We start from the raw sequence: 83,770 nt of genomic DNA, 5'->3' as shown, positions 1-83,770 counted from the left end.
TGTTGAGGAAGGAGCAAACGAACGGAGCGGCTTCCCGGCGCTTTGTGACAGCCTACACCTATGGCAGCACGAGCAGCGCCGTGGGCCACGTGACCTCGATGACCTACCCCAGCGGCAATCGCATCGACATTACCTACGACAGCAATGGGAAACCGTCGGCCCTGGGCCGTGGTCAAACCGCGTGCCAGCGGTGCAGAAGAAAATGCATACTACGTCTATGCCGATCATCTGGCGACAGCCCGGGTCATCACGCGCGGCAGCGACAACAAGATGGTGTGGCGCTGGGACGGCGCAAATCCGTTCGGCGAGGACCAGCCCGACGAAAACCCGAACCGCGCAGGAAACTTCGCCTACAACCTGCGTTTTCCCGGACAATATTATGATCGAGAGACGAATCTTCATTACAACTATTATCGAGACTTCGATCCGCAGACTGGACGGTATGTGCAATCCGACCCGATTGGGCTTGCTGGTGGAATCAATACGTACGGTTACGTTCTCGGAAATCCGGTCTCATACGTCGACCCATCGGGTCTGCTAGTACCGGCACCAGGCGTTGTTACATGGGCCGGCTCAGCGGCTGGCACTACAACCGCAGCGGCAGGCGCCAGCGTTGCGGCAGCTGGTGCCGTAGGTGTGGGTATTGGCCTCGGCTTTAATTCTGCGTGGGAGCATTTTGCTGGCCAGCCCTTTGGCACCAGCATTTATGACTGGACCCACCCAGACGATCCGGAAATGAGCGAGAGGTCTAAGGAACGAGCTCGTAAGAAATTCGCTTCAGTCGCTGCAGCAAATGTTATCGCTAAAGCGCAAGGGAGAAATCAGCCACACCCAGACGACGACGAATGTGATAAACAAGAAAAGAGGGACGAGATGCTCTGCGACCAATTGCGAGGCCCCGCTCGGCGTTCTTGTTATGCAAAAGCTGCACGCGACGCTGCCGACTGTCGTGATCGTCGTGATCGGTTAGCCTGCAAAAAATAACTAAGGAGTTTGCTATGAAAAATGAAATATTGGAAGTAATCGCGGAGCGCGAGTTAAGCCTGACCTTGGAAGACGGGAGCGTCACGTCCATTATCGTTAAAATTGGCAAACCGCAGCCTTTCGCGGGCTCAGATGCCTTTCGTTGCCATTTTCAATTCCTAGGATTGCATAACGACAGAATTCGTTACGCAGAAGGAGACGATACCATGCAGGCGCTTATTCTAGCTTTAACAAAAATTGGGTCACAGCTGTACACATCGCCGGAATTTAGGTCGATGCGATTGACGTCATTGGGCGAGCGAAACCTAGGGTTTCCGCTATTCGTGATTGAAAATCAGTCAGTAGAGGTGCCCGACCCTATTGGCTTGCTACAATTATGAGATGAGCAAAATGGAGCTCAGGGTCCAACAAACGGCATTCATTTCAAAACAGTAGACAAGTGAGTGCCGAGCTTGGCCCACGCATCGCGTTTCTCGTCGGCATAGTCGTGGTGCAGCTAATGCCGGCGCACTTTGCTGCCAGGCATACTGTGGTCCTGGCCGCAAGTGAGGATATCAAGCGCGATGCCGCACTCTGCACTTACGTAGGTCGAGGTCAAAGTGCCGATGTGTCGCTAGGCCTATGTTACTGACCAGTAGCTTGCTTACCGGGTGTTTGGCGAGCCAGCATGCCACGTTCGATCCAGGCGTCTATTTCCGATTCGACCCATCCAATGGCTTTTCCTCCTAAGCTGATCGATGCAGGAAAGCGTCCGCTCGTCGCCATCCTGTAGAGGGTAGCGCGGGCGAGTCCGGTTTTGCCGATTACTTCAGGGAGGCGGATGATACGGTGATTCATGACTCGATTCCTTTCGTGTTTAGGCGCCCGAAATTGCTCGGGCACATCATTAGGAATCGTTCGATTTTTTCCGTAACAAAAGTTCGCCCAATCACGCATGAGCAGCACACGTTTGTCGAGCAACGTCCCGCGCCTGTAGGCGGCCTCGACTTTATCCGGCAGCTTATGCGCCAGCGCGTGTGCGCATACTTCACGCGGGTATGAATTGCCGACCGCCTCCGCGCACCAGTCGCGAAACGTCGACCGGAAGCCGTGCACGGTAATGTCGTCGCGCTTCAAGCGCCGGAGCACTGCCGTGAGGCTCATGTCAGACAGCGGGCGATCTTCTCGCTGACCAGGGACGCGCGCCGTTAAATCAATGCCGCTTCAACTGGCCGATAACGCTCGCCACCTTGGTGGTAATCATATCGACTGCCGGTCCATTCGCGCCATGCGGAATGATGACATCGGCGTAGCGCTTGGTTGGCTCGATGAATTGCTTATGCATCGGGCGCACGGTGTCCAGATACTGGCCGACGACGCTTTCCACCGAGCGGCCGCGTTCTGTAATATCCCGCTGCATGCGGCGAATGAAGCGGATGTCGGAGGCGGTGTCGACAAAGATCTTGAGCGACATCATGTCGCGCAAGTCGGCGTCATACAAGGCGAACAGGCCCTCGATCACGATGACCGGGGCTGGCTTGACTGGAATGGTCCTGTCGGAGCGGTTATCGATCGTGAAGTCATATTCCGGCATCGCGATCGCTTCGCCATTGCACAAGGCCTGGACGTGCTGTACCAGCAATGGCCAATCGAAGGCCTGCGGATGGTCGTAATTCTGCTGGCGGCGCACTTCAGGGGTAAGGTGGGTCTGGTCACAGTAGTAATCGTCCTGCATCACGACCGAGACCATATCGGCGCCAAAGGAAGCCAGCACTTGCTGGGACACGGTTGACTTGCCACTGCCGCTTCCGCCAGCGACACCAATTACAAATGGAGGGGAAGATATCTTATTCATGCCGAATGATACCGGAAGCGCGACCGATCGGACAGGGAGTCGCCCGGGCTGGCTGCGCTTGTGTTGGGAGAAGCTAGTTCGGCGGGGCCGGGGCGGCGGGCGGTGCCGCGAGCTGGGGCATGGGAATGGTGATGATGATTGGTGCAGGCTGCACCAGTGCCGGTGATGGCGGTTTTTCTGTCATTTTCGACACGGTGAACAGGGCGCCAACGCTGGCGAGGTTAACGGCGATCACCCACTTGACGATGTCCGTCATTCCTTTGTGCATTTCGGCGCGCATTTTTTCCATCTCTGCGCGCACCTCCGCCCTGTGCCTGGCCATCTCGCCGCGCAGTTCCACGAACTCGGCGCGCAGATCGGCGAACTCGGCGCGCAGATCGGCGAAGCCGGTCTTGATGCTCGTGTCGAAGTTCGCCAGGCGTGCGTCGACCTTCGCTTCACCGGCGACAAGCTTGGCGTCGATTTCCTGGCGGGTGAGGTCAGTCATGCGGCTATCATCAGGACAGCGTGGGTCATTGTCAACCGCGTTCATCAAACTTTGGCGTCGATTCGGATCCGGTAATTTTTCCACCGGATTGTTTTAGAAATATTTCTATCGGTGTCAAAAAGTTACAAATCAAGCGCCGCGAATTAACTTTCTGATAAGATGCCTACTCCTATCATGTTATCAAAAAGGTCTGCATGTTCATGGAATTGGCGAGTTGCGCCGCCCTCACACTATGCGCCCTGACCGCGAATGCGGCCGATCAGACGTATGAATGGTCCTTCCAGGGCTTTACTGAAAAACACAGCGATGTTTTTGATCCTGACGTCAAGATATCGGGACAGTTCGTCGTGAACGATCTGAATCAGGATGGCAATTTCGATCTGACCGAACTGAAATCCTTCACCTACGACACACTTGCCCATGTGCCGTGTGCGAATATCGGGAATATCACCTGCGCTGTGTCGACGTTTTCGTATAATCCCGCCGGTGCCCTGTCCTTCAACTACGAGCTCCGGGAAACTGGCAGCTGGTCCGGGACGCATTTCTTTATCAACACGGGCGCGAACTGGGGCAGCGCGTTCTGGACGGGAACAGACGGACAGGACTATGGACACTATTGGGCGCCCGAGACAGTCATGACGGTGACCGCGGTACCTGAACCTCACAGCTACCTCATGCTCGGTGCGGGCCTGTTGTCGCTGGCCGCGTTCACCCGGCGGCGCAACCGCAAGTAAGCTTCACGGACAACGGCAACTGAACAGCGGCGCATGCCTGGCTTGCACAGGCGCCAGCTTGCCGGTCAATGCTGCGCGTCGTTGAGGGCACGCGTGACGTGCCTGGCCCCGCAGGCAAGTACTTGCGGGCGCTATTGACGAATCCCGGTCAGCGCTTTAGTCTCACCGAGCGACCGATGTCTCCTTGGATGCCGTCGTTCGTTTCGCGGCAATCGCTGCCGGTGTTCAACTTTTCGGGAGGGCACGCAATGACCAGCAAGAACACGATCTGCCTGTGGTACGACGGCGACGCTGTCGACGCCGCAAACTTTTACGCAGAAACATTTCCCGACAGTGCAGTCCAGGCTGTCCACCGCGCACCGGGCGACTATCCGGATGGCAAACAAGGCGACGTCCTCACGGTCGAGTTCACGGTCGCCGGCATTGCCTGCCTCGGGCTCAACGGCGGCCCGCATTTCAAGCACAACGAATCGTTCTCGTTCATGATCGCCACCGACGACCAGGCCGAAACCGACCGCCTGTGGAACGCCATCGTCAGCAATGGCGGACAGGAAAGCGAATGCGGCTGGTGCAAGGACCGCTGGGGATTGTCCTGGCAGATCGCTCCGCGCGCGCTCACCGCAGCCGTATTCGGCCCCGATCCGGCCGCGGCCAAGCGCGCGTTCGATGCGATGATGACGATGAAAAAAATCGATATCGCCATGATCGAACGGGCAGCGCTGGGCCGGGATTGACCGGCGCGACTAGATGAATGCGGTGCGCGGCGAAGGCGCCGTGGTGGACGACTGCAACATTCGGCCCAGCGGAAGCTCGACCCAGCGGTAAAATGCCGCGCCCGCTAACAGGCTGGCAGCCCAAGCCGCCAGCATGCCGAGCGCCTGATAGTGCGGCGTGGGCGGCACGAACTGGGCAAACGCCGCATTCATCACCAGGCAGACCGGAAAGTGGATCAGGAAAACCGAATAGGAAATCTGCGCCAGGCGATTGACGGCGGACATGCCCCAGTACGACGTCGATCCGATGCGCGCGCGGCCGAACAGGAACAGGATGCACGTCACCACCAGCGCCACCGCGATGCGCAGGCGGAAATCGAGTACCAGCGCGGCCAGGGTCGGCACCAGGATCATCGCCACCAGCAGCGCCACCGCGCGCGGCCGCCGTTTCGGATCGCTCGCCAGCCAGGCCATGATGCCCAGTCCATAGCTGCCAAAAAAATACGGCGCCCACTCGTCCCAGCCGGGATCGCGGTTGAAGTACAGCAAAGACGTGCTGACCCCGACGACGACCACGGCAGGCATCAGCCAGCGCCGTAGCGCGCTGCCGGGAAAACGTCCGCACAGCCAGACCAGCAAGGCCGCCACCGCGTACAACTGGAAATCGATCGCCACATACCAGGCCCCCGCCGACAGGGAATCGTAACCGAGCACGCCCTGCAGCAGCAGCGCATGCGCGGCCAGCTGCATGAAATCGGGTGGGGCGGAGATGGAATCGTGCGTCATCCACCGGTTCGCCAGGGCCGACGCGGCAACGGCGCACAGCATCGCCACCATAAACGGCGGCACCAGCTTGGCATAGCGCCGCCACACCGTTCCCAGCGGATTGATCACGCCGGGCTGGCCTTGCGGGAACAGGGATTTAGCGACGAGAAATCCACCGATGACGAGGAAGACTTGCACCGCGATGCGCGCGAAGGAACCGAGCCAATCGATCACATCCGGCATCAGTGGCCGCGCATAGTCGGCCATGGGGCCGTAAAAGGCCAGGTGATGCAGCACGATCAACTGTGCCGCGATGACTTTCAACAGATTGATGAGTCCAAACTGCGCCGGGGCAGTTGCCTTGGCCCCGGGTACTTTTTCTGCAACGACAGACATCCAAACCTCTTCCAATAGCGCGACCGCGCATGCTGCGCAACGGTCGATATCAACCATCCATGAGCGATGGTTGATGATGACAATTTGCCATCATAGCCTATGCGGTCGGAATATGGCGTATGGATGAGTTACCGGATGTTACGCGGCCGACGCCATGGGTGCTGTCAATAGGGACTCGCGGCGGGTTCTCCGGCAGCGGTCATCCACAGATCGTCGGGCAGCGCGCGGTCGCGGTGGCACACCCGGTCGTGGTCGGGATAGGTGATCCGGTCGACTGGCGCACGGGTGCCGACCACCAGGCAGCGCGTAGGCGAGGCGCTGCGGTTCCACAAACAATGGCCGAGCGCGACGCCGGCGCGAAAGGTGGCCGCGTCGCCGGGCTTGAGGATGGTTTCGGCATCGCCTTCGACCAGCGTCACATGGCCTTCCAGGACGTACACCATTTCATCCTCGGCGCTGTGCCAGTGCTTGATCGAAGAACGCGTGCCAGGTTGCAGCACTTCCACGAAGGCGCCGAACTGCGTCAGTCCGCCGGCCTCCGAAATCCAGAGCGTCAGGTTCGGCTCGGCCTGCCCCTCGGCGCAGCCTTCCTCCTTGATGAATCCATCCGGCGTGAGCGCAGCCATGCGTGTACTCCTCTTGTCAGTGATGAGACGGTGGAGCATTCTTGAATGCGGGCGCGATGGCGCCTGCGCAGGGCTTGATTCTACGCCGGGTGGGGCAGGCGGCAGCAAGCTTGCCGGCCTTGTTCTGCTAGACTCTGCTGCCAGCAACGCTTGATTGAATCGTATGAAACCAGAGGTCCAGCCAAACAAGATCGTGGTCCTGTCCGGTGCCGGCATCAGTGCCGAGAGCGGCCTGCCGACTTTTCGGGATTCGAACGGGCTATGGAATAACTTCTCCTTGCAGGACGTGGCAACGCCGGAAGGATGGAAAGCGAACCCGGAAGCCGTCCTCGCGTTTTACAACGAGCGGCGCGCGAGGGCGTCTGAGGCCGAGCCCAATGTGGCGCATGAGGCCATCGCGGCGCTCGACGAAGCGTACGAGGTGGTCGTCATTACCCAGAACGTCGATGATCTGCACGAACGCGCGGGATCGCGCACGGTGATCCATCTGCACGGTCAACTTGCATACGCGCGCGGGACCTCGACCGCGCCCAAGCGCTATCGGATCGATGCGGCGCCGATTTCGCTCGGCCAGTTGTGCGAGGACGGGACGCAGCTGCGTCCCGACATCGTCTGGTTCGGCGAGGACGTCCAGCACATGGACGAGGCGCGCCGGCATGCCGCCAGCGCCGCCAGGGTATTGGTGGTTGGTACATCGCTGTCGGTTTTCCCGGCAGCCTCGCTGGTGAAGGCGGCGCGCGGGCGCGCCGAAAAGGTCATCAATTGTCTGGACATACAGCGCGTCCCGTTCGGCTTTACGTTCATGTCAGGTAAAGCGACCGGGATCGTCCCGCCGCTGGTTCGACGATGGCTGGACCAAGCCGGCTAACGACATCAACCTCTCATCGGATTCCTATGCACTGGGTCATTCAACAAAGTATTTTCAAGCCGGGCAATTACCAGTTGCTGGTCAATGCGCTCGGTACGCTGGGCATTGCCCATACGGCGGTGGCGATTCCCAACGGGACCGTCGACCTGGTTCCCGATGTGAACCTGGAAGGGAAGGTTTACGTCTGCGGCGCCATCAAGCTGGCCAGGATCGCGCGCGACAAGGGCTGGGTTCCCGGCAGTTTTTTGAACGAGAATTTCAAGTTCGATATCTGGCTCGCGCAACTCGGTGCCGAACTGCTGAACCACGACATCGAATCGGGCGCCCTGGCGAACGTGCGCACGGCGCACCTGGCCAAGTTCTTCATTCGCCCGGCCGAAGACAACAAGGCCTTCGACGGCATGCTCATGGACAGCGCAACCATCGCCGACTGGCGGCGCGATCCGGCCAAAGCGCATCTGCAGCAGATGGACGTCATCGTCTCGCCGGTCAAGGCGATTTATCGGGAGTACCGCCTGTTCATCGTCAACCGCAAAGTGGTGACCGGCTCGGTGTACCGGATCGGCGGCCGCGCGGAGATTTCGCCCGACGTCGAAGACGATGTCCTCGACTATGCCCGCAGCGTGATCGGCAAATGGACCCCGGCCGAGTCGTTCGTCATGGATGTCTGCCTCACGCAAGACGGCTTGAAAGTCATCGAATTCAATAACATCAACAGCTCGGGGTTTTACGCCATCAACGTGCCCAAATATGTCGACGCGATGCAAACGCACTATGGATAAGCCGCATCAGCGATGAACAAGCGCGCTTCAAAGGCCGATCAATAGCACCGGCCTGTCCGGTCATGCGCGCACGCTGGCCAGGAAATCGGCCACGCTGCCTTTTTTCAGAATCAGGCTGGAAGCGGCCGCATACGGATCGAAGCGGCGTTCCATGCCGCCCGCCAGCGGCACGCGCACGCTGATGCGCTCGCCATCGACCTGCACCGACGCGTCGGCCGTATCGGCCAGGTAGTGCGAAATGAAGGCCCCGGCCAGCCCGACGAAGAACCCCAGGTCCTCGCGCCCGACCGGCTGCGCCTGCAGCCACTGGCTGAACGGCGCGCGCAGCGCCTCCAGGTCGAGCGGTTCGCCCGGCGCCTGCAGGCCGGCCTGGGTCAGCACGGCATCGAGCATCGGGCGGGCTTCTTCGAGAACTTTGTACGGATCCATGTTTGTCATGTGAGGGGGGGAGCGGGCCGGCGGCCGCGCGTTCGGGGCGTCATCATACCATCGACGCGGCGCCGCGCAGGGCCCGGCCAACCGGCCACGGCGCCGGCCGAAGCACCAAGGCGGCGCGCCAAGGCGAGGCGCCAAGGCGAGGCGGTAAAACGCTGCCGTGATTACCGATTGCGCCGCATCAGCGCGCGTGTATGATTGGCTTGCTTTTATGAAATTGTTGTACTTTTCCCTGCATCGCCAGGCCGATCCCCTTCTATTTCGACTGCCCGCCATGATCAAACACTTGAACGTCCTTTGCTTGTCGATCCCGCTCGCCTTCGCCATCGCCGGATGCAAGCCCAAAGAACCGGTGGAGGCGCCGCCGGCACCGCCGCCAAGTGCCGCGGCCCCGGTGGCGCCGCCGCCCGCCGCGCCGGCTGCGGCGCCCGCAACGGCGCCGCCGGCCGCCGTCAGCGATGCCGCCGATGTCGATCTCGACAAGATCGCCGTGATCGCCAAGCCGATGCCGCCGTTCCCGTTTGTCGATTATCCCGAGAATATCGTCAAAGAGAAGCAGACCACCAAGGCGTCCGATTTCGACCAGCTGCACCTGATTGTGGGTAACAAGATCGTCGCCGTCGAAGGACGCTTCCGGACGATTGCGTTCGAACTGGCCGACGCCGGCATTTCGCGCTTCCAGGCCCAGCGCGATTACGCCAGGGCGGCCACCGACATGGGCGGCGTCAAGGTCAACGCCAGCGTGCCGAAGGATGACGCGTTCCAGAAGGTCAGCGGCGCGTTCAACGACGCCATGCGGGAGAAACTGAATTATCCAGGGGAGAATTACAGCTACGAGAGCTACTATTTTCCGACGCCAGGCGGGCGCAAATGGATGTTGATCATGGCCAGCCAAGAAAAGTTGCGCGTCACCTCCATCGAAGAAAAACAAAGCGCATCGGTGGTCAAGATGGTGACCGCCGCCGTCATGAAGTCCGAACTCGACACCAAAGGCCGCGTCGCGCTGTACATCAACTTCGATACCGACAAGGCGGCCATCCGCCCGGACGGCAAACCGGCGGTCGACGAAATCGCCGCGCTGATGAAGAAGGAAACGGCGCTGCGCCTGTCGATCGAAGGCCACACCGACAACGTCGGCGACAAGGCCCGCAACCTGAGCTTGTCGCGCGAGCGGGCGCAGGCGGTGGTGCAGGCCCTGGTGGGCGATGGTATCGACGGCGCCCGCCTGAGCGCCGCCGGCCACGGCGCCGACAAGCCGCTTACCGACAACGGCAGCGAAGAGGGCCGTGCGAAAAACCGCCGCGTCGAGCTGGTCAAGGTCGTCAAAGGATGAGCGCCGCCATTCGCGGGCAAGCGGTAAAACCGCGCTGCGATTACCGGTTGCGTTATCTCATCTGCAATATATGATGACCTTGCTTTTCTGTAATCGTTCACCATTTCCCTGCAGCGCCAGGCCCATTCCTTTCTGAGATTGCACGACATGACCAAACAACTCAACGCCGCACTTTGCCTGTCGATGTCGCTGGCCTTTGCCATTGCCGGATGCAAGCCGAAGGCGCCCGTCGCGCCGGCCGAAGCGCCGGTCGCCAGCGCGCCCGCTGCCGAGGCGCCTGTCGCACCGGCCGAGCCCGCCGCGACGCCTGCGCCCGCCGCTGCCGCCAACGCCGCCGATGTCGACCTCGACAAGATCGCCGTTGTCACCAAGCCGCTGCCGCCATTTCCGTTCGTCGATTATCCCGAGAAGGTCATCAAAGAGAAGCAGAGCACGGAGCAATCGGATTTCGACCAGGTTTACCTGGTGGTCGGTAACAAGGCGCGTCCCGTCGAAGGGCGGGTGCGGACGATCGAGTTCTATTTGTCCGACGCCGGGATTTCGCAATTCCAGGCGCAGCGCGACTATGCCAAGGCATTCATGGACATGGGGGGCGTGAAGGTCAATACCATCGAACCGAATGACAATGCGTTCGACGAGGCCAATGCCGGCAAAGGCTATGAGCTGCGAGGGAAAATGGGCTATTGGCATGAGAGCTTCAACCACGAAACGTATTTCTTGCCGACCCCGACCGGCCGCAGATGGATGGTGTTGATGGGCAACGAATCCGCCATGCGCGTGCTTGTCGTCGAAGAAAAACAGGCGGCATCGTCGCTGAAAGCGGTGAGCGCCGCCGTCATGAAATCCGAACTCGACACCAAGGGCCGGGTCGCGCTGTACATCAACTTCGATACCGACAAGGCGGCCATCCGCGCTGACGGCAAACCGGCGGTCGACGAAATCGCCGCACTGATGAAGAAGGAAACAGCGCTGCGCCTGTCCATCGAAGGCCACACGGACAACCTCGGCGACAAGGCCCGCAACGCTACCTTGTCGCGCGAACGGGCGCAGGCGGTGGTGCAGTCGCTGCTAGGCGACGGCATCGACGGCGCCCGCCTCGTCGCCGCCGGCCACGGCGCCGACAAGCCGCTCACCGACAACGGCAGCGAAGAGGGCCGTGCGAAAAACCGCCGCGTCGAGCTGGTCAAGGTGGTCAAAGGCTGAGCGCCAGCGTGAACCGGTAAAACGCCGTCGCGATTACCGGTTGAGATACATCATCCGCACGCTATGATGAACTTGTTTTAATGTAATTGTTTTACCTGATCCTGCAGCGCCAGGCCGATCCCTTTCTTACTCTAAATCACTGCCATGACCAAACAACTCAACGCTGCCCTTTGCCTGTCGATCTCGCTTGCCTTTGCGATCACCGGATGCAAACCGAAAACGCCGGCCGCCCCGGCGGAAGCACCGGTGGCCAGCGCACCGGTCGCGCAGGCGCCGGCAGCGCCAGTGCCTGCGCCTGCGCCTGCGCCAGCGGCGGCGACGCCAGCGACCGCCGAGGCCATCGCCGATCTCGATAAAATCGCGGTCATCAGCAAGCCGCTGCCGCCGTTCCCGTTCATCGATTATCCGGACACCGTCCCCGAGACGCGCCAGCGCACCAACGAATCCGACTTCGACCAGTTGCACATATTGGTTGGCAACAAGGTGCACACCATCGAAGGCCGTTTCCGCAAGTCCGCGTTCGATTTGTCGGATGCCAAGATTTCGCGATTCCAGGCCCAGCGCGATTATTCCAAGGCGGCCCAGGAGCTGGGCGGGGTCAAGGTCAATACCGTCACTCCCGACGAGGATGCGTTCGACAAGGCCAATGACGACAAAGGCTATGAGCTGCGCAAGAAACTCGACTATCCGGGTTCGAACTACAGCTATGAAGCGTATTTCCTGCCGACCCCGACCGGCCGCAAATGGCTGGTGCTGATGGTCAACGACAGCAGCGTGCGCATGCTTGCCGTCGAAGAAAAGCAAACTGCCTCGTCGGTGAAGATGGTGACCTCCGCCGTCATGCAGTCCGAGCTTGAGAGCAAGGGCCACATCGCGCTGTACATCAATTTCGATACCGACAAGGCCGCCATTCGCCCCGACGGCAAGCCGGCGGTCGATGAGATCGCCGCGCTGATGAAGAAGCAAACCGCGCTGCACCTGTCGGTCGAAGGCCACACCGACAACGTCGGCGACCAGGCCCGCAACAAGGCCTTGTCGCGCGAGCGCGCGCAGGCGGTGGTGCAGGCCCTGGTCGGCGACGGCATCGACGGCACGCGCCTCGTCGCCGCCGGTCACGGTTCGGAAAAACCGCTCACCGATAACAACAGCGACGAGTCCCGTGCGAAGAACCGCCGTGTCGAACTGGTCAAGGTGGTGAAGGGATAAGATGCACACTATTTCTTACGACGCGTTCGAGGACTGGGTCAGGCGCCAGCCGCCGCCCGTGTGCGAGCGGGCGTTTTTCAACGACGCCGACCCGGACGACGAAGAGCAGGTACGTTTTCACCAGGGCGACCTGGAGATCGATACGCTGATGGTCGCTCCGGTCACCGTCATCGACGGCAACCTGACCGTGCGCGACATCGACTATGCGTACGACACCGGCCTGCTCGTCGTGTCCGGTAACGTCATCTGCCAGCACCTGGGGCGCATGAACATCGATGTCGTCGTCGGCGGCGACCTGCACGTAAAAACACTGTGCCTCAATACCCTCAACGATTACTGCCTGTTCGTCGGCGGCGACCTGCACTGCGACTTTCTGTCGGAGTACGGCGCGTACGTCAACGTGCGCGGCAAGATCGTCTGTCCCACCGTACTGTCGCTGATGAACGAGATTGTCGCCCACGGCGGCGTGCAGGGCCGCTTCATCGATGCGCGCGGGGGCGTCCCGCTCGGCCAGGTGCTGATCGACGCGGTCCTGATGCCGGATGGCACGCTCGACGAAGAAAAACTGCAGGCTTTGGTGCGTGGCGGCGCCTCGCCTTTCGTATCCTGAGCGACCCGCGGTTTGCCCCGGTGGATGTGCACATCCAGCGGGGCAAGGAAGAGGCTGGCGTACTGGTTTGCCGGCGCTGCAAAGTATCTCCGGCATCAACCGTGTCACGCCCGTAACGCGTGGCGCAAAGTGCGGCGCTGGGCTACCGTATCGGTGAACCGGCGGCGCCGGATCGTCCGCGCCGTCCCACTTTTCGGGAGCTGTTCCATGACACGCACGCCTCTTTCCATGATGATGGCAGCGCTGCTGCTATCGCTATCCCCGGCCTGGGCGCAAGAAAAAGTCGCGCCGCCGCAATCGCCGCCCGGCGCCGACAAGGCGCCCAGGACCCGCGCCCTCGAAGCGGGCGCCAAACTCTTGCAAAGCAACAGCCCGTTCGCCGGGTTCGATATCTACCTGGTGGGCTTCCATCCCATGAAGGACCATCCCGAGCACCAGATGGAAGCGCACCATTACTGCCACCAGATGAACGAAGATTTCGCCCAGTGCGTCCTGTTCGACAGCAACACCAGAAAAGCCAATATGCACGGCGTCGAGTACATCATTTCCGAGACCCTGTTCGAGACCTTGCCCGCCGAAGAAAAGACATTCTGGCATCCGCACAACGGCGAAATCCTCAGCGGCCAGCTGATGGCGCCCGGCATTCCCAAGGTGGCTGAAAAAGCGCTGATGAAAGCCAAGATGAATAGCTACGGCAAAACCTGGCATGTCTGGAACACCGGCCACATGGGCCAGCCCAAGGACAAGTTGCCGATGGGCATGCCGATGCTGGCCTGGTCCTTCAACCGTGACGGCGAAGCGCAGCCCGGCCTGGTCGAAGAGCGCGACCGCCGCATGAAGCTCGACACCGCCGCAACGCGCAAGTACCGTGCCGACCTGGCCAAGATGGCCAGGCCGCAATCGGGCGTGGACGAGCTCAAGGGCAAGTTCGCCCGCCCCACGCGCGACGTCCCCGGCGTCACTAACAAATAGCCGCGCCGCAGGCCGCATGCGCGGCGGGTGAGGGCCGGACATCTCCTACATGCAATGGGCAAGTTGGCCGATGGGCCGGGGGTGGAACAGGGCGCTAGGATACGACTCACTGGCTGCGCGCTTCGTGAAGGACGCGCGCCGCTCTTATCCACCGCAACATGCAAAGGAGCTGCGACATGAACAAACTTCCTCTGGTAAAGAATGTAGCGTGTATCTTGCTGGCAGCAATGTCGCTGGCGGCGTGCAAGAACGACGGTGCGGGCCCGGGCGCCGGCAGCGACGCTGCGCCATCGGCCACCGTGGCCGGTAGCGGGGCCGGCAACAGCACCACCGGCGCCACCGGCGGCACGGCGACCTCGACCACGGCAGGCAATGACAGCGGCGCCGCCACCACGCCGGGCGTCACCGGCGGCAACAGCGGGGCGGCCGGCAGCACGGCCACCGGCACCAGCGGCATGGCCGGCAGCACTGCAACGGGTACCAGCGGCGCGGCCGGCAGCACTGCCACCGGCGGCAGCGGTGGGACTGCGGGCACCACCGGAACAGGCATGACCGGGCCGACTGGCACGACCTCGATGACCGGCAGCGACGGCGCTGCCGGGGCCAACAGCACCGACACCGGTACCCGGGGCACCGCCGGCACCACGCGTCCGCCCGGCCAGTAAACGCAGGCCGCGCTGCCGGCCGTCCGCTGGCGGCGTGCCGGCGGGGGCGTCGCGCAAGGGACGGGCAGCGTGGCCGCATGCCCTATACTGGCACGGTCATCCACGCCGTCGCACCCGCGCAGGCGGGTGCCCAGGTTCCCTGCTGAATCATGGCCAGTTCCCCAACGCCGCCCGAGCCACCCGATCCTTTCAAAGACTTGAAGGACCGGCTGGACTGGCACGGCGGCCTGATTCGCGAAGCCGCCGTGCGCGAATGCGGCACGCTGTCCGATCCGCGCATCCTGCCCTTGCTGATCCCCCGGCTCAACGACTGGGTACCCCAGGTGCGCGATGGCGCGCGCGAGGCGATGCTGTCCCTGGTCGAGCGCGTTCCCACCTCCGCCTCGCTCGCCATCCTGGCGCGCGTGCGGCATCTGCTCAATGCCGGCCGGACCGATCACCGCCCCTGGGTCGATGCCTACGAAAAGGCATTGATCCGGGTCAGCGGCGTGCCCGCCTTGCTCGAAGGCGTGCAAGACGCCGCCATGCTGGCCGACTTTGCCCGGCGCCTCGGGACGTCGTAGGAAGCGGCCCCGTCAGGCCGGCGTCCAGCGCAAGCTGAGCGCCCAGAACAGCCCGGCCAGCGCGCTCACGCCGGCGCCGAGCAGGCACACGCCGGTCCAGCCGGCGGCCGCATACATGGCGGTGGCCGCCAGCGCCCCGGCGCCGCTGCCGACCGCATAGAACAGCATGTAGCAGCCCACCAGCCGGCTGTGCGCGTCCGGGCGGCTGCGGAAGATCATGCTCTGGTTGAGCACCTGGATCGCCTGCGCGCCGATATCGAGCAGCACGATGCCCAGTCCGAGCAGCCAGAGCGAGCGGTGCAGCAAGCCGAGCGGCAGCCAGGCCAGCACCAGCAGGCCCAGCGCGATGCCGGTGGCGCGCTGTCCGAGCCCGCGGTCGGCCCAGCTGCCCGCCTTGCCGGCCGCCAGCGCCCCGGCCACGCCCACCAGGCCGAAGGCGCCGATGGCGGTGTGCGACAGCGCATACGGCGCCGCGCTCAGCGGCAGCACCAGCGCGCTCCAGAAAATGCTGAACGCCGCGAACATCAGCAGCGCGATCATGCCCCGGATCCGCAGCATCCGTTCGTGCCGCAGCAAGTCCAGCATCGACAGCAGCAGCGCGCCGTACGACAAGCCCGAACGCGCGCGCGCCTGCGCCGGCAGCGCCGTCCACAACAGGCCCGCCAGCGCCAGCATGGTGGCCGCCGACAGCAGATACACCCAGCGCCAGCCGGCCGCATCGGCCACCAGTCCCGCCAGCACGCGCGCCAGCAGCAGGCCGATGACGACGCCGCCTTGCGCCGCGCCGACCACGCGCCCGCGCTCGGACGCATCGGCCGCGCTGGCGGCCGTCGCGATCAAGCCCTGCGTCATGGCGGTGCCGAGCAGGCCGACGGCCAGCATGGCGGCCAGCAGCAGCGGCGCCTGGCGCGCCATCGCCACGCACACCAGCGCCAGCGCCAGCAGCAGGGCCTGGACCAGCATCAGGCGGCGCCGGTCGAGCCGGTCGCCGAGCGGCACCAGCAGCAGCAAGGCCAGGATGCTGCCGGCCTGGGTGGCCGTGATCACGCCGCCGACGGCCGCCGGGCTGATCGCGAAGTCGGCCGCCAGCGAACCGAGCAGGGGCTGGGCGTAGTACACATTCGCGACGCTCAGGCCGCTGCCGCAAGCAAACAGCGCGACCAGCCGGGGCGGCACGCGCGGCGCCGCAGCGGCGCCGGGGAAGGGTTGCATCATGGTTATCCTAAACTGGTTGCAAATCGAAACTAGTTGAAGTGTAGAGATTCTGGTTTTAAAATGCAACTAGTTAACGCTGAAGAAGGGAATCCGCAACGATGGCCAAACGTAAAAGCATGAAAGCCGACGCCTGCCCGGTGGCGCGCTCGCTCGATGCGATCGGCGAGCGCTGGTGCCTGCTGGTGGTGCGCGACGCCTTCGACGGCGCGCGCCGCTTCGGCGACTTCCAGCGCCGCCTCGGAGTGGCGCGCAATATCCTGGCCGACCGCCTGCGCGTGCTGGTGGAGGAGGGCGTGCTGGCCGTGCAGCCGGCGGCCGACGGCACGGCCTATCAGGAATACGTCCTGACCGCCAAAGGCGAGAGCCTGTTCCCGCTGATCGTGGCGCTGCGCCAGTGGGGCGAGCGGCAGCTGTTCGCCGAGGGCGAAGCGCACTCGCAGCTGGTTGACAGGCAGAGCGGACAGGCCCTGGCGCCCATGCTGCCGCGCGCCGCCGACGGCCGCCTGCTGGAGCCCGCCGACACGCTCGTCAACAAGCTGGCGGACATCCCTTGACAGGAGGTGCTGTCACCCTGTTCAAGCTAGCTAGCAATGGTTTGATTGATCGATATCAAGCTCGCAAGCGCCTCGAAAAGTAACCTTGGCGTATGTCAGGCGCCCCGGTGCCGCTAACGCCAGCTTGTTGATACCGTCGCAAAGGAAGAGCCATGAAACTGATCTCCCACCCCGTCGTTCCCGCCGAATCCGGGCGCCATTGCGCCCTGCGGAGCCTGGCGCAATGAGGCGCTACACCATCACCCTCGGCGCCACCACCAGCGCCGGCGGAAGGGTCGTCTCGGCCAGCGGCAGCGGCTGCATCAACGGCGTGCCCATCGCACTCGAGGGCGACCTGGTGGCCTGTCCCGCATGCAAGGCGACCGGGCGCATCATGTGCGTCGGCCCGCGCATTCCCGAAATGTCCGACGGCAAGCACGTCGCGCTCGAAAACGATCTGTGCAGCTGCCGCTGCTCGCCCTTGCCCAAGCTGCTGCCGGTGCAGATGATGCGCAGCCAGGTGCTCAAGGATACCGGGCGCGCCCTGTCCGACAGCGACAGCCGGCCGTCGCGCGCCTTGCGGGATGCGCCGCGCGGACCGAGCTTCAACGAGCGCTTCGTGCTGCTCGACGAAGAAACGGGCGACCCGCTGGTGCACAAGGAATACGCCGTGGTGCGCGCCAGCGGCCAGCTCGAATTCGGCACCTCCGACCGCAACGGCTACACCCACTTGCTGTCGACCACGGCGATGGCCGAATCGGTCGAACTCTTTGTCTAGGAAGCAGCATGTGCGCCACCCTCATTTCGCCGTCCGGCGCCGTCCTGCACCACCGCGCGCGCCTGAGCACCACGCCGGCCGAGGAGGCCGAAGCCAAGACGGTGCGCATCCGCCTGGAAAAAGCGTGCCGGCTTGAAGAAAACCGGATCTACCTGAAACAGCCCAACATCCGGGCGTTCCTGCGCGCGATGTGCCACTGCCTGGGCGGCGGCGTCGATTTTCTCGACGGCGCGATTCGCGGCCGGCGCAACGACCCGTGGCGCTTCACCGATTTTTCCACCCATCCCGGACCCGGCCACAACGGCACCTGTACAGCCGCCGGCCTGTACCGCATCACGCGCGAACTATGGCAAGAGGTCGGCGCGCGCATGGACCTGGCCGACTTTTGCGCCGAAACGCAGGAACTGATCGCGGTCGACGTGCTGCGCGGACTGGGCGTGCTGGGGAAAATCCAGGCCGGCGATATCGACGCCAGCCTTGCGGCGGCAGCGGCCATCTGGCCGGGGCTGCCCAGGACGCCGGGCAGCCTGGCGCGCTTTGCGGCGCCGGACGCGGCTTACGAGAGTTTTGTGCACAAGTACGGCGAATGCGGCGGCACCATCCAGCCGCCGGCCGAACAAGGGTTGCCGCCAGCGCGCCGCTAGGACGCCGGGCGGCGCGGGCCTGGCGTTGTCGTGATCGTTACTGCGCCGGCCTGGCGGCGCCAGCCTGGCGCTGCTGCCATTCCAGTCCCGGACGCGCCACCCGGAACTGCAGCAACTGTCCATTCTCCACTTCGGTCACATACGCCGTGCGCCCGTCCGGGCCGCCGAAGCTGATATTGCTCGGCTTCTTGCCCGGCAGGGAAATTTCGGCCAGGGTGCGGCCGTCGGGCGAGAGCTTGACCACCGTGCCCTTGCCGATGCGCGTGATGTACAGATTGCCGTCGACATCGACCCGCATTCCGTCGAGCCCGTGATCGGAAAAACTGGCGATGCGGCGCTTGCCGCCGAGCGTGCCATCGGGCGCGATGGTGAACGCCCAGACCATGCGCTGCACGCTCTCGTTCACGTACAGGGTGCGCCCGTCCGGGCTGACGTCGATGCCGTTGGCGGTGCCGAGCTGGTCGGCCGCCAGCGTTACTTTGCCGTCGCGCTCGATGCGCCACACGCGACCTGTACTCTTCTTCCAGTCCGGATCGCTCGCATAGATGACCCCGGCGGCCGTGATGGCCAGGTCGTTCGGCTGGCTCATGGCGTCCTCGCGCGCGTGGATGGCAATGGCGCCGCTGGCCGGATCGATCCGGTAGATCGTGTGTTCGACATAATCGGCCACGTACATCGCACCGTCCGGCCCGAAGCGGATGCCGTTGGCCACGCTGGTGCCGGGCAGGGTCGCGAACACCTCGGCCTCGCCGTTCGGCTTGACCTTGCCGATGGTTTGCTGGCGCGCAAAATTGACCGCGTACACATTGCCGGCCGCATCGACGGCGGGGCCTTCCACGCCGAAGGTGAACGATTTCGGCGCGGTCAGGGCGCTGGCCACGTGCAAGCGTTCCAGGGTGGCCGGAGGCGCGCCGGCGGCCAGTGCGGGTCCCGCCTGGCAGGCGGCAAAGGCCAGCGCGCACGCCAGCCGGGTCGAGGTCATCATGGAAACTCCGTTCGGAAAATTGCCGGTCATCCGGCCGGCACCTAGTGTACTTGATGATGAGGTAAGCTTCGTGTTTTGATAATGCTGAGCGGGTGACAAGTTTGAACGGAAAATACACGAAGCCGCTGCTGATCGCGGCAGCCATTGGCGCCATTGGCGCCATCGGCGCGGGCGGCGCCTGGTACGCGCTGCACGGCGGCGCGCAGCCGTCGGTGGCCAGGGTGGCGGCCATGGTCGGCATCAAACCGCGGCCGACCGTGCTGGGCTGGCCGGTCAGCATCGGCACCGTGGCCGGCAACGGCAGCGCCGGCTTTGCCGATGGCGGCGCGGCGCAGGCGCGCTTTTCCGACCCCTTCGGCATGGTGATCGACCGCGACGGCAACCTGTTCGTGGCCGACGCCGGCGACAACAACCGCATCCGCAAAATCACGCCCGAGGGACTGGTCTCGACCCTGGCTGGCGGCAAGGAAGGCTTTGCCGACGGCACCGGCGGCGGCGCCGCGTTCCACACCCCGTCCGGCATGGCCATCGATGCCGCCGGCAACCTGTATGTCGCCGATACCGGCAACAACGCGATTCGCAAAGTCACCCCGCAAGGCGTGGTCAGCACCCTGGCCGGCGGCGGCGTGCCAGGCTACCTGGACGGCAAGGCCGACGTCGCCATGTTCAACGGGCCGGTTGGCGTCGCGGTCGACAAGGCCGGCGTGGTGTACGTGGCCGACACCTACAACGACCGCATCCGCGCCATCGGGCCGGACGGCATGGTGCGCACCATCGCAGGCAGTGCGCCCGGCTACGTGGACGGCCTGGCCGGCGCCGCGCAGTTCGACACGCCGACCTCGGTCGTGGTCGACGCCAAAGGCAACCTGTACGTGGCCGACACCAGCAACGGCGCGGTGCGCAAGCTGGCGCCGGACGGCCAGGTCAGCACCGTGGCGATAGCGCCGGACAACGCCGAAAAACCGCTGCTGCGGCGCCCGGTCGCGCTGGCGCTCACGCATGACGGCTTTCTGTACGTGGGCGACATCTGGCGCGGGCGCATCCTGCAGCTCAGTCCCGACGGCGTCTTGCAGGGCCTGACCGGGATCGGCGTCGATATCGAGATCGGCGACGCGCAATCGGTGCGCTTGAGCCGGCCGAGTGCCATCGCGCTCGACCGCGCGGGCGGGCTGTATGTCAGCGACGCCGTCAGGCGCACCGTGCACCGGGTCTCGCCGCGCGCCGACGGTGCAAGCGCGGTGCTGGCGCCCAAGGCGGCGCCGGTCGCCACGGCCGCCGCGCCGGCCGATGTGGCGGGTGCCGCGCCGGTCGCCGCGCCGGCTACCGCGTCGGCTACCGCGTCGGCTACCGTGCCGGTTCCTGTGCCCGCATCGCGGCCGGCGGCGGCCGGGAATTTCCCGTGGCCGTTCAAGCCGCAGGACCAGCGCCACGAAGTGGTCGGCACCATCGGCGAAGTGCGCGGCAGCTACAACGGCGAAAGCCGCCACCACTTCCACAGCGGCCTCGATGTGCAGGCCGACATGGGCGTGCCGGTGCTGGCGGTGGCCGACGAAAAGGTCAGCAGCCCCGTGCCCAACTGGGCCTTCGGGGAGGTGGGCGAAGGCATGAGCATCGACAGCATGGCCTACATCCACATGCGGGTCGGGCGCACCCTCAAGGACGCGCCGCTCGACCCGGCGCGCTTCATCATGCTCGATAACGAGAAAGGCAAGCCGGAGCGCATGCGCGTGCGGCGCGGCACGCGCTTTCATGTCGGCGACGCGCTGGGCACGGTCAACCGCATGTACCACGTGCACCTGGTGTACCAGCCGGGCGGGGTGGAAGCCAATCCGATGGTGCTGCCGTTCACGGGTTTTAGCGACCAGGTGGCGCCGCGCATCGACAAAATCGGGCTGGTCGACGCGGCCGGCAGCGCGCTGGCGCGCAAACCGGGCAAGCGCGTGATGGTGGCGCGCGGCGCCGGGCCGCTGGGGATCGTGGTCGATGCCTACGACCAGGCCGACGGCAACGCCGCGCGGCGCAAGCTCGGTTTGTACAAGGTCGGTTACCAGGTCTTGCAGGCGGACGGCACGCCGGTGGCCGGCTTCGGCAAGCCGCTGGTCAACATCGAATTCAACAAGCTGCCGCCGGATCCGGAAAGCGTCAAGCTGGCGTATGCCGACAACAGCGGCATCACCGTGTATGGCAGCGCGACGACGCGCTTCCTGTACGTGGTGACCAACACCGTGCGCGACGGCGTGGCCAAAACCGGAGGCTGGGACCCGGCCGCGCTGGCGCCGGGCGACTACGTGATCCGCATCTTCGCGGCCGACTATGCCGGCAATGAAGCGCTGAGCGGACGCGACCTGCCGATCACGGTGGAATGAGGGGGGAGGGCCGGCGTGGTGCGGCCCGCCCTGGTCCCGCTTTGTCTCAGGCCGTGATGGTGGCCGAGGGCTCGCGGCGGCGCGCGTGGAAGCCCAGCATGCCCAGGCCGGTCAGGAACATGGCATAGGTTTCCGGTTCCGGCACGGCGCTGACCAGATTGTCCGTATTGCTGAAGCTGGTGAAGGTGCCGGCGGGCGCCATGAACTGCGCCTGCTGTCCGCCATCGCAGCAGCCCTCGAAGCCATAGATCGTCAGGATGTGGTTGCCCGCGCCCAGATTGACTGCCGCGTTGAAATACTGCGACGCATTGTTGTACTGGCCGGCCCACCACATGTCGTAGCTTTTCACGTCGAGCGCCACATCGTTGAGGAACAGCGCGCCGCCGTAGCCGAAATCGACGCCGGCGCGGAACTGCCACAGGCCGGCGGTCGCTTGCGTCACGCCGAAATGGATGGTCGACTTCAGCGCGAAGTTACTGTTCCCGCCGAACAGGCTGGCGTGGGTGATGTTGTTGTACGACGCGACGCTGGTCTTGGTGTAGGTCGTGCCCTGCAGCGAACTGTTGACGGCGCTCTGGTAAGCGCCGGCGTCGGACAGCATGCCGGACGGCGTGGCGGAAGCCGATTCGATCGTGATCGTACTGGCGCAGACACTGCCGGCAACGGCGAGTGCAGCGGCGGCCAAGACCCATGGGAGGTTCTTTTTCATATATTTTCCTGGACGAGGACCGTGCGCGCGCAACGGCGGCGCGGTCGGGATGAAAGAAGTTTTCGCTCCGCACGAGCGTCCAAGGCGTGCGATGGACGGTCAGTCTGGGTGCTGGCGCTGAATCACGGTGCAGCGGATAGTTACCGGATGCACGAACAGTATCCAAATCGCAACATGAATTCGCCTGCGCCAACTTTCTTCCTCAGCGCTGTCCACCTTTTACAACGGACATTTCCTACCCTTGCCATCAAACCGCCTCCAACCGGGGTCAGAGCTCTGATTAGCAACAAAAAATGTTTCGAATCAGAGCTCTGACCCCGGTTGGCGTATTTTGCTTACGGCTGTAGGAGTTTTGGCGTCAGAAGTTGGCGTGGTCGAGGAGTTGCCAGTGTCACGCCGTTGGTAGCATCGGGCAGGGCAACGCGAATCGTCCTACAACCGGGGTCAGAGCTCTGATTAGCAACAAAAAATGTTTCGAATCAGAGCTCTGACCCCGGTTGTAGGCGGTTTTGGGATGGGGGTAGGAGTTTTTGGGGTCAGGCGTTGGCGAGGTCGAGGCGGGCGTCGCTGCCGCGGCCGTGGTAGCGCCCGGCCGAGAGGTCGTCGAAGCGGATCGCCGGGCGCTTGGCCGACATCAGATCGGCCAGCATCTGCGCCGAGCCGCATGACATGGTCCACCCCAGCGTGCCGTGGCCGGTGTTGAGGTACAGGTTGCCCAGCGCGGTGCGCCCGACAATCGGGGTGCCATCCGGCGTCATCGGACGCAAGCCGGTCCAGAACGTGGCGCGCGCGCTGTCGCCAGCACCCGGGAACAGGTCGCCCACGACCATCTCGAGCGTGGCGCGCCGGCGTGGATTGAGACGCTGGTCGAAGCCGGCAATCTCGGCCATGCCGCCCACGCGGATGCGGTCGTCGAAACGGGTCACGGCAATCTTGTAGCTCTCGTCCAGGATGGTCGAGACCGGCGCCTTGCTGGCGTCGGTGATCGGTACGGTAATCGAGTAACCTTTCATCGGGTACACGGGAATGTCGACGATCGATTTCAACAGCGCGGTCGAGTGCGCGCCGAGCGCGACCACGTAGGCGTCGCCCTGCACCAGCTCGTCACCGCAATGCACGCCGGCAATCGCGTTGCCGCTCAGCGCCAGGCGGTCGATGGCGACGTTGTAGCGAAAGCGCACGCCCAGCGCTTCGGCCATGGCGGCCAGGCGCGTGGTGAACAGCTGGCAGTCGCCGGTCTCGTCGTTGGGCAGGCGCAGCGCGCCGACCAGCTTGTCCTTGACCAGCGCCAGCGCCGGTTCGGCATTGCCGAGCTGGTCGCGCGTGAGCAGTTCGTAGGGGACGCCGGAATCCTGCAGCACCTTGATGTCTTTTTCGGCACTGGCGAACTGCTGTTCGGTGCGGAACAGTTGCATGGTGCCGCGCTGCCGGCTTTCGTAACTGATACCGGCTTCTTCGCGCAGGGTCTTGAAGCAGTCGCGGCTGTACTCGGCCAGGCGTACCATGCGTTCCTTGTTGACCGCGTAACGGTCGGCGGTGCAGTTGCGCAGCATGTCCCACATCCATTTGAGCTGGAAGGTGGTGCCGTCCGGCGTGATCGAGAGCGGCGCGTGGCGCTGCAGCATCCATTTCACCGCTTTCAGGGGAATCCCGGGCGCGGCCCAGGGCGAGGCGTAGCCGGGCGAAATCTGGCCGGCATTGGCGAAGCTGGTTTCCAGCGCGGGGCCGGGCTGGCGGTCGAGCACGGTGACGTCGTGGCCGGCCCTGGCCAGGTAGTAAGCCGTGGTCACGCCGATAACGCCGCTGCCCAAAATGACGACACGCATGGTCTCTCCGGAAGATTAAGTGTGGATGCAAGAATTTCCGCTATATTATTGGGTTTCAACCAGTCTTTGTTCACGTATAACTGCACTTATTTAGTGGAATTTCATGCGCATCGTTAAAGAATCGACCCGCAGCCTCGACAAGCTCGACCGCCACATCCTGCGCATCCTGCAACTTGAAGGCCGCATTTCGATGAAGGACCTGGGCGAGCGGGTCGGTTTGTCGGTCACGCCCTGCATCGAACGGGTCAAGCGCATGGAGCGCGACGGCGTCATCAGCGGCTATTACGCGCGCGTCGATCCGGCCGCGCTGGGCGCGAAGTTGCTGGTGTTTGTGGAAATTACCCTGAACCAGAAGTCGGCCTCGGCCTTCGAGCAGTTCCGGCGCGAGGTGCTGCGCATTCCCGAGGTGCAGGAATGCCATCTGGTGTCGGGCGACTTCGATTACCTGATCAAGGCGCGCATCCACGAGATGGCGGAGTACCGCAAGCTGCTCGGCGACATGCTGCTGCAGCTGCCCGGCGCGGCCCAGTCGAAGAGCTATGTGGTGATGGAGGAGATCAAGGAGACGCTGGTGCTGTCGACCGAGGCGCTCCTCGCGCAGGGTTGATGCGGCCTTAACGCACGCTCTGGAAGCGCCCGGCTTCGAAGTCGGCAATGGCGGCCTGGATTTCTTCGCGCGTGTTCATCACGAACGGTCCGTGCGACACCACCGGCTCGTTCAGCGGCGTGGCGTGGCCGAAGATCAGCAGCGCATCGGTCTCGGCGGTGACCGTGAGCGCGACGCCTTCCTCGGTGAGTTCGGCCAGGTGGAAGGCGTCGGCGCGGTCGCCGTTCACTTCCACCGTGCCGCGCACCACGTACAGGAACACGTTGCGCGCGCGCAGGTCGGGCACGTGCAGCTGGCCGCCGGCGCGCATCGCCAAGGTGCTCATGAACACGCCGGTGAGCGAGCGCACCGGACCCTGGCGGCCGTCCCATGCGCCGGCGATCAGGTTCAGCTCGACCTTGCCGCCGTCGAGCGCGATCGTGGGAATGTCGCCCCGCTGCAAGCCGGTGTAGGCCGGCGCGCTCATCTTCAGGCGTCCCGGCAGGTTGATCCACAGTTGCAGGATTTCGAGCTGGCCGCCCTGCTCGCGAAAGGCCGGCGGCGAGACTTCGGCATGCACGATGCCGCTGCCGGCCGTCATCCATTGCACGCCGCCGGCGCCGATGACGCTTTCGTGGCCGGCGCTATCCTTGTGCATCAGGGTGCCGTCGATAATGAAGGTCACGGTGTCGAAGCCGCGGTGCGGATGCGGTCCGAACGGCAAGCCACGGTTGCCGGGCGGGTAGTGCTGCGGACCATGGTGATTGAGGAACAGGAACGGGTCGATCTGCTCGGCGTACGGGCCGGGCAGCGGGCGCTGGGTCATCAGCTCGCCAATGTCGTCGCGCTGCGCGGGGTGCAGGCGCTTGATGCTCTTTTCGCTCATGGGCAAACTCCTTGGATGGGTGGTGTCGTCCATTACCATACCCGAAGCGCGGCGCGCGCGTCGGCCTGCACGATTGCGAAAACTTTATGCCCCGGTGTGCTGTCCTAGAGGGACGCCACCGCTCTGGTGGAGACCACAAGGAGGCAATAATGGCAACAATGAACGCACCCGCAAACGAACGCCGCCACATTCCCGAACGGCGCAACGCCAGCAGCATCTTGCACTCAACGCACTTTTCGACCCTGGACTGGGTCGCGATGGTGCTGATGATTGTCGGCGGCATCAACTGGGGCGTGGTCGGAGCCTTCGACCTGGACCTGGTGGCCGCGCTGTTCGGCGAGCGCAGCACCTGGTCGCGCCTGGTGTATGCGCTGGTCGGCATCGCGTCGCTGTATGGTATTTACTTGCTGAGCAAGATGGCCGCGCGCAGCCGCTAGCCTGCCAGGCCGCTGCGCCGCACGGCTGGCGGTGATAGACTTTGACGTTCATCAACACCACGTCCGGGATTGTCATCATGCGCCATTCGTTCGTCATCGCCAGCCTGCTGTGCTGCCTGGGCACCGCCGCCGGCGCCGCTCCTCCACCACCGGGAGATGCGGCCTTGCGCGCGGCCGCCCATGCGGCGGCGACGTATCGCACCGATCTGATCAACAGCCTGGGCAAGATGGTCAGCTTCAATACGGTCGCCGACAAGGCAGTGCCGTTCGAGCGCAATGCGCAGCATCTCGGTTTCAAGCAGTACCTCAAGGCCGAGGCCGAGCGGCTCGGACTCGACTACACCGACCACGGCTATGTGATGGTCATCGGCCTGGGCAGCGGCAGCGAGCGGGTCGGCATCATCACGCACGGCGACATCCAGCCGGTCGATCCCTCCAAGTGGAAAAAGTCGCCGTTCGAGCTGGACAAGACCAGCGAAGCCGGGCGCCTGATCGGGCGCGGCACCGAGGACGACAAGGGACCGATCGCAACCGCCATGTACGCGCTGAAGGCGATCAAGGACAGCAAGCTGGCGCTGTCGAAACGGCTGGAACTGTATGTGTACATGGCCGAGGAATCGGACTGGGGACCGCTGACCGGGTTTCTCAAGACGCACCAGGCGCCGCAGGTGAATATCACCCTCGACGCCGAGTATCCGGTGGTGACGGCCGAGAAGGGCTACGGCACCATCAGCGTGACGGTGCCGCCGCAGGCAGCGGTGGCGGCGGAGGCGGGCACGGCCTCGCTCAGCGCCTTCGGCGGCGGCTTTTTCGGCAGCCAGATTCCGGAAGACGCCAACGCCACCATCGACAACGCCACGCCGGAGCTGGAGGCGCGCATCCGCCAGCGCGCCACCGCCCAGGGCGGCATGCGCTACACCTTCACCCGCCAGGGCCAGCAGTTGCTGGTCAAGGCGCAGGGACTCGCAGCCCACTCGTCCAAGCCGGAAGACGGCGTCAACGCGATCAGCATGCTGGCCGATGCGCTCGGCGTGCAGGCGTGGCCGAACAGCACGGCCGGCGCCATGGTCAATTTTCTCAACGACCTGATCGGGACCAGCATGTATGGCGACAAGTTCGGCGCCATCGCTTACCGCGATAAATTCATGGGCCCGCTGACAGTGGCGCCGACCGTCATCAAGCAGGGCGAGGCCGGCATCTCCCTGCATGTGAATCTGCGCCGTCCGCAAGGCAAGACGACCGAACAGCTGACGCGCGAGGTGAACGCGGCGCTGGCGCAGTGGCAGGCGCGGCGCGTCGCGCTGGCCGATGTGAAGGTCGAGATCACCGAACCGTGGCTGCAGAAAAGCGCGCCGCAGGTGCCGACCTTGCTGTCGGTGTTTTCCTACTACACCGGGATCAAGAATCCGCGTCCGGTCTCGATCGGCGGGGGCACCAATTCGCGCCTGTTCCCGAATGCGGTCAGTTTCGGGCCGGCCATGCCGGGCACGGTGTACTCGGGCCACTCCGAGCATGAATTCATCACCGTCAAGCAGCTGATGCTGAACCTGCAGATGTACACGGCCGTCATGGTCGAGCTCGCAAAATAGACACGCGCGGCGGCGACGCGGCATGCGCCGCCGCCTCGCCGGCCGCGCCTCGCCGGCCGCGCACCTCCACGTGTCCGCTTCGATCGCACCCGTAAAAACACCGATCCGTGATGTAGGTAGCAGCCTACTTTATGTAACCAGTTGCTCCGCTCAATCGTCAGTCCCACGACGCCTCCCTCTGGCGCGCGACGCCGTCTTCGCGCCGCTGAAATACAGCCGGTTACAAGCCATTTTCCTTTAGAAATCTTGCTTCGTCCAAGCGTGAAAATACGCAAAATTGGCGTGCTAGCATCCATTCCCTGTCTGCGATCAACGGCGTTTTCGCGGCATGGCGCTGCCCACGCGCAGCCTGAAAAGGACCTGCGGCCACGGCCGTTTCGGCCCACGACGAGGAGCATCGATGAGTCAATTCGAATACCCGCGGCCCCAGCTCGTGCGCGAGCATTGGATCAGCCTGAACGGCCCGTGGAAATTCATGTTCGACGACGAGCGGCGCTGCCGCATGCCCGATGGCGCGAGCGCATGGACGCACCAGATCGAGGTGCCGTTCGCGCCCGAAGCGCGCGCCAGCGGCCTGGGCGATACCGGCTTTCATTCGGTGTGCTGGTACGAGCGCAGCTTCCAGCTCAAGCCGCACGCCGGGCGCACCATCCTGCATTTCGGCGCGGTCGACTACCGCGCCCGGGTCTGGGTCAACCAGCACCTGGTGGTCGAGCACGAGGGTGGGCACACGCCGTTCTCGGCCGACATTACCGGCGTACTCGACGAAGAGGGCGCGCAGCTCGTGACCGTGTACGTCGAAGACGATCCGCACGACCTGGCCAAGCCGCGCGGCAAGCAGGACTGGCTGCTCGAAGCGCACTCGATCTGGTATCCGCGCACCACCGGCATCTGGCAGACGGTATGGATCGAACAGGTGGCCTCGACCTACATCCAGAGCCTGCGCTGGACGCCGATTTTCGAAACCTACGAAATCGGCTGCGAAATCTTTGCCACCGGCGACATCACCGAAGAACTGTTCGTCGAAGTCAAGATCTGGCACGGCGACAACCTGCTGGCCGACGACCACTACAAGCTGCTCGGGCACGAGGCCAACCGCAAGATTTCCCTGTCCGACCCCGGCATCGACGATTCGCGCAACGAACTGCTGTGGAGTCCCGAGCGTCCCACCCTGCTCAATGCCGAGGTGACCCTGCACCACCGCGGCAAGGTGCTCGACGTGGTGCGGTCCTACACGGCGCTGCGCTCGGTGGCGATCAACCGCGACCGCTTCATGCTCAACGGGCGCGCCTACGCGCTGCGGCTGGTGCTCGACCAGGGTTACTGGGCCGAGTCGCTGCTGACGGCGCCGTCCGACGCGGCTCTCAGGCGCGACGTCGAACTGGCCAGGGCGATGGGCTTTAACGGCGTGCGCAAGCACCAGAAGATCGAAGACCCGCGCTACCTGTACTGGGCCGACCGGCTGGGCCTGCTGGTGTGGGAAGAAATGCCCTCGGCCTACCGTTTCAGTCCCAAGGCCATCACGCGCATGGTGCGCGAATGGACCGAGGCGATCGAGCGCGACTACAGCCACCCGTGCATCATCGTCTGGGTCGCCTTCAACGAATCGTGGGGCGTGCCGAACCTGACCCTGACCCAGGCCCACCGCAACGCGGTCGAGGCCCTGTACCACCTGACCCGCACGCTCGACGCCACGCGCCCGGTGATCGGCAACGATGGCTGGGAAGCGTCGGCCACCGACATCCTCGGCATCCACGACTACGACTGCAATCCCGAGCGGCTGGCGGCGCGCTACACCACCAGCGAGCCGACCCGCACCCTGTTCGACCAGCGCCGTCCGGGCGGACGCATCCTCACGCTGGACGGCTTTCCGCACCGCGGCCAGCCGATCGTGCTGACCGAGTTCGGCGGCATCGCCTTCGACAAACATGGCGCCAGCGGGCGTACCTGGGGCTATTCGCGCGCCCACACCGAAGACAGTTTCCTCGATCTGTACCGGCGCCTGCTGGCGGTGGTCAATACCACGACCATGTTCAGCGGCTTTTGCTACACCCAGTTCAGCGACACCTTCCAGGAAGCGAACGGCCTGCTGTGCGCCGACCGCACGCCCAAGGTCCCGCTCGAACTGATCCGCGCGGCCACGCTCAACGACCTCGAGAAGGAGGATTGCTACCCCGGAATTGCATGAGCAGCCACCTTCCTCACCCGCGCGCGACGGCGCTACGCGTTTGCAGGACACCACACCCGCCAACAATATACGCCCGGGACGGGCGAAAGGAGATCACATGTCGACCATCATCGTTTTTTGCCACCTGCGCTGGGACTTTGTTTACCAGCGGCCGCAGCAGTTGTTATCGCGGCTGGCGCACCACTTCCGCATCCTCTTTGTGGAGGAGCCCGTTCACGATGATGGCGACAGCTTCATGGAACAATCGCGTCCGGTCCCGAACGTGACCGTGTTGCGGCCGCACACGCCGGTGCATGCGCCGGGCTTTCACGACGACCAGATCCGCCTGCTGCAACCGATGCTGGCCAGCCTGGTGCCGCCCGGCGAGCGGCCCATCGTGTGGTTCTATACGCCGATGGCCCTGCCGCTGCTGCAGGAGCTGCATGCGGGCCTGGTGGTGTACGACTGCATGGACGAACTGGCGGCATTCAAGAACCCGCCGCGCCAGCTCCTGCAGCGCGAAACCGCCCTGTTGAGCCTGGCCGACCTGGTGTTTGCCGGCGGGCCGAGCCTGTACCAGGCCAAGCGCGAGCGCCATCCCAACGCGCACTGCTTTCCCAGCAGCGTGGACGTGCGCCACTTCGAGCGCGCGCTCGAGCGCGACCGCGGCCATCCGCTCCAGGGCGGCATCGGCGCGCCGCGCCTGGGCTTTTACGGCGTGATCGACGAGCGCTTCGACGCGCCGCTGATCGGTGCGCTGGCCGATGCGCATCCCGAATGGCAACTGGTGCTGGTGGGTCCGGTCATGAAAATCGACCCGGCCAGCCTGCCGCAACGCCCGAACATCCACTACCTGGGGCAGCAACCGTACGCGGCGCTGCCGGGCCTGCTGGCCGGATGGGATGTGTGCCTGCTCCCGTTCGCCCTGAACGAGGCCACCCGCTTCATCAGCCCGACCAAGGTGCTCGAATACATGGCCGCCGAATTGCCGATCGTCAGCACCGGCATTGCCGACGTGGCCCGGCCCTACGGCCATGTGGTGGCGATCGCGCGCGATGCCGGCGACTTCATCGCGGCGTGCGAAGCGGCCCTGTCGATGACGCCGGAACGGCGCGCCGCGATGTGCGCCACCATGCGCGATATCGTGGCCGGCACCTCGTGGGACGTCACCGTGGACGCGATGCGCCTTCTGCTGGCCGAGACCACGCCGTCACGCAGCACGGCGCGCTTTGGCGGCGCCGGGAATGCGGGCGCCGGCGCGGCTGGCGGCGGCAGCGGCAGCGGCGCCACGGTGAACCCGCTGCGCTCGCAGACTGGCGCGCAAAACGTGCAGACTGTCATCGTCGGCGCCGGTCCGACCGGGCTGTCCGCAGCCTACCATCTGGGGGAGGGCGCGCTGCTGCTCGACAAGAACAGCAGCGTCGGCGGCTGGTGCCGCTCGATCCACGACCAGGGCTTCACCTTCGACCATGCCGGCCACATCATGTTCTCGAACGATCCTTACGTGCTCTCGCTGTACGAGATGCTGCTCGGCCCCAACCTGCACTGGCAGAATCGCGAAGCCTGGGTCTACAGCAAGCAGGTGTACACGCGCTACCCCTTCCAGGGCGCGCTGTACGGCTTGCCGCCCAAGGTCATCACCGAATGCATCGTCGGCGCGGTGGAAGCGCGCTTCGGCAGCATCAACGGGGCTGCGGCGGCGGCGCCGCCCTGCGCGGTCAAGCCGGTGGAAGACTGCTGCGCCGACGGTACGGTCGAGCTTGCTCACGGCACGGCCAGCATCGTCCCGCGCAAGCGCGAGAGCCAGAACTTCGAAGAATTCATTTACCGGGTATGGGGGCGCGGCATCGCCGAGCACTTCGCGATTCCCTACAACAAAAAACTGTGGACAGTGCCGCTGAGCGAGATGGAGACCTCCTGGCTCGGCGGCAGGGTGCCGCTGCCCGATCTGCAAGAAATCATCGAAGGCGCGCTGGAACCGGTCGCCAGGCCGATGGGGCCGAATGCGCGCTTCGGCTATCCGCTCTCGGGCGGTTTCCAGGCGCTGATGTCCGGTTTCCTGCCGCACATCAAAGGCAAGATCGAGATGAATGCCGAAGCGGCCCAGCTGCTGCCGCGCGAACACCTGCTGGTGATGGCGGACGGCAGCCGCTACCGTTACGACCACCTGATCAGCACCATGCCCTTGCCCGAATTGATCAAGCTGATCGGCAGTGAAGCGCCGCCCGAGGTGCGGGCGGCGGCCGCCGGCTTGCGCCACTTGTCGGTGCGCTGCGTCAACCTTGGCGTGGCGCGCGACAACATCACCGACAAGCACTGGATCTACTATCCGGAAGACACGATTTTCCACCGCATTTTCGTGCAGGGCAACGCCAGCCCGCACTGCAATCCGCCCGGAGGATTCGGGCTGACCTGCGAGATTTCGTATTCCCCCTGGAAGCCGCTGCCGCTCGACGGCCAGGCGCTGATCGACCGCTGCATTGAGGACTGCGTCAAGGTCACCATGCTCAGGCCCGATGACCGCATCATCACCGCCAACCTGGTCGACATGCCGTATGCATATGTCGTGTACGACCACGCGCGCGCGGCCAACGTGGCGCTGGTGAAAGCATGGCTGGCGCGTTACGACATCGTGCTGGCGGGCCGTTACAGCGAATGGGAATACTACAATTCCGACCATGCGTTCATCGCCGGCAAGAAGGCGGCGGAAGCGGTGCTGCGCCAGCGCGCGGATGCGGCGAAGAATGTCGGATCGGAGTGATCGGAGTGATCCGAGCGGGCATCGTTGACATCCTGCGCACGCATGTTCTGGTGCGCTGATGTTGCCTGATGGTCAAAGGTGTCCGCGAATACCGCATCTTGGTGGGCAAACCGTTCAGCGGCCACAGCGCGCCAGCGGCTAGCGTCCAAAGTGCGCCAGAGGCTAGCGTCCACAGTGCGCCAGCGGCGACAGCATTGCCGACAGGAAGGCCAGCCAAGCGCCAGCCCCCGCTACCGGGCGTTACTAACGCTCGATTGCGCCACCCGACATGCGCACGCGGTCGCCGGTGGCGAACGATGGCGCCGTTTCCTGTGTGACGACCCGGGTCGCACCATCGTCCATTTTCAGGGTAATGCGGTAGACGCGGTCACCGCTCATGGTGCCGCCGCTGGTGCCGGTGCTGCCGGCGCTGCCGGTGCCGCCAACCGCGCCTCCGGTGCCTGCGGTCCCGCTGGCCTGACGCGGTACGACTTCGATCTTGCTCACGGTGCTGTTGGGCGTTCCGCCCGGCGCGCCGGACGCGCTGGTTCCACTGGCCATGCTGCCGCCCGACTGGGCGCTGCCCGTCGCAGTGGAGCTGCCCGCGCCCGCCATGGAGCTGTCCATGCCGGTGCCGGTGGCGCTGCCTGAGCTCCCCGAGCCCGCCATGCCGCTGCCGCTCGCGGCCGACGTGGAACTGCCGCTGCCCATCGTGCTTCCAGTCGAGGTCGAGCCGCCCGTGCCCATGCTGCCTGTACTGCTGCCCGTGCCGGTGCCCGCCATGCTTCCGCTGCCGCCGCTGGCGCTGGTCTGGCCGCTGCCGCCCGTTGCCGCGCCACCGCTGCCGCCGCTTCCTGCGCTAGCGGCCGCGCCGCCGCTGCCGGTCGTGCCGCTTCCGGTCGATGCGGTGCTTGCCGAGGTGTCTGCGCTGGTGCCGCTCGTCCCGCTGGCCGTGTCGCTGCCGTTCATGCCGGTGGAACTGCAGGCCGCCAGGGCCAGCAAGCCCGCCAAGAGCACGCTTTGTTCGATACGCTTCATGATCAACTCCTTTGGTTGGGTGTCTTCCTTGTGTGCGTGACAATGCCGCGTGCCACTGGGGTAAGAGCGGGCGTTTCGACTAACGTTCCCATGCATTCATATGCCTTTTGACACAGGTCAAACAATGAGCAGATTGTCTTGAATTTTTCGGAGAGTACGGCGATGGCGCAAAAACAGCGCAGTGCGCGCTTGATACAGCGCAAATGCCCGCAGCTTTGAACGGGCAATAATTTTCCTACTGAAATTTTTGAGAGTTTTCCATGCCTGCCACTTCACTTTCCAGCCTGATCACCGACCTGGTCGCTTCGATGGAGTCGAGCGTCACCAGCCTGCGCGAGCATCATCGCGCGGAACAGGCGGTGCGGCGCCTCATGCGCGAGGCGCACGCGCATGACGCTGGCGCTGGCGCTGGCGATGCCGCGCCCGGCGCGGCGGCGCTAGCGGGAACGCGCTTGCGGCAGAAATGCCCAGAGCAGGCCGGCGGTGACGAGTGCGGCGTTGCAATCGACCATCCAGTCGCCGAGCGCGCCTGTGCGGTACGGTAAAAAACTCTGCACGAGTTCGTCCAGCGCGCCCATGACCATCACGGTCAGCACCGATTTGATGGCGCGTTCGCGTGCACTGCCCAGGCTGCCGGTGAACAAGAGGAAGGTAATGGTGCCGTAGGCCAGCGAGTGCAGCACGATGCCGGACGCCACAGTGCCGATCTCGGCGCGCGCACCAGGCAGGGAACCCATGATGAGAATGGCGGCGTAGATCGCGATCGCGGTGCCGTAGCGCAATTTGCGCAGGCGTTCATCGAGAACAAGCAGGGAAAGCAGGGCGGACATGACAGGGGGGCGTGAGGGAAAACCGCCACCTTACCATGCCGGCCGCCGCGCGTGCGCGGCCGGCATGTTGTTTGCCCGAGTTGTGTGTCCGATAACGCGCTCAGATCGTCAGTGCGGGCGCGCCGTTGGGGTAGCGCGCATCAAAGCAGGCTTGGCATTCGGCACAGAACAGATGGGCCACGCGGACGGCACGCTGGCGCAAGACCAGCTTGAGGTGGGTATGATTGCAATTCGGGCAAGTCTCTCGCACCGTGCCGAAGGTGATCAGTTCGACCGGGGCATTATCGCTATCGAGGTGGTCGACAACCGTGTCGGGATTGAGCTCGGTAAGGACGAGCGTGTCGTCCGGGGTGTGGCGCTGGCGGCGGCTGGCGTTTGCCTGTTGATAAAGTGGCTCGGATAGTGCATCTAGGACATATTCGCTCATTCTTATCGCTCCGCTTGGCTGGCCAATGGTTATGAAAAAAGCTCGAGGAACTTCATGATAGATGAATGGGCGCCAGCTTCAAGCCTTTGCGTCATCTTTTTGCAAGTTCTAGTCAAAGGAACAGGGAAAAGTGTTGCGCCAAAAAAAGCCCGCTTGTGGGAGCGGGCTAAACCCAAGATCGGGCCAAGAGATCGTCAATTCGGAGTGGTGTGCCGCCCTCTGGGTCGGCACACCTGGCTGCCAGTCACGCATATCGGTTACGTGTACAGCAGATGAAGCAAGTATAGGCAGGGAATGTTACCCAGCTATGACACTGCGCAACAATGTGGGAAAACAATGAGAAAAGTGTCGGGCGGCATCGAGTGCCGTTTGCGCACTGTTCGAACAGGCAAAAAAAAGCCCGCTGATGAAAGCGGGCTTCAAACTATTTTCTTGGAGGAAGATAGTGGAGACAGGTGCAATTATGCGGTGCGGGGACTTATATGTCTAATTGCCATTTTGGATACCAGACATACGCCTGTCTTATATCTGTTGCGGTCGCCTCAGACGGTGACGCTCAGGTCGACGTCGATATTGCCGCGTGTTGCGTTCGAGTAAGGGCAGACTTCATGCGCCTTGTTCACCGCTGCCTGGGCCGTCGCCTGGTCCATGCCGGGGGTGTTGACCACCAGCTTGATGGTCAGGCCGAAGCCGCCTTTGTCGTTCGGGCCAACGCCGACCGATGCGTCGATGCTGGTGTCCGCTGGAACCGGGGTCTTCAGCGCGCCGCTGACCAGTTTCAGTGCGGACAGGAAGCACGCCGCATAGCCTGCCGCGAACAGTTGCTCGGGATTGGTGCCGGCGCCACCCGCGCCGCCCAGCGCCTTCGGCGTCGACAGTTTGACATCCAGGACTTTGTCATCGGAAACGGCGCGGCCATCGCGACCACCGGTTGCTGTTGCGTGTGCTGTGTAGAGAACTTGCATGGTGACTCCTTGGTTGGGTTGGGGCGGCAACGCTGTGCCGATGAGAGAACTATAGCGAACAATTCAATTGTGTGCAATCGTTTTATTCGAATTTGTTGATGCGAAGGGCGGGGACGTGCCCCGCCGTGCAATCAGTCGTGGTCTTCCATCGCCTTGAACAGGTCGTCGCGCACGCCCGACAGCTCGCTGCGCATGCGTCCCAGCGCGGCCAGTTCCTGGCCGCTGGCGCACAGCACCTGTTCCGGGATCGCTTCGGCCTGGACCCGCAGCGCCTGCCCTTGCGCGGTCAGCACGATGCGCACCTGGCGCTCGTCATGCGGATCGCGGTTGCGCGAGAGCAGGCCGTTCGCTTCCAGGCGCTTGAGCAGCGGCGTGAGCGTGCCCGAATCGAGAAACAGGCGCGCCCCGATATCCTTGACCAGGATCGCATCCTGTTCCCACAGCACCAGCATCACCAGGTATTGCGGGTAGGTCAGGCCAAGCCGGTCGAGCATCGGCTTGTAGGTCTTGGTCATCGCGTGCGAGGCCGAATACAGTGCGAAGCAGAACTGGTTTTCCAGCGCCAGCATGTTGATCCCTGCCGGCAGCGGCTGTTTGGTTTGGCTCATTCCTTCACCGGGACCGTGTAGTTGAGGGCGAGGCGGCCACCATCGACATACATGGTCTGGCCGGTCATGTAGGAAGCGTCGTCGCTGGCCAGGAACACCACCACCGAGGCGATTTCGTCCGGCTCGCCGCAGCGTCCCAGCGGCGTGCGCGACAGGATCGTGTTGCGCGCTTCCGGGCTGCCCAGCACGGCTTTCTTGGCCAGTTCGGTCAGGATGGTGCCGGGGCCGATGCCGTTGACGCGAATGCCGTAGCCGGCCAGGTTCAGCGCCATCACCTTGGTCAGCTGGTTGATGCCGCCCTTGGACACCACGTACGGCACCTGGTTGGCGATCGCCACTTCCGAATTGACGCTCGACATATTGATGATGCAGCCGTGCTGCTGGCTCACCATGTGGCGCGCGGCAGCCTGGCCGCACAGGAACATCGATTTGAGGTTGATCCGCATCACGCGGTCGAAATCGTCTTCGGTCAGGTCGAGGAAATCGGCGGCGTGCGTCACGCCGGCGTTGTTGACCAGCACATCGATGCGGCCGAAGGCGGTCACGGTCGCGGCGATCATGGCGTCGACATCGGCCTTCTGGCTGACGTCGGCGGCAAAGAAGCGGGCGTTCTCGCCAAGCGCCTCGGCCGCGGCGGCGCCGTCGGCCTTGATATCGACCAGCATCACGCGCGCGCCTTCCTTCACCAGACGCTGGGCGCAGGCCAGGCCGATGCCTTGCGTGGCGCCGGTGACGATCGCTACTTTTTGCTCAAGTCTCATGTATTGCTTTCAATGTGGTGCGGAATAGCGAATTTTAACCACACAGCGCGCCCGGCGGCGGGTTTTTTGCGCTGCGTCACAGCATGATGGGGCGATCCGGCAACTCATTGGCGCGCACGCCATTGGCCGGAAAGTGTTCGGCCAGCAAAGCGTTGACTTGCTCCAATGCAGCGAGGGTGGCGGCATGGAATTCGCCACGCGCAAAGCCCTGCGTCATCGTCGCGCAAATGCGTTTCCAGACGATATTGTCGATCTTGCGCCCGACGTTGCGGTCGGTCACGATTTCGACCTTATGCTCGGCCAGGTTCACGTAGACCAGCACGCCGCAATTGTCTTCCGTATCCCAGATGCCATATTCCGCAAACAAGGCAATCGCGCGTTCGCGGATGCCCATGCCGGCCCACAAGGCGTCGAACGGCATGCCGGTCTCGACGATCAGGCGCAGTTCGCTGCGATGGGTTTGTTCGCCGGCCGTGATGGCCTTGCCGATCGCGTCCAGCGTTTCCGGCGGAAACGCGCGGCGGCCTTTTGCCTGCGTGCTGCGCCAGTGGCGCCAGATACGCGCTGCGCGAGGCGCCAGGCGCGAAGCGCTTGTCGATGTGGCGGACTGACTCATTACCAATCTCCCGAGGCGCCGCCGCCGTCAAAACTGCCGCCGCCGCCGGAAAACCCGCCGCCGGAAAAACCACCGCCGCCACCGCCGCCACGGCCAAGGCCGCCAAGCGCGCTGCCGATGATGAAGCCGGTCGCACCGCTGCTCCAGCCGCCGCTGCCCAGGCGCGAACGGCGCGGCCGCAGCATCGATGCCAGCGCAATGGCGCCGAACAGGATCAGCGGCACCAGCATGCCGCCGCCGCCCGACTCCTGCGCCGGGCGCTGTGCCTGAGGCGGTGCCGGGAACTGCTCGGCGTTGAGCAGGGTCGCAATCGCGCCCACGCCGGCCACCAGGCCGTCATAAAACTGTTTCTGCTGGAAATGCGGAGCGATCACATCCTGCAAGATGCGCTTCGATTGCGCATCGGTCAGCACGCCTTGCACGCCACGCCCGGCCTCGATGCGCAAGCGCCGCAGGGCCGGCGGATTGTCGGGCGCCACCACCAGCAGCACGCCGTCGTCGACGCCCTTGCGGCCGAGCTTCCAGGCATCGGTCACGCGGATGCTGTACTGCTCGATCTGTTCCGGCGCCGTCGTCTTGACCAGCAGCACCGCGATCTGGCTGCCGGTCTTGCTTTCGTAATCCGTCAGCACGGCTTCCAGTTTGGCGCGCTGTTCCGCGCTCAGCATGCCGGCCTGGTCGGTGACATGGGTGCTCAGGGTCGGCACCGGCGCCAGCTGGGCATGCGCGGTGGCGCCGAGGCCCAGGCCGAACGCCAGGGCCAGCAGCCAGAGATAACGCAGCAGCTTCATCGGCTTACTTGCCAAAGTTCACGGCCGGGGCGGTCGAAATCGCCTTTTCGTTTTCGACAGTGAACGACGGCTTGGTTTCATAGCCGAACATCATCGCGGTCAGGTTGGTCGGGAACTTGCGTACCTGAACGTTGTAATCCTGCACCGTGACGATGTAACGCTGGCGCGCGACGGTAATGCGGTTCTCGGTGCCTTCCAGTTGCGACTGCAGGTCGCGGAAGCTGGCGTCGGCCTTCAGGTCGGGATATTTCTCGGCTACCACCATCAGGCGCGACAGGGCGCCGGACAGCTCGCCCTGGGCCTGCTGGAATTTCTTGAACGCTTCCGGATCGTTGAGCACCTCGGGCGTGACCTGGATGCTGGTGGCGGCGGCGCGCGCGCGCGTGACCGATTCCAGCGTTTCTTTTTCGTGGTTGGCGTAACCCTTGACCGTGTTGACCAGATTCGGAATCAGGTCGGCGCGGCGCTGGTACTGGTTGACGACTTCGCCCCAGGCTGCTTTGGTGGCTTCATCCTTGGTCTGGAACTCGTTGTAGCCGCAGCCGGACAGGAGTGTTCCTGTCAGTGCCAGGGTCAGCAACACCCGTGCGCAGCGTGCGAATGCATTGTTTGTCATGGTATTTCCGTCCGTAGCAAGTTGTCGAATGGTCAAAAATATACCCTAAATGCCAACAAGACGACTTTTCAAACGTGCGTGGCGGCGGGCGGGGAGGGGAAGGGGAAGGTTACAATGGCGGGTTTGTAATCGACTACGAGGCTGTCCTGTGAACTTTATCAACAAGCTGTCCGCCGCCTGGACCACCAACAACTCCCTGCTGTGCGTGGGCCTGGACCCCGACCTGTCGCGTTTCCCGGCGCAACTGGCAAACGAGCCGGACCCGATTTACCTGTTTTGCAAGGAAATCATCGACGCCACGGCGGACCTGGCCTGTTCCTTCAAGCCGCAGATCGCTTACTTTGCCGCGCTGGGCGCGGAGGGGCAGCTCGAGCGCATTTGCGCCTATGCGCGCCAGCATTATCCGCACATCCCCCTGATTCTCGACGCCAAGCGCGGCGACATCGGCGCCACCGCGCGCCAGTACGCGCGCGAAGCGTTCGACCGCTATGGGGCCGATGCGGTGACGGTCAACCCCTACATGGGTTTCGATTCGGTCGAGCCGTACATGGAATGGACCGACCGCGGCGCCATCGTGCTGTGCCGCACGTCCAATCCGGGCGGATCGGATCTGCAGTTCCTGATGGCCGACGGCAAGCCGCTGTACCAGCATGTGGCGCGCATGGTGGCCGACAAGTGGAACAAGAACGGGCAGTGCGCGCTGGTGGTGGGAGCGACCTTTCCGGAAGAACTGGCGCAGGTGCGGGCGATCGTGGGCGAGATGCCGCTGCTGGTGCCGGGCGTGGGTGCCCAGGGTGGGGATGTGGAAGCGACCGTCAGGTCGGGCCGCACGGCTGGCGGCGCCGGCATGATGATCAACTCCTCGCGCGCGATTTTGTATGCGGCGCCGCAGGGGAGCGAGGATTTCGCCGCGGCTGCGCGCCGGGTGGCGACCGAGACGCGCGACGCGATCAATTTGTATCGCTAGATCGTCGTTCCCGCTAGCTTCCAAACCGTCCTTCCCGCCAAGGGGGCCGCCGAGGCCGGGAACGACGAGCTAGCGGCGACAGGATAATTAATACCTGCTCGGCGCAATCGCCTCCGCGTAATCGTACAAGGTCCCCAGAATCTCCTCGGCCCGCTCATCCGCGTCTTCCGACAAGGTATCGATCTCCGCAAACAACTGCTCGATCGTCCGCGCCCCGCCTTCCCCGTCGAACAGCCTGGCCGCGCGGTGCTCTTCCCACCGCTGCGCTTCGGCTTCATTCAACAACGCCGGGAAATTGCGCGCGCGATACCTGAACACCAGCTCCACCAGCCGCTGATCCTCGAACGAGGGCCTGGCCTTGGTCAGCTTCTCCGGCGTCTCTGCCCGCAAGGACTCCAGCTTGCGCCGGTCGCCGCTGCCGATAAACCCGCCGTACAGATCCTCATCCACATCCACGCTCTCCTGCGCCCCCGGCCGCTGGTACACCTGCGCCCACAAGGCCCCCATGTCCGGCCCCGCCGCCGCCACCGCCGCGAACGCGCGTGCCTGCTCGATATCGATGCCCCATTTCCGCGCCATCTCGGTACTCAAGGTCTTGAGGTTACCCACCAGCATCGGTGACTTGTTCACATGGATGCTCTTGATCGGCAAGCGCGTCACGCCTTCCGGCAGGTCGGCCGAGCGCGTGAACATGCGCAGGCGGATGGTGTCGGCATCGAGCCCGAACAGCTCGGTCGGATCGTAGCTGCAATCCCACACCAGCACTTCATTCTTGTTGGTCGGATGCGTCGCCAGCGGCCACACCAGGCCGATGCAGCCGCGCTCGGTCGGGAACATGCCCGACACGTGCAGGAAGGGTTGGCGCTGCGCCGCCGCCAGATGCATGCCCATTTCCGAGGCGACCTTGTCTTTCTTGTGCAGGGCCAGGCAAAAATCGAACAGCTTGGGCTGCCTGTCGCGGATCAGGCGCGCCAGCGCGATGGTGGCGCGCACGTCCGACAGCGCATCGTGCGCGGACTCGTGCAGCAAACCGTTGGCCTTGGCCAGGTGCTCCAGTTTGAAACTCGGCTTGCCATCCTCGCGCATCGGCCATTCGATGCCTTCCGGACGCAGTGCGTAGGTCATGCGCACCACGTCGAGCAAGTCCCAGCGCCCGCAATGATGCTGCCACTCGCGCGCGTACGGGTCGATCAGGTTGCGCCAGAACAGGAAGCGGGTGATTTCGTCGTCGAAACGGATGGTGTTGTAGCCCACGCCGATGGTGCCTGCCTGGCTGAAGGCCGCCTCGATGGTGGCCGCGAACTGATGCTCCGGCACGCCCATTTCCAGGCATTGCTGCGGCGTGATGCCGGTGATCAGGCACGCTTGCGGGTCGGGCAGGAAATCCGGGGCCGGCTGGCAGTACAGCATGATCGGCTCGCCGATTTCGTTCAGGGCGGCATCGGTGCGGATCGCGGCGAACTGCGCGGGACGGTCGCGGCGCGGCTGGGCGCCGAAGGTTTCGTAGTCGTGCCAGAGAAAAGTATGGTTGGTCATGGAACGTCGATCAATAAGTTGCAGCCCGGAGGACGTGGGTCGTCCGGGACGGACCCTGCGGCTATCCACTACCCTCAGTTCCGTCATTCCCGCGAAGGCGGGAATCCAAGGCATGTACGCTAATCGACATTGCCTTGGATTCCCGCCTGCGCGGGAATGACGGTTCTGAATGTTGCGGTCAGAATCTCGACGGCGGCAGGGGCGGACCCATATGGTACACAGATTGACGCCCCGTGGGGCGTGCTTTCAGCGCGAAACGCGGTTGCGTCCGCCATCCTTGGCGCGGTACAAGGCGGCGTCGGCCGCTGCGATCAGGGCGCTGTCATCCATGCCCGGCTCCAGCAAGGCCACGCCGAACGAGGCAGTGATGTGCGGCAGGGGAACGCGCATGTCGCGGAAAATCGGCGCTTCGCGCATGCGCGCGCACAGGCGGTCGGCCACCATCACGGCCAGCGCTTCCGGCGTTTCGGGCAGGATCACCATGAGTTCCTCGCCGCCGTAGCGCAGCGCAAAATCGGACGGGCGCAGCGCCGTCGAAATCACATCGGCCGCCGCGCGCAGGGCATCGTCGCCGGCCAGGTGGCCGTGGGTATCGTTGAACAGCTTGAAGTGGTCGAGGTCGAGCATCACCAGCGCCAGCGGCGTGCCGGCACGGTGCGCGGTGGCGATCAGCTTGGGCAGCATGTCGTTCATCCAGGCCCGGTTGTACAGCCCGGTCAAGCCATCGTTCATCGACAGCTGGCGGTAGAATTCGCCCAGCTTCTGGCGCCGCCGCAGCAGCGCGTTGGCGGCCCGGATGCGGAACGACAGCAGGCGCAGCAGGTTGCGCGCCAGGCCGTTCGACTGGTCGATCAGCTTCCACACCAGTTCGCCTTCGATGACCAGCAGCTCGGTTTCTTCGAGCGCGCTGATCGAGGCCAGGTTGGCCGCTTCGTCCAGCACCGATTGCTCGCCCACGCTCTCGCCCGGCAAGATCTTGCTGACGGTGCCGTCGGCCATGCCGTTGCGGGTGTCGGCCTCGACCGCCAGCGCGCCGCGCAGCACGATGTACAGGCGCGCGCGGTTGCTGTCTTCGACCGTGGCGCCGGTGTCGAGCCGGATCACGGCGCACTCGGCCAGCGCTTGCGCGATCTGTTCGTCGTCGATGTCGCGGAACAAATGCAGGTCGCGGATGGTGTAGCTCGATGCTGCGAAGGTGCCGATCTGTTCCAACATAGTCTCTCCGGTCAAGTATGCGCCGCTATAACCATTGGCGTTTGCATCATATCAGTGTTCCAATAGCGTCATTCGAATTGAACCATCCCTATCATGCACTTCACCGACGCCCTTGGCACCCAACACACGCCGGACCCGGCGGCACGGATCGTGTCGCTGGTGCCCTCGATTACCGAATTGCTGTGCGACCTCGGCCTGGCCGGGCAACTGGTCGGGCGCACCGGCTTTTGCATCCATCCGGCCGGGCAGGTGGCGTCGATCGCCAAGATCGGCGGCACCAAGGATGTGAACCTGGAAAAGATCCGCAAGCTCGCACCCACCCATCTGGTGGTCAACATCGACGAAAACGACAAGCCGACGGTCGAGGCGCTGGCCGAATTCGTGCCGAACATCGTCGTCACCCATCCGCTGGCGCCGCGCGACAACCTGGCGTTGGCGCGCTTGATGGGCGGGATTTTTTGCGCCGGAGACAAGGCCGAAGCCTGGTGCGCCGACTTTGAAGCGGAGTACGCGGCCTTGCAGGCGCTGCCCAAAGGCCGCCCGGCGACAGTGCTGTACTGCATCTGGCAAGATCCGTGGATGAGCATTTCGGCCGATACCTATATCGCCCGCATGATGGCCGAAATCGGCTGGAGCGTGCCGCAACTGGGCGATGCGACGCGCTACCCGCGCTTTACCTGGTCCGAGGAACTGGTGGCGCGCATTGACGGCGTGCTGCTGTCGACCGAGCCCTACCGCTTCACCGAGGTCCACGCGGACGCGCTGGAAAAGCAGATCGGCAAGCCGGTCCATCTGGTCGATGGTGAAATGATGTCGTGGTATGGCAGCCGTTCGCTGGCTGGTTTGCGCTACCTGCGCGCCATGGCGCAGTCGGCGCAGATGTTCTGAGCTGGGCAGCGGATGTGCCATGCCGGTGTTGCCTCGCGCTGGCTCAGGCCGGCCTGCCGCGGGGGCAGGCGCTGGCCCGATTGTCAGGCAATTACTCGTTCACTTCGTCCGGTTCAGGCACCAGCTTCGGCGTGGCGTGCAGCTGCTTGTCGTGCAGACGGCCCAGGGCGCTGTCGATGGCGCGCTTGAGTTTGTCCGCAGCGCCGCTGATGGCCTGGTGCAAGCTGACCGCGTGGTCGCTGACCGCGATCGGCTGATAGCCGGTCACGCGCGCTTCGAGCAGGCAGCGATTGCCGCCGTCGGAGGATTTCTGGCTGTTTTCGTCGCTGAGGTGGACTTCAACACGGGTAATGTGTTCGCTAAAACGCGAGACGGCGGCCGAGACCACGGATTGCACATGATCGTCCAGGCCTTGATGACGTTCGATCGTTTTATCGGTATTGATGTTGATTTGCATAAGCTCACTCCCGGCTGTTCATAAAGGTACTCGCACAACCCCTTGTTGACCTGCATGTGCGGCTTGCGCGCATTGCTGCGCCACGCCAGGGTTGGCACTTCGTTAAGCACAGTCCTATATTACACCTTTCGTTGATATTGCCCAGTGCAAATGAAATCGGGTCATGCGGGCTGCCAGCGCAGGGCGTCGGCGTGCTCGTCGGCGCGCTCGATGGCGAAGCCCATGCTCAGGTACAAACGGCGCGCTTGCGGGTTACCGCGGTGCACCGACAAGGTCAGCGGCAGTTGATGAGCGGCCGCCCATTGCTGCAGCGCGCGCAGCAGCGCGCTGCCGGTGCCGCGTCCGCGCGCCTGCGGCAGCAGGGCGATATCGACCAGGCGCAGCGCCAGCGGCCCATGGTCGACGACGATGCGCGCCACCGGCTCGCCGCCCTCCTGCAGGATCAGATACAGGGCATCGGGAAAGCGCGCGCGGTAACCGGCCATTTGCAGGCGCTGCTGCATCGACATGATCGAGGCCGCCAGGGTCGGATCGGCGCGGCCGCTGCCGAGCAGGTCCTGGCGCGTCGACGCGTACAGGCGCGCCAGGAACGGCGCATCGCCCGGCAGCGGCGCGCGCGCGCCGAAGGCGTGCAGATGGGCGGCCAGGCTCATGCCCCGGCCTTGGCATCGCGCGCGGCGGCCTCTTCCGCTGCTTCCTTGTCGTGATGGGGAAAGCGGTCCATGCGCGAGAGCACCGGGAACTTGAAGATCCAGATCGCCGTGACCGCCAGGGTGGCGGCGCCGCCGAACAGGATGGCGCGGGTCAGGCCGAACCAGCCGGCGGTCAGGCCCGACTCGAATTCGCCGAGCTCGTTGGACGCGCCGATGAACACCGCATTGACCGCGCTCACGCGCCCGCGGATTTCATCCGGCGTTTCGAACTGCACCAGCAGATGGCGCACGTAGACGCTGACCATATCGCCCGCGCCGAGCAGGAACAGGGCCGCCAGCGCGACCGGAAAGCTCGCGCTCCAGCCCAGCACGAGGGTAGCCAGGCCGAACACGGCCACGCCGCCGAACATCCACGCGCCGACGCGGCGGCGGATTGGATAGAACGCCAGCAGCACCGAGCACAGCGCGGCGCCGACGCCGGGGGCGGTGCGCAGCAGGCCCAGGCCGGCCGAGTCCACCTGCAGCACATCGTGCGCGTACGCCGGCAGCAGCGCCGTGGCGCCGCCGAACAGCACCGCGAACAGATCGAGCGAAATGGCGCCCAGCATGATCGGGCGCGACCACACGAAGCGCAATCCTTCCAGCACCGTGTGCCAGGTGGCCGGCTCCTTGTTGACCGCCTGCGGCGCGCTTTTGGTCAGCGTCATCAGGATCACCGACAACACCAGCAGCGCGGCGGCCGCCATGTACACGGTCGCCGGCCCGGCGATGTACAGCAAGCCGCCGAGCACCGGTCCGACAATGACGGCGACGTGAAAGGCCGACGAACTGAGCGCGACAGCCTGGCTGAAACTCTCGTTCGGCACCATATTGCGCAGCACCGCCTGGGTGGCCGGCATCATGAAAGCGCGCGCGCTGCCGAACAGCACCAGGACCGCGAACACCGGCCACACCACGGCGATCCCGCTCACGGTGAAGGCCAGCAGGAGCGAACCGCACAGCAACTGCGTGATGAGGCACAGAATGATGATCAGGCGCCGGTTGTAGCGGTCGGCGGTATGGCCGGCCAGCAAAATCAGCACCAGGAAAGGGGCGAACTGGGCCAGGCCGATCAGGCCCAGGTCGAACAGGCTGCCGGTCATCTGGTACACCTGCCAGCCGATCGCCACGCTTTGCATCTGTACCGCCAGGGTCCCCAACACGCGCGCCGCCAGGTAAAACGAGAAATTTCGGTTGCGCAAAACACTGAAACCGTTGGACGGCGACATCACGGACATAGGAACTTTCGGGGCGGGGCTAAGCAGGTAGGGTAAAATGATTCTTTCTAGAACCATCAACGTTGTATTGTGCCCGATGTTTCCCGACCCTGCTGGCTGTGCCCCCTCCTTGCCGTTATTGTTTTATGCAGAAGACCATATTTGATACCCCTGTCGTCAACACCCTGATGAGAGGTTTTTCCCTCCTGACCTTGCGGCTGATGGGCTGGCGTACCGAAGGGCTGACGCCGGAGCAGATTGCCGGCTATTCCAGGTACGTGCTCATTGCCGCGCCCCACACCAGCAACTGGGATTTCCCGGTCACGCTGATGGTGTGTTTCGCCTTGCGGCTGCGGGTGTACTGGATGGCCAAGTCGAGTCTGTTCACATGGCCGATCGGCTGGCTCTCGCGCTGGCTGGGCGGCATAGCGATCGACCGCACGGCCTCGAACAACACGGTGCAGAACACGATTGACGCGTTCGCCAAGCGCGAGCGGCTGGCGGTGATTGTCGCGCCGGAAGGCACGCGCGGCAAGGTCACGCACTGGAAGACCGGGTTTTACCACATTGCGCATGGCGCCAACGTACCGATCGCGCTGGCCTTCCTCGACTTCAAGCGCAAGACAGGCGGGATCGGGCGCATGTTCCAGACCACGGGCGACATCGCGCTCGACATGGCCGAGATCCAGCAGTTCTACAGCGGCGTGACCGGCAAGAACAGCGACCAGTTCGACGCCAGCGCGGTCAAGCGTAAATAATCCTACAACCGGGGTCAGAGCTTTGACTTGCAATTAATTCCTAAACCCCATCACCGGGGTCTGAGCTCTGATTAGACATGAGTTGCTGATCAGACGGTAAAGTGCCGGTATTGATGCGCATGGTCAAAAAAACGGGGCTTGTAGCCGTGACCAGGCCGGGTAGAGCCTGCGGTTAAGCAATTTATTGCCAATCAGAGGTCAGCCCCCGGTTGGCGCGGCTGGCGTGTAGGAAATGTTTCGAGTCAGAGCTCTGACCCCGGTGTGGACCGCGGCTGGCGTGTAGGAAATGTTTCGAGTCAGAGCTCTGACCCCGGTGTGGGCCGGGGGGGGGCGTGGCCCGGATCAGGCCAGGTCGGCTTCGCTGGTGAAGGCGTCGGCGTAGAATTCGTCGGCGGGCAGCCCGCATTGCTCGACGTACTCGCGGCGCGCGGCGTCGACTACCACCGGCGCGCCGCAGGCGTATACCTGATGGCCGGACAGGTCGGGGAAGTCGTGCATCACGGCGGCATGCACGTAGCCGGTGCGCCCGGTCCAGTGGTCTTCCGGGAAGGCATGCGAGACCACCGGCACGTAGCTGAAGTGGGGCAGGGTGGCCGCCCATTCTTCGCACAGCGCGTTCATGTACAGGTCGACAGGCCGCCGTCCGCCCCAGTACAGGCTGACCGGACGGGTGGAACCCAGGTGAATCAGGTGCTCGACCAGCGCCTTGACCGGCGCGAAGCCGGTGCCCGAGGCCAGCAGCACGATCGGCTTGTCGGACTCTTCGCGCAGGTAAAAGGTGCCGAACGGACCCTCGAAACGCAAAATGTCGCGCTCCTTCATGGTGTTGAATACTTGCTCGGTGAACAGCCCGCCCGCCATGTAGCGGATGTGCAAGGTCAGCGGACCGCCCTGGCTGGGCGCGCTGGCCATGCTGTAGCTGCGCCGCTTGCCGTCGCGCAGCATGAATTCGATATATTGGCCGGGACGGTAGGCCAGCGCTTCATTGGCCGGCAGTTGCAGGGTGACGATGGCCACGTCCGGCGCCGGTTTTTCGATGCTGGCCACGCGCGATGGCATCTTGCGCACCGGATAATCGGTGCTGCCACCCACTTCGCGCGCTTCGATCACCAGATCGGCCGCCGTGATGGCGCAGCAGAACAGCGAAAATCCCTGGGCTTGTTCTTCCTCGCTCAGAGCGCGTTGCTGGTGCGCCTTGTGCGTGACCGTGCCGGACACAACCTTGCCCTTGCAGGAGCCGCAGGCGCCATTCTTGCAGCCGTAGGGCAGGCCGACGCCGGCGCGGATCGCCGCCGCCAGCACGGTTTCGTCCGCTTCACAGGCAAACTGGTGGCCGCTGGGCTGGACAGTAATCTGAAACGTCATATCGTCATCATCAATCAAAGCTACATAATCGGGGTCGATTGCACTGTTGCTGCGGCTTTTGCCGCGGCGATCGACGGTTGCCGGTATTTTACATGCACTCCCGACAGCGCCGCGTGCAACAGGCCGCCGGTCCCCGGCACCAGCTGCGCCCTTATCTTGTATATTGTCCGGCTACGCCATCGATAACCATCCATTCACATGATCACCATTTCATCCTTCAAACGGCCGCGCCTCCTGATTCTCGGCTGCGGCGATGTCGGCATGCGCCTGCTGCCGCTGGTGCGCGCGCGCTTTCGCGTGTTTGCCGTGACCAGCAACGCCGAACGCTGCGCCGAGCTGCGCGCGGCCGGCGCGATTCCCATCATTGCCGACCTGGACCGGCCGGCCAGCCTGAAACGCCTGGCCGGCCTGGCCGACTGGGTGGTGCACATGGCGCCACCCCCGAGCGAAGGAACGCTCGATACGCGCACCCGCAAGCTGTGCGCGGTGCTGCCGCCCGGCGCGCGCATGGTGTATATCAGCACCACCGGTGTGTACGGCGACTGCGGCGGCGCGCTGATCGATGAAACCCGCACCGTGGCCCCGCGCAATGCGCGCGCCCAGCGCCGGGTCGATGCCGAACGGGTGCTGCGCGCTTGGGCGACCCGCAGCGGCGCGCGCCTGGCGATCCTGCGCGTGCCCGGCATCTATGCGCGCGACCGCCTGCCGCTGCGCCGCCTGGAGCAGGGCACGCCGGCGCTGCTGGCCTCGGAAGACGTTTTCACCAACCACATCCACGCCGACGACCTGGCGCGCATTGTCTCCCTGGCCTTGTACAGGACATTGCCAGGACGCATTTATCATGCGGTCGACGATACCCACATGAAAATGACCGATTATTTCGATACCGTGGCCGACGCCTTCGGCATGGCGCGCCCGCCGCGCGTTGCGAGATCGCAACTAGTTGCTTCGGTATCGCCTATGTTGCTGTCGTTCATGTCCGAGTCGCGCCGCATGAGCAACCGCCGCATCAAGCAGGAACTGGGCGTGCGCCTGCGCTATCCGCAAGTGGCGCCGGCGGTGGCGGCGATGGCGCTGGTAAAATGACGGTCCTCACTAAGGAAGCGCGATGACCTACGAAGAATATCTTGACGAAGTAACCACCCTGATCACCGAAAAGTACAACCTGAGCGATGCCGCCGCGATCAAGCTGGTCGTAAAGGCGCAGGACGCCGAATTTTTCGTCGAGCATGACGAAAAGGAAGCCATGCGCACCGTTGACCGCGCGCATCAGGATGCCAAGGCCTTGTATCTGGCCAGCCAGAAGAAATAGGGCAGGAACCCGGCTGTCAATGGGCAAATACTGGCGCTCGTTTGACGGCCGTCAAGTTCTGGACGCGGCTTGGTCGTATCGTGTGCGATGTCGTTTCTCAATTGCTCACTTGTGCCTACCGCCGTGCCGCATCGGATCATCCAGCCCAGCAAAGAACAAGTCCGTGCCTACATGGCCCGGCGCGAGGGCGCGCGCCGCCCGCCGCCGCCGCCAGACGAGATCCGCCGCCAGCTCGGCTGGCGCCTGGTCCCGAACGACAGTGAGCGCTTGCTCGTCGAATTCTATCTGATTCCCACCAACTACAGCCGTTTGGCCACGCAGATCGCGCTGGACTGGCTGTTTGCGCCCGTGCGGCGCGCTGCGCGCCGGTCACAATCTCACCAAATATTGCCTTAAATACAAAGTGTATTGAGTTTAAGTTCTGTTGGTTGAGCGAATGTCAACACTTAGGTGTATGATGCAATCCTATGCCGAAGCAGCCGCATATTCGGGTTGTTTTTGCCATTGCCGCTTACTAATCGACTGTAAAGACAGTGCCCTGGCGAATATGCCACGGGCGCGAATTTCGAGAGACTTAAATTCATGACCAACCGCAGATTTCCAGAAGAACCGACTTACGATCCCAATAAGGTGCTCGATGCCATCATCGAACGCTTGCAGCTCAAGAACGATGCGGCTTTGTCGCGCGCGCTTGAAGTTGCGCCGCCTGTGATCAGTAAAATTCGCCACCGCACCTTGCCGATCGGCGCAACCATCCTGCTGCGCATGCACGAGATCAGCGATTTCAGTATCCGGGAATTGCGCGCGATGATGGGCGTGCCGGCGGTGAGCATCAGCCTCAACGCCTGAGGCGAGCCAAAAGAAAAGGGGCACCGCGTGCCCCTTGGGATTGCCGATCCGCTGTGCAGCGCGTCGGCTTTCGTTTTCCGATTTAGAGCCCGTGTGCGGAACTGGCAGCCGCCATGCCTGCCGGACCATGGCGTGGCGCACACTGTGCGTGCGGCAGTGCCTTACTCATTCCAGTATTGCGCGTGGCCTGACGTGTTCAAGCCGGCTGCGCGACGCCCTTGCTGATCGCTAGCAGCAGCTCCGACGTGGCTGCCGTGACGATCGTTGGCTCGCTCGCGACCCTCGTGCACCAGGCTGATTGCACAGCCGCAGGCATGGCCCTGGTGCACCACGCCGATTTCACCGCCTCCGTGCTGGTGCGTGTGCACCAGGCCGCTTTGGCTTCTGGCGTCACGGTGCGCGTGCACCATGCTGCTTTTGCCTCTGGCGTCACAGTGCGCGTGCACCAGGCGGATTTGGCGCTGTCGGTGGTGGTGCGGGTGCACCATGCGGCTTTTGCCTCTGGCGTCACAGTGCGCGTGCACCAGGCGGATTTGGCGCTGTCGGTCGTGGTGCGGGTGCACCATGCGGCTTTTGCCTCCGGCGTCACAGTGCGCGTGCACCATGCTGATTTGGCGCTGTCGGTGGTGGTGCGGGTGCACCAGGCGGCTTTTGCCTCCGGCGTCACAGTGCGCGTGCACCATGCTGATTTGGCGCTGTCGGTGGTGGTGCGGGTGCACCAGGCGGCTTTTGCCTCTGGCGTCACAGTGCGGGTGCACCATGCGGCTTTGGCGCTGTCGGTCGTGGTGCGGGTGCACCAGGCCGATTTGGCGCTGTCGGTCGTGGTACGCGTGCACCAGGCGGCTTTGGCTGCTTCGGCGTTGGTCCGGGTGCACCATGCGGCTTTGGCGCCGGCCGATACCGCCGTTTCACCTTCGGTGGCGGTGCGTGTGCACCAGGCCGATTGCGCGCCGGCAGCTTCCAGCGGCGCTGCCGCTTCCACGGTGCGGGTGCACCAGGCGGCGGCGCGGGCGCCGTACACTTCGCCGAAGGTGCTTTCATACAGGTCGCGCATGCGGTTGCCGCAGTCCTGCAGGTGCTGCGTATCTTCTTCTTCGCCGCTCATGCCGACATACGGATAGTGGTGCAGGAAGTAGCCGAACGCGTGCTCGCAATCTTTCGCGTATTTCATCGTGTCGAGAATATGGTAGTGCCAGAAGATGTCGACTTCAATCATCGGCGCGGTTTCGTCTTCAGGGAAGGCCTTCATCAGATACAGGAAACGGCGATATTCCACTTCCACCGCATCGGCCTTTTCCTGCGACCAGCCTTCGCCGGATTCGGCATGCGTGAGCTTGAATTTGATCGGGTCCAGATCGAGTTCTGAAATTGCTTTGATTGCGTCGTTGCTCATCATGATTAAGCCTCTTTTGTAGAGTTGTGATTGGTTTAGTGACTACATTCCCTGTTTGGACTTGCGGATATTGCCGGTGCTGCTGACTGCCTGTCTCCTTTCTTTCTTACGGTCAATCAATTGTCCGATTACATTGATTTCCGTTACTGTTTGAGGATGTTGCGCCGGTCCGCGACCGACTTGTTGACTTAGCTCAATCATTGCTCGGGGGATATTCCTAGTGCACCGCGGATGCACTGACTGTGCCGCAGGCCATACAGGAGGAATCTGTTTAGGACAATGCCCGTCTTCATCAGACAAACGCGGCATGCGATTCGGTTTTGCTGGGTGCGCCGGTGGCGTGGCCACGCGCCGGTTCATTGTGCAAAGGGACGCTCACGCAGACCGTCGTCCCTTCTCCGGCATCGCTGGCGATGGAAAACGAGCCGCCCAGGATGCTGATGCGCTCCTCGATGCCGACCAGGCCGAACGAGCCGACCTTGGCCCGTTCGTTCGCCTGCAAACCGATGCCGTTATCGCTGACGGTCATCGACAGGCGGTTGCCGCTCAGCTTGAGTTCGACCCTGACCCGGGTGGCTTGCGCATGGCGCACGATGTTGCTCAGCGACTCTTGCAGGATGCGGAAGAAGGCGGTGGCCGCATGGTCGCCGAGCGCCACTTCCTTCGGTTCGTCGATCAGTTCGCAGGCGATGCCGGTGCGGCGCTTGAATTCGGCGATCTGCCACTCGACCGCCGCCGACAGGCCCAGGTCGAGCACGTTCGGACGCAGGTCGTTGATGATCTGGCGCACGCTCTTGATGGTGGCATCGATCTGCTGCAGGGTGGAACGGGCGCGCGCGTGCAGGCGCGGATGGCGCTCGCGCGTGCGCGAACTGAGCATGTCCGCTTCGATCCGCAGCGCCAGCAGGTTTTGTCCGAGGTCGTCGTGGATTTCGCGCGCGATGCGCTTGCGCTCGCCTTCCTTGATCTGGTCGGCGTGGGCCGCCAGGCGGCGCAGGTTCTGGTGCGACAGTTGCAATTTGGCCTGGCTGTCGCGCAGTTCGCGCGTCATGCCCTTGGCCATCTTGATGGCGCGCCGGCGCGACGAGGTCAGCGCATGGAACAGGGCGTACAGCAGCATCGAGCTGACCGAGCCGGCCATCATCGCCAGCCATGGCGCGAATTCCTCGAAGCCCGTGTACAGCTCGTTGGCGGAGACGGTGAAGGTGGCGTCCCACTGGCGCCCGTTGAAGTCGATCGGCAGGGTCGCATTGAAGTGCTTGGGCGCCAGCAGGGAGGGCAGGGGCGAGGCGTCGCCGCCGCTGTCGAACAACACGCGCCCGCTCAACTTGTCCGGCCCCATGGCGTTATCGATCAGCATCATGCGCACATTCTTGATCGGCACTTCGTCGATCACGCCCTGCACCAGCTTGTGCACGCTGAAGGCGATCCCGACCGTACCCAGATAGGCGGCGCGCCGCTGCGCCACGGTCGCGGTCGGCGCATGCGGCCGGTAGACCGGCAGGCGCATGCCGAGCCCGGTACGGTTCGGTCCCGAAATGAAGGAAATCGGCAAGCCCGAGGTGAACAGCTTGCCGGTGTCGCGCAGCTCGCCCAGAGTGCCGACGATCAGCGGATTGGTCAACAGGTCGTAGCCGAGCGTGGCGGCCCAGCGTTCTTCCGGCTCCGCGAAGGTGACCACCGTGTAGGAAGGGCGGCGCCCGGGCGGCTTGATGGAAAACTCCTCCGCCTCGGCGCCGTCGGCCGCGCGTTCCTTGCGCACGCGCTGCAGGAAGGCTTCGCGGTCGGCGTCCTGCAGCATCTGGGCGAAATTGATGCTTTCGATGGCAGGAAAATTGCGCGCCAGTCCCAGCCCGTTGACGTAGCCGTGGAACTGGCGGCGCGTGAGCGGCTCGCTGATCTGGAACACGCTGACCGTGCCGCGCAGCACGTCGGTATACGACTTGATGCGGGCGTTGATGTTGTTGCGGGCATTTTGCGCCAGGCCGGCGAAGCGGGCGCGCGAGTCGGTTTCAATAGAATTGGCGGTGGCAAGGTAAAGCACCATGCCCACCGCCAGGGAAAAGGGCAGACCTACCCAGAGGGCGGGCCGAGCCGTCGAGAATGCTTTTATCGTTGTCTTCATAGTAAGCATGGCGCGTTGCATTCCTTTCGGTAGCCGCAAATGGCGATGCAGTGTTTGATCCACATTAACCGGAAGTTAGTTGTCATAATACCTATTTAGACTGATAGGTATGGAGATCGGAAAAGTCTGAATATAGAAAGAACCCCGCCGCGGCAGTGCCGGGGCGGGGTTTGGAGGGGACGAAAGTGTCGCTTCGGGGCAACAGTTATTTAGCGAAGCTATCTTTCAGAGTAGTAATTCTGTTAAATGCCGGCGTGCCAGGCGTGGAGTCGACACGGTCCGCGACGAAGTAGCCGTGGCGCTCGAACTGGAAGCGCTGATCGGGCTCGGCCGCGCTCATGCCCGGTTCCAGGTAGGCGGTGACCACTTCCAGCGCCTTCGGATTGAGGAATGGCTTCCATTCGCGTCCGCCGGCATCCGGCTGCGGCTCGGTGAACAGGCGGTCGTACAGGCGCACTTCGGCCTCCAGGGCAGTGGCGGCGCTGACCCAGTGAATGTTACCTTTGACCTTGTAGGTGTTCGAACCTTCGGTGCCCGATTTGCTGTCCTCGAAATACTTCACATGAACGGCGGTAACATTCCCATCGGCATCCTTGTCGACACCGGTGCATTCGGTCACGTAGCCGTGGCGCAGGCGAACCCGGCTGCCGGGGGCGTCGCCGAGCGGCGGGAAATACCGGAAGTAACCTTTTGTCGGCACTTCCATGAAGTCGTCCTGCTCGATCCAGAGCTCGCGCGTGATAGGGAAAGTGCGCATTCCGCGCTCCGGAAAGTGCGGGTGCACGGGCGAGCTGCATTCGACCGATTCGCCTTCCGGAAAGTTATCAATAATCAACTTCAACGGACGCAGCACGGCGGTGGCGCGTGGCGCTTTCGGGTCGAGATCGTCGCGCAGGCAGCCTTCCAGCGTGCTCATGTCGATCCAGCCGTCGGCCTTGGACACGCCGATGCGCTCGCAGAACAGCTGGATCGATTCCGGCGTATAGCCGCGCCGGCGCAGGCCGACGATGGTCGGCATACGCGGATCGTCCCAGCCGCTCACGATGCCTTCTTCCACCAGCTCGCGCAGCTTGCGCTTGCTGGTGACCACGTAGGTCAGGTTCAGGCGCGCGAATTCGTACTGGCGCGGCAGCGGCTTTTTGAAGAAGCCGCCCTCGGCCAGGGTGGCCAGCAGCCAGTCGTAGAACGGGCGGTGGTCCTGGAATTCGAGCGTGCAGACCGAATGGGTGATGTTTTCCAGCGCGTCCGAAATCGGGTGCGTGAAGTCGTACATCGGATAGATGCACCAGGCGTCGCCGGTACGGTGATGGTGCGCGTGGCGGATCCGGTAGATGGCCGGGTCGCGGTTGGTCATATTGGGCGAGGCCATCGAATCGGCGCCCATCTTGACGCGCAGGATGTGTTCGCCGTCCTTGTATTTGCCGGCCTTCATGTCGCGCAACATCGCCAGCGATTCCTCGGGCGTGCGGTCGCGGAAGGGCGAATTGGTGCCCGGCGTGCCGAAGTTGCCGCGGTTTTTCTTGATCTCGTCGGCACTCTGGCTGTCCACGTAGGCGTAGCCGGCCGTGATCAGGTACTCGGCCATGGCGTACAGGCGCTCGAAATAGTCGCTCGCGTAGTACAGGTGGTCCTGGCCCTGCTGTTCCCAGCTGAAACCGAGCCATTTGACGCTGTCGATGATGGTGTCGACGTATTCCTGTTCTTCCTTGGCCGGATTGGTATCGTCGAAACGCAGGTGGCAGCGGCCCTGGTAGTCGCGCGCCAGGCCGAAGTTGACGCAGATCGACTTGGCGTGGCCGATGTGCAGGTAGCCGTTCGGCTCCGGCGGGAAGCGGGTGATAACTGGCGGCAAGCCCTCACGGACGTGCGCGCCGGCGGCCAGGTCGTTCTCGACGATGGCGCGCAGGAAGTTCGGCGACGGGGCATGCGCAGCCGGCGCCGCAGGGTTTTTTTCGTTGCTCATGGAGGGATGCTTTGCGAATGATAAGGTTGTGTCATTTTAACGCAATTAGGAGTCGCTATCGCTGTCAAAGGGCGCCTGTCCCGGCGCCGGCCGCCGCGTTCCGCCCCTTTGATCCCGTTCTATAGGATAATCTCGCTTTACAGTTTCGGCAGCAGGAGTTTCCCGTGGACAATTTATACACCACCCTCGGCGTGGCGCCGAATGCGACCGACGACGAGATCAAGAAGGTTTACCGCTCGCTGGCGATGCGTTTCCATCCGGACCGCAACGACGCTCCCGGTGCGGAAGTGCGTTTCAAGAGCATCGTCAAGGCTTACGAAATCCTGTCCGACCCGGCCAGGCGCGAGGAATACAACCAGAGCGTCAACCACCGCATCATCATCGATGCGGAAGAAGAGGCTTTCGCCCTGTGGCGTTCGCTGTTCAGCCTGAACGGCGTGACCTTGCCGGCGTAAGCACCGCCCCCAACTTTCGGACATGGCGCGCGCCTGCCGCGTGCGCCGTGCCTCCGCGCTTCATACGCATTACCAACAGGATCAGAAAATGAGAAAAGTACATCCCGAATTTGCCTACCAGTCGCGTGAACTCGGCGGCCAGATCGACGGCATTTTGGGCGACCCGCCGAACCGCAAGAACTACGACATGATGGTCAGTGCGCTGGTTGGCGAATACACCAGCGGCGGCGGCATCGAAGACGTCAACATGATGAGCTTCGCGCTGGTCGACCACATCACCTTCAGCAATCCCAAGGGCTTGCTGGTGGAAGCGGGCGACTACGAAGGCGGCAGCCCCGAGAACGTGTTCGCCATGGCCGCCTGCGAAGGCGATGCCGAAGCCATGTACAAGGCCATGACCGATAACCATCCGGAACTGGCGCGCCAGGCCATCATCACCGCCTTCCTGTTCAAGCACCCGCGCCTGTGGGACGAGGACGACGAGTCGCTCGAACAGCTCTCGCGCGACGATGACGGCGACGACCGCTACGACGACGAAGACGACGGCGTCACCGACGACTTCGCCCAGATGTTCGATAAGGAAGGAGATTGAGCATGAGCGACAACAGCAATCTGCCCGCGCTGTCGAAACAGATCAGCGAACTGGTACTGGCCGGTTCGCTGTCGCATGCCGAGCAGGCGTTTTCGGAAGCGGTCGAGACGCATGGCGACCTGGCCGTGGTCGAGGTGCTCTCCACGCTCGCGCCGCAGGTCACGGCCCTGCATTTGTCCGGCTTCGACGGCGGCAAGACCTCGCTGGCGACCCTGCTTGTGCCGCCCAAGGCCTGGGCCGACAGCCTGGCGTTTTTCGCCGCCACCTGGTCGGACGACATGATCGAAGACGACCCTGAGCGCGTCGCCGAAACCCTGTTCGCGCACGTGCACGGCATCGTCTTTTCGGCCGACGACCCGGAGCGCCGCGCCGAGCTGCTGTCGGAAGCCTCGGCCACCGACCATGGCGCCACCGTGTTCGCGATCCTGTTCTCGATGGCGCCGAAAGAGATGCTCGAGCTGGCTGGCGAAGTGCTGGCCAAGGGCCCGTACATCACCAGCCAGACTTCGTCCGACAGCGACGTGGCGCCGCTCGCGATCGAACTGGCCAAGGCCAGCGAAGATGGCTGGGACCGCGCCCTGTTCGAACTGTTCCCCGACTTCCGCCACAGCGGCGACATTGCCGACGCCGAGTACACCGACGACCCGGACGAAGAACAGCAGTTCCTGATGCGCAGCACCAAGGAATTGCTGTACCGCTTGCGCAAGCAAGTGCCGTCCTCGCGCAGCAATGTGCCCAAGCGCGGCGCGCGCAAGAGCATCGGCACGGGAATCTTCTCGTGATGGAGGCGGCGCAGAACATGCTGCCGGCCATCGTCGTCGAACGCCTGCCGCGGCTGGTGCGGGCGATCCGCTGCCTGTCCGCGCGCGCGATCGGCGACGAGTCGGTGATCCTGGCCGACGAACTGGCCGGCATCACCGCCATGGTGGCCGAAAAGTTCACCAACGACCGCACCGCCGAAGGCATCCAGAAGGCCCTGCTGCTGACGGTGGGCTGCGTGTCGCTGGGACTCGAGCACGAACTGGGCGAAGAAGACGACGATGCCACGCTCGATTTCCTGATCGACGAAGGCGCCGAGCATGCGTTCCAGACGGGTTTTCGCATGGTGCGCGATCTGGCCGCCTTGCCGGAAGACTCGCTGGTGGGCGAGTACGACCAGGACCCGGTGTACGCGCAGCGGCGCCTGAAGGATTTGTTCGTCGATATTTGCGCCGCCGATCCGTACCAGAACTGGGCCGGGTTCGAAAAATTCGAGGTCCAGTACAAGCAGCGCAAGGCGGTGCAGGCGATCGTGCGCGCGGCCGGCTGGCTGCGCCGCCATCACTACGCGGGGCCGATCAACGACGCCGACCTGAATGCGGAAGGCGTGATTGCGGTCGCGATCATTTTTGCGATCGAAGGCGGCGGGCGCATCGTGGCGCGCACCGGGCAGGCCGATTTTGAGCGCCTGGTCAAATCGGTCCGCAAGAACAAGCCCGATTACGAAGAGGGCTGGGCGGCGCTGATGAAGCAGGTGCCGGCGCAGCATCAGCCGGTGATCGCGGAGCGGATTGAATCGTACCGCACCAACTGCACGGTCATTCAAAAAATCCGCACGCGCACGGCGATGAAGACCTTGTTTGCCGAGTTCGAAAATTATGCGGGCTCGGAGCTGGATGCCGACTACGGTTAGGCGCTTCTGTAGCTTCTGTAATTAGTACCACTAGCCCTTGAAACCGTCGTTCCCGCGAAGGCGGGAATCCATAGCACCTGTGAGCAAAGGTGCTATGGATTCCCGCCGAGGAAGCGGGTGGGGCGAATCAAAGCGCCGCCTCGCTCGCCAACGCCAGAAACGCCTGCACCAGCGGCGCATGTTCGCCCTTCCTCTGCGCCAGCAACAAGGTGGTGGTCGCTCCCGCATCGAGCAGCGGCCGGTAACACACCCCATCCATCCTGATCCGCTCGAACGACCCTGGCAGCACCGACACCCCGCATCCCGCCGCCACCAGCCCGATGATGGTCGACGCTTCCCCCGCGGTCTGCTCCACCCTCGGCACAAACCCGGCATCCCGGCACAACCTGAAAATCTGCGGATAGATCCCGGTCCCCGCGCTGTGCGGATACATCACGAACGGCAGCTCGGCCATCTCGCTGAGCGCGATCGCTTTCTTGCGCGCCAGGGCCAGCCCGGTCGGCAGCACCGCCACCAGCGGATCTTCGCGCAGCGCCGTCAAGCCGATATTCTCGGGCAGCCCATTTTCCGGGGGGCGCACGAAGCCCAGATCGAGCTCGCGCCGCGCCAGTTTGTCGAGCTGCGGCACGGTCGCCATTTCGTGCAGGGTCAACGTTACTGCCGGATACTGCTGGCGATAGCGGTTGATCACGTTCGCAAACAAGGGCGTGAGCGGCGTCGAGAACGTGAACCCGATGCGCAGTTCGCCCGCCTCGCCGCGCTCGGCCCTGCGCGCGGTGCTGGCCGCCTGCTCCGACAAGGCCACGATGCGGCGCGCATCGTCCAGGAACAGTTTACCGGCCTCGGTCAGCCTCACCCAGCGCTTGGTGCGCTCGAACAGCTGCGCGCCGACGTCGGCTTCGAGCATCTGGATCGCGTGGCTCAGCGGCGGCTGGCCGATGTGCAGGCGCTCGGCGGCGCGCGTGAAATGCAGTTCCTCGGCCACGGCGATGAAGTAGCGAAGCTGGCGAAATTCCATTATCTGTAATCGATTCGATGTATAAGTAACGCCATAAATATATATTGGACAGTATAAAAGCGCAAACCTAAGATGATCCCAGTCTATTCACTTCGGGTTGTCCATCATGTCTTCCAGCGCCGTTACCGCCGCTTCCCCCGCTTTCAAGCGCATCAACCGCGCCATGCTGTGCGGCGGCTTTTCCGCCTTCGCGCTGCTGTACTGCGTGCAGCCGCTGATGCCGCTGCTGGCGCACCAGTTCGCGCTCACGCCGGCGCAGAGCAGCTGGTCGCTGTCGATCGCCACCCTGGCGCTGGCGGTGTCGCTGGTGATCAGCGGCGCGCTGTCGGACCGCATCGGCCGCAAGAAGCTCATGACGTTCGCGCTGGTGGCCGCCGCCGTCTTCACCGTGCTGACCGCCGTCGCCCAGAACTACTTTCAATTGCTGGTGCTGCGCGCCTTGCTCGGCTTTTCGCTGGGCGGCATGCCGGCGGTGGCCATGGCTTACCTGAGCGAGGAGATCGAAGGGCCGTCGCTCGGGCTGTCGATGGGCCTCTACATCAGCGGCACCGCGCTGGGCGGCATGGCGGGCCGGGTGATCGCCTCGGTCGTCAGCGACCATTACTCGTGGCGCCTGGCGCTCGGTGCGATGGGCGCCGCCGGCCTGGTCGCGGCCTGGGAGTTCGCGCGCAGCCTGCCGGAATCGCAGAATTTCAGGGGCGGCAAGCCGGGCGTCCGTGGTTTGCTGGAAGGCGCCCGCACCCATCTGCGCGACGACGGCATGCCGTGGCTGTTCGCGCTGGGTTTCCTGGTGATGGGCGTGTTCGTGAGCCTGTATAACTACATCGGCTACCGCATGCTGGCCGCGCCGTTCAACCTGAGCCAGAGCGCGGTGGGGGCGATGTCGGTGCTGTATCTGATCGGGATGTTCAGTTCCGTGTGGGCCGGCCGCCTGGCCGACCGCATCGGACGGCGCAATGTGCTGTGGATGGTGACCGTGATCATGCTGGCCGGGCTGCTGCTGACCCTGTCCAGCCATCTGGTGCTGATCCTGGCGGGAATGAGTTTGTTCACGTTCGGTTTTTTTGGGACCCATTCGGTCACCAGCAGCTGGGTGGGGCGGCGGGCCAGGGCGCCGCAGGCGCTGGCGTCGGCGATGTACCTGTTTTTCTACTATATCGGATCGAGCGTGATCGGCGCGGGGTCGGGGATTGTGTGGAGCGCGGCCGGCTGGAATGGCGTGGTCGCGCTGCTGGCGCTGGCCCTCGGACTGGCGCTGGCGATGGCGCTGCGCTTGCGCGGACTGGCGCCGATCGAGGCGGCCGGCCTGAAGGCCGCCTGAGCGCGTCGTTCCCGCGCCCGGCGCGGGGACGACGGGGGGTTGAGCTCGCGCCCGTGGCCCGGGGCGGCGCGCGCGCCTCATCGCGGGGCCCCAGCCGGTCGCGCAGCACTTCATCGGTATGCTGCCCCAGCATCGGCGGCGGCAGATCGGCCTGCGCCGGCGTGAGCGACAGTTTCATCGGGCTGCGCACCAGCTTCACCTTGCCCGCCGCCGGATGATCCATCTCGATGGCCACGCCGCGCGCCTTCACCTGCTCGTTCTCGAACACTTCACCGACATCGTTGATCGGCCCGCACGGCACGCCGACCGCTTCGAGCTGCGCAATCCACTCGCCGCGCGTGCGCGTTGCGACCATCCCGGCCAGCAGCGGCACCAGCACGTCGCGGTGCTGCACGCGCAGCGGGTTGGTGGCAAAGCGCGGGTCGCTCAGCAAATCGTCGCGTCCGCCCGCTTCCACGAACTTGCGGTACTGCCCATCGTTCCCGGTGGCGACGATGATATGCCCGTCCGCGCACGCAAACGTCTGGTACGGCACGATGTTGGCATGCGCATTGCCCCAGCGCTTGGGCGGCTTGCCGCTGTTAAGGTAGTTGCTGCCCACATTGGCCAGCATCGCCACCTGCGTGTCGAGCAGCGCCATGTCGATGTACTGGCCTTGCCCGCTGCGGTCGCGGTGCGTGAGCGCGGCCAGCACCGCCACGGTGGCGTACATGCCGGTCATCAGGTCGGTCAGCGCCACCCCGGCCTTTTGCGGACCGCCGCCGGGCAGGTCGTCACGCTCGCCGGTAACCGACATCAGCCCGCCCATGCCCTGGATCAGGAAGTCGTAGCCGGCGCGGTGCGCATACGGCCCGTCCTGCCCGAAGCCGGTCACCGAGCAGTACACCAGGTCGGGCTTGATCTCCCTGAGGCTGTCGTAATCGAGGCCGTAGCGTTTCAGCTGGCCGACCTTGTAGTTTTCGAGCACCACGTCGGCCTCGCGCGCCAGGTCGCGGATCAGCGCCTGGCCCTCGGGGGTGGCGATATCGACCGTGACCGAACGCTTGCCGCGGTTCGCGGTCAGGAAGTAGGCGGCCTCGCTGGTGTTGTTGCCGTCGGCGTCGCGCGCGTACGGCGGGCCCCAGGCGCGCGTGTCGTCGCCCACGCCGGGTCGTTCGATCTTGATCACGTCGGCGCCGAGATCGGCGAGGTTCTGGGAGCACCAGGGACCGGCCAGCACGCGCGACAGATCGAGTACGCGGATGTGGCCGAGCGCCTTGGGCATGCCCGAAAATGCTTGAGTCATTGTGTCTGCCTTGTTGCAAATCAGGCAGCAATTATATCGGCTTGCGGGCCGCTTCGGCCAAGCGCGGAACGCGGTCGGACCACCCTGACCATTTTGTGTGGAAAAGTTAAATTGGCCTGACCAATAACGACAATTGGACTAGCCGATTCTAAAGTTTGCTGGCATACTTAGCAAAACCGACCGCAATCGCGCCCGCCATTCCCGGGCGTATGCGGGTACGGGCAGACAAGGCTATCAACATGACGACACCGGAAAAACCCCCGCTCCATATCCGCATGCACTCGGCCGACAACGTGGCCATCGTGGTCAACGATGGCGGCTTGCCGGCGGGGACGGTGTTTCCCGATGGGCTGGTGCTGGTCGACGCGGTGCCGCAGGGGCACAAGGTGGCCCTGGCCGATTTCGCCGAAGGCGACCCGGTCACGCGCTATAACGTGACGATCGGCTTTGCCGCCCGCGCCCTGCCCAAGGGCAGCTGGATTTCGGAAGCGGTGCTGCGCATGCCGGCCGCGCGCGAACTCGAAGGCCTGCCGATCGCCACCCGCGCCGCGCCGGTCATGGCGCCGCTCGAAGGCTACACCTTCCAGGGCTTCAAGAACGCCGACGGCTCGGTCGGCACGCGCAATATCCTGGCCATTACCACCACCGTGCAATGCGTCTCCGGCGTGGTCGAACACGCGGTCAAGCGCATCAAGAGCGAACTGCTGCCGCGCTACCCGAACGTGGACGACGTGGTCGGCCTCGAACACACCTACGGCTGCGGCGTGGCGATTGACGCGCCGGGCGCCGAGATCCCGATCCGCACCTTGCGCAACATCACCCAGAACCCGAACTTCGGCGGCCAGGCCATGGTGGTCAGCCTGGGCTGCGAAAAACTGCAGCCGGCGCGCCTGTTCCCGAAAGGCTCGATCCCGATCCTCTCCGGCGCCGACCCCGCGCACGTCTGCCTGCAGGACGACGGCCATGTGGGCTTCCAGTCGATGATCGATTCGATCATGCGCACCGCCGAAGTCCAGCTCAAGGCGCTCAACGCGCGCCGGCGCGAAACCTGCCCGGCGTCCGACCTGGTGGTGGGGGTGCAGTGCGGCGGCAGCGATGCCTTCTCGGGCGTGACCGCCAATCCGGCGGTCGGCTACGCCACCGATCTGCTGGTGCGCGCCGGCGCCACGGTGATGTTTTCGGAAGTGACGGAAGTGCGCGACGGGATCGATCAGCTGACTTCGCGCGCCGTCAACGCCGAGGTGGCCGAGGCGATGATCCGCGAAATGGCATGGTACGATGCTTATCTGACGCGCGGCGGCGTCGACCGCAGCGCCAACACCACGCCGGGTAACAAGAAGGGTGGGCTGTCGAACATCGTCGAAAAGGCGATGGGATCGATCGTCAAGTCGGGATCGTCCGCGATCACCGGCGTGCTCTCGCCGGGCGAAAAACTCAAACAGAAAGGGCTGATTTACGCAGCCACCCCCGCCAGCGATTTCATCTGCGGCACCTTGCAGCTGGCGGCGGGAATGAATATCCACGTGTTTACCACGGGGCGCGGCACGCCGTACGGCCTGGCCGAATGCCCGGTGATCAAAGTGGCCACGCGCAACGACCTGGCGCGCCGCTGGCACGACCTGATGGACGTGAACGCGGGCCGTATCGCCAGTGGCGAAGCGAGCATCGAAGACGTCGGCTGGGAGCTGTTCAAGCTGATGCTCGATGTGGCCAGCGGCAGCAAGACCTGGGCCGAACACTGGAAGCTGCACAATGCCCTGACCCTTTTCAATCCTGCACCGGTGACCTGATTATGAGCAAACCCTTCAAACGCATTTTGCTGACCGGCGCCGCCGGCGGCCTCGGACGCCAGCTGCGCGACCATATCAAACCGTGGGCCGACATCGTGCGCCTGTCCGACCTGGCCGAGATTGGCCCGGCCGGAGAGGGCGAAGAAGTCGTGCAGTGCGACCTGGCCGACAAGGCCGCCGTGCTGGCGCTGATGGAAGGCGTGGACGCGGTACTGCACTTCGGCGGCATCTCGGTCGAAGCGCCGTTCGACGCCATCATGCAGGCCAACATCCTCGGCATGGCCAATCTGTACGAAGCGATCCACAAGTGCGGCGTCAAGCGCGTGGTATTCGCCAGCTCGAACCACACGATGGGCTTCTACAAGACCACCGACCTGGTCGACGCCGAGATGCCGCCGCGCCCCGACGGCATGTACGGCATCAGCAAGGTGTTCGGCGAATCGCTGTCGCGCTACTACTTCGACCGCTTCGGCATCGAGACCGTGTGCTTGCGTATCGGCTCCTGCTTCCCCAAGCCGGGCAGCGCGCGCATGATGATCACTTACCTGAGCCTGGCCGACCTGGTCGAATCGCTGCGCTGCTCGCTGTTCGCCGCGCGCGTCGGCCACACCATCGCCTTCGGCGTCTCCGACAACAAGGCCAAATGGTGGGACGACCGCCATTCGCGCCATCTCGGCTTCGTGGCCAAGGACAGCTCGACCCAGTTCGAGGGCATGTTCCCGTTCAGCGGCACCTACGCGCCGGACGACGACCTCGCCATCACCTACCAGGGTGGGCCATTCCTGCTGACCGGGCCGAAATATAACTAAGCTGCCGTCGCTGGTCCTGCGCAGCGCGCAGCTGTCCGCCGAGATCCTTCCGGGTTTCGGCGGTGCTTTGTCGCGCCTGGACTGGATCGGCGGCGACGCCCCGGTGCCGGTGCTGCGCCCGTACGCGGGCGCAGCGGGCGACGCCGCGCCGCGTCCCAACCAGCTGGCCTGCTTTCCGCTGGTGCCGTGGTCGAACCGCATGGCTGGCGGGTTTTCGTATGGCGGCGAGCGTTACGCCATCGCGCCGAACCGCGAAGGCGATCCGTTTCCGATGCATGGCGAAGGCTGGCAGCGGCCATGGACGGTGGCGTTCCAGTCGGCCAGCCAGGTGCTGCTGATGCTCGAACGCCGCGACGGCATGCCGTTCTCGTACCGCGCCTCGCTCGGCTATGCCCTGCGCGGCAATGCGCTGCTGGTCACGCTGGAAGTGAGCAACACCGGCGCGCTGGCGCTGCCCTTCGGCCTGGGTTTGCATCCGTGGATGCCGCGCACTGCCGGCACCACCTTGCAGGCCGGGGCGCGCAAGGTGTGGATGGCGGGGGCGGACAAGCTGCCGTCGCACGCGCAGGCGATTCCCGAGGCCTGGTCGTTCGAGCGCGAACGCGCGCTGCCCGAGGGCCCGGTCGACAATGTGTTCGAAGGCTGGGATGGCCAGGCGCGCATTGCCTGGCCGCAGAGCGGCTTGACGCTGGCGATAGAGGCCGATGGCGGGTACTACATCGTGTATGCGCCGGCCGGCGGGGATTTTTTCTGCTTCGAACCGGTGGACCACCTGATCAACGCGCACAACATGGCGGGCGGGCCGGCCAGGCATGGCTTGACGATCCTGGCGCCGGGGCAGCGCCTGCGCCGCACGTTCCGATTTACCGTGACTTAAGCGGCCGGCACCTGCGCCACGCCGCGCTCGATGGTCTGCACCACGCGCGAGACCGGCTTGAACGCCAGCTCAATCACCTGTAACGCCAGCTGCGGCTGGGCGTCGCCGCACATGAAAATATCGGCCGCCGCGAAGCCGTATTCAGGCCAGGTATGAATCGAGATATGCGACTCGGCCAGCAGCAGCACGCCGGTCACGCCCATCGCCTCGCCAAAACTATGAAAATGGCTGTGCAAAATGCACGCGCCAGCCGCTTCGGCGCCGGCGCGCAGCAGCGCGTCGATCTCCGCGCCGGCCGTCAGCAGCGCCGCATCGACCCCATGGAAATCGGCCAGCAGATGAATGCCGGCCGGACGATGCGCGCCCATGCTCATTTGTGCCCGCCGCCCGAACCGCCGCCATAACTGCCGCCGCCGGAACTCCAGCTGCTGCCGCCGCCCCTGCCGCTGCCGATGTTGGAGGAGGTATCGAACATGAAGGCCCAACTGGTCATGGTGGCGACGATCGTCAGGCAAACCGCGCCGATAAAGTGTTTGTTTTTCATTGCTTGTCGTCGCCAGAGAAGATCATCCCGGCGATCAGAAACAGGGTCAGGGCGAGGATGATCGCCGTCTCCTTGAAATTGAAAATCAGTGGGATCGCATTGAGTCCGATCAGCCACCAGAAGAATTTTTGCAGGGTGCCCGCCCCTGGCGCCGCCGCCTCGGTCGCGGTCATGGCGTCGACCGCCTTCGGCGCCACGCCGAACCAGGTCTTGATCTGGTCGAAGGCCAGCCGGGTCGAGCGCGACCAAGTCATTTCTTCGCGCGTGGTTTCGGCCGCCAGCGTGCCGGAAGTGTTCTCGTATTCGGTGACGAACACCTGGTCGCCCACGCTCACGCGCCAGTTGAAGGCGCCCGCCGCCGCCACCACGGTCGCCAGGTAGCTGTCGCTCTTTTGGTAGGCCTGGTTCTCGGCCCTGGCCACCTCGCCGGCCGCCGGATCCCAGGCCGGCCAGCGGTGCATCACCTTGGCCTGGAACCAGCCGGCATTGGTCTCGACGATCCAGAAAAAGCCGCCGCGCGCCGAAAACAGCAGGTACTCGGTCCATTTGCTGGCGCCCGCGCCGCTGGTGGCGCGCACCATGGCGCCGATGACGGTGTGCTCGCTGCCGCGGATGTTGGCCGTGGCCCCGAGTTCGATGGTGGTGCGCATGGCCGCCGTCTTGGCGCCGGCAGCCAGCACGCTCGCCTGCGGTCCGGAGGCGTCCAGCTGCGCCTTGCACGCCGGGCAGATCAGGGTGGTGGTGATGCCCGGCAGGTACTTGATCGCGCTGCCGCAGGACGGACAATCGAGCGCATCGACCTTGCCGCGAAAGCGCCCGGCGCCGGCCTTGACCTGGTCATCGTCGCGCAGGAGCTGGCAGCGCATCTCGTCGAGCGTGACGGCCACGCCCGCATACACCAGCGGCACTTCGCCGTCGGTGTAGTCGAGCGTGACAAAGGCCGCGCCGTTGCGCAAGTCCGCAACCCGGATGCGCCAGCCTTCGCCAATCCGGAACGGCAGCTCGCCCTGGCCGGCGATGCACTCCGCGCTGCGGATCTCGGCCGCCAGGAAGTTCTCGCCGTTGATGCGCACCGGCTGCGCGATCCTGAGGGTGTCGAACGCAGGCAGCGCCTCGCGCACCTTGCGCTCGGCCGTCATGGTGAACTGGCCGGACGAGTCGCCCAGCCAGCCATTGCCGCCGTCGCCGTACAGCACATGCCATTCGTTCCACATGCCGTGCGCGTAGCGCAGCTGGATGCGCCCGACCACCGTGAAATCGCGTCCGTCGAGGATGCCGCTGGTGCCTATCTGGATCGGCGAATAGTCTTCCAGCACCGACGACATGGTGCCCAGGTTCTTGACCGATTCGGCATCCTTAAGCAGGGTGGCGCGGCAAAACCCGCACACCGCCATGACGGCGGCGTGCGATTTGAACCGGACCTCGGCGCCGCAGCTTGGGCAGGAGACAATGTGCATGGACAGCCGGTTAGTCGAGCAGTTTTTTGAGCAGCTCCGTCTTGGTGCTGTTGTAGTCTTCTTGCGAGATCAGGCCCTTGTCGAGCAATCCCTTGAGTTTGATCAGACGTTGCTCGATGGGGTCGAGTTCCGGCACTGGCGCGTGCAGGGGCGCGGTCGGCGCCGGCGGCACCTGCGGGATCATCGAGCCGCTCATGCCCTGCGCCATGGCGTGGCCCAGCATCGCGCCGGCCCCCAGGCCCGCGCCGATGCCGGCCAGGCCGCCTTCGTTCTGTGCCGCCAGCGGAATGCTGGTGGCGACCTGGAACTGGGTGAAGCCGCCCATCTTCTCGCTCGACAGGCCGCCCTTCATGCCGGCCGAGATGCGTTCGTCGAGCGCGGCCTGGAGTTCTTCGGGCAGGCTGACGCTGGCGACGTTGAATTCATCGAGCCCCACGCCGTAGCGCGCAAACGCGGCATACAGGTCGCCCTTGACCTGCTGCGCCATCAGCGCCTGGTTGGCGGCCATGTCGAGGAAGGCGACCTTGGCGCTGCCCAGCGACGAGGCCATGGTGGCCATCAGGATGCCGCGCAGCTGGTCTTCGACCTCGTCGCGCGTGTAGACCTCGCGCGTGCCGCTGATTTCGGTGAAGAACAGGCGCGGATCGGCCACCCGGTACGAGTACATGCCGAAGGCGCGCACGCGGATCATGTCGAAGTCGGCGTCGCGGATCGTGATCGGCTGCGGCGTGCCCCATTTGCGGCCGGTCTGCACGCGCGTGCTGAAGAAGTACACATCCGACTTGAAGGGCGAGTCGAAGAACTTGTCCCAGTTTTTCAGGTTGGTCAGCAGCGGCAGCGTGTTGGTGGTGAGCGTGTGGGTGCCGGGGCCGAAGACATCGGCGATCTTGCCTTCGTTGACGAACAGCGCCATCTGCGACTCGCGCACATTGAGGATGGCGCCGTTCTGGATTTCGAAGTCCTGCATGGGAAAGCGCCACGCCAGCACGCCGTCGTTTTCTTCGTTCCATTGCAGGACATCGATAAACTGTTTTCGGATGAATGAGCCAAGGGACATGTCGGTCTCCGGTAAAGATACGTGAAATGAGGGCCGGTCAGGACAGGGCGCCGGCGTTGACCAGGCCAATCGACACGGAGATGGCGCCGAGCAGGCCGCCGAAGGCCGAATTGTCGGCCTCGATCTGGTCCTTCGACATTTTCAGCAGGCGCGTGGCGATGTTATACGCCAGTACCTGGACCAGCATGGCGCCGCCCGCCCATTCGAGAAACTGGTAATAGTCGCGGGTATGCAGCAGGGCCGAGGCGATGGTCAGCGAAAAACCGATCAGGGCGCCGCCCAGCGACAGGGCGGCCGCGTGGTTCCCGCCCCGGATCAGCGCCACTTCGTTGAATGGCGTCAGGCGCGTATAGATGACAAAAAACGCCATCACCATGGCAACCGCTGTTGCAAGGTGGAGCAGATAGTTTAGGATGGCGGGCACGAAGTTTCCCCATGAAAGATGGTCATAATGGCAGCGCACGACGATCTTAGAGCAAAAAACACCACATGACCAAACGAATTTTGATACTTTCCGTGTTCGTGGTGGCCTCCTGCGGGCTGGCCTACGAACTCATTGCCGGCGCTTTGTCCAGCTATTTGCTGGGCGATTCGATCCTGCAGTTTTCCACCATCATCGGCTGCTACCTGTTCGCCATGGGCGTCGGCGCCCACTTTTCCAAGTATGTGGCCGACGAGGACGTGCTGTCGCGTTTTATCGACATCGAACTGGCCGTGGGCCTGATCGGCGGCCTCTCGGCGGCCATCCTGTTCATGACGTTTTCGTGGATGACCGCGCCTTTCCGCACCCTGTTGTATGTGCTGGTCTTCATGATCGGGGCCATGGTCGGCATGGAGGTGCCGCTGGTGATGCGCGCCCTGAACGCGCGCGACACCGCCTTCAATGACCTGGTCAGCCGCGTGCTGACCTTCGATTACCTCGGGGCGCTGGCGGTATCGCTGCTGTTCCCGCTGGTGCTGGCGCCTTACGTCGGGCTGGTGCGCACCGGCTTCCTGTTCGGCATGCTCAATGTCGGCGTGGGCTTCTGGACCCTGTATGTGTTCCGCGCCGAACTGACCAACATCGGCGCACGCGTGCTGCGCGCCACGTTCGTCATGATCGTCCTGGTGGCCGGCTTTGCGCTGTCGGAGCGCATGGTGCAGTGGGGCGAGCATGGCCTGTTCGGCGACGAGATCGTGTACTCCACCAGCACGCCGTACCAGCGCCTGGTGATCACGCGCTGGAAGGACGACACCCGCCTGTACATCAACGGCAACCTGCAATTCTCCTCGCGCGACGAGTACCGCTACCACGAAGCGCTGGTGCATCCGGCGCTGCAAACCTTGCCGTGGGCGCGCAGCGTGCTGGTATTGGGCGGCGGCGACGGACTGGCGCTGCGCGAAATCCTGCGCTATCCGAACATCCGGCACGTCACCGTGGTCGACCTGGACCCGGCCATGACGCAGGCCTTCACCACCCGCGCGGAACTGGTCAGGCTCAATGGTGGCGCTTTTGCCGATCCGCGCGTCACGGTGGTCAACGCCGACGCCGCGATCTGGCTGCAGAATACGCGCCAGATGTTCGACGCGGTCATCATCGACTTCCCCGATCCGTCCAGCTTCGCTCTCGGCAAACTGTATTCGGTGCCGTTCTACGGCATGGTGAAAAAGCATGTGGCGGCCAAGGGGCTGGTGGTGGTGCAATCGACCTCGCCCTTCTTTGCGCCGCACGCCTACTGGACCATCGACGCCACCCTGCGCGAGGTCGGCATGCGCACCTACCCGTTTCACGCCTACGTGCCCTCGTTCGGCGAATGGGGCTTCATCATGGCCTCGCCCGAGCGGGAATATGTGGCGCCGACCAGCTACCGGCTGCCGATGCGCTACCTGAACGAAGCGACCACGCGCGAGATGTTCGTCTTCCCGCCCGACATGCAGCGCCTGGAGATGGCGCCGAACCGGCTCAATACCCAGTCGCTGGTGCACGAGTTCGAGCAGGACTGGCGCAGGGTGATCCGCTGATGGACCGGCGCTCGTTCCTGGCGCTGGCCGGCGGCGCGGGAGCGGCGGCGCTGAGCGCGGCGCTCTTCCGGCGCTGGCTCGAGATGACCCCGGCCGTGCATTATCCGGGCCGCGCGGAGGGCCACTTCTTGCGCGAGCGCGGCAAGCTGCCGGCGCCGGAAGAGGTCATCGAGACCGATATCGTGATCCTCGGCTCCGGCATCGCCGGCCTGAGCGCTGCCTGGAAGCTGGAGCGCGAAGGGCAGCGCAAGGTGCTGATGATCGATGGCCCGCAGCCGTTCGGGAACGCCGCCGGCGGCCGCTTCGGCGAGCTGGCCTACCCGACCGGCGGCCACTACCTGCCGCTGCCGTCGCCCGAATCGGTGCATGTGCGCGAAATCCTGTTCGACCTTGGCATCATCGAGCGCGATCCCTACGGCGAAAAACCCTACTACGACGAGCGCAGCATCCTGCACGGCCCCGAAGAACGGCTGCTGTTCAACGGCCGCTGGCAGGAAGGCTTCATTCCGACCGAGGGCGTGAGCGCCGGGGAACTGGGCGAGCACAAACGCTTTTTCGCGGAAGTGGAGCGCCTGCGCACGCTGCGCGGGAGCGACGGACGCCGCGTTTTTGTGTTCCCGACCGTGAACTCGTCGCGCGACCCGGCCTTCGACGCGCTCGACCGCATCACGCTCAAGGACTGGCTGGACCAGCAGGGCTACCGCTCGCCGACCCTGCACTGGTACCTGAACTACTGCTGCCGCGACGACTACGGCACCCGCTACGACAAGGTCTCGGCATGGGCCGGGCTGCATTACTACTGCAGCCGCTGGGGACAGGCGGCCAATGCCGGCAACGGCGCCTGGCTGACCTGGCCGGGCGGGATGCAGGTGGTGGCCGACAAGCTGGCTGCGGCCTCCGGCGTGCGGCGCCGCGCCGGCACCGCCGTCTCGCTCAAGCGCGGCGGCGAGGGCGTCGAAGCCCTGTGCTTCACCCTGGAAGGCGGCGTGGCCCGCACCACGCTGGTGCGGGCGCGCAAGGCCATCTGCGCGATGCCGCTCTACGTGGCCGCGCGCGTGGTCGAGAACATCGGCGCGTATGGCTTCGATGCGAAGCGCCACACGCCGTCGTACGCCCCGTGGCTGGTGGCGAACTTCCTCATGAAGGACTTCCCGCGCGAGCTGCCGCACGCGCCGCTGTCGTGGGACAACGTGGTGTACCAGGAGCCGGGCCTGGGCTACGTGGTCTCGACCCACCAGGATATCCGCGTCGCGCCGCCCGGCAAGACGGTGTTTTCTTCCTACGTGGCGCTGTCGGACCGCACGCCCGAGGCGGCGCGCAAATGGATGATGGGCGCCAGCGGCGATGAACTGGTGGCGCTGGCCAGCGCCGACCTGACCAGCGCCTACGGCTGGAAGTTCGCGGCCTGCGTCGAGCGGGTCGACATTACCCTGCGCGGGCACGCGATGGCGGCGCCGCTGCCGGGCTTTCGCAGCAATGCGGGCCTGAAGGCCTTGCGCGACGCGGACGGACCGATCGTGTTCGCGCACGCCGACCTGTCGGGCTTTTCGGTGTTCGAGGAAGCCGCGTGGTGGGGCGTGCAGGCCGCGCTGAAGGTGCTGAAATAGGCGCTTGCCGAACAGGCGTTTACTGGTAGGTGGCGACGATGCGCTGCCAGGCCGGATCGCTCTTGAGTTGTTTCAGCACCGGCGCGATCTTGTCGAAAGCGGCGGCGTGGCTGCGCGGCGCCAGCATGCGCCGTTCGGTGGGCGGGCTGGCCAGGGTGGCCAGGTGCAGCCTGGCCGTCATGCCGTTTGCGCGCATGAAGTAGCGCGCCATCGACTCGGCCACGAGCACGCACTCGACCCGGCCAAGCAGCAGTTTTTCGATGTTCTTCTCGTCGCTCGGCCCTTCGCTGCGCAGCATGCCCGAGCCGGACAGCCAGGCCTCGATGCCGGGATAGTGGTAGCCGAACGTGACCCCGACCGACGCGCCCACCATGCTGGCCGGGGCGTCCGGGCTGACCGGTTTTGCCGCCAGCGACACCAGCGCGTAGCGGTCGGTGGCGAAGGGCGCCGACCACAGATACTTTTTCTGCTCCACGTCGTCGAACCACTCCGGCATCATGCCGATCACCATGCCGTCGATGCTGCCCTCTTCCAGCTTGACCTGCAGGCGCTTGCGCGGCATGTAGCGCAGCCGGAAGGTGAGGGTGCCCAGCTTGCGCTGGTTCAGGTAGGCGATCAGGTCCGGGTACATGCCGCGTCCGTCGGCCAGCATCAGCGGCGCGAAACTGGCGCTGGTGTAGACCGTGACCACCTGGGCCGGCGCGCTTTTCGCCAGCAGCGCGCACAGGAGCAGCAGCGGCAGGAGCAGGGTTTTCATGATGCCGCCGCCGCGCCGCGTCTGACGGCATGCGCCTCGGCGTCGAGCGTGGCCAGGAACAGGTCGCGTTCGGCGTCGACGATGCGGTCGACCCGGTCCTCGTCCATGCCGAGCGCTTCGAACACGAAGGCGGACAGCTGCAGGCTCGCCTCCAGCGTTTCGGGCACGACGATGGTGGCGCCGGCGCGTTTCAGTTCGCGCGCATGGGCTTCGTCGCGCGAGCGCGCCAGCAGCGGCACGTCGGGAAATTCGCGCCGGATGCCGCGCACCGCGTGCAGGGCCGACGCCGGATGGTCCATCGTCAGCACGATCGCGGGCGCTTCGCCTGCGTTCACATGGCGCAGCAGCTCGGCGCGCGCGGCGTTGCCGAAGTAGACCGGCAAGCCCTGGCCGTGCATTTTGGTGGCCAGGCGCGCATCGTTTTCAAACGCGATGTAGCCGATGCCTTCGGCCGTGAGCAGCTTGGCCAGTTGCTGGCCGACCCGGCCGAAGCCGGCGATGATGATGTGGCCGCGCGCCGCGCTAAGTGCCGCCTGGTCGGGCGTGGCCGCCTGTTCGTCGCCGCGCGGCTCCCAGTGCGTGCCGATCTCGCGCCCGAGGCGCGCCAGCATCGGCGTGACGAACAGCGACAGGCCGACGGCCAGCATCACGCGCGCGCCCAGGTCGGCGTCGACCAGCTTGCTGGCGGTGGCGTAGCCGATCACGATGAAGGCGAATTCGCCGCCCTGGCCGAGCAGCAGGCCGCCTTCGACCGCGCGGCCCCAGCTCAAGCCGCCGATGCGGAACAGCACGGCGATCACCAGCGCCTTGATGGCGATCAGGCCGAACACGGCGGCGGCCAGCCACAGCGGGGCGTCGATGATCTGGCGCGCGTCCATGCCCATCCCGACCGTCATGAAGAACAGGCCCATCAGCAATCCCTTGAAGGGCTCGACCATCAGTTCGACTTCGTGCTTGAATTCGGTTTCGGCCAGCAGCAGGCCGGCGATCAGGGCGCCGAGCGCCATCGACAGGCCGGCCGCCGCGCTCAGGCCGGCGATGCCGAGGGTCGAGAGCAGCACCAGCGCCATGAACACGTCGGGCTGGCGATGGCGCGTGAAGATGCGGAACAGCGGGCGGATCAGGCGCCCGCCGACCAGGTAGATCAGGGCGATGGCGGCTGCCGCCTTGACCATGGTGATGGCCACCAGCGAGACGATGCCGTCGGACTCGCCCTTGGCCATGACGCCGATCAGGATCAGCAGCGGCACCACCGCCAGGTCCTGCAGCATCAGGATCGAAAAACCGGCCTGGCCGAGCGGGGTGTTGGTGCTGTGCTGCTCGTTCATCAGCTGGATCACCACGGCGGTCGAGGAGAGCGAGAGCACGATGCCGAGGATGACGGCGCTTTCAAGCCGGTAGCCGAGCAGATGGATGACCGCGCCCAGCAGGGCGGCGCTGATGCAGACCTGGGCCGTGCCGGCCCCGAACACCCAGCGCCGCAGCGACCACAGGCGGGCGGCCGACAGTTCCAGGCCGATCATGAACATCAGGAACATGACGCCCAGTTCGGCCAGCGCCACCACGCCTTCGGCGCGCGGGAAGGTGAGGTAGGCCAGCCACGGATGGGTGTCGGCGAACAGGCCCAGGCCGAACGGGCCGAGCAGGGCGCCCACGGCCAGGAATCCGAGCACCTGGTTGATGCGCAGGCGTTGCAGTGTGGGAATGAGAATGCCCGCCAGCGAGAGGAACAGGAGGATTTCGCGCAGGAAGGGGAAGGCGTGTTGCTCTTGCACGGGTGGGGCCTGTCGTGTGGTTGATCGCGCTTGCCATTCTATAACAGGGGGTGGCGCGTGGCGGGTGTTCCTGCCTGTGGCCGGATAGAAAAATGGGCAAGTTCCGGTGGCCGCCCCGGCGCGGGCGCGGCCGCGTTTGGCCGGTGGCGTGGGCTTGCCTTGCGACCGCGCAAAAGCTTGACTGTATCCTCGAGGCAAGATGATGGACCTGCCGCCTCATCGGAGTTCCTGTATGAAGCCTTCGTTTTTCACCGTCCGCAGCAATTACCCGAGCCGCGCGTCGATCAACCTCGCCGCGCTGTACAAGGCGATCGGCTGGGATGCCCTGATCGGCGTGACGGCCTACCAGAATACCTGCGCCACCCGGGTCAGCCTGGCGCTGGTGCGCTCGGGCATGCGCCTGCCCGGGCGCCTGTCCATCCTGAAAGGCGAGTTCAAGGGCAGCCTGATCGAACCGGGCCACGCGCGCCTGTCGATCCTGCTGCAACGCCGCAACCTGCTCGGCCTGCCGGAGATTCATCGCGCCGGCCAGGCGCGCCAGGCCATCGGCAAGCGCAGCGGCATTGTGTCGTTCTGGGGCATCCAAAATGGCAACGGGCCGGACGAAGGCCATATCGATATCGTCTATCCGGACCCGAACGCGGACGGCAGCCCCGCCTGCGGCACCGAATGCTACTGGCAAGCCCGGGAAATCTGGTTCTGGCCGCTCGAGTAGGCGGCCCGGTGTTGCGTTTCAGCTCGCTTTCTGGCGCCTCCCGCTGTTGGCCTGCTGGCGCGTATCGGTGCAGTGAATCGGCTGCGCCAGTTCGATGGCGTCGCCGCGCGCCTGCTGGCCGCGCGCCTGCTGGCCGCGCGCCTGCAAAAAGCGTTGGAGCGCGTCGTCCAGGCCCGGCATCAGCATGCCGCGTTCGGTGTGCAGCGCGCTGTAGGGCGGGCGCGGCGCCAGGTAGCGGCAAGCGCTGCCCGGCTGCGCTTCGAGCCGGCTGGCATCGACCCCGGCCTGGTGCGCCGCCCTGCCGGCCAGCTCGGCCCAGGTGAGCGGATCGCCATTGGTCAGGTGCCAGACCCCGCTTTCCTGGTCGATGGCCAGGTCGAGGCAGGCGTTGACCAGGTCGGGCACGTAGGTCGGCGTGACCGTGATGTCGCTGGCGGCCGCGAACGGGGCGCCGCTTTCCAGGCTGGCCAGGGCCCGGGTCACGAAATTGTGGCTGTCCCAGGGGCCGAAGAAGGAGCTGGTGCGCACCACCAGCGCACCCGGTTGCCGCTTGAGGACGGCGCGCTCGGCGGCGGCCTTGCTCTTGCCGTAGATGTTGATCGGCGTGACGCCGTCGCTTTCCACGTAGGGACATTGCTGGCGGCCGTCGAACACCAGGTCGCTGGAAAAGGTGGTCAGGTGCACCCCGTGGCGGGCGCAGGCGGCGGCCAGCACCGCCGGGCCGGCGACGTTGTCGCGAAAGCAGCGTTCGACATCGTTCTCGGCCTCGTCCACCCGCACGTAGCCGCTGGCGTTGATGACGGCCCAGGGCTGGTAGCGCTGCATGGCTTGCTCGACCGAGACCGGGTCGGCGATGTCCATCTGCTGGCGGCTGAGCAGGCGGTAGGCCAGGTTGCGGCGCGCGCAGATGCGGGCGAAGGCGCGCCCCAGGGTGCCGCTGGCGCCGGCGATCAGGATCGGGGCGGACGCGCTGCCGACCAGGCTGTGCCCGTCCGCCGTGATCGAGGTCGGCGCTTCCGGCGTGGCCACGGGCGGGCACAGGCAGCGCCCGGCGCGCCGCCACCAGCCCTGGCCGCGCAGCACCGGATGGGTGGGCGCGCGCCCGGCGGCCAGTTCGCGCATCATGGCCGCCAGCGCGGTGGGGCGCGGCAGCGGCGGGCGCACGTCGAACGGCCCCGGTTCGTAGTAGCCGCGGCAGGCGGTCACCAGGCAGTTCCAGTCGAACGAGCCGAGCAGCGCCCAGACGGTGACGGCGCGCAGGTCGATGCCGTTGCGCCGCGCTTGCTGCCCGGCTTCCCATACTTCGAGCAGCCAGCGCAGCTGGTCTTCGCGGTTGGCGTCGATGTGCGCTTCGGTGACCGCCAGCGCAATGCCGTAGCGGTCCCAGATTTCTTGCAGGAGCGGGGCGATGCCGGGCGTGGGCGTGGCCAGGGCACGCGCGGTTTCGATGTCGGCGCAGGGCACGCCATCGGCATCGCCGCGAAAATGCGCGGGGTAGCGTTCGACCCGGTGGTCCAGCCAGCGCTCGCTGGTGACGTAGTAATTGACGCCGATGATGTCGGGCGGGCAGGGGTTGTCGCGGAACCAGAGCAGCGCGGCCGGATCGGCGCCGTGGCCGGTCAGGTAGTCCCACAGGGCATGCTCGCGGTCGACTTTGCCGCACAACAAGTCCCAGGCCAGCCAGCGCCGCTCGTTGTAGAAGGTGGCGCAGCGGGCCATGGGGGGCGTACTGTAGGTCTTGCCGAGGTCGTCGGTCTGGACCAGGCGGGCACGCGGGTTGACCAGCCGGATCGCGCGCATCGCCAGCACGGTGGCGCGGCACTGGATCAGCAGCGCCCGCAGGAAACTGCGGTCGTCGCGGCCGTGCGGGTACCACAAGCCGTACAGGCCGGAAAAACGCGCCGTGGTCAGCGGTTCGTTGACGGGGGTGTAGTCGTCGATCCACGGGTAGCGCGCGGCCACGGCGCCGGCGTACCCGGCCAGTCCGGTGGCAAAGCCGGGGTCGGTCAGGCAGGTCGTGCGCGGGCCGCTGCCGTGGTGCACCAGGCCGGCGATGGGGCTGATGCCGGCCTCGCGCAGGGCTTGCAGGCGCTGGTCGCACCAGCGCCAGTCGGCGCTGGCCAGGCCGTCGGGCGCCACCCGTTCCCATAGCAGCGGGTAGCGGATCGTGCCGATCCCGAGCCAGGCAAAGCGGGCCACGTCGTCGGCGCGGCCGTGATGTCCATTCCTTTCTATCTGGCTGAAGTAGTTTTCTCCCACACGGTTGACCGTGCATTCGAGCCCGCCCCAGAGGGCGAGCGGCTGGCGTGCTGCATCGCTGTCAGTTGTTTGCATAGGCTCACTCATACCATTTAAGCAATTTGAAATTTAGATATCCGGCGCTGCGGAAAAGTTCAGTTTGTTGAGGCGCGATGTGGCGGAGATGGCAAAAAACAAGGAGAAATTGCCGGTGGGGAGGAAAGTTTTGTTAACTGTGTACAAAGATGATATGGATCAATGATATGATCCGCTATCAATTACGTAACAACTATTTCCTTCAAGATAACAGTTAGGGTATTCATGAAATTCACAGCACTCCTGGGCGGCCTGTTTGCCGCCGCCATGCTCGTCAGCGGCGCAGCCCGCGCCGAACTGGTCACCAACGGCAGCTTCGAAGTCAACAAGTCGTCCGGTTCGTGGCAGCAATTCAACGCCGTCAACGGCTGGACCTCGAGCAATGGCGTTTTCGAAATCCAAAAAGGTGCCAAGCAGGGCGGCGTCGCCGGTTTCAATCCGTACGCAGCCAATGGCCGCCAGTACCTGGAACTGAACAGCACCGGCCTGAGCTCGGTGTGGCAGATGATCGATACCTCGGAAGCCGGCCTGTACTCGGTCTCGTTCGCCTTCTCGGGCCGTCCGGACACCGCCGGCGGCGCCAACAGTGCGATGAATGTGTACTGGGGCGACACCAAGCTGAACGATTCGCTGCTGATGGGCAGCACCAACGGCCAGTGGAGCTTCTTCAGCATCACCGACCTGGTCGCCACCAGCGCGCTGACCAAGCTGCGTTTCGAATCGGTTGGCCCGAGCTCGTCGCCAACCTACGGTTCCTACCTCGATGCCGTATCGGTTGAAGTGACGCCGGTACCCGAGCCGGAAACCTACGCCCTGTTCCTGCTGGGTCTGGCTGTTGTCGGTTTCACGACCCGCCGCAACAAAAAAGCCTGAGTTTCACAGGCGAAGCGCCAATGAAAAACGCCGCCGGCTTGATTGCCCGGCGGCGTTTTTTCGTTCTGAGCAAGGCGGGACCGCAGTCCCGCGCCTAGTGCTTAGTCTTTCAGGTCGGCCGGCACTTTGCCGCCATTGGCCGCCAGCTTGTTCATGACCTGGCGGTGCAGCCAGATATTCATCGAGGCCGAATCGCTGGTGTCGCCCGTGTAGTGGAGTTCGGCGGCCAGTTCCTTGCGCGATTGCAGGCTGCTGTCGAGGTTCAGCAGCTTGAGCAGGTCGACGATCGAGGTGCGCCAGTTCAGCGCCTGGCTTTGCGGCATGCCGCTCAGGATGGCTTCGACGTCAACCTGTTCCAGCGCTGCCGCTGGTTTCGGCGCCGCTGCCGGGGCGGCGGCTGGCGCTGCGCCAGCTGCAGGCGCCGCTGCCGGCGGTGCGGCCTGGGTCGATGCCGGCTGCACGGCTGGGTGCGTCGACGGGAAGATTTTGTGGAAAATATTGCTGAGAATGCCCATGTAATACCTCGTTTTTGTTGGTGAATAAGTTAATTGTAGCGGAATACTAACGGATCAGCGTTTCATGCCTTCGGCCACGCGGCCGAGCACGATCGCCAGCGCCGCGCCGCCGATGGTTTTGACCAGGGTCGGATGCTCGGCGTAAAAGTCGCCCATGCGGTCGACGATGCTTGGATTGTTGCGTTCGGCGTCTTCCGCAATCTGCTGGACTTGCTCCGGCGTCAGCTGGGCCGCCTGTTCCGGCGTAATCGCCGCCGGCGTCGCGCCGCCACGGAACAGGTTGCCGAGGGCGCCGCCCGCGATCGAGCTGAGCAGGCCAGGGCCGACGTTGCTGATCAGCTGGTTGAGCATGCCGGCACGCTGGCTGGGATCGCTGTGACCGAACAGCTGGCCGATCATTTGCGGGAACGGCGGCGTCTGGTCGGAACGCAATGCCTCCGTGACACCCTGGGCCACCGTGCTACGCGGCGCGTTCTGCGCGACCTGGTCGAAGTCGTCGTCCACGGCACGCCCGCCATTGTTGCCGGCGGCGCCGCCCAGGTATTGCTGTAACAGATTGCCTAGATCGAAAGCCATCATACCTCCACGTGGATTGAGAAGGCTTGCGCTGTTGGCGAGCGCGAAGCCGATGCGGGAGCTTAGGCCGGTGCGGCGGCGGCATCTGTACGGCAACGCACCATGCGGTACATTAAGCTGCCAATCAGGCAAGTTTCCTGGGTTCACGGGAATGGTTGCGTGACAAGCCGGCGCACTCTAAGCTGGCGGTTTTTCCGAGCTCACGCCGATGCCCTATCTGTCGATCCTGTTGTTTGCCGCCGTTTTCGCGAGCGCCGTGCTCGCCTGGCATGTTCCGCTGTGGGTGGGGGCTCTGTACGCGCTCGCCAGCGTGGTGTGCTTTACCGTCTACGCGCGCGACAAGGCGGCGGCGCGCGCCGGACAGCGCCGTACGCCGGAACGCAGCTTGCTCCTGCTCGGGCTGCTGTGCGGCTGGCCAGGCGCGGTGCTGGCTCAGCAGTGGCTGCGGCACAAGTCGTCCAAGCGGGCGTTTCAAGTGGCGTTCTGGATGACGGTGATCAGCAATGTGAGCGCTTTTGTCTATCTGGGATCGCCACTTTCTTTCGTGCGCATGCTATGAGGCGGCGATAGTTCGCCTTGCGACAGGCATTAGTAGGTGATATCACCGATTCACCGAGCCAGCGACCGACGCCATTGCGCTGGTATGGGCGGGTAATGGCTGAGCATAGCTGAATGCCTGACCGCCACTATGTTGAGCAGCAAGAGCCCGAACAAACATAATTATGATTGTTACCCATTCTTAGCGCCTTAAAGCGTGGTTGCTCCTCCCGCGTGCGCTGCGTCAAGTGTCATGCATCGAATGCCGCTAAGTTTAGCGGAATCTCTTACTTATTTGCGCCTGCATGTTCAGTTCCCTAACGGTAGATGCGGAAGGGCCGCTTGCGTTAATCGATCTTTGGCCCAGACGATGAGCAAGCTAAACGCAGATATGGCGAACCCAAGCATTACTAGCTCAGGAATCCAGTCCTGTAAATGGCTTAGCTGATCTATGGTTCTGATGCGATGTAGGTCAAAGTAATGTTGAATCAAAAATGCGAGGAGATTAAAAGTGGCATGCACGATCATGCAAGTCGGTAGGGAACGTGTTGTCGCGTACAGATAGGATAATACAAATGAAAATATAAACGTACTGATGTAGATTGGCTGAGAAAAATGAATGCACGTAAAAAACGTTGCTGTTGCAAGCGCGCTTTTAAAAAACGAGAAATTTTTGTAAAGTGAGCGAAAAATCAATGCGCGGAAAAATACTTCTTCAATTAATGCGGGAAGAATTACACTTGACAGAATAAAACTCATGATCATCCAGGAAAATACAGAATGCGACTGATGTGGTTGGGAATGAAATTTTCCTGAATCATATGCATTCTCAAGATTAAATTGTGCATATGAAAACGTGAAAATCGCATTTTCGCCAAAGCTGAGCATAAGTAGCAAAATGGCGATAGATATCGATAAACATACTTGCGAAAAAGTTGGATTATTTCCCATGATAAATGAAAATTTTTCACGGGTAATCTTAAATTGAATAATGCATGCGATAGTCAAAGTTGCATACATCGCTACGATGGCAATGTGTTCTGCATAATATGTGCTTTCAGGCCAATTCGCGGCTACAGCATTATAAAATCCTGCGCGGATTACCATACTGAAGATAAATATTAAGATGGTAACCTTGAAGGTCATGTCTGCACCTCGTCCATTTATTGGCCGTTGAAATTATGGAGATGGGATTCTATTGACTATAAGGAAATATCGCACCGTGTGTTCGGCGGTGCGATGTTTCAACATCGTGTTTTTGATACGAATATTAATGGAAGAGATCGTACAAGCCGACTCCAATATCAGAGCCAAGTTCTCCAAGGGCATTAAAAGCGTCGTTGGCTACTTTGCCCCATTCAGACTGCGCATTTGGGACTCTATCAAACCTGCGGCTAACGGTCCTGCCTCCGGATACCATGATAATCTCTTCAGCATTCAATTCGTGCATGACATGCTCCAGTAGTAGCCAATATTGGCATTGGTCACTTTACGGGAGTGCAATATTTCAGTGTTGATTTCTGTCAATAGCTGATCGCGCATCATGCAGGGCTGTTTAAACATTCCTTTGGTTTTTCTATTAGACTGATAGTCCGCGAAACAGAAGTTGATGAAATGAAATTCCGATTTGGCGCCTCGAATAACCCGTTGTTCATTCGCTGCCAGAAGCGGCATTGTAGGACTTAACAGGGCGTTGAAAAAGTGGCCCAGTCCTTCGGGTTTTGTCGCCCGAAGCACCAATTTTTCGGGCTGGAACCCACATTCTGCCTAGGAACTGGTTTCTAGCCGCCTTTTAGGCTGTTTTTTGGTACTTTTCAGCGTTTCCCGCCCCCTCCGGACGGATTTATCCCACCACGGCCGACAAACGCCAGCCAAAGATGGTCGCTATGCGAGTCAGGTTGTACGCAGCGAAGGTGAACGTGGTCTGCGCGCGCACCTTGACCAGGCCGACGAAGCGCGCCTTGCGCAGCCCGCCGATGGTCTTGCTCCAGCCGAAGATCTCCTCAACCAGCTTTCGTTTCTTAATACTGACCGTGTAGCCAGCGTGGCGCGTGGTTCGCCCATCGATGGCGCTGTGCTTTTTCTGGGCCACATGCGGGGTCACGCCTTCCTCGCGCAACTGCTTGACGAATTCGGCCGCGTCGTAGCCCTTGTCGGCACCCAGCGTCGCGCCGGCTTTTTGGACACTGCGTTTGGCCATGATGAGCGCCGCGTCGCGTTCGGCTGTGCCGCTCGCCAGCGTGGTGGTGGCATCGACCACCAGGCCGTTGCGATTCTCCATCAGCGCGTGGCCCAGGTAGCATAGCCTGGACTTGTCGCCGTCGCCCTTTTTGTATAGGCGCGCGTCCGGATCGGTCGTCGATTGGTGCGTCTCGTTGGAACGTTTTTCGCCCTTGAAGTCAACCGTGGCGTTGCGCCCTTCATCGCTCGGCGGTGGCCCGCTGCCATCCTTTTTGGTGAAGCTCTTGACCGAAGCCCACGCCTCGATCATGGTGCCGTCGACAGTGAAATGCTCGTCCGAAATCAGGCTTTGCCATTCAGCGATGCGCAGCACTTGGGCGAAGAAACGCTGCGTCATTGCCTCGCTGAACAAGCGCTCGCGGTTGGCGCTAAAGGTCGAGTGGTTCCACACGGGCTCGTCGAGGTTCATGCCCACGAACCAGCGATACAACAGGTTGTATTCGATGTGCTGCACCAGTTGACGCTCAGAGCGGATCGAGAATAGCGTCTGGATCAGGCTGGCCCGCAGTAGGCGCTCGGGAGCGATGGACGGACGGCCGCGTCGCGAATACAGTGCCTGGAAATCATCATTCATGTTGGCGAGGATGCCGTCGACCAGCACCCGCAACTTGCGCAATGGATGTGCATCGGGAATGCGTTCCTCCAGCGTGCGGTAGCTGTACAAGGAGTGCTGGGTGACGTCGGTTTTACGCATGGTTACGGCGGTAAAGTGAGGTTGATTGAACAACGTTTACTGGCGCTGGGCGGTTGACGGGCTCGGCGATTAAATCAACACCCTGTTAATCTTACTGTGTCATAAAAGCATTGTAAACTATTAGCCCTTGTGTATACTGAAACCTTCCATGACGATGGGGGTGAAGATGGACAATTTGGCAGATCTGGACGAGTATCTCGAACACCTTTGCACTGCACTGGGCCATGCCGACCGAAGGGTCA

Annotated in this window: 85 protein-coding genes and 2 pseudogenes; 42 read left to right on the top strand and 45 right to left on the bottom strand. The window is 63.9% G+C overall.

The features are described 5' to 3' along the window. Positions 1-168 precede the first annotated feature (168 nt). Positions 169-984, top strand: coding sequence for an RHS repeat-associated core domain-containing protein (locus F2P45_RS37040; protein ID WP_370663287.1), 816 nt, complete (start codon positions 169-171; stop codon positions 982-984). Positions 985-998: 14 nt separating this feature from the next. Further along, complete coding sequence (locus F2P45_RS20020) at positions 999-1,364, top strand: DUF6968 family protein (RefSeq protein ID WP_166879036.1); 366 nt, start codon at positions 999-1,001, stop codon at positions 1,362-1,364. Between the two features lie 244 nt (positions 1,365-1,608). Here F2P45_RS20020 and F2P45_RS20015 read toward each other — a convergent pair whose 3' ends face one another. From F2P45_RS20015 to F2P45_RS20000, 4 genes and pseudogenes are all read right to left on the bottom strand, one after another. Continuing rightward, a complete protein-coding gene (locus F2P45_RS20015) occupies positions 1,609-1,821 on the bottom strand; it encodes an AlpA family transcriptional regulator (RefSeq protein WP_166879071.1) in 213 nt (70 codons plus the stop codon). Positions 1,822-1,896: 75 nt separating this feature from the next. Next, positions 1,897-2,139, bottom strand: a pseudogene (locus F2P45_RS20010) (tyrosine-type recombinase/integrase); the annotation flags it as partial. Between the two features lie 37 nt (positions 2,140-2,176). Continuing rightward, positions 2,177-2,818: a uridine kinase gene (gene udk, locus F2P45_RS20005; protein ID WP_166879033.1), complete on the bottom strand. Its 642-nt coding sequence runs from the start codon at positions 2,816-2,818 to the stop codon at positions 2,177-2,179. 73 nt (positions 2,819-2,891) lie between these two features. Further along, entirely contained in the window at positions 2,892-3,389 is a 498-nt protein-coding gene (locus F2P45_RS20000; RefSeq protein ID WP_370663286.1) for a hypothetical protein, read from the bottom strand. Between the two features lie 110 nt (positions 3,390-3,499). Here F2P45_RS20000 and F2P45_RS19995 point away from each other — a divergent pair, with 110 nt between their 5' ends. Together F2P45_RS19995 and F2P45_RS19990 are read left to right on the top strand one after the other, a co-directional pair. Beyond that, the gene (locus F2P45_RS19995; RefSeq protein ID WP_166879030.1) at positions 3,500-4,039 is read left to right on the top strand and encodes a PEP-CTERM sorting domain-containing protein; all 540 of its coding nucleotides are present in this window, start codon (positions 3,500-3,502) and stop codon (positions 4,037-4,039) included. 248 nt (positions 4,040-4,287) lie between these two features. Continuing rightward, the gene (locus F2P45_RS19990; RefSeq protein ID WP_166879066.1) at positions 4,288-4,773 is read left to right on the top strand and encodes a VOC family protein; all 486 of its coding nucleotides are present in this window, start codon (positions 4,288-4,290) and stop codon (positions 4,771-4,773) included. Between the two features lie 9 nt (positions 4,774-4,782). On the opposite strand, the gene F2P45_RS19985 is transcribed toward F2P45_RS19990, so the two are convergent. Together F2P45_RS19985 and F2P45_RS19980 are read right to left on the bottom strand one after the other, a co-directional pair. Next, a complete protein-coding gene (locus F2P45_RS19985; RefSeq protein ID WP_166879027.1) occupies positions 4,783-5,913 on the bottom strand; it encodes an acyltransferase family protein in 1,131 nt (376 codons plus the stop codon). A gap of 164 nt (positions 5,914-6,077) precedes the next feature. Next, entirely contained in the window at positions 6,078-6,539 is a 462-nt protein-coding gene (locus F2P45_RS19980) for a cupin domain-containing protein (protein ID WP_166879024.1), read from the bottom strand. 163 nt (positions 6,540-6,702) lie between these two features. Here F2P45_RS19980 and F2P45_RS19975 point away from each other — a divergent pair, with 163 nt between their 5' ends. Continuing rightward, the gene (locus tag F2P45_RS19975; protein ID WP_166879021.1) at positions 6,703-7,407 is read left to right on the top strand and encodes a Sir2 family NAD-dependent protein deacetylase; all 705 of its coding nucleotides are present in this window, start codon (positions 6,703-6,705) and stop codon (positions 7,405-7,407) included. Between the two features lie 26 nt (positions 7,408-7,433). After that, positions 7,434-8,189: an ATP-grasp domain-containing protein gene (locus F2P45_RS19970; RefSeq protein ID WP_166879018.1), complete on the top strand. Its 756-nt coding sequence runs from the start codon at positions 7,434-7,436 to the stop codon at positions 8,187-8,189. A 60-nt stretch (positions 8,190-8,249) separates the two neighbouring features. Here the strand turns inward: F2P45_RS19970 and F2P45_RS19965 are convergent, their stop codons facing one another. Next, positions 8,250-8,618, bottom strand: a complete 369-nt coding sequence (locus F2P45_RS19965) for a hypothetical protein (RefSeq protein ID WP_166879015.1) — start codon at positions 8,616-8,618, stop codon at positions 8,250-8,252. A gap of 292 nt (positions 8,619-8,910) precedes the next feature. Between F2P45_RS19965 and F2P45_RS19960 the strand changes: the two genes are divergently transcribed. From F2P45_RS19960 to F2P45_RS19930, 7 genes are all read left to right on the top strand, one after another. Beyond that, positions 8,911-9,957 carry an OmpA family protein gene (locus F2P45_RS19960; protein WP_166879013.1) on the top strand — a complete coding sequence of 349 codons (1,047 nt, stop codon included), beginning with the start codon at positions 8,911-8,913 and terminating at the stop codon, positions 9,955-9,957. A 147-nt stretch (positions 9,958-10,104) separates the two neighbouring features. After that, positions 10,105-11,160, top strand: coding sequence for an OmpA family protein (locus F2P45_RS19955; RefSeq protein WP_166879010.1), 1,056 nt, complete (start codon positions 10,105-10,107; stop codon positions 11,158-11,160). Between the two features lie 144 nt (positions 11,161-11,304). Continuing rightward, positions 11,305-12,366: an OmpA family protein gene (locus F2P45_RS19950; protein ID WP_166879007.1), complete on the top strand. Its 1,062-nt coding sequence runs from the start codon at positions 11,305-11,307 to the stop codon at positions 12,364-12,366. Position 12,367: 1 nt separating this feature from the next. After that, on the top strand, positions 12,368-12,976 hold the full coding sequence (locus tag F2P45_RS19945) for a hypothetical protein (protein WP_166879004.1): 609 nt from the start codon (positions 12,368-12,370) through the stop codon (positions 12,974-12,976). Between the two features lie 207 nt (positions 12,977-13,183). Then, positions 13,184-13,948, top strand: a complete 765-nt coding sequence (locus tag F2P45_RS19940; RefSeq protein WP_229505184.1) for an OBAP family protein — start codon at positions 13,184-13,186, stop codon at positions 13,946-13,948. 176 nt (positions 13,949-14,124) lie between these two features. Beyond that, entirely contained in the window at positions 14,125-14,613 is a 489-nt protein-coding gene (locus F2P45_RS19935) for a hypothetical protein (protein ID WP_166879003.1), read from the top strand. A gap of 149 nt (positions 14,614-14,762) precedes the next feature. After that, entirely contained in the window at positions 14,763-15,176 is a 414-nt protein-coding gene (locus F2P45_RS19930; protein ID WP_166879001.1) for a hypothetical protein, read from the top strand. 12 nt (positions 15,177-15,188) lie between these two features. Here the strand turns inward: F2P45_RS19930 and F2P45_RS19925 are convergent, their stop codons facing one another. Further along, positions 15,189-16,388, bottom strand: coding sequence for an MFS transporter (locus F2P45_RS19925; protein ID WP_187367195.1), 1,200 nt, complete (start codon positions 16,386-16,388; stop codon positions 15,189-15,191). A 101-nt stretch (positions 16,389-16,489) separates the two neighbouring features. Here F2P45_RS19925 and F2P45_RS19920 point away from each other — a divergent pair, with 101 nt between their 5' ends. The 3 genes from F2P45_RS19920 to F2P45_RS19910 all read left to right on the top strand — a co-directional run bounded on the left by F2P45_RS19920 (position 16,490) and on the right by F2P45_RS19910 (position 18,346). Then, complete coding sequence (locus tag F2P45_RS19920; protein WP_166878997.1) at positions 16,490-16,945, top strand: winged helix-turn-helix transcriptional regulator; 456 nt, start codon at positions 16,490-16,492, stop codon at positions 16,943-16,945. Positions 16,946-17,168: 223 nt separating this feature from the next. After that, a complete protein-coding gene (locus tag F2P45_RS19915) occupies positions 17,169-17,702 on the top strand; it encodes a PAAR domain-containing protein (protein ID WP_166878995.1) in 534 nt (177 codons plus the stop codon). 8 nt (positions 17,703-17,710) lie between these two features. Beyond that, positions 17,711-18,346: a lysozyme family protein gene (locus F2P45_RS19910; protein WP_229505183.1), complete on the top strand. Its 636-nt coding sequence runs from the start codon at positions 17,711-17,713 to the stop codon at positions 18,344-18,346. 37 nt (positions 18,347-18,383) lie between these two features. Here the strand turns inward: F2P45_RS19910 and F2P45_RS19905 are convergent, their stop codons facing one another. Beyond that, a complete protein-coding gene (locus F2P45_RS19905) occupies positions 18,384-19,331 on the bottom strand; it encodes an SMP-30/gluconolactonase/LRE family protein (RefSeq protein WP_223164792.1) in 948 nt (315 codons plus the stop codon). 101 nt (positions 19,332-19,432) lie between these two features. Between F2P45_RS19905 and F2P45_RS19900 the strand changes: the two genes are divergently transcribed. Further along, complete coding sequence (locus F2P45_RS19900) at positions 19,433-21,697, top strand: NHL repeat-containing protein (protein ID WP_166878993.1); 2,265 nt, start codon at positions 19,433-19,435, stop codon at positions 21,695-21,697. A 46-nt stretch (positions 21,698-21,743) separates the two neighbouring features. Here the strand turns inward: F2P45_RS19900 and F2P45_RS19895 are convergent, their stop codons facing one another. Further along, on the bottom strand, positions 21,744-22,406 hold the full coding sequence (locus F2P45_RS19895) for a CCXG family PEP-CTERM protein (RefSeq protein WP_166878991.1): 663 nt from the start codon (positions 22,404-22,406) through the stop codon (positions 21,744-21,746). 536 nt (positions 22,407-22,942) lie between these two features. Further along, positions 22,943-24,232 carry a D-amino acid dehydrogenase gene (locus F2P45_RS19890; RefSeq protein ID WP_166878988.1) on the bottom strand — a complete coding sequence of 430 codons (1,290 nt, stop codon included), beginning with the start codon at positions 24,230-24,232 and terminating at the stop codon, positions 22,943-22,945. A gap of 103 nt (positions 24,233-24,335) precedes the next feature. Between F2P45_RS19890 and F2P45_RS19885 the strand changes: the two genes are divergently transcribed. After that, positions 24,336-24,839 carry an Lrp/AsnC ligand binding domain-containing protein gene (locus F2P45_RS19885; protein WP_166878985.1) on the top strand — a complete coding sequence of 168 codons (504 nt, stop codon included), beginning with the start codon at positions 24,336-24,338 and terminating at the stop codon, positions 24,837-24,839. A gap of 7 nt (positions 24,840-24,846) precedes the next feature. On the opposite strand, the gene F2P45_RS19880 is transcribed toward F2P45_RS19885, so the two are convergent. Next, positions 24,847-25,704: a pirin family protein gene (locus F2P45_RS19880; RefSeq protein ID WP_166878983.1), complete on the bottom strand. Its 858-nt coding sequence runs from the start codon at positions 25,702-25,704 to the stop codon at positions 24,847-24,849. A 149-nt stretch (positions 25,705-25,853) separates the two neighbouring features. On the opposite strand from F2P45_RS19880, the gene F2P45_RS19875 reads away from it, so the two are divergent. From F2P45_RS19875 to F2P45_RS19860, 4 genes are all read left to right on the top strand, one after another. Then, positions 25,854-26,141: a DUF378 domain-containing protein gene (locus tag F2P45_RS19875; RefSeq protein WP_166878980.1), complete on the top strand. Its 288-nt coding sequence runs from the start codon at positions 25,854-25,856 to the stop codon at positions 26,139-26,141. Between the two features lie 77 nt (positions 26,142-26,218). Further along, a complete protein-coding gene (locus F2P45_RS19870) occupies positions 26,219-27,730 on the top strand; it encodes a dipeptidase (RefSeq protein WP_166879055.1) in 1,512 nt (503 codons plus the stop codon). A gap of 400 nt (positions 27,731-28,130) precedes the next feature. Then, positions 28,131-29,918: a glycoside hydrolase family 2 protein gene (locus F2P45_RS19865; protein ID WP_166878978.1), complete on the top strand. Its 1,788-nt coding sequence runs from the start codon at positions 28,131-28,133 to the stop codon at positions 29,916-29,918. Positions 29,919-30,015: 97 nt separating this feature from the next. After that, positions 30,016-32,658, top strand: a complete 2,643-nt coding sequence (locus F2P45_RS19860) for an NAD(P)-binding protein (RefSeq protein WP_166878975.1) — start codon at positions 30,016-30,018, stop codon at positions 32,656-32,658. Between the two features lie 243 nt (positions 32,659-32,901). On the opposite strand, the gene F2P45_RS19855 is transcribed toward F2P45_RS19860, so the two are convergent. From F2P45_RS19855 to F2P45_RS19815, 9 genes are all read right to left on the bottom strand, one after another. Continuing rightward, a complete protein-coding gene (locus F2P45_RS19855; RefSeq protein ID WP_166878973.1) occupies positions 32,902-33,675 on the bottom strand; it encodes a hypothetical protein in 774 nt (257 codons plus the stop codon). A 437-nt stretch (positions 33,676-34,112) separates the two neighbouring features. Beyond that, entirely contained in the window at positions 34,113-34,505 is a 393-nt protein-coding gene (locus tag F2P45_RS19850) for a VanZ family protein (RefSeq protein WP_166878971.1), read from the bottom strand. A 100-nt stretch (positions 34,506-34,605) separates the two neighbouring features. Further along, entirely contained in the window at positions 34,606-34,932 is a 327-nt protein-coding gene (locus F2P45_RS19845) for a hypothetical protein (protein ID WP_166878969.1), read from the bottom strand. A 542-nt stretch (positions 34,933-35,474) separates the two neighbouring features. Continuing rightward, entirely contained in the window at positions 35,475-35,897 is a 423-nt protein-coding gene (locus F2P45_RS19840; protein ID WP_166878966.1) for an organic hydroperoxide resistance protein, read from the bottom strand. 131 nt (positions 35,898-36,028) lie between these two features. Then, positions 36,029-36,505: a MarR family winged helix-turn-helix transcriptional regulator gene (locus F2P45_RS19835; protein ID WP_166878963.1), complete on the bottom strand. Its 477-nt coding sequence runs from the start codon at positions 36,503-36,505 to the stop codon at positions 36,029-36,031. Further along, complete coding sequence (locus F2P45_RS19830; RefSeq protein WP_166878961.1) at positions 36,502-37,266, bottom strand: SDR family NAD(P)-dependent oxidoreductase; 765 nt, start codon at positions 37,264-37,266, stop codon at positions 36,502-36,504. The genes F2P45_RS19835 and F2P45_RS19830 overlap by 4 nt, the downstream gene beginning before the upstream one ends. Before the next feature lie 76 nt (positions 37,267-37,342). Continuing rightward, complete coding sequence (locus tag F2P45_RS19825) at positions 37,343-37,882, bottom strand: TPM domain-containing protein (protein ID WP_166878959.1); 540 nt, start codon at positions 37,880-37,882, stop codon at positions 37,343-37,345. Then, on the bottom strand, positions 37,882-38,673 hold the full coding sequence (locus F2P45_RS19820) for a TPM domain-containing protein (protein WP_166878957.1): 792 nt from the start codon (positions 38,671-38,673) through the stop codon (positions 37,882-37,884). The genes F2P45_RS19825 and F2P45_RS19820 overlap by 1 nt, the downstream gene beginning before the upstream one ends. A gap of 4 nt (positions 38,674-38,677) precedes the next feature. Then, entirely contained in the window at positions 38,678-39,289 is a 612-nt protein-coding gene (locus F2P45_RS19815) for a LemA family protein (protein ID WP_166878954.1), read from the bottom strand. Positions 39,290-39,437: 148 nt separating this feature from the next. On the opposite strand from F2P45_RS19815, the gene pyrF reads away from it, so the two are divergent. Beyond that, positions 39,438-40,256: an orotidine-5'-phosphate decarboxylase gene (gene pyrF, locus F2P45_RS19810; RefSeq protein WP_166878951.1), complete on the top strand. Its 819-nt coding sequence runs from the start codon at positions 39,438-39,440 to the stop codon at positions 40,254-40,256. Positions 40,257-40,343: 87 nt separating this feature from the next. Here the strand turns inward: pyrF and sbcB are convergent, their stop codons facing one another. Together sbcB and F2P45_RS19800 are read right to left on the bottom strand one after the other, a co-directional pair. After that, positions 40,344-41,792, bottom strand: a complete 1,449-nt coding sequence (gene sbcB / locus F2P45_RS19805) for an exodeoxyribonuclease I (RefSeq protein ID WP_166878948.1) — start codon at positions 41,790-41,792, stop codon at positions 40,344-40,346. 246 nt (positions 41,793-42,038) lie between these two features. After that, entirely contained in the window at positions 42,039-43,004 is a 966-nt protein-coding gene (locus F2P45_RS19800) for a GGDEF domain-containing protein (protein WP_166879052.1), read from the bottom strand. A 96-nt stretch (positions 43,005-43,100) separates the two neighbouring features. Between F2P45_RS19800 and F2P45_RS19795 the strand changes: the two genes are divergently transcribed. Continuing rightward, positions 43,101-43,895 carry a helical backbone metal receptor gene (locus F2P45_RS19795; RefSeq protein ID WP_166878946.1) on the top strand — a complete coding sequence of 265 codons (795 nt, stop codon included), beginning with the start codon at positions 43,101-43,103 and terminating at the stop codon, positions 43,893-43,895. Between the two features lie 91 nt (positions 43,896-43,986). Here the strand turns inward: F2P45_RS19795 and F2P45_RS19790 are convergent, their stop codons facing one another. The 3 genes from F2P45_RS19790 to F2P45_RS19780 form a co-directional block, all read right to left on the bottom strand. Beyond that, positions 43,987-44,352 (bottom strand): HPF/RaiA family ribosome-associated protein, encoded by a 366-nt coding sequence (locus F2P45_RS19790; protein WP_166878943.1) that lies wholly within the window; start codon positions 44,350-44,352, stop codon positions 43,987-43,989. Between the two features lie 161 nt (positions 44,353-44,513). Beyond that, positions 44,514-45,005, bottom strand: coding sequence for a GNAT family N-acetyltransferase (locus tag F2P45_RS19785; RefSeq protein WP_166878941.1), 492 nt, complete (start codon positions 45,003-45,005; stop codon positions 44,514-44,516). After that, the gene (locus F2P45_RS19780; protein ID WP_166878939.1) at positions 45,002-46,282 is read right to left on the bottom strand and encodes an MFS transporter; all 1,281 of its coding nucleotides are present in this window, start codon (positions 46,280-46,282) and stop codon (positions 45,002-45,004) included. The genes F2P45_RS19785 and F2P45_RS19780 overlap by 4 nt, the downstream gene beginning before the upstream one ends. A gap of 125 nt (positions 46,283-46,407) precedes the next feature. On the opposite strand from F2P45_RS19780, the gene F2P45_RS19775 reads away from it, so the two are divergent. Next, a complete protein-coding gene (locus tag F2P45_RS19775; RefSeq protein ID WP_166878936.1) occupies positions 46,408-47,019 on the top strand; it encodes a lysophospholipid acyltransferase family protein in 612 nt (203 codons plus the stop codon). A 342-nt stretch (positions 47,020-47,361) separates the two neighbouring features. On the opposite strand, the gene F2P45_RS19770 is transcribed toward F2P45_RS19775, so the two are convergent. Further along, the gene (locus tag F2P45_RS19770) at positions 47,362-48,384 is read right to left on the bottom strand and encodes a CDP-6-deoxy-delta-3,4-glucoseen reductase (RefSeq protein ID WP_166878934.1); all 1,023 of its coding nucleotides are present in this window, start codon (positions 48,382-48,384) and stop codon (positions 47,362-47,364) included. Positions 48,385-48,582: 198 nt separating this feature from the next. On the opposite strand from F2P45_RS19770, the gene F2P45_RS19765 reads away from it, so the two are divergent. From F2P45_RS19765 to F2P45_RS19750, 4 genes are all read left to right on the top strand, one after another. Next, positions 48,583-49,470: an SDR family oxidoreductase gene (locus tag F2P45_RS19765; RefSeq protein WP_166878931.1), complete on the top strand. Its 888-nt coding sequence runs from the start codon at positions 48,583-48,585 to the stop codon at positions 49,468-49,470. 22 nt (positions 49,471-49,492) lie between these two features. After that, the gene (locus F2P45_RS19760) at positions 49,493-49,696 is read left to right on the top strand and encodes a hypothetical protein (protein ID WP_166878928.1); all 204 of its coding nucleotides are present in this window, start codon (positions 49,493-49,495) and stop codon (positions 49,694-49,696) included. An 87-nt stretch (positions 49,697-49,783) separates the two neighbouring features. Next, positions 49,784-50,092, top strand: a complete 309-nt coding sequence (locus tag F2P45_RS19755; protein WP_229505182.1) for a hypothetical protein — start codon at positions 49,784-49,786, stop codon at positions 50,090-50,092. Positions 50,093-50,278: 186 nt separating this feature from the next. Then, a complete protein-coding gene (locus tag F2P45_RS19750) occupies positions 50,279-50,545 on the top strand; it encodes a hypothetical protein (RefSeq protein WP_166878927.1) in 267 nt (88 codons plus the stop codon). A 196-nt stretch (positions 50,546-50,741) separates the two neighbouring features. On the opposite strand, the gene F2P45_RS19745 is transcribed toward F2P45_RS19750, so the two are convergent. The 3 genes from F2P45_RS19745 to F2P45_RS19735 all read right to left on the bottom strand — a co-directional run bounded on the left by F2P45_RS19745 (position 50,742) and on the right by F2P45_RS19735 (position 56,026). Beyond that, entirely contained in the window at positions 50,742-51,941 is a 1,200-nt protein-coding gene (locus F2P45_RS19745) for a glycine-rich domain-containing protein (protein ID WP_166878924.1), read from the bottom strand. A gap of 289 nt (positions 51,942-52,230) precedes the next feature. Beyond that, entirely contained in the window at positions 52,231-53,985 is a 1,755-nt protein-coding gene (locus F2P45_RS19740) for a sensor histidine kinase (RefSeq protein WP_229505181.1), read from the bottom strand. Positions 53,986-54,268: 283 nt separating this feature from the next. After that, positions 54,269-56,026, bottom strand: coding sequence for a glutamine--tRNA ligase/YqeY domain fusion protein (locus F2P45_RS19735; RefSeq protein ID WP_166878918.1), 1,758 nt, complete (start codon positions 56,024-56,026; stop codon positions 54,269-54,271). A 164-nt stretch (positions 56,027-56,190) separates the two neighbouring features. On the opposite strand from F2P45_RS19735, the gene F2P45_RS19730 reads away from it, so the two are divergent. The 4 genes from F2P45_RS19730 (at position 56,191) to F2P45_RS19715 (ending at position 58,745) form a co-directional block, all read left to right on the top strand. Then, complete coding sequence (locus tag F2P45_RS19730) at positions 56,191-56,481, top strand: J domain-containing protein (protein WP_166878916.1); 291 nt, start codon at positions 56,191-56,193, stop codon at positions 56,479-56,481. Between the two features lie 88 nt (positions 56,482-56,569). After that, positions 56,570-57,073 carry a hypothetical protein gene (locus F2P45_RS19725; protein WP_166878913.1) on the top strand — a complete coding sequence of 168 codons (504 nt, stop codon included), beginning with the start codon at positions 56,570-56,572 and terminating at the stop codon, positions 57,071-57,073. Between the two features lie 2 nt (positions 57,074-57,075). Next, positions 57,076-57,855, top strand: coding sequence for a hypothetical protein (locus F2P45_RS19720; RefSeq protein WP_166878911.1), 780 nt, complete (start codon positions 57,076-57,078; stop codon positions 57,853-57,855). A 17-nt stretch (positions 57,856-57,872) separates the two neighbouring features. After that, on the top strand, positions 57,873-58,745 hold the full coding sequence (locus F2P45_RS19715; protein WP_166879046.1) for a hypothetical protein: 873 nt from the start codon (positions 57,873-57,875) through the stop codon (positions 58,743-58,745). Positions 58,746-58,872: 127 nt separating this feature from the next. Here F2P45_RS19715 and F2P45_RS19710 read toward each other — a convergent pair whose 3' ends face one another. After that, complete coding sequence (locus F2P45_RS19710; RefSeq protein WP_166878909.1) at positions 58,873-59,763, bottom strand: LysR family transcriptional regulator; 891 nt, start codon at positions 59,761-59,763, stop codon at positions 58,873-58,875. 106 nt (positions 59,764-59,869) lie between these two features. On the opposite strand from F2P45_RS19710, the gene F2P45_RS19705 reads away from it, so the two are divergent. Further along, entirely contained in the window at positions 59,870-61,084 is a 1,215-nt protein-coding gene (locus tag F2P45_RS19705; RefSeq protein WP_166878904.1) for an MFS transporter, read from the top strand. A gap of 49 nt (positions 61,085-61,133) precedes the next feature. Here F2P45_RS19705 and F2P45_RS19700 read toward each other — a convergent pair. Further along, a pseudogene (locus tag F2P45_RS19700) lies at positions 61,134-62,348 on the bottom strand (CaiB/BaiF CoA transferase family protein); the annotation flags it as partial. A 260-nt stretch (positions 62,349-62,608) separates the two neighbouring features. Here F2P45_RS19700 and garD point away from each other — a divergent pair. From garD to F2P45_RS19685, 3 genes are read left to right on the top strand one after another with little or no spacing between them, the layout of a single operon-like run. Continuing rightward, positions 62,609-64,159 carry a galactarate dehydratase gene (gene garD / locus F2P45_RS19695; protein WP_166878901.1) on the top strand — a complete coding sequence of 517 codons (1,551 nt, stop codon included), beginning with the start codon at positions 62,609-62,611 and terminating at the stop codon, positions 64,157-64,159. 2 nt (positions 64,160-64,161) lie between these two features. Next, positions 64,162-64,968, top strand: coding sequence for an NAD-dependent epimerase/dehydratase family protein (locus F2P45_RS19690; protein WP_166878898.1), 807 nt, complete (start codon positions 64,162-64,164; stop codon positions 64,966-64,968). Continuing rightward, on the top strand, positions 64,961-65,845 hold the full coding sequence (locus F2P45_RS19685; protein ID WP_166879044.1) for an aldose 1-epimerase: 885 nt from the start codon (positions 64,961-64,963) through the stop codon (positions 65,843-65,845). The genes F2P45_RS19690 and F2P45_RS19685 overlap by 8 nt, the downstream gene beginning before the upstream one ends. On the opposite strand, the gene speD is transcribed toward F2P45_RS19685, so the two are convergent. Genes speD through F2P45_RS19660 form a run of 5 tightly spaced genes read right to left on the bottom strand, consistent with a single transcriptional unit; the run spans position 65,842 to position 69,327 of the window. Further along, on the bottom strand, positions 65,842-66,213 hold the full coding sequence (gene speD, locus F2P45_RS19680) for an adenosylmethionine decarboxylase (RefSeq protein ID WP_370663285.1): 372 nt from the start codon (positions 66,211-66,213) through the stop codon (positions 65,842-65,844). The genes F2P45_RS19685 and speD overlap by 4 nt on opposite strands. 2 nt (positions 66,214-66,215) lie before the next feature. After that, positions 66,216-66,389, bottom strand: coding sequence for a hypothetical protein (locus tag F2P45_RS19675; RefSeq protein ID WP_166878893.1), 174 nt, complete (start codon positions 66,387-66,389; stop codon positions 66,216-66,218). Continuing rightward, positions 66,386-67,846, bottom strand: a complete 1,461-nt coding sequence (locus F2P45_RS19670; RefSeq protein ID WP_166878890.1) for a DUF4178 domain-containing protein — start codon at positions 67,844-67,846, stop codon at positions 66,386-66,388. Before F2P45_RS19670 ends, F2P45_RS19675 begins: the two co-directional genes overlap by 4 nt. 10 nt (positions 67,847-67,856) lie before the next feature. After that, a complete protein-coding gene (locus F2P45_RS19665; protein ID WP_166878888.1) occupies positions 67,857-68,903 on the bottom strand; it encodes an SPFH domain-containing protein in 1,047 nt (348 codons plus the stop codon). Positions 68,904-68,940: 37 nt separating this feature from the next. Continuing rightward, positions 68,941-69,327, bottom strand: a complete 387-nt coding sequence (locus F2P45_RS19660) for a DUF350 domain-containing protein (protein WP_370663284.1) — start codon at positions 69,325-69,327, stop codon at positions 68,941-68,943. Between the two features lie 65 nt (positions 69,328-69,392). Between F2P45_RS19660 and F2P45_RS19655 the strand changes: the two genes are divergently transcribed. Both F2P45_RS19655 and F2P45_RS19650 read left to right on the top strand, forming a co-directional pair. Further along, positions 69,393-70,904: a polyamine aminopropyltransferase gene (locus F2P45_RS19655; protein WP_166878885.1), complete on the top strand. Its 1,512-nt coding sequence runs from the start codon at positions 69,393-69,395 to the stop codon at positions 70,902-70,904. Further along, positions 70,904-72,511, top strand: coding sequence for an FAD-dependent oxidoreductase (locus tag F2P45_RS19650; protein WP_166878882.1), 1,608 nt, complete (start codon positions 70,904-70,906; stop codon positions 72,509-72,511). Before F2P45_RS19655 ends, F2P45_RS19650 begins: the two co-directional genes overlap by 1 nt. Positions 72,512-72,530: 19 nt before the next feature. Here the strand turns inward: F2P45_RS19650 and F2P45_RS19645 are convergent, their stop codons facing one another. Next, on the bottom strand, positions 72,531-73,268 hold the full coding sequence (locus F2P45_RS19645; RefSeq protein WP_166878879.1) for a substrate-binding periplasmic protein: 738 nt from the start codon (positions 73,266-73,268) through the stop codon (positions 72,531-72,533). Continuing rightward, the gene (locus F2P45_RS19640; protein WP_166878877.1) at positions 73,265-75,043 is read right to left on the bottom strand and encodes a cation:proton antiporter domain-containing protein; all 1,779 of its coding nucleotides are present in this window, start codon (positions 75,041-75,043) and stop codon (positions 73,265-73,267) included. Before F2P45_RS19640 ends, F2P45_RS19645 begins: the two co-directional genes overlap by 4 nt. Positions 75,044-75,275: 232 nt before the next feature. Here F2P45_RS19640 and F2P45_RS19635 point away from each other — a divergent pair, with 232 nt between their 5' ends. Continuing rightward, positions 75,276-75,758 (top strand): T6SS effector amidase Tae4 family protein, encoded by a 483-nt coding sequence (locus F2P45_RS19635; RefSeq protein WP_166878874.1) that lies wholly within the window; start codon positions 75,276-75,278, stop codon positions 75,756-75,758. An 18-nt stretch (positions 75,759-75,776) separates the two neighbouring features. Here the strand turns inward: F2P45_RS19635 and F2P45_RS19630 are convergent, their stop codons facing one another. Further along, complete coding sequence (locus F2P45_RS19630) at positions 75,777-78,092, bottom strand: SDR family oxidoreductase (RefSeq protein WP_166878871.1); 2,316 nt, start codon at positions 78,090-78,092, stop codon at positions 75,777-75,779. Positions 78,093-78,317: 225 nt separating this feature from the next. On the opposite strand from F2P45_RS19630, the gene F2P45_RS19625 reads away from it, so the two are divergent. Beyond that, the gene (locus F2P45_RS19625) at positions 78,318-78,965 is read left to right on the top strand and encodes a DUF642 domain-containing protein (RefSeq protein ID WP_166879038.1); all 648 of its coding nucleotides are present in this window, start codon (positions 78,318-78,320) and stop codon (positions 78,963-78,965) included. A 101-nt stretch (positions 78,966-79,066) separates the two neighbouring features. On the opposite strand, the gene F2P45_RS19620 is transcribed toward F2P45_RS19625, so the two are convergent. Beyond that, entirely contained in the window at positions 79,067-79,480 is a 414-nt protein-coding gene (locus F2P45_RS19620; protein ID WP_166878869.1) for a DUF3597 domain-containing protein, read from the bottom strand. Positions 79,481-79,534: 54 nt separating this feature from the next. Beyond that, positions 79,535-80,056: a hypothetical protein gene (locus F2P45_RS19615; protein ID WP_166878866.1), complete on the bottom strand. Its 522-nt coding sequence runs from the start codon at positions 80,054-80,056 to the stop codon at positions 79,535-79,537. A gap of 208 nt (positions 80,057-80,264) precedes the next feature. On the opposite strand from F2P45_RS19615, the gene F2P45_RS19610 reads away from it, so the two are divergent. Beyond that, positions 80,265-80,615 carry a DUF1294 domain-containing protein gene (locus F2P45_RS19610; RefSeq protein WP_166878864.1) on the top strand — a complete coding sequence of 117 codons (351 nt, stop codon included), beginning with the start codon at positions 80,265-80,267 and terminating at the stop codon, positions 80,613-80,615. A 287-nt stretch (positions 80,616-80,902) separates the two neighbouring features. On the opposite strand, the gene F2P45_RS19605 is transcribed toward F2P45_RS19610, so the two are convergent. The 3 genes from F2P45_RS19605 to F2P45_RS19595 all read right to left on the bottom strand — a co-directional run bounded on the left by F2P45_RS19605 (position 80,903) and on the right by F2P45_RS19595 (position 83,528). After that, positions 80,903-81,739, bottom strand: a complete 837-nt coding sequence (locus tag F2P45_RS19605; RefSeq protein WP_166878861.1) for a CPBP family intramembrane glutamic endopeptidase — start codon at positions 81,737-81,739, stop codon at positions 80,903-80,905. 124 nt (positions 81,740-81,863) lie between these two features. Beyond that, entirely contained in the window at positions 81,864-82,043 is a 180-nt protein-coding gene (locus F2P45_RS19600; protein ID WP_166878859.1) for a hypothetical protein, read from the bottom strand. A gap of 393 nt (positions 82,044-82,436) precedes the next feature. Then, positions 82,437-83,528 carry an IS5 family transposase gene (locus F2P45_RS19595; RefSeq protein ID WP_166878856.1) on the bottom strand — a complete coding sequence of 364 codons (1,092 nt, stop codon included), beginning with the start codon at positions 83,526-83,528 and terminating at the stop codon, positions 82,437-82,439. Positions 83,529-83,770 lie beyond the last annotated feature (242 nt).

Origin of the sequence: Massilia mucilaginosa (genome assembly GCF_011682145.1) — a bacterium.
GTDB lineage: Bacteria > Pseudomonadota > Gammaproteobacteria > Burkholderiales > Burkholderiaceae_D > Telluria_A > Telluria_A mucilaginosa.
This window is presented reverse-complemented; position numbering and strand designations above follow the sequence as displayed.

Bases quoted from the DNA above. Each gene is read 5' to 3' on its own strand.
- F2P45_RS19830 (WP_166878961.1), bottom strand. From the start codon at position 37,266: ATGAGACTTGAGCAAAAAGTAGCGATCGTCACCGGCGCCACGCAAGGC.
- F2P45_RS19845 (WP_166878969.1), bottom strand. From the start codon at position 34,932: ATGAGCGAATATGTCCTAGATGCACTATCCGAGCCACTTTATCAACAG.
- F2P45_RS19975 (WP_166879021.1), top strand. From the start codon at position 6,703: ATGAAACCAGAGGTCCAGCCAAACAAGATCGTGGTCCTGTCCGGTGCC.
- F2P45_RS19855 (WP_166878973.1), bottom strand. From the start codon at position 33,675: ATGAAGCGTATCGAACAAAGCGTGCTCTTGGCGGGCTTGCTGGCCCTG.
- F2P45_RS19895 (WP_166878991.1), bottom strand. From the start codon at position 22,406: ATGAAAAAGAACCTCCCATGGGTCTTGGCCGCCGCTGCACTCGCCGTT.
- F2P45_RS19930 (WP_166879001.1), top strand. From the start codon at position 14,763: ATGGCCAGTTCCCCAACGCCGCCCGAGCCACCCGATCCTTTCAAAGAC.
- F2P45_RS19770 (WP_166878934.1), bottom strand. From the start codon at position 48,384: ATGACGTTTCAGATTACTGTCCAGCCCAGCGGCCACCAGTTTGCCTGT.
- F2P45_RS19760 (WP_166878928.1), top strand. From the start codon at position 49,493: ATGACCTACGAAGAATATCTTGACGAAGTAACCACCCTGATCACCGAA.
- F2P45_RS19765 (WP_166878931.1), top strand. From the start codon at position 48,583: ATGATCACCATTTCATCCTTCAAACGGCCGCGCCTCCTGATTCTCGGC.
- F2P45_RS19615 (WP_166878866.1), bottom strand. From the start codon at position 80,056: ATGGCTTTCGATCTAGGCAATCTGTTACAGCAATACCTGGGCGGCGCC.
- F2P45_RS19945 (WP_166879004.1), top strand. From the start codon at position 12,368: ATGCACACTATTTCTTACGACGCGTTCGAGGACTGGGTCAGGCGCCAG.
- F2P45_RS19745 (WP_166878924.1), bottom strand. From the start codon at position 51,941: ATGATGAGCAACGACGCAATCAAAGCAATTTCAGAACTCGATCTGGAC.
- F2P45_RS19825 (WP_166878959.1), bottom strand. From the start codon at position 37,882: ATGAGTCAGTCCGCCACATCGACAAGCGCTTCGCGCCTGGCGCCTCGC.
- F2P45_RS19790 (WP_166878943.1), bottom strand. From the start codon at position 44,352: ATGCAAATCAACATCAATACCGATAAAACGATCGAACGTCATCAAGGC.
- F2P45_RS19925 (WP_187367195.1), bottom strand. From the start codon at position 16,388: ATGCAACCCTTCCCCGGCGCCGCTGCGGCGCCGCGCGTGCCGCCCCGG.
- F2P45_RS19885 (WP_166878985.1), top strand. From the start codon at position 24,336: ATGCGCATCGTTAAAGAATCGACCCGCAGCCTCGACAAGCTCGACCGC.
- F2P45_RS19915 (WP_166878995.1), top strand. From the start codon at position 17,169: ATGAGGCGCTACACCATCACCCTCGGCGCCACCACCAGCGCCGGCGGA.
- F2P45_RS20020 (WP_166879036.1), top strand. From the start codon at position 999: ATGAAAAATGAAATATTGGAAGTAATCGCGGAGCGCGAGTTAAGCCTG.
- F2P45_RS19710 (WP_166878909.1), bottom strand. From the start codon at position 59,763: ATGGAATTTCGCCAGCTTCGCTACTTCATCGCCGTGGCCGAGGAACTG.
- F2P45_RS19740 (WP_229505181.1), bottom strand. From the start codon at position 53,985: ATGGTGCTTTACCTTGCCACCGCCAATTCTATTGAAACCGACTCGCGC.
- F2P45_RS19870 (WP_166879055.1), top strand. From the start codon at position 26,219: ATGCGCCATTCGTTCGTCATCGCCAGCCTGCTGTGCTGCCTGGGCACC.
- F2P45_RS19875 (WP_166878980.1), top strand. From the start codon at position 25,854: ATGGCAACAATGAACGCACCCGCAAACGAACGCCGCCACATTCCCGAA.
- F2P45_RS19995 (WP_166879030.1), top strand. From the start codon at position 3,500: ATGTTCATGGAATTGGCGAGTTGCGCCGCCCTCACACTATGCGCCCTG.
- F2P45_RS19905 (WP_223164792.1), bottom strand. From the start codon at position 19,331: ATGATGACCTCGACCCGGCTGGCGTGCGCGCTGGCCTTTGCCGCCTGC.
- F2P45_RS19785 (WP_166878941.1), bottom strand. From the start codon at position 45,005: ATGAGCCTGGCCGCCCATCTGCACGCCTTCGGCGCGCGCGCGCCGCTG.
- F2P45_RS19720 (WP_166878911.1), top strand. From the start codon at position 57,076: ATGAGCGACAACAGCAATCTGCCCGCGCTGTCGAAACAGATCAGCGAA.
- F2P45_RS19750 (WP_166878927.1), top strand. From the start codon at position 50,279: ATGACCAACCGCAGATTTCCAGAAGAACCGACTTACGATCCCAATAAG.
- F2P45_RS19780 (WP_166878939.1), bottom strand. From the start codon at position 46,282: ATGTCCGTGATGTCGCCGTCCAACGGTTTCAGTGTTTTGCGCAACCGA.
- garD (WP_166878901.1), top strand. From the start codon at position 62,609: ATGACGACACCGGAAAAACCCCCGCTCCATATCCGCATGCACTCGGCC.
- F2P45_RS19990 (WP_166879066.1), top strand. From the start codon at position 4,288: ATGACCAGCAAGAACACGATCTGCCTGTGGTACGACGGCGACGCTGTC.
- F2P45_RS19820 (WP_166878957.1), bottom strand. From the start codon at position 38,673: ATGAAGCTGCTGCGTTATCTCTGGCTGCTGGCCCTGGCGTTCGGCCTG.
- F2P45_RS19630 (WP_166878871.1), bottom strand. From the start codon at position 78,092: ATGCAAACAACTGACAGCGATGCAGCACGCCAGCCGCTCGCCCTCTGG.
- F2P45_RS19865 (WP_166878978.1), top strand. From the start codon at position 28,131: ATGAGTCAATTCGAATACCCGCGGCCCCAGCTCGTGCGCGAGCATTGG.
- F2P45_RS19635 (WP_166878874.1), top strand. From the start codon at position 75,276: ATGAAGCCTTCGTTTTTCACCGTCCGCAGCAATTACCCGAGCCGCGCG.
- F2P45_RS19940 (WP_229505184.1), top strand. From the start codon at position 13,184: ATGACACGCACGCCTCTTTCCATGATGATGGCAGCGCTGCTGCTATCG.
- F2P45_RS19725 (WP_166878913.1), top strand. From the start codon at position 56,570: ATGAGAAAAGTACATCCCGAATTTGCCTACCAGTCGCGTGAACTCGGC.
- F2P45_RS19835 (WP_166878963.1), bottom strand. From the start codon at position 36,505: ATGAGCCAAACCAAACAGCCGCTGCCGGCAGGGATCAACATGCTGGCG.
- F2P45_RS19715 (WP_166879046.1), top strand. From the start codon at position 57,873: ATGCTGCCGGCCATCGTCGTCGAACGCCTGCCGCGGCTGGTGCGGGCG.
- F2P45_RS19775 (WP_166878936.1), top strand. From the start codon at position 46,408: ATGCAGAAGACCATATTTGATACCCCTGTCGTCAACACCCTGATGAGA.
- F2P45_RS19910 (WP_229505183.1), top strand. From the start codon at position 17,711: ATGTGCGCCACCCTCATTTCGCCGTCCGGCGCCGTCCTGCACCACCGC.
- F2P45_RS19860 (WP_166878975.1), top strand. From the start codon at position 30,016: ATGTCGACCATCATCGTTTTTTGCCACCTGCGCTGGGACTTTGTTTAC.
- udk (WP_166879033.1), bottom strand. From the start codon at position 2,818: ATGAATAAGATATCTTCCCCTCCATTTGTAATTGGTGTCGCTGGCGGA.
- F2P45_RS19650 (WP_166878882.1), top strand. From the start codon at position 70,904: ATGGACCGGCGCTCGTTCCTGGCGCTGGCCGGCGGCGCGGGAGCGGCG.
- F2P45_RS19985 (WP_166879027.1), bottom strand. From the start codon at position 5,913: ATGTCTGTCGTTGCAGAAAAAGTACCCGGGGCCAAGGCAACTGCCCCG.
- F2P45_RS19840 (WP_166878966.1), bottom strand. From the start codon at position 35,897: ATGCAAGTTCTCTACACAGCACACGCAACAGCAACCGGTGGTCGCGAT.
- F2P45_RS19690 (WP_166878898.1), top strand. From the start codon at position 64,162: ATGAGCAAACCCTTCAAACGCATTTTGCTGACCGGCGCCGCCGGCGGC.
- F2P45_RS19705 (WP_166878904.1), top strand. From the start codon at position 59,870: ATGTCTTCCAGCGCCGTTACCGCCGCTTCCCCCGCTTTCAAGCGCATC.
- F2P45_RS19670 (WP_166878890.1), bottom strand. From the start codon at position 67,846: ATGCACATTGTCTCCTGCCCAAGCTGCGGCGCCGAGGTCCGGTTCAAA.
- F2P45_RS19965 (WP_166879015.1), bottom strand. From the start codon at position 8,618: ATGGATCCGTACAAAGTTCTCGAAGAAGCCCGCCCGATGCTCGATGCC.
- F2P45_RS19605 (WP_166878861.1), bottom strand. From the start codon at position 81,739: ATGACCTTCAAGGTTACCATCTTAATATTTATCTTCAGTATGGTAATC.
- F2P45_RS19935 (WP_166879003.1), top strand. From the start codon at position 14,125: ATGAACAAACTTCCTCTGGTAAAGAATGTAGCGTGTATCTTGCTGGCA.
- F2P45_RS19795 (WP_166878946.1), top strand. From the start codon at position 43,101: ATGCACTTCACCGACGCCCTTGGCACCCAACACACGCCGGACCCGGCG.
- F2P45_RS19655 (WP_166878885.1), top strand. From the start codon at position 69,393: ATGACCAAACGAATTTTGATACTTTCCGTGTTCGTGGTGGCCTCCTGC.
- F2P45_RS20015 (WP_166879071.1), bottom strand. From the start codon at position 1,821: ATGAATCACCGTATCATCCGCCTCCCTGAAGTAATCGGCAAAACCGGA.
- F2P45_RS19970 (WP_166879018.1), top strand. From the start codon at position 7,434: ATGCACTGGGTCATTCAACAAAGTATTTTCAAGCCGGGCAATTACCAG.
- F2P45_RS19665 (WP_166878888.1), bottom strand. From the start codon at position 68,903: ATGTCCCTTGGCTCATTCATCCGAAAACAGTTTATCGATGTCCTGCAA.
- F2P45_RS19920 (WP_166878997.1), top strand. From the start codon at position 16,490: ATGGCCAAACGTAAAAGCATGAAAGCCGACGCCTGCCCGGTGGCGCGC.
- F2P45_RS19675 (WP_166878893.1), bottom strand. From the start codon at position 66,389: ATGAAAAACAAACACTTTATCGGCGCGGTTTGCCTGACGATCGTCGCC.
- F2P45_RS19755 (WP_229505182.1), top strand. From the start codon at position 49,784: ATGTCGTTTCTCAATTGCTCACTTGTGCCTACCGCCGTGCCGCATCGG.
- F2P45_RS19955 (WP_166879010.1), top strand. From the start codon at position 10,105: ATGACCAAACAACTCAACGCCGCACTTTGCCTGTCGATGTCGCTGGCC.
- F2P45_RS19610 (WP_166878864.1), top strand. From the start codon at position 80,265: ATGCCCTATCTGTCGATCCTGTTGTTTGCCGCCGTTTTCGCGAGCGCC.
- F2P45_RS19645 (WP_166878879.1), bottom strand. From the start codon at position 73,268: ATGAAAACCCTGCTCCTGCCGCTGCTGCTCCTGTGCGCGCTGCTGGCG.
- F2P45_RS19620 (WP_166878869.1), bottom strand. From the start codon at position 79,480: ATGGGCATTCTCAGCAATATTTTCCACAAAATCTTCCCGTCGACGCAC.
- F2P45_RS19600 (WP_166878859.1), bottom strand. From the start codon at position 82,043: ATGCACGAATTGAATGCTGAAGAGATTATCATGGTATCCGGAGGCAGG.
- F2P45_RS19950 (WP_166879007.1), top strand. From the start codon at position 11,305: ATGACCAAACAACTCAACGCTGCCCTTTGCCTGTCGATCTCGCTTGCC.
- sbcB (WP_166878948.1), bottom strand. From the start codon at position 41,792: ATGACCAACCATACTTTTCTCTGGCACGACTACGAAACCTTCGGCGCC.
- F2P45_RS19595 (WP_166878856.1), bottom strand. From the start codon at position 83,528: ATGCGTAAAACCGACGTCACCCAGCACTCCTTGTACAGCTACCGCACG.
- F2P45_RS19880 (WP_166878983.1), bottom strand. From the start codon at position 25,704: ATGAGCGAAAAGAGCATCAAGCGCCTGCACCCCGCGCAGCGCGACGAC.
- F2P45_RS19735 (WP_166878918.1), bottom strand. From the start codon at position 56,026: ATGAGCAACGAAAAAAACCCTGCGGCGCCGGCTGCGCATGCCCCGTCG.
- F2P45_RS19890 (WP_166878988.1), bottom strand. From the start codon at position 24,232: ATGCGTGTCGTCATTTTGGGCAGCGGCGTTATCGGCGTGACCACGGCT.
- F2P45_RS19625 (WP_166879038.1), top strand. From the start codon at position 78,318: ATGAAATTCACAGCACTCCTGGGCGGCCTGTTTGCCGCCGCCATGCTC.
- F2P45_RS19850 (WP_166878971.1), bottom strand. From the start codon at position 34,505: ATGTCCGCCCTGCTTTCCCTGCTTGTTCTCGATGAACGCCTGCGCAAA.
- F2P45_RS19980 (WP_166879024.1), bottom strand. From the start codon at position 6,539: ATGGCTGCGCTCACGCCGGATGGATTCATCAAGGAGGAAGGCTGCGCC.
- speD (WP_370663285.1), bottom strand. From the start codon at position 66,213: ATGGGCGCGCATCGTCCGGCCGGCATTCATCTGCTGGCCGATTTCCAT.
- F2P45_RS19815 (WP_166878954.1), bottom strand. From the start codon at position 39,289: ATGACAAACAATGCATTCGCACGCTGCGCACGGGTGTTGCTGACCCTG.